The following is a 115,343-nucleotide window of genomic DNA, read 5'->3' on the forward strand; positions in this document are numbered from 1 at the left end:
ACAAGCGCCGGCAGCATGTGATCAATTTGTTCGTATCGCAGACATCGAACGCGGAATATCGCGCGCCGAAGACCGAGACCATGCAGGGCTTCAACTGCCGCCGCTGGGGCAATCGCGGCCTGAACTTCTGGGCCGTCAGCGATATCGGCGCCGACGAGCTCGCCGAGTTCGTCGACAAGTTCGAGGCGGCGATGAAGGCGAATGTGGAGGGGTAGCTGGCATCACCGTCATTGCCAGCGAAGCGAAGCAATCCAGCCCGCATCCGCAGAGGGATACTGGATTGCTTCGCTCGCAATGACGATCGCTGAGATAGATCGGCGAATTTACGCCGACCGCCGCACCGCGTTGTCCACCAGCGTCTTGCCGAGCGACCAGATCGCGCCGGGGACCTTGTGGCTGCCGGCGATGACGTCGTCGAAGGCGCGCTCGATCCAGCCGCAATCTTCCTCGGTGATGGTGAGCGGCGGCAACAGCTTGATGGTGTGGCTGCCGTGACCGGCGACTTGGGTGAGGATCTTGTGGTCCTTGAACAGCGGCACGGTGATGAGCTGGCAGAACAGGCCCTTGTTGGCAGCTTCCAGCACGTTCCAGGATGCCCGCAGCCGCAGCGACTTCGGCGGGCCGAACTCGACGCCGATCATCAGGCCCTTGCCGCGCACTTCCTTCATCAACTCGTAGCCGGGGACCATGCGCGTCAGCGCCAGGCGCAGCTCGGCGCCGCGCTTGGCGGCGGACTCGATCAGCTTCTCGGACTCCATGACGTCGAGCGTGGCAATGCCCGCGGCCATGGCGAGGTCATTTTTCGAGAAGGTCGAACCGTGCACCACAGCGCGGTCCATCTGATTAAAAATCTTGTCGAAGATGCTCTTGCGCGTCAGCACGGCGCCGACCGGCACGTGGCCGCCGGACAGCGACTTCGACAGCAGCACCATGTCGGGCTCGACGTTCCAGTGCTCGACCGCCAGGAAGCGGCCGGTGCGGCCCATGCCGGTCTGGATCTCGTCGGCGACGAACAGCGTGCCGTATTTCTTGCAGAGTGCGGCAGCACCCGGCAGGAACTCGTCGGTGGGCATGTTGACGCCCTTGCCCTGGATCGGCTCGACGACGAAGGCCGCGACCTCGCGCGAGGCCAGCGCCTTTTCGAGCGCGGCGAGGTCGTTGAACGGAATCGAGGTGCAGCCGGGCAGCAGCGGCTCGAAGCCGGTGCGGAAGTTCGAATCACCCGTCAGCGACAGCGCGCCGTAGGTCAGGCCATGATAGCCGTGGGCGCAATAGACGATGCCGGGACGGCCGGTGGCGCCGCGGGCGAACTTGATCGCCGCTTCGACGCATTCGGCCCCGGAATTGGCGAAGAACGCCTTGTCGAGATAGGGGACGTATTTCAGCAGCCGCTCGGCGAGCACGCCGGCGAGCACCGAGACGTCGAACTGGACGAGATTGGGCAGGTCGGCATCGAGCACGCTCTTGAGCGCCTCGCGCATGACAGGGTGATTGCGCCCGATCGCGAACACGCCAAAGCCGGACAACAGGTCGAGATAGCGCGCCCCCTCGCGATCGTAGAGGTACTGCCCCTGCCCCTTCTGGAAGCCGACATCGTAGCCGATGGTCTTGAGAACCCGAACGAACTGCTCGTTCAGATACCGATTATGCAGGGTGCTGCGCTGGGCCTGACGGTCCGCGAATAGCTGAGACATGTCTGGATTTGGGCTGTGCATCCGCTACATACTTCGCTTGAGGGCCGGCTCGTCAACTGAAAAGGGACCGTTGCTGAAAACGGTCTGTGCGGCCTTTTGCCCTTTTTCGGACCATCTTCGCAAGCACAGCTTTAAACCATGTTGCACTGCCAAGGAACTATCATGCGTTTAGCCCTTTACACCGGACTAATACTGGCTGGTGGTTACACCTGCCTGACACCCGCGCTCGCCGCCGATCCGACCGGCGACTGGCGGGTCGCCGACGCCGTCGCCAATATTCGTGTCGCCCAATGCAATGGCAGCATGTGGGGCGCGGTTTCCTGGGAAAAGCAGCCCGGCGGCCGCGATGAATACAATCCGGATCAGTCGAAAAAGACCAGGCCGACGCTGGGCATGGCGACCCTGATCGACATGAAGAAGAAGCCCGGCGTCGATCAGTGGGAAGGGCAGGTCTACAACGCCAAGGACGGCCAGCTCTACAGCGCAACCATCACGCCCGTCGGCACCGACCAGCTCGAAATCAAGGGCTGCGTGATGGGCTTCCTCTGCGGCGGCGAGACCTGGACCCGCGTCGCCCCGCCGATTCCTTTGAGCACCGCCAACGCCATGGCCAAGGGCGCGCCGAAGCCCACCGGCGCGGCGCCGAAAGCCCCAGGCACCACAGGCGGCGCCACAACAGGCGGCACGACCGCCGCCAGCGCCACAGCGCCTGCCCCTGCCCCCGCGGCCCAGAAGACCGCGACCACCGCCAAGCCCGGTCAGAAGAACGCCGCCGACCTGGTCGGCGACATCTGCCTACTCCCTGAGATTGCGGGGTTTGCCCATTAGGGCCGGCTGGAACAGCAGCACTGCGGCAAGCGTCGTCACCAGCGAGAGTGCGAGCAGCTTGCCCATGCTGGACGTTCCAGGGTGGCTCGACAGCCACAGGCTGCCGAACGCGGTCGCCGTCGTCAGCGCGCTGAAAAAGATCGCGCGCGTCAGGCTGGTCTGGAGCAGGTTTGTCCTGCCCGAGCGCCAGGCCACGACATAATAGATCTTGAAGGCGACGCCGACGCCGAGCAGCAGCGGGAACGCGACGATGTTGGCGAAGTTGAGCGGCAGGCCGATCAACACGCAGATTTCGAGCGTGACCGCGCCGGCGACCAGCAGCGGCACCAGCGTCATCAGCACGTCGACGAACCGCCGCAGCGTGATCCAAAGCAACAGGCCGATCACCAGCAACGCGTAGATGCCGGCGTGGATGAACGCCTTCACCACGGTGTCACCGGATTTCAGGATCGAGACCGGCCCGCCGATCGCGGTCGGCTCGGCAGCGAGCACGGCGGCTGCAAACTTACGCAGCGTGTCGTTGTCGTTGGGATCGCCCTTCGGCTGCACCTCGACGCGGATGATCCCGTCCTTGCTCTTCCAGGCGCTGACGAGCTCGGGGGGCAGTGAGGCCAGGGTGACCGGCCCGGCCTGCATCGCGTTCCTGAGCTGGTCGAACACGATCTTCAGCGGCGTGACGAACACGTCCTGAGCCTTGTTCCGCGTCGCCTCGTCGCCATTGGCGAGCTTCTCGAGCACGTCCGCCAGCCGGCGCGAGGCGACGGCGCCCGGGCCCTTCGCGTCACCGGCGGTCCGGCGCAGATTGTCGACCGAGGATTTCAGCGAATCGACGTTCTCCTTGTCGGTCGGCGCCGCGTCGACCTGATCAGGGTTGAGCGCGGGATTCAGCACCTTGGCGCCCTGCGCGAGCAGCTTCAGCTTCGGCGGCTGGTCTTGCGGCACGAAGCTGTCGAGCGACATCACGCGCAGCACCTCAGGCACCTTCTCCAGCTTCGCCTCGACCTGCCTCGCCTGCTCCTCGGACGTGGTCATCACGTTGATGGCATTGGCGCCGGTGTTCGGATCCTTGCGCAAATCGAGGAACGTCGCGATCGACTCCGCGTGCGGGTTGCGCAGGTTCATCGGGTTGAAGTCGAACTTCAGGAAGTAGAGCAGCGGCAGGCCGGCGAGCGCCAGCAGCAACGTGCCGCCCACGACCAGCACACGGTGCTTCTCCAGAAAGTAATCGAGCGGCGCCAGGAAGGCATAACCGACGGGTTCCTGCTCACCGGGCGGATTCAACAGCTTCAGCATTGCGGGCAGTACGGTGATGCTGGAGAGGAACGCCACCAGCATGCCGACGCCGGCGATCTGGCCGAGCTCGGAGATGCCCTTGTAATCGGTGGGCAGGAAACAGAGGAAGCCGGCGGCGGTCGCCATGGCCGCCAGCGACAGCGGCACCGCGGAGCGCTTGGCGGCAAGCACCAGCGCGCCGGAGAGATCGTTGTGCTTGTAGCGCTCTGAGCGGTAGCGGACGCTATACTGGATACCAAAATCGACGCCCAGTCCCACGAACAGCACGGCGAACGCGATCGACAGCAAATTGAACGAGCCGACCATCATCAGGCCGGCAGCGGTCGTCAGCGCAAGGCCGACGAAGAGATTGACGAACACCGCGAAAATGATCTTCGACGAGTGCAGCGCCATCCACAAGATAAGCAGCACGACCAGCACAGTCCCGACGCCGTTGACGACGGCGCCTTCCTGGACGGTGGCGTATTCCTCGTTGGCGATCGGGACCGGACCGGTCAGTCGCACTCGGGCCTGGTATTTGTTCGCAAAATCCAGATCAACTGCCGCCTTGCGGATCGCGTCGGTGGCGCCCTTGCCGGGCTCCAGCGCGTTGTAGTCGAGGATCGGCTTGAACTCGATGAAGGCGCGCTTATCAGAATCCGTCAGCGGCTCGTCGCTGACGAGCTCACGCCAGGAGAAGCTCGCTTTGCCCTTGTTGAGCACGGTCTCGACCGTCTGCGCAATCTGATTGAAGGGCCGCGCGGTATTGTCGAGCTTGACCTGGCCGCGCTTGACGCCGGCAAGTCCCGTCTCCAGCGCGCCGGTCAGGCCGCGGATCGAGGGATCACCGGCCATGATCTCGATCAGGGGCGCTGCGGATTCGAACTGGCTGGTGATCTTGCCGACCTCTTCGGTCGGCAGGAACAGCAAGCCGTTCTTCTCGAAGAACTCGCCGGTGCCGAGCTGCTGCATCGACTGGAAGTCGGTCTTGTTGTCCTTCAGCTTGGCGAAGAGCGCATCCGCCGCCGCGGTCGCCATCTCCGGCGTCCTGGCCTCGACGACCGCGAGAATCGTCGCGTCGCGGTCGAAGGCACGGTCGAATTGCTGGTCGCGCTGGCGCCAGTCCAAATTCTGGGCAATCAGCGAATTGATGTCGGTGTTGATGGCGAAATGCTTAGACGTGTAATAGCCCGCCCCCACCGAAAGCAGGAGCCCGAGAACGACGACGAGGGAGGCAAACCGGGTGCAGGCCCTGACGATGGCAACGACTACGCTTTGCAGCATCTTTTCTTTCTGCGGTTAACAGCTTGCCGGAAACGCCCGCTGTTTATCGGAGTTCCCCAGCGAAACCTATTGCTGTTTTGAGTGGTTCTCGCCGCACGAAGGTTCGAGGTAAACGGCGACAGACCGTGGCAAAATCATGCGGGGCGGTCGGTATAGCCGGTGACTTGAGGCGGGAAAGTGGCGAAGAGCTGAGCACAAATGTCGCCATTTTGCTCAGGGCGAATACCCTATTATAATACCGTGGATTCGTACCGTCACGGAACCAGGGTTTCATCCGGTCTTTCCTTTTTGCCGATTTTTTGACACAAAGTGCTGTGCCTCCATGCGCCGGGCCCCAACTGGGGTGGGCGGTTACCGCGTGCGCGAAACCAATGGTGCGGTTATTGCAACTCATTGGGCAGTATCGAGGTGCCGCCGGGGACTTGAGAAGCGGATTGGTGCAACTTGCGTGATGGGCGTCCTATGGAAGTTTATCTAGCGCAGCCGCGCGGCTTTTGCGCAGGCGTGGTGCGTGCGATCGAGATCGTGGAACGGGCGCTGGAGAAGTACGGCCCGCCCGTCTACGTGCGCCACGAGATCGTGCACAACAAGTACGTGGTCGAGAGCCTGAAGAACAAGGGCGCGATCTTTGTCGAGGAATTATCCGAGGTTCCGCCGAAGGCCGTGACCGTTTTCAGTGCCCATGGCGTCGCCCGCAGCGTCGAGGAAGAGGCTGCCGCGCGCGACCTACCGGTGCTCAATGCCACCTGCCCCCTGGTCACGAAAGTTCACAATCAGGGGAAGCGCTACATCGCCAGGGGCCGCACCCTGATCCTGATCGGCCATGCCGGCCACCCCGAAGTCGAGGGTACGATGGGCCAGGTTCCCGCCCCGGTGCTGCTTGTCCAAAGCGTTGAAGAGGTTAAGGCCTTGACGCTGCAGGCGGATACGCCAGTGGCCTACATCACCCAGACCACCCTGTCGGTCGACGACACCAAGGACATTATTGCGGCCCTCCAGGCCCGCTTTACAGATATTCAAGGTCCGGATATCCGGGATATCTGCTATGCGACACAGAACCGCCAATCTGCGGTAAGGGACTTGAGCAAGCTGGTCGACGTGATCTTGGTGGTGGGCGCCGCTAATAGCTCGAACTCGAACCGGCTCCGCGAAATCGGCACTGAGGCCGGCGTCGCGAGTTATTTGATTGCCGACGGCAGCGCGCTCAATCCGGAGTGGTTGAAAGATGCCAAGACCGTCGGCGTCACGGCCGGCGCTTCGGCGCCTGAGGTACTCGTGGATGACGTGATCGAAGCGATGCGGCGGATCGGACCAGTCAAGGTCTCGGTGCTGCCGGGCCGCGAGGAAAACATTGAATTCCGGCTTCCGGCCGAACTGGCTGCGAGCTGACCCACCCGAATTCCAAGCCCAGAAAGAAACTTGTAATGGCTATCCCCTTCTTCAAGGAAATGCGTATCGGCGGCTATTTGCTCAAGCAGAAACTGCTTGGCCGCAAGCGCTATCCGCTCGTGCTGATGCTGGAGCCGCTGTTCCGCTGCAACCTCGCCTGCGTCGGCTGCGGCAAGATCGATTATCCGGATGCGATCCTCAACCGCCGCATGACCGCACAGGAGTGCTGGGACGCGGCCGACGAGTGCGGCGCGCCGATGGTCGCGATTCCCGGCGGCGAGCCGCTGATCCACAAGGAGATCGGCGAGATCGTGCGTGGCCTCGTCGAACGCAAGAAGTTCGTCTCGCTCTGCACCAACGCGCTGCTTCTCGAGAAGAAGCTCGACCTGTTCACGCCCTCCCCGTACCTGTTCTTCTCGGTGCATCTCGACGGCCTGAAGGACCATCACGACAAGGCCGTGTCGCAGAAGGGCGTGTTCGACCGCGCCGTCTCCGCGATCAAGGCGGCCAAGGCGCGCGGCTTCACCGTCAACGTCAACGCCACCATCTTCGACGGCCATCCGGCCGAGGAGATCGCGAAGTTCCTCGACCTCACCGTCGAGCTTGGTGTCGGCGTCTCGATGTCGCCGGGCTATGCCTATGAGCGTGCGCCGGACCAGGAGCACTTCCTCAACCGCACCAAGACCAAGAAGCTGTTCCGCGACGTCTTCGCGATGGGCAAGGGCAAGAAGTGGAACTTCATGCATTCCGGCCTGTTCCTGGACTTCCTCGCCGGCAACCAGGAATACGAGTGCACGCCGTGGGGCATGCCCGCGCGCAACATCTTCGGCTGGCAGAAGCCCTGCTATCTGCTCGGTGAAGGCTACGCCAAGACCTTCAAGGAGCTGATGGACACCACCGACTGGGAGACCTACGGCACCGGCAAGTACGAGAAATGCGCCGACTGTATGGCCCATTGCGGCTACGAGCCGACGGCGGCGACCGCAGCCTTCAACAACCCGCTGAAGGCGATGTGGGTGTCGCTGCGCGGCATCAGGACCACGGGTCCGATGGCGCCCGAGATCGACATGAGCAAGCAGCGCCCGGCGCAGTACATCTTCTCGGCGGAAGTGCAGAAGCGCCTGTCGGAGATCCGCAAGGACGAGGCCGCCGCCGCGCAGGAGAAGGCCGCTCGGAAGGCTTCGACTGCCGCGTAAGCACGCGAGTCGGTACGAACGAAAAAGGCCCGGTCGCCACCGCGACCGGGCCTTTTCTTTTGTTCAGCTCACGCGCCGGGAGGAAGAGCGGAGTGATGCGCGGGGCTACGCTCCGCCCTCACGCATCAGACCGGTTAGCGTCACATCAGAAGTGGACCTCGGTGCGCATGCCGAGAACCACGGCATTGTCGGTCTTCACGCCCGCGGCGTTATAGCCGCGCCCGCCGGGATTGATCACATATTGCGCGTCGAACTTGAGGTTCAGCCAGCCGGTTGCCTGCCAGCCGTACCAGACTTCGATCGGAACTTCGTTGCCGCCGGCATTGGGGCTGAGCGCCGCCGAATTCACATGTGTCGTGCCCACCGCGAAGCCGACTTCGTCCTGGGGGCGCCAGCTGAACGTTCCGGTATGCCGGAAGCCTCCGGCGATCTGGTAGTCCTGGTACGACGTCCGGTGATCGGCAACGGTCGTATTGAGGAAGGTGTACCAACCCTGCGCGTCCGGACCGTCGACGGTCAAGCGCTGAAGGATGGACTCGTAGACGCCGTAGCGGCCGCGTTGATCCCCGAGATTTTGATCCGGGACGCCTCCAATGCCGGGGATGGTGGAGACAACACCGGGAAGGCCACCATCAATGGTCGATGCGCTGTCGTACCAGCCGCCAAATCTCCAGGTCCCGTTCAAGGGCCCCTTCGGCGCCCAGACCAACTCCACCGGCACCATCACGCCGCTGGCGGGGGTTGAGGCGGGAATCCCCGGCAAGAAGTAGACGGTCGAGTCTGACGTCGTCAGATAATTCGGATTGGCGTCGTAGACGCCGACCGAGATCGTGAATTCCGGGGCCAGCTTGTAGTGGACGACACCGGCCCACTGGCTCACCGGCCAGTTATAGATGTACCCACCCTGGATGTTGCCGGGCTGACCGCCGCAGAAGGTCAGGTTGATGAACTCGCACAGACCGAAGAAGAAGTCGGAGCCGACCGGAAGACGGCCGCCCTTGAGTTCGAGGCGATCATCGAAAAGTTTCTGCGAGTAATAGAGTTGGGTCAGGCGAAAGATATTTCCGCGGCCGAAAACTTCGTTGGTCAGCTGCAAGGCCGGAATGCCTGCCTCGGTATTCAGGTTGTCGCCGAAACGCTGGACCAGCGTGAGGCCGACCGTGCCGCCCGGGATGCCGGCAAGCTTCGCCATATCGAGCTTGGCACCGAACCACAATTGTCCAGCGTTGGCCGCGGTGTTCCTATCTCCTCCCGACAGGTTGCCGACGGTTTCATTACCCAGCGTCAAGCCCAGATCGATGCCCTGCTCCTTCAGCCTCGTTCTGCCGAGATCGCCAAACAGATACGGTCTCGTCCAGAAGTCGTCGGCCTGCGCATAAGGCAGAGGCGCAGCTTTCGTTGAAAAATCGGCCGCATGTACCGCACCGCCCAACAGCGATGACAAAGCAATCCCCACACCGCACGCGCGTGCGGTGTTCACAAACCTGCGCAACATCTTCTTCGTCCTCCCGCCGTCTCAGGCTTTGTCATTCTTGCCTCGCGTTCCTGCCAAGCCCTCGAGCCTGGAACGCGCTCCTTCCCCAGCACACACCGTCGCAGCCGCCCACCCACGAAGCTGCCTTGTGTCAACTGGAGCCTGGATCCGTCATGCCTGGTCGCCCGTTCTCACCGGCAGCGCGTCCACGCCGCGCGGTGCTGCGCCCTGCTGTCCTTCAAACGTCGATCTCGGCGCCGTACGGGCGAGGCCGGCCAGCGCCTGCTTTCGTCGCCGCCGGGCCTGCAACTGATGATCCGCCAACACGCCGATCAAAATCACCGTCCCCATCACCGCAAAGTTCAGGGAATTGGGGATGCCCAGGATATTCACGAGGTTCTGCAGCACCTGCAGCAGCGCAGTCCCCAGCACGATGCCGAGAATGGAGCCTTCGCCACCGCGCAGACTGCACCCGCCCAGGACGGCAGCCGCGATCGCGTAGAGCTCATAGAAATTGCCGAAGGAGCTCGGCGACACCGAGTTCGTGTAGAACACGAACAAGACTGTCGAAACGCCGGCGAGCCCACCGCTGATGATGTAGGCGGTTGCGATCACGACATTCGTGTTGATGCCCGAGAAGCGCGCCGCTTCCTCGTTCTTGCCGACGGCATAAAGCCAGCGCCCGTAGACCGAGCGGTGCAGCAGCACGCCGAGGACGAGCGCAAGGATGATCAGAAGGATGAACGTATTCGGGATGCCCGCCACATTGCCGGAGGCAATGCTGCTCAGCGTCCCGGCCTCGTCGCCGTAGCCGAAGCCGCGTGTCGAGTCGCTCGTATAGTAGCGGGCGGCGCCGCGATAGATCAGCAACCCGCACAGCGTCACGATGAAGGGCTGCATCTTCAGCCGGGTGACGAGGAAACCCTGAATGCCTCCCAGCACCAGCCCGCCCAGCAACACCGCCAGCAGCGCCAGGGGCCAGGGAACCTGATAAGTCGTCAGAAGGTCGATGAAGACGACGCCGAGCAGCGCGAACATCGAGCCGAGCGAGAGGTCGATGCCGCCGGTGATGATCACGAGCCCCTCGCCAAGCGCAAACACACCGAACAGGCCGATCAGATTGGCCATGTTCAGCAAGTTCACCAGCGACAGGAAGGCCGGATTGATCGCGCCCGTGACGGCGGAAATCACCAGGAGCAGCAGGCCGAGGCCGAGTTCCTTCTTGTTCATGGCGCAGCGGCTTCCACGGTTTCCGGTGCCTGGCCGATTGCAAGCTGCAACACGTTGTATTCGCTGAACTGCGGGCGCTCCAGCACGCCGCTGACGCTCCCTTCATGCATCACCGCGATCCGGTCGGAGACGCCGATGACCTCCTCCATGTCCGAAGAAATCATCACGATCGCGACGCCCTGGTCGGCGAGCTCGCGCATCAGCGCGTAGATCTCGCTCTTGGCACCGACATCGACGCCACGGGTCGGCTCGTCGAAGAACATCACGCGCGGCTGCATGGAGAGCCACTTGCCCAGCACCACCTTCTGCTGGTTGCCGCCGGAGAGCGTCACGGCCTCCATATCGATGCTCGGCACCTTGATGGAGAGCCGCCTCACCTGCTCTTTCGCGACCTTGCGCTCGGCCGGGCCGCTGACCAGCCACATCCGCGCATAATTCAGCAGGCTGGCCAGCGTCACGTTCTCCCGGATCGGCAGCTCCAGCACGAGCCCGGATTTCTTGCGATCCTCCGGCATCAGATAGATGCCTTGCCTGATCGCGTCCTGTGGCGAGGCGACATCGACCGGCGCGTTGTCGAGCCTGATCTCGCCGCCCAGCAGCGGGTCAATGCCGAAAGCCGCGCGAGCCAAGGAGGTGCGACCGGCGCCCACGAGCCCTGCCAGTCCGAGTATCTCGCCATGCCGCACGGAAAGATCGATCTGCCGGTCGGGAAAGGCCGATGTCACGAGGCCGACAATGTCGCAGCCACCCGGCTGCGGCGGCCGCTTCGGCGGCGTATGCAGCGCTTTCAGGTCGCGACCGATCATCAGCCGGATCATTGCGGCATGGCTCAGCCTGTCGCGCGCCAGCTCTCCCACCGTGCGCCCGTCGCGGAGCACCACGACGCGGTCGGCGCAGGTCATGATCTCGCAGAGCCGGTGAGAGATATAGATCACCGATATGCCATGCGCCTTCAGATCGGCAATCACCTCCAGCAACCGTTCAGTTTCCGAAATCGTCAGGCTGGAGGTCGGCTCGTCCATGATGATCACGCGGGCATCGATCGAGAGCGCCTTGGCGATCTCCACCAACTGACGCTCGGCGATCGACAAATTGTCGACCAGCGTGTCCGGGGTGAAATCGGCGCCCAGCCGCTCCAGCAGCGGCGTCACGCGAGCGCGCATCTCCACATTGTCCACCAGCTTCAGCGGGCCGCCGACAACCCGCTCGCGCCCAATGAAGACGTTTGCGGCGACGTCGAGATTTTCGAAAAGGTTCAGTTCCTGATGCACGAAGGCGATGCCGGCCTGCGTCGCCTCGTTCACCGTCATACCGGCATGGTCGATGCCGCCGATGCGGATCACGCCCTCGCTCGGCGCGATCACGCCACCCAGCACGCGCATCAGCGTCGATTTGCCGGCGCCGTTCTCGCCGATCAGGCCCAACACCTCGCCGCGGTACACACGCAGGCTGACGTCGTCGAGGGCCATGACCCCGGGATAGGACTTGCTGATCCCGGCGAGTTCGAACAGGATTTCCGCCATTCATTTCCTCCCGCACGACGCCCGACTGTGCCAGCCGGGCGTCGAAAGGCGCTGAAAGTCACTTCTTCAGCAGCCCCTTCAGATTTGCGGTGAATTCGGCGACGTTCGACTTGCTGATCACTTGGGTTGGCACGATCAGCTTGCTGTCAGCCGGAATCCAGGATTTGTCGCCGTTCAGCGTCTTGATGATGTTGGTGGCGGAGAGATACCCGAATTCGTACGGCTGCTGCACGACAGTGGATTCGATCGTGCCGTCGGATATTCCCCGCAGCGTGCGCTGGTCCTCGTCGAAGCCGACGATCTTCACCTTGCCGGCCTTGCCCGCCGCCTTGACCGCGTCATAGATCAGCGGTGTCTCGTAGCTCCAAAGGCCGGACAACAGCGCGATGTCCGGATATTTGACGAGCACGTTCTCCATGTTCGCCTTGGCCTTGGCGAAGTCCACCTGGTCGGTGAACACGTCGACCAGCTCGACCTTGGTGCCGGCGATCGCTTCCTTGATCCCCTGCACCCGCTCGCGGGCATTGTCGGCGTCCATCGTGCCGACGAACAGTGCGATCTTGCCGCCGTTCGGCAGCGCCTTCTTGATCTCCTCGCCTGCCTGCCGCCCGGCCGCGACGTTGTCGGTGCCGATATAGGCGAGACGCTTGCTCTGCGGGGCGTCGCTGTCCGTCGTGATCAACACGGTCTTGGCCGCAACCTTGTTGAGCTGTTCGGTCGCGTGCGGCGCATCGTCGACCGAGATGGAGATGCCGGCGACGCCGCGTACCAGCAGGTCGTCCAGCTCGCGCCGCTGGCCCGCCGCCGTGCCTTCGTTGGTGACGATCAATTCGATATTGTATTCCGGGTGCTCCTTCTGCGCCTTTTCGAGCCCGCGGCCGGCGATGGTCCAGAAGTCGGCCGCAACATTGGTGACCAGCGCGATGGTCTTTTTCTGTTGGGCCTGCGCCACCCCCGTCGCCATCGCGAACGCGGCAGTCGCGAGCAGCGGCACTAGCAATTTCTTCATCGATCCGTTCATGTTCACCTCCCTTGGGTCACCCCGGATGGGGCCTTCAGGGCGCTTCTGCGCCTTATTTTATTTACGTAGCGAAGAAATGTCGCAGAGCAAAAACATCGAAATCGGGATGTACTGGCTCCTTCTTCAAGCGGAGATAGTACATGAGGTATGATAATAGTAAATATGGCTCGCAGACAACGTCTTCCGGTTGTGCTTTTTCGATCACATCACCCGACCACCCGCTCATTAACTTCACGTAATAAATTAAAGAGACAACATGGTTGACCAAATTGAGCCGCCGAGACGTACCTCAAGCATCGCCCGCGGCTCGAACCGCGGCCGCCTCGTCGAAGTCTTGCGACGCCAGGGGCCGTTGCCGCGTGTGGAGCTCGCCCGGAGTACGGGATTGAGCTTCCCCGCCGTTTCCGGCCTGACGTCGCGACTGATCGCGGAAGAGTTGCTGTGCGAGACCGAGACACCGGCAAGCTCGTGGCCCGACGACACGGACGAAGACGATGCGGACGGGCTGAACAGCCGCCGCCGGGGCCGGCCCGCCGTGCTGCTGACCCTCAACCCGGAGTTCGGCCGCATCATCGCGGTCTCGCTGCGCATGAATCTGATTGAAACACTGATCGCGGATTTCAGCGGCTCCAGCCTGGCGCAAACGCGGCTCGAAATCGCGACGCGGGCTCTCGATGCAGGCGCATTGTGCGATCTCGTGATCGCGCAGATCGATGCGATGCTCGAGGCGACGGCCACACCGCGCCATCGCCTGCTGGGAATAGGAATTGCCCTCCAAGGCATCGTGAACGCGGACACCGGCCGGCATCTGTGGAGTCCGGCGCTGTCCGTCACCGATATCGATCTGGTGAAGCCGGTGCGCGAGGCCTTCGGCGCTGAAGTCGTGATGGCGAATGATGCCGTCGCGGTTGCGCTCGCCCTCTCCGCCGCGGAGCCGTCACTGGCGCAGGGCCTCTCGGCAACGATCATGGTCGGCCACGGCGTCGGCATGGGCGTCGTTGTCGACGGTGAAGCGCGCTGGGGCGCCGGCGCCGGCAGCGAGATTGGCCATATCAAATTGGGATCGAACGGGCCGCAATGCCGCTGCGGCCAGCGCGGCTGCATCGAGGCCCATCTCGCCGACTACGCGCTCTACCGCGACGCCCGCACCTTTCTCGACTTGCCGCCGGCGGCGTCGCAGCAGCCTTCCGAGGCGCAGATGGCCCTCCTGCGCGAGCGGGCGCGGGGCGGCGATCCCCGTCTCGAGCACGTATTCCAGCAGGCAGGTCGTGCGCTTGCCGAGGCGGTCGCGGCAACGATATCCGTGCTGCGCCCACACCATGTGATCCTGGCGGGACCCGGCCTGCAGGCATTCGACATGATGCGCCGCGCCTATGAGGAGCGGCTCGAGCAAGCGGTGTTGCCATGGCTGCTCAAGTCCACGGCGATCTATCTGCGTCCAAGTGAGTCGGCGGCAATCGTCGAGGGCATGATGCGACGGACGCTGTGGGTCGTGGACCGAAACCGCATGGAGGCGACCGAGTGAGCAGGCACCAAAACGCAAAGGGCCCGGTCGCCAATGGCGACCGGGCCCTTTGTTTTATCGCATCAGGAGGTCAGGCCGCCTTGGAGACCAGGGCCTCGCTGTCGACGAGCTCGGTGCCGATCAAATAGTCGCGGCAGCCGCGCAGCGAACGCAGCGCGCGGTTGAAGTCGATGCCGGTCGAGACCAGCGCATGCAGCGTGGTCGGATTGCGCACGATGCCACGCAGCACGGCTGCGAGATCGATCTGGCCGTTCGGCTTGATGGCGGCTCGGGCGAGCGCCGGCAGCGCGCGATGGGCGGGATCGCTGATGACGCGGACCGCGGCAAAGGGCAGCCCGGCCTCGGCGGCGTAGGCGGCCGCGATGTGGCTCTCCATGTCGACGGCAGAAGCTCCGGTTTCCGAATGCAGCGCTGCCTTGCAGGACCGCTTCGTGACCACCTCCTCGGCGCCGGCAAGGCTGCCGCGCACCACACGGCGGCGTCCCGACGTCAGGCGGTCGATCAGGTCGTCGCCGAGCGAGAGGCCTGCGGCCCAGCGGGTATCGCCGGAGAGCACCTCGGTCGCCAGCACGACGTCGCCGGAGCGCAGCGTCGGGTCGAGCCCGCCGGCTACGCCGAACGAGATCACACCGCGAATCGTCTCGGGATCCACCACCGTCAGCAGCGCCCGCAACTGGGCCGGGCTGCTCGACGAGCAAATGACCGCCATTCCGGGCCCAGCCGCGATACGGGCCTCCTGAACCAGTCCAGTCACGATCAATATCGGCCGCGGGTCGATGGCATTACCCACGGTAAGATAGTCCCCCGTCCCCAAAGTCACATCCCGACCCCTACCACCCTGCTGTTGGTGCTCCGCAAGTTCCGATACCGCGCCAACGCCCACAGCGGGAAGAACTTCGGGTAACCATGATACCGTAGATAGAATACACGGGGAAAGCCTGTGGCGGTGTACCGCTGCTCGTCCCACAGTCCTTTTTTGTTCTGTGTTGCAATCAGGTACTCCACCCCGCGGGCGACGGCCGGGTGATCAACCTCGCCAGCAGCCATCAGGGCAAGCAAGGCCCATGCCGTTTGCGAGGCGGTCGAGGGAGCGGCCTCCCAGCCCTTGTAGTCGAGGCGGTAGCTGACCGCGTCCTCGCCCCAGCCGCCGTCCTTGTTCTGGATCGAGGCCAGCCAGTCGGCGGCTTTCCGAATCATGGGGTCGTCATGGCGGACGCCGGCCATGTTGAGGGCACAGAGCACCGACCAGGTTCCGTAGATGAAGTTCATGCCCCAGCGGCCGTACCAGGACCCTTCCGGGTGTTGGGTCTTCCTGAGATAGGCGACCCCGTCGGCCACATGCTTGCTGGTCTTCTCGGTCTCGCCGAGTTGGGCCAGCATGGAGATGCAGCGCGCGGTGACGTCCTCGGTCGGCGGATCGAGCAGCGCGCCATGGTCCGAGAACGGGATGTTGTTCAGATAGTATTCGAGGTTGTTCACGTCGAAGGCGGCCCAGCCGCCGTCGTCGCTCTGCATGCCCTCGATCCACTCCCGGGCGCGGTCGATCGCGACGTCATAGCCGGTCGCACCGTGCTCGCGTCGCATGCGGTCCATCGACATCACCACCACCGCGGTGTCGTCGAGATCGGGGTAATAGGCATTGTTGTACTGGAAGGCCCAGCCGCCCGGGCGCACGTCGGGCCGCTTCACCGCCCAGTCGCCCTTCACCTCGAGCTCCTGCTTCGGGATCAGCCAGTCGAGGCCCTGCTTGGCCGCAGGCACGGCCTTGTCACCGCCGGCTTCGAGCAGCGCGTGGGCGGTCAGCGTCGTATCCCACACCGGCGAGACGCAGGGCTGGCAATAGGCCTCGTCGCCCTTGATCACGAGCAGCTTGTCGATACCCCGGCGCGTGACCGCGCGCGGCGGATAATTCTCGTCCTTGCCGAGCGCGTCATACATCATGACGATGTTGGCCATGGGCGGATAGATCGCACCCATGCCGTCCTCGCCGTTGAGGCGTTCCTCGGTGAAGGCGAGCGCCGCATCGATCGCGCGCTGGCGCAGGCTCTTCGGAAACATCGGCTCGATCACGCGCAAAATGCCGTCGAGCGCGCGGAACAGCACGAACCAGGCCATGCTCTGGTGCGGCGCCTTCGCGGTCATGCCGATCGAGCGCGGATCCTGGAGAAACAGCTCGTCGATCCCGACGCCCTTCGGATTCTTCGCCAGCGGCTTCAGCGCGGCGAGAACCATCAGCGGCACCATGGTGGTGCGCGCCCAGTAGGAAATCTTGTTGAGGTGGAACGGCGACCAGAACGGCAGCAGCACGATCTCGATCGGCAGCACCGGCACCGCGCGCCAGGTCACCACGCCGAACATCGCAAGCAGGAAGCGCGTGAAGACGTTGCTGTTGATCGCGCCGCCGCGGGCATGGATCGCCTCGCGCGCACGCACCATGTGCGGGGCGTCGACGGAATCGCCGATCATCTTGAGCGCGAAGTAGGACTTCACGCTCGCGCTCATGTCGAACTCGCCGTCATGCACGAGCGGCCAGCCGCCATGGGCGCCCTGCACGCGGCGGAGATAATTGCCGATCTTGGCCTCGAGCACGGCGTCCACGGGCTCTGCGAGATAATGGCGCAGCAGGACGTATTCGGCCGGAATCGTGCAGTCGGCCTCGAGCTCGAACACCCAATGGCCGTCGGATTGCTGGAAGCCGAGAACGCCATCCGTCGCCGACGCAATGCTCGATTCCAAGGCCCCGGATTCTTGGGCTTCGCGGCTGGTCGCGTTCACGGCATCCATGTCGCTCGATTGCTCCGATAGTCGATTGAAATTGACCGGGACTTTGCCCGTCAGGGCCGCTTTGCGGCCAAAACCAGATCGGCGGCGCGATCACCGGACCGTACCGATCCCTCGATGGTTGCAGGCAATCCCGTAGCAGTCCAGTCGCCGGCAAGAAACAGGTTTTTCAGCGCAGTCGCCGGCCCCGGACGCAGGGCATTCTGGGCCGGCGTCGCCGCAAATGTGGCACGGCGCTCGCGAACGATCTGCCAGGGGGGCAGCTCGCCGGAAACCCCGCCCGCCTTGCAGACGTCGTTCCAGATCGCCTGCGCGAGTTCCTCGCGCGGCATGTCGACCAGGCGGTCGCCATTGCTGATGGTCACGGACAGCCGGTTCGGGAACGCGAACAGCCATTCCACGACGCCGCCGATCACGCCGAGGATCGGCGCCGAGCCCGGCGGCGGCTCGAACCGGAAATGCGCGTTCACGATGGCGCGGAATTCGGTCGGCGTCTTCAGCCCGGGCAGCAGGCTCGCGGCGGCACGCGGCGGCACCGCCATCACGACGACGTCGCCCTCACCGAGCTGGATCACATCCTCGCCGCCGAAATTCAGCGCGCTGGCCTTGCCGTCACCGGTCGTAAACGAACGCAGCTCATGGCCGAGCTGAACGGTGTGGCCGCGCTCCTGCAAGAACTTGACGGCAGGCTCGATCAGCACGGCGCTCAGGCCGTCGCGCGCGATCAGCGGCCGGCACGCCTGTCCGCCGGCAAGCAGCGTCTCGCGCACGATCGCGCCGGCAAGCCCGGCCGAGCCCTCGGGCGGATCGACGTTGAGTGCCGCAAGCAGCAGCGGCTGCACCAGCCGTTGATACAGGATGCCTTCGCAGGGAATGGACTTGCCGACCAGCGTCTCCTCCGACGCCCAGATCAGCGGCGCCAGCTTTAGATAATCGCCGAGGCCGGTATCGGGAACGCGGCGGCTCTCGTCGAGCACCCAGGTCGGCAGCCGGCCATCGCCGAGATCGATCTGCCAGCGTTGCCCGGTCTTGATGTCGACGAACGGAAACTGCGCACGTTCGGGGCCGACGAGGCCCGCCTCGGTGCCGATCGAGCGGGCATAGGTGCGCGCATGGCTGTTGCCCGACAGCAGCAGATGATTGCCGTTGTCGATGGTGAGATTGGTGGCGCCGTCGAAATAGGAGCGGCAGCGGCCGCCGGCCTGGTGCGTCGCCTCGTAGACGGCGACCTTGAAGCCCGCATTGGCGAGCCGCACGGCGGCGGAGAGGCCGGAAATTCCAGCACCGATGATGTGAGCTGTCTTTTGCATCAGATGAAAGCGTAACGGAGCAGGATCAGGATGCGCGTGACCTTCGACACACGCACGGGCTCGCGCGGCGCGTTGAAGCCGCGCGCGATCAGGAGGTCCAGGATGGAATGGTAGTACTTCGACATGATCCGCGGCGCGCGCACGGCGCGGCGCTTGTTGCGGTTCATGATCTCGTCAGACTTCTCGAAATGCGCCTTCGCACGCTGCGTCAGCGGCTGGCAGACCTTCGGCAGCGCGCGCTCGGTGATCACGCGGTTCGGGTCGTTCGATGTGATGCCGGCGTGGAGCAGCGCCTCGCGCGGCAGATAGAGCCGGCCGAGGCCAGCGTCCTCGTCGATGTCGCGCAGGATGTTGGTGAGCTGGAGCGCGCGGCCGAGATGGTAGGCGAGCTGGATGCCGTCTTCCTCGGGCAGGCCGAACACCCGCACCGACAGCCGTCCCACGGCGCTGGCGACGCGATCGCAGTAAAGATCGAGCGTCGCCATGTCGGGCGCGCGGATGTCCTGCGGTACGTCCATCTCCATGCCATCGACGATCGCGAGGAAATCCTCGCGCTTCAGCCCAAATGTCTTCACCGAGCCGACGTAGTCCTTCAGCCGCGGCGGCGGATGGCCCTGATAGAGCGCGTCGATATCGTTGCGCCACTCCTGAAGCGCGGCAAGCCGCTCGTCGCGGGGGCCGTCGGAATCGGCGATGTCGTCGACCTGTCGGCAGAAGCTGTAGATCTGAAACATCGCTTCGCGCTGGTCATGCGGCAGGATGCGCATCGCAGCGTAGAAGGAGCTGTTCGATGCCGTCGAGCCGTAATTGGCGCTGGGCGAGGTCGCCTCAAGCGTCATGTGCAGTCCCCGGTCTTGAAATGGCCTTGCGTCCGATCGCGCGGCGGCCGACTTCGCCGATCATGCCGGCGAGGCTGAAAGTGAGAAGTTCGAACTTGTTCAGATGCACGCGCTCGCGCAGGGGATCGCGCACCTTGAGCAGGCGCACGATGCGGTCGGCATAGGCCTGGATCACCGCAACGTCGACGCCGAGACGGACATCGCGGATCTCCGCAGCTAACGACCTGCCCTCGTCGAGCAGGGCTGCGTTGCGCACGGCGAGCGCATGAAGGCAGGCCAGCATCGCCGGCGGCGACTGCGTCAGCCCGAGCTGCTCGACCGAGGCGCCACTCGCGGCCAGCGCGTCGCGCGGCAGATAGACGCGATTGAGCTCGCGAAAATCCTTGCCGCAATCCTGGAGGTGGTTGTTGATCTGGAGCGCCGCGCAGAGCGCGTCCGAGGCCGCCCAGGTCGACGTGCTCTCGCCGTGGACGTCGAGCATGAAACGGCCGACCGGCATCGCCGAGTAGCGGCAATAGTGGATGACCTCGTCCCAGTTTTCGTAGCGCAGCTTGGTGACATCCATGCGGAACGCGATGAGCACGTCGAGCGCGTGGCGCGGCGCCATGCCTCGCTCGGCCAGCGCCCGCCGCAGAATGACGGCTTCGGCCTGGGTGTCGCCCTCGCCGAGCAGTTCCGCCTCGAGCAGGTCGAGATAAGCGAGCTTCTGGTCGGGCGGCAGCGTCGCGTGATCGGCGATGTCGTCGGCGGTGCGGACGAAATTGTAGTACGCCAGGATCAGCGCGCGATGGCGCGGATGAATGATCCAGGACGCGACGGGAAAATTCTCGTCGCGGTCACCCTTGCCGGATCGCAATTCGCTCGCAGAGGTCATCGAGGGCTGGTTTACAATCGTTTGGACAGGAAGGGCTTTTTCGCTCGCGCGGGCTCATGCCGGCGATGCCGCCGCGGCCCCCATATAGGGGAATACGGCCGCAAAACCAATCCTGTCTCTCGATGGCTGCCCTTCCGGATCCGGCCCGAAAAGGCGGCCCCGGGGCCGCCCTCGGTGGGCCAGTGGCCGAGCTTACTGGTTGTGGGTCTTCAGGACCTGGTCGCAGGCCTGCGAGATCTTGGCCCGGTTCTCCTTGAGGCAGGCCAAGATGGTGAAATCGCCCTGGTCGATGACCGGACGGCAGAACTTCTGCACATCGCGCGTGCAGGCCTTCTGTTCCGCGTCCGTGCCGCGTCCTGCCTGGGCGAATGCCGCCGTCGAAAGGGAGGCCGACAGCAGGGTGAGAGCGACGAGAAGCTTACGCATTGTATTCCTTCATTCTGACGGCAGAACCGCACCGATCCCGGACAGCACAGGCGGACGACCGGAACGGATTGTTCTGATGGCAAGTCGCCGCGGAACGTGCGGCCTCGGAGAAGGCACAAGCACTGGCAAATGCGGCCAAATTGGCGCCACAGCCACCAAATCAGGTCTTCCCTCGCTCTTCATTGGCAGATGTAAGAGTTTGATACTACGTCATAATTCTGGCACACCGCGTTTTGATGCGCACCTGTTGCAGAGCTGCATCTCTCCGCCCTGCTTTTCCCGCCAGAAACACAGCGAAACAGAGAGAATCGCGCAGCTTGACCTGGCGCGAGGGCGTCGTGAACCGCCGTCCCTGGCTGTCAGGCTTTGAACCAGACACAGGCTCGGAACACTAAACTTTCGATGTGGCGAGACGTTCATCCTAAGCGAACGTCGTTCGAAAACGGGATATTCAAAAATGCAATTCTTTGGGCGATCTGGACAGGCAATCAAGGCGGCCGGCATCGGGGCTGCGCTGCTCTTCTCAGTCTCGACAAGCCATGCTCAGTCGTCCGGACCGTTTGCAGGTTTCGACGGTGCATGGAGCGGCACTGGCACGGTGTCGCTGTCCGATGGCAGCACTGAGCGCATCCGCTGCAAGGCCGACTACAAGGTCGCAGGCACCGGCCTCAGCCTCAAGCAGGCCCTGCACTGCGCGTCCGACAGCTACAAGTTCGACCTCACCAGCGACGTGACGAGCCAGGGCGAGCGAATCTCCGGCAACTGGAGCGAGACCAACCGCAACATCTTCGGCAACCTCCAGGGCACCGCCGGCGGCGGCCAGATCGAGGTGTTCGTCGAGGCCAACGGCTTCGCCGCCAACCTGTCGCTGCGCACAAACGGCACCAAGCAGACGGTGCAGATCAGCTCGAAGGGCGAGATCCGCGGCGTCAACATCACGATGACGAAGGGCTGACGCCCTTCCCGCTTCGAGAGGAATACGCCTCCGGTTCTCGCGAGCCGGGGGCTTTTTGCTGACACGGACATGGACCCAATTCGCAGACATCTGCTCAAGGCCGCCGGGCTCTTCGTAGCCAGTCGCGCCTTCGCCAATGACCAGCCGGGAGCGAGCATGCAGCCTTCGTCGGTGAAACCGCGTCACGTGCTCTGCTTCCTCGGCAAGGACGAGAGCCTGCTGCATCCGCCGAAGGCGGTGGCCAAGACGATCGCGGATTTCAACTTCGAGATCGACCACACCTATTCGCAGGCCAAACCCGATCCGCACATGGAGCGGTCGTTCGGCGTGTGCTGGGATCGCGTCTTCCCGAAAGCCTGGTCTGCCGCGGACGAAGCGGCCGTGGCCAACCACAAAGCGGTGCTCTATTTGCTGAGCCCGACGCTGGAACAGCAGAAGGCAGTCGCCTTTTCGGCGGCGGCCTTGCGCATCGTCGAGGAGATGATCGAGGCCGGCGCCACCGCCGTGAAGGGCGAAAGCGCAGGCGTTGCCCACGGCCTCGAGCGGTGGCGCAGTCTCGGCGATCAGGCACGCAAGGGCGCAAAGACCAGTCAGGGCCTTGGCATGACCCTCGCCGTCGCCAAGGCGTGTCGTCTTGCTTTCGCCAAGCGTCCGCTCGGCGGCGATCGCTATTACGAGACCGTCGGCTATCACCTCGTCGGCTTGCCGGAGATCTATGTCGCGAAATCGCGCGGCAACGAATGGTCGGCGGTGATGCTCATGGAGGAGATTGCCAACGCCATGGCCGAACACGGCATCGAAGCGACGCTACGCGATCGCAAGCTTACGCTCTCGCGGGAGCAGGACTACGCCGAGGACGATTTCAAGTTCAATCCGTGCGGGATCGTCCGCGTCGAGGCGTGATCAAAGGGCGGCGTATGCCGCCGCCCGCTCAGATCGCCGGCTTGTCGGGGCCCTGAAGCCTGGCGTGCAAATTGATCAGCCACATCGCCGTCGGCCGCAGGATGAAGAGGTCGGCGACGAGCGCCATCACCATCGAGAAGGCGCTGAGCCAGCCGAACAGCCGCAGCGACGGCAGGTCGGAGAACACGGTGACGACAAGACCGCAGGCCAGCACCAGCGTGGTCAGGATCAGCGCCGGGCCGACCAGCACTGTCGCGCGCTCCACCGCGAGCGCCGCGCCGACGCCCGGCTTGCTCTCCAGCCTGAGGCGATTGAGGAAGTGGATCGTCGCGCTCAAGCCCAGGCCGAACGAAACGGTCAGCGCCACGACACTGGCAAATTGCAGGCCCTCGCCCATCGCCCACAGCACCGTTCCCGACATCACCACCGGGAAGATACCCGGCAGGATGCAGGCGAACATCACGACCCAGGAGCGGAAGGCCAGGCCGATGAAGATCGCGACCAGCGCGAATTCGACGGTGAGGCCGCGGTTGAGCTTCTCGATCATGCCGGCCGAATTGCGCGCGGCAATCGCGGCAAGACCCGTTACCGCGATCTCGTAGCCGGGATGCTTCTTGCGGACGGCGTCAAGTTCGGAATCGAGCTTGTCGACGATCGGTAGCAGCTGACTGGAATCCTTGTCCGGCACGCGGCCTGCGACTACGACGGCATCCTGCTCGGCGTCGATGAAGCGCCGGACCAGATGCTCGGGGATGACGTTGACATATTCCTCCAGCGTCGCGACGTCGGCGCTGCCGGCCTTGTCCGCAAGCCAGCGGCGCAGGGTCTCCAGTGACCAGACGTTGCCGACACCGGCGGCTTTCTCGACGGTCGCATGTACGTCCGCGATGGTCTGGAGCGTCTCCGGCGAGTAGAGCGTCTCACCCTTGGGGAACTGGACCAGCACGTTGACCGGATTGGCACCGGTGAGCTTGGCATCGAGCCGGTCGCTGGCGGCAACGGCCTGGCGCTTGTCCGGCACCTGATCCGCGAGCCGGTAGCGCGGCTCCAGATTGGCGTAGATGACGCCGAGGCCGGCGACGAACAGCACCGCGATCAGGCTGAACAGGCCGGGACGGCCCACCATGCGGACCGCGATCCAGTAGCAGAAATTGCGCAGCGCCTGCACGCCGGCATCCGCGCTCTGGAACTTGGAAGCAAAGACTTTCTCGTTGCGCACGAGCAGCACGCCGAACACCGGCACCAGCGACAGCACCGCGACCAGCGCGATGATGGTGGCGGCGAGGCCCGCCTCGCCGAATTTGCGGATCAGGTCGGAGTCCGAGAATTGCAACGCAATGAAGGAAATGCCGGCGGTGCCGTGCGTCAGCACGCAGGCCGGGCCCACCACCAGCACCGCGTTCTTGAACGCGGTGAACTTGTCCTGGCCTGCGATCAGCCGGTCGCGCGCGGCGAACGTCAACTGCATCGAGTCCGAGAAGCTGATCACCATGATGAGCGGCGTCATCACGTTCAGGAACATATTGAGATTGAAATTGGCCCAGCCGAGCGCACCGAGCGCCAGCAGGATCGCGATCATCGGCGGAAACGCCGCCGCGACCATGAACGAGATCTTGCGGAAGAAGATGATGGCGATAACGCAGCCGGCCAGGATGCCGAGGATGTTGTAGGTCAGCCCGTCACGCTCGACCGCGTTGCGGATCTCGAGCTGCATCACCGGCACGCCGGAGAGCTGCACGTTGAGGCCGGTATCGCCGAGGTCTTCCTTCATCAGCGCACGGATGTCGCCGACGGTCTTGGTCAGCTTGCTGGAGGCGACCACCTCCGGATCGAGCGAGAGCACGATCAGCGCCAGCGTGCCGTCCTCCGACAACAGCTTGCCGCGGATGATCTCGTTGTTCTTGACGGTCTCGATGAACTTGTCATAGGCCGCGCCCTCGGGCAGTTCGGGCGGGAACAGCGCCGCCGGCAGCTTGCCCGGCGCCGGCGCTTGGCGCGCCGAGAACAGCGAGACGAGGCCACGCGTGCCTTCGACCAGCTGCATGTCGGTGACGAAGTCGCGCAGCTTCTCGAGGTTATTCCGCGCCAGGAGGGTCTTGCCCTCGACCACGACGAGGACGTCGAATTCCTCGGCCGGAAACTTCTTTGTCACCGCTTCATACTGGCGGAATTCCGGCGTGTTGGACCGGAACAGCTGCGACAGCGAATCGTCGATCTTGATCCGGTGAATGCCGAACACGGCACCGACGATCAGGGCGAGCAGAACGATGCAGGAGACGATCGGGGCCCGGACGGCGATCAGCCCGATGCGCTCGAGCCCGAAGGCGATCGAGGACGTCGGTCCCTGCTCGACCTTGTCGACATGAACCTCATTCTCGCGGTGCTTTTCGAGCATGCCTTGTCCAGTTCCTAAATCGGCTCGGGTCTGTGAGCTTATTGCGTCCCGCGAACGGCTTGAAAATGCCATACCAATGGGAGGCTTGCCCTTTGAAAATGCGCGGAAAATCGCCGCGAGGGGTTTAGCAGGTCCAAACGCCCTCTCGCAAGCGCGCGCAAGCGCACAAATTGGATCAACATGCGGCGATTTCGACCCTTGATATCGGTCATTCCGGCCGAATCGTCCCGATTCGAGCGGGAGGATCGCCGCTCTCGTCTTTCAGCGCCACGCCGGTGACCTCCCGGGCCATCCCCTCACGGACCAGCCAGGCGATCTTGAAGGCGGCCTCGTCATGGCTCAACCCGGCCTTGTGGATGTTCGAGACGCAATTGCGTTCGGCATCGGTACGGCCCGGCTTCGGCGCGAAGGTCAGATAGGCGCCGAGGCTGTCGGGCGCGGACAGGCCCGGCCGCTCGCCGATCAGTGTCACCACCATGCGCGCGCCGAGAATGGCGCCGATCTCGTCGCCGAGCGCGACGCGCGCGCCTGAGGCGACAACGACATGTCCGATCGCGACGTCGTCGCCTTCCGCGAGCAGCGGCAGCAGGTGAGACACCAGCGCCACCGCATGGGCATGGACCGCCGCCGCCGACAGGCCGTCGCCGATCACGACCGCGAGCTGGCACGGCTCCGAGCCATGTCGTGCCAACAGTTCGGCCGAGCCGGCATCGAGTTGTCGTCCCAGATCCGGCCGCCGCAAATAATCCCTGCGCTCGACCGCCTGGCTCCGCGTCTCGGTGACGATGAGGCCAAGCGCGCGGAGATCGGCGACCAGACGCGGCGCGTCGAACACTGCATGCACGGCATCGCGGGCGCGGGCATGGTCCAGCGTGAAATCCAGCAAGGCCCTTGTCGGCACGCTCGCGCCGCTTCGGCCGAGCGCGACGCGCGCGGGCGTGAGCGACCGCAGATCGAGGGTCGGGCGGCGCGGGACGGCCGGGTCAGACATGTCGCGTCATTCGGCGGGAACGGAGGCCTCGCGCAGCCGCAGCGAATAGTTCGAGGCGTTCTGCTTGCCGCTGGAGGCCGCGCGCGCAAAGGTGATGAGATGGTGCGCGATCAAGGTGCAGCCAATCAGCCCTTCGAGGTCGCCGCGCTTGATGCGTCCGAGCGCAAACTTCCAGAACACGCGCCTGTAGTCGCCGAGCACGCCGACCTTCCAGAAGATGTTGCGTAGCATGACGAGACCGCGCCGGATGTTGGGCCAGGTCTTCATCTCGTCCGGTGTCGGCATCTTCAGGCGGTGCACATAGACGTTGTCGCATTGATATTGGAAGCGCGCGTAGACCTTCTCGGGCTCGTAGGCGACGCTCATGGCGTGCTTCCAGGATGCGACGACCTCGTCATAGGGCAACAGGAAGTCGACGTTGGAATCGCGGCCGTCATCCTCGATCAGGCGTCCCTCGCGCTCCAGACGGTCCCACAGCGGCGTCTTCGGCAGCGCCTGGAGCAGGTTGATCGTGAGCAGCGGAATCCGGGACTCCTCGACGAAGGCCAGCAGCGCCTCCGAGGTGTTCGGCTTGTCGGTGTCGAGCCCCATGATGATGCCGGACACGACCTCCATGCCGTAGGAATTGATCGTTTGCACGCCCTCGAGGATCGGGACCATCATGTTGTGGTCCTTGTGCATCGCCTTCAGCGCGTCGGGATCGGGCGTCTCGATGCCGCAGAAGATGGTGATGAAATAGGCCTCGCGCATCTTCTCGAGGATCTCGGGCCGCTTGGCGATGTTGAGCGTCGCCTCGCAGGCGAGCCGCACCACATAGCCGGTCCGCTTCTGCCATTCGATCAGATGCGGCAGCAGGTCCATCGCCGCCTTGCGGTTGCCGATGAAATTGTCGTCGACGAAATAGACCGTGTCGGTCATGCCGCATTCGCGCAGGCGGTCGAGCTCGGCGATGATCTGCTCGGGCGACTTAAGGCGTGGATTGCGGCCGTAGAGGCCGGGGATGTCGCAGAACTCGCACTGATAGGGGCAGCCGCTGGAATACTGGATGCTGCCGAGGAAGTACTTCTTCACGTCGGCGAGTTCGTAGGCCGGGATCGGAAACTCCGTCATCGGCACGCGGTCCTTGGTGGTGAGCACCACCTGCTCCCCGGGACGCGACGTGTCGCGCGCCAACATCTCGAGCAACTGATTGGTGGCGTCGCCGAGCTCGCCGACATGGAGATAGTCGAACGACGGATAATAGTCCGGGCAGGCGCTGACGGAGGGACCGCCGAGCGCGACCGGGAGATCGAATTCATGGGCGCGGCGGCAGATGTCGTTCATCTGCTGGCGCTGGATGTGCATGCCGCTGACGAAGACCGCCTCCGCCCACGCGAACTCTTCGTTGGTCGCGCGACGGAGATTCTCGTCGACGAACTTGACCTCCCAGTCCTCGGGCAGATAGGCCGCGAGCAGCAAAAGCCCCTGCGGGGGCATGAAGGCGCGGACGCCGTCGGTCAATGGATAGGAATGCTCGAACGTCCCGAACGACGAGGTGTACCGCGGAAACACGCACAGAATCCGCCGGGCCGTACCGTTACTTTCAGCTCGCATCAAAGCTCCCCCGCCACGGTCGACATAGCTGCGGAAATTGCCAGCCAGACCATAGCGTAATGCTGTCGGCGGAATTTCTCAATATTGTGGCAGGACGATAATTCCGAGAGGGACCAATGGTTTCCTATGAGCCCGGGCGCTCCCGCCGCGTCAGGCGATCAGACGCGAGGCAAAATCGGGGAGCAGGCCTGCATCGCCGGCAAGACGGAAATCGGCGCCCGCAATCCCCGACTGCACCAGCCAGTCGTCGAATTCCGGCGCGCGGCGCAGCCCGAAGACGTCGCGGACATAGAGCGCGTCGTGAAAAGAGGTCGACTGGTAGTTCAGCATGACGTCGTCGGCCCCGGGGACACCCATGATGAAGGTGACGCCGGCGGCCGCCAGCAGCGTCAGCAGATTGTCCATGTCGTCCTGGTCCGCCTCGGCGTGGTTGGTGTAGCAGATGTCGATCCCGAGCGGCAGGCCGAGCAGCTTGCCGCAAAAATGATCCTCCAGCCCGGCGCGGATGATTTCCTTGCCGTCGTAGAGATATTCCGGCCCGATGAAGCCGACCACGCTGTTGACCAGCAATGGCGCATAGGCGCGGGCGACCGCATAGGCCCGCGCCTCGCAGGTCTGCTGGTCGACGCCATGATGGGCGCCCGCCGACAGCGCCGAGCCCTGGCCGGTCTCGAAATACATCACGTTCTCGCCGACCGTGCCGCGCTTCTGCGACAGGCCGGCCTGCTGCGCCTCCTTCAGGAGCGCGAGGTCGACGCCAAAGCTGCGATTGGCGGCCTCGGTGCCGGCGACCGACTGGAAGACGAGGTCGACCGGCACGCCCTGCCCGATCAGCGACAGCGTCGTCGTGACATGGGTCAGCACGCAAGCTTGCGTCGGGATCTTCAGCCGGGCGATGATCTCGTCGAGCAGCCGCAGCAATTGCGCGATGACAGCGGGATCGTCGCTCGCCGGATTGATGCCGATGCAGGCATCGCCGGCCCCCAACAGGATGCCGTCGAGGATCGAGGCGGTGATGCCCCTGGCATCGTCGAAGGGATGGTTGGGCTGGAGCCGCGTGCTCATCCGCCCCTTCAGGCCGATGGTGTTGCGGAAGGCGGTGGTGACCTCGCATTTCCGCGCCGCCAGGATCAGGTCCTGGTTGCGCATCAGCTTTGAGACCGCGGCCGCCATCTCCGGGGTGATGCCGCCCGCCAGCCCGCGCAAAACCTCTGATGTCGCCACGTCCGACAGCAGCCAGTCGCGAAAGGCGCCGACCGTCAGCGAAGCCACCGGCGCGAATGCCTTGGCAACGTGGCTGTCGATCACGAGGCGGGTGACCTCGTCGGCTTCGTAGGGGATGACCGCTTCCTGCAAGAACTGCCCGAGCGGGACGTCGGCGAGCGCCATCCGCGCCGCGATCATCTGCTCGGCGCTTGCGGCGGAAATCCCGGCCAGCCGGTCGCCGGAGCGCGGCGGTGTCGCCTTGGCGAGCAGGTCGCGCAGGTCCGGGAATGTGTAGGTCGTGGCGTCGATTGTGTGGCGGTAGACCAAAGGCCCCTCCGGGGTTCATCGGCCAGTGGCCGACATCAGCGCGATCCCAAACTATACCCAGATCAAGACACTGAAATATCTTACTTTTCTTTCGACTAAGGACGAAGGGGCCGGGCCACGGCGTTAAGACGGCGTCCATCTTCATTCTGCATAGTTTTGCATCAATTCTATACGACCGCGCTCTCCGGCCGCTGCCGGCCATTGGGGCCTCTGAAAAGCATGACAACCGACCGTTCTGGGAATGCCACGGGGCTGGCAGGCCGTTTCACGCTTGCGACCAAGCTCTATGCGATCTTCGCGCTGTTCGCGCTGCTCACGGCGGCGATCGCGCTGCTGTCCGACTACAACAGCCGCCGCAGCGCCGAGTTGACGAGCGCGATCGAGACGGCGAACGCCGCAGCCCTCAATGTCGAGCGGGTCAACTCGCTGGTCTACGCGGTCGTGATGGAATCGCGCGGCGTCTACATGTCGACCGAACCGGCCGTCGTGAAGAAATACGGCGAAGGCCTGCTCAAGTTCAACGCCCAGATCCTCGACGTCGTGAAGCGCTGGGAGACCATCGTCAAAGCCGACGATGCCGAGCAGTTCGCCACGTTCAAGAAGCGCATCGAGCAGTTCGTCGAATTCCGCAAAGAGCTGGTGCGCCGCGGCGTCGAGATCAATGCGGCCGCGGGCCGCGAATGGGGCGACAACGACGCCAATCGCGCCGTGCGCTCGGCGCTGAACAAGGATCTCGAGGCGCTGTCCAAGGTCTATGCCGAACGCGCCAGGCAGATCGCGCACGAGACCGAGACCAATCGCACCCTCTCCTTCGTGCTGACCTGCCTCGGCGGCGTCGCGCTGGCCCTCGTCGTGATCGGCATCGTCATCATCGCCCGCTCGATCGCCCGTCCCCTCTCCGCCATCACCGCGACCATCGAGCAGGTCGCGGACGGCGCCGAGAATGTCGTGGTGCCGCACTCCGACCGCGCCGACGAGATCGGCGCGTTGGCACGCGCCATCCAGATCTTCCAGGACGCGATGGGCCGCAACCGCAATCTCGCCTCGCAGGTCTCGCAGGACTCCGCGGCCCGCGAGCAGCGCGCCCGCCACATCGAGCAATCCGTCGAGGCGTTTCGCGAGGCGATCGGCGCGATCATGCGCGGCCTCAGCGACAACGCCTCCGTCATGCGCGAGACGGCACAGACCATCACCCGTGTCACGGCGGATGCCAGCAGCCGCGCCGGCACCGCGGCGAACGCCACCGAGCAGGCCTCGCGCAACGTCACGGCGGTGGCAGGCGCGGCCGAGGAGCTGTCCGCGTCGGTGGTGGAGATCGGCCGCCAGGTCCGGCAGTCCGCAGGCGCCGTCGAGCAGACCGGCCAGCGCACCGAGAAGTCGATCTCCGAGATCGAAAGCCTCGCGGCCGCCACCCAGCGCATCGACGGCGTGCTCAATCTGATCCAGGCGATCGCCGAGCAGACCAATCTGCTCGCGCTCAACGCCACCATCGAAGCCGCGCGCGCCGGTGACGCCGGCCGCGGCTTTGCCGTGGTCGCGCACGAAGTGAAGGCGCTGGCGGGTCAGACCGCCAAGGCGACCGCCGAGATCGGCGAGAACGTCTCGATGATCCAGGCGTCCACCCGCAACGCGGTCGATGCCGTGCGCGAGATCGGCGGCGCCGTGCGCGAGATCAACGACGTCACCTCGGCAATCGCCGGCGCCATCGGCCAGCAGGACGCCGCCACGCGCGAGATCTCGTCCAACGCGCAAAGCGCCGCGCAGGGCAACGAGACCCTGGTCGCCAACATCACCTCGCTGCGCGACGCCATCGGCGAGACCGACACGGCGGCAACCTCCGTGCTGACGGCGGCGAGCAGCCTGACGGACACGGCGGACACGCTGTCGCGCGAGGTGGAAAAGTTCTTCCAGAACCTGCGTTCGGGCGCGGCGGACAGCCGCGTCGCCAAGGCCGGGTGACGGCGCGTCCACCGCGGCCGAAGGCGGCGGTGGGGTCTGCCCAACAAAAATCCGGAAAACAACCCCATGCACAGTAGGCAGGGATAGCTGAATCAATGGCTTGATCGCCGGCGCGAACGCCTGCTGATTTTACGAAATGTGTTTGACGCGTCGGGCAAAACACTGGCATGATGTCATCATGGCGCATTCAGCCCCCAAGCGAGACGGGACTATCATTCCGAACTCGATGGATCGACCAATATGCGAACGCGGCCGTCGGCATCCTCGACTTCACGATAACGGCTCAACTCCGCCTTGAGGTCGGGGTCCGATTTGGCCCAGGCCAGCCAATCGAACGGCATTGAGCTCAGCAGATAGGTATCCACGAGAATCACGTTCGGCCGACCGGCTCGCAGGTCCGCGAGCAGCAGCCGCCGCTCGAAATTGATGATGCCGTCCAGTTTCGCTCGCTCATCCTCGGGCAGTTGCGAGCTCTTCTGTTGAAGCATCGAGCCGGCCGCCAACGCCTGCCCACACGTGTTGCCCGCCCAGGTCGCATTGATCTGACGGACGAGCGGATGCCCGAGAGCGACGTGATCGCCGATCGTGATCAGCCGCGGATGCTTTGCAAGGGCCAGGATACGCCCCTCCAGTGGCGGGAACGGCCGCACCTGAAGGGATAAACGGGAGCCGATGCACACAATCGCAGCAAGAGCGCAGATCATCACAGGCAGGCGCAACGTCTTCGTGCGAGCCTGCAGCAATGGCGCGGCACTCGCAAACATGCAAAGCGCAAATGCGGTGTAGGTCCAGCCCTTGCCCTGGATGATGAAACTCGCCGCTCCGCCAACCGCTGCGGCCAGCCACGGCGTTGCGCCGCCTTCCCATTTGAAGTCGTGCGGAGCCAACAGGCGCACGAGGCCGACGGAAGCGACCAGCATAACGGCCGGGAAAAACAGCAGACCGCCGAAATCCATCCTCAATGGCACATAGGCGGCAGTGACCATCGGGGCAAAGGTCAACAGATAAGCCGGAAAGAAGATGGCGAGCACCGCTCCGTAGCCGATGACGACGGCAGCGGCCGCACACGCTTCGGGGGTGAACAAGGGTCTGATGGAGCGTTGACGGAGGACGCAGATGATGATCGGCAGACCGACCACGAGGGTCAGGTAGGGCTTCAGGCTCATGGCCAACCCGGCACCCAGTCCCGCCAGGATCGCAACCGGTCCGGGCGCAAGCCCGCGCCAGCGGATCGCAGCGATGGCGACGAACGGCGTCATCGCAATGACGGCGATGTGTTCACGCTGTCCGAATACGGCGCCGGGAAAAATCGCGAACAGGAATGCGAGCACGCACGCCGTAATGCTCCTCTCGTCGGCTTCCAGCTTTGCCGCCGCAGCGGCGCGATCGATGATGGCGAGCGCGGCAACGATCTCGATCATCACCAGGATGATCACGATGATCTCGGGGGCAATGCCGGTGACGCGCGCAAGCTGCAACGCCGGCATGTACAAATAGACCGACAGCGGTGGATTCAGCTCGAAGACGTCGACGCCGAGCCTTCCGCCATCGAGAACTTTCTCGCCTTCGGTCAGCAGGCAGCTCAAATCCGCGTTGAGAACGACAGGCATTTGAACGAGCAAGGCCATCAGCAGGATCGCCGACACGATGATCCAGCGGTAGCTCATGCTAAACGTGCTTCCTGACATGGCCAGGGGCGTGACCGCCTCTCTTGACGCCGGCAAAGGCCCTCTCCTCGACGGAAGCGGTCTATTCTCTCACCCGTGCGCGGACCTGCCGCAGCGCGCACTCAGCGCCACTTTCAATCGAGAGTCGTTACTATTGTGCTACAATGATCTGAAACAATACCGCAGCGACCTGAAACAGTGCCGTTTCATGGTTAAATGTCAGGTCGAATGGCGAGACGCCGGGGGCTGCGCGCGGCATCCTGCGCGCCGTCGCACCGGTACGGTCTTCCAAATTGAGGCCGCGGAGCCACATTTCTCCCCCCAAGCGCTTCGTCCGATGAAGACTGTGTAGGCGAGCGCCAGCCACCGATGTCCGTCCGCCGTGACAAGGCTCGCCGCTTGTCCATGTTCAAGGAGCAACGACATCACCATGACCCACCAAGTGCGCGGCGAGCTTTTTCGTCGATCCGACCGGTGACGTTTTCGGCGACACGCTGCAAGACGAAGAAGGCATCGCCTACGCAGACATCGACCTCAACAAATGCGTCGAGCCGCAGCAATTCCACGATGTCGTCGGCTACTACGCGGCTTGCGCCGACGAAATTTTTCGACGAGGCCGCGCAGCCACCGACCGGCGCTGCGCTGCAAGCGGCCGGTCAAGCCGAAATTGGGGAGCGATTGGGATAATCCTGTCCGCTACTGCTGCCGATCTATTCCGTGCTTCGGATATTTGCACAGCACCTTCTGTTGATATGACAATTGTGTGACTTGACATCGTCCCAAGAATTTTTGTCGAGAGTCGCAAAGCGAACGGACACCTCATATCACTTGGGACATAGTGGTAACCGGGCTGGACAGAAGCTCATCAAAAATCGATCGGATACGGAAGCGGGCATCCCGCCTCCACGAACTCCTGCGGCGCAAACCAGCGTCGCGGGAAACGGTGTCACTTGAGTATGGGGATAGTCGTGAGTGAAAGTGAAATGAAAGCTGAACCGAACGGAAGGAACGGCTTTGCGATGCCGTCGTTCGAATTCCCGAAGTTTGCTCTGCACGGCGTGCTTAGGGAAGTTTCCGACCAGGGCGTGACCCGCGCGCGGGAAGGCTGCGAGAAGATCAAAGCTGCGACCGAAGAGATGGCCGAAGCACTGCGCGAGACTTATTCGACCAACGCAAGGAGCGCGACCGACTACGGCCTCAAGATGATCGAGATCTCGAACGCCAATACCGCCTCCGCGATCGATTTCTTCATTCACCTCCTGGGTAGCAGGTCGACGAGCGATGTCGTTGCCGTGTCGACTGAACAGGCGCGCAGGACTTTCGATACCGCATCCGCCCAGAGCAAGGACCTGTGGGTTCTGACGCAGAAGTTCGCGACAGAAACTGGCGAGCCGCTCAGGAGGCGCGTCGCCAAGGTGCTTCACCAGGGCAGCTAAGCCGCAGTCAACTACATCCAGGTTCGTTCAAGAGGGAGATCCGGCCGGTTGGACCAAGCTCCGCCACGAGCATGCCCACCTCATGCTCGGTCGAAGAACAGGCAGGTGCGCGATGCCCCCCAAGCCCACCGCACCAACAAGAGGCGCAATCCAATCGGCCGGGTTGTTTTTGAAAAATCAAGTTCAGGGGAGGCTTACATGGGCATGATCATGATCAAGTGTCCGCAGACCGGACGCGCGATCCCTACCGGCATCAAGACCGATCGCGAGAGCTTTCGGCGCAGCCCCGTTTTCTTTGCGCACACCCGCTGCCCGATTTGCCGGTCCAATCACAACTGGTTCGCTCGGGAAGCCTGGGTCGACGAGGCCGGCACCTTTGCGCCTCGGATCGCCCGCTTGCAGGCATGATCGACCAAACATGCATCGATGATCGCGATGGAGGGACACCATGGCGCACATGCAAATTTCGCGGGAAACGTCCGCTTGGCTCTTGCAGGCAAAGGAATTTCTTATCGAGGCACGACGGCTGAAGCCGGGCCCTGCCCGCAACGAATTGCGTGAGACGGCGCGCGTGCTGCGCGAAATTGCGGAGCTTGAGGCTGACTCCGTGCCGGGCCCTGGTCGAGCGAAGACAAGCTGACCGACGCGAAGCATCAGCTGCTCACAAGGAATCACCGCGATATCACATCAGGTGGCGACCGGAACGCGGGATCCGGGCACGCCGATCGACAAAATCTCCTCGAGTTCGCTTGACATGGTGCTGTGGCATTCGCAAGCGGCCGCAGCAAGCCGCATTGGGTCGACTTCGATTTGACCTCGTCGCTCCGATCGGATCGCTCCGGACGCGCGCAGACTGCGCATCAGGAGAGTCACCGTGGTTCGTCGCACGCCGAGTATCTGCGACAGCGCCTCCTGGGTGAGCGGAAGGACGTCGTGGTCGGTCCGATTGCGAAACTGGAGCAGCCAGCGGGCGATCCGAGCCTGGACCGGATGTAACGCATTGCATGCCACGCCGAGTTGAAACTGCGCAAGCATCGCCCTGACGTGAAGCTGGACGACCTGCCGTATCGCGGGGCTTCGATTGAAGGCAGCGTGAAACCGCGAGGCCGAAATCCGCGAGGCGGTGCCCGTCACGCGGACGATGGCGGTGATTGCCGAAGGCGACGGTCCAAGCACCGAAAGCATGCCGACAGCGCCCTCGCGGCCGACAGCGGCCGTGGCAACCGTCTGCCCGCTTGCCATGTTGACCATCAGCGAAACGGCCCCGCTATCGGGGAAGAGAATGTGCTCAAGACGATCGCCCGTGCGCGAGAGAACCGCGTCCTGGTCGAGTGCTACCGTCTCCAGGTCGGATGCAAGCGACGCGAAGTCCGCTGGCGGCACTGCCGCCAGGAGGCGGTTGCGAATTCGCCCCGGGGAAATCACGTCAGGAAGCCTCTTGGACAAGGCATCTCCCGGCTTGTCCATTCCGGCCGGAAAGGCGGCTTCAGGGGTTGTTTGAACCTGTGTTCCCTAGGCGCAACGCAGCCGAATTCGCTTGCAGTCGTTATTAATCTCAACAATGAAACTCCAAACGCTTACAACACCAGTGCAATTATTCTGCGCGGGCCGCTGAAAGAGTTAGCAAGATTTGTGAGGCCGCAGACAATTGCAAAATGCGTATGGGTAACACCGTAGTGGGTTCCGCGGCAGTAGTTCCATTGCCCAATGGCGTGCGTACTGAAGGAAGCAACGCAACCAAATTCAAAACTGTCCGCCGCGCTTGATCAGCTCCTTGCCGACCGCTGCCAGATGCACCTGGTCCGGCCCGTCGCCGATGCGGATGAAGCGGGCATAGACATAGGCTCGCGCGAGGAAAGTATCCTGCGAGACGCCGGCGGCGCCGTGGATCTGGATGGCGCGGTCGATGACGCGCGCGGCCATACTGGGAACCACGATCTTGGCGGCGGCGATCAGGTCGCGCGCCGACTTGTTGCCTTCGCGGTCCATCTTGTCGGCGGCTTGCAGCGTCAGGAGCCGCGCCTGCGCGATCTCGCAGAAGGAGTGCGCGATGTCCTCCTTCACAGAGCCCTGCTCGGCGAGCGGCTTGCCGAAGGCTGTGCGCGACACGGAGCGCTGGCACATCAATTCCAGCGCACGCTGGGCGCAGCCGATCAACCGCATGCAGTGATGGATGCGGCCGGGGCCGAGCCGGCCCTGCGCGATCTCGAAGCCGCGGCCTTCGCCGAGCAGGATGTTCTCCGCCGGTACACGGACATTCTCGTAGACGATTTCGGGATGGCCGACCGGCGCGTCGTCGTAGCCGTAGGTCAGCATGTCGCGGACGATGCGCACGCCGGGCGTCGCCTTGGGCACCAGGATCATGGACTGCTGGCGATGGCGGTCGGGATGGTCGGGCGCGGTCTTGCCCATCACGATCAGGATCTCGCAATCCTCGTTCATCGCGCCCGACGTGAACCATTTGCGGCCGTTGATGACGTAGTCGCCGCCGTCGCGTTTGATCTCGCACTGGATGTTGGTGGCATCGCTGGAGGCGACCTGCGGCTCCGTCATCGAGAAGCCTGAGCGGATGCGCCCCTCCAGCAGCGGCTTCAGCCAGCGCTCCTGCTGTGCCGGCGTGCCGTAATTCGCCAGCACTTCCATGTTGCCGACATCAGGGGCGGAGCAGTTGAAGATTTCGGGCGCCCAGAGGATACGGCCCATGATCTCCTTCACCGGCGCATATTCGAGATTGGTCAGGCCAATGTTGTTAGGGTCTTGGCCGTGCTCGCCGGAGAGAAACAGGTTCCAGAGCCCCTGCTCCCGCGCCAGCCGCTTCAGGTCCTGGAGCACCTGCGGCGTCTTGTAGCGCGTGGCCTCCGGCTTGACCTGCTCGTAGTAGAGCTCCTCGACCGGCTCGACATGCGCAAGCATGAACTGGCGGACGCGCTCCTGCAGCTCCAGCGAACGGGCGGAGTGTTGAAAGTCCATGGTGGTCTCCTGTTCGCTGCGCTTAGCTCTTCCCTTCTCCCCTTGTGGGAGAAGGTGGCGCGAAGCGCCGGATGAGGGGTTGTATCCGCGAGTTCAAATGTAGAGACGACTCGCGGAGAGAAACCCCTCACCCGGCTCGCCGCTTCGCGGCGATCCACCCTCTCCCACAAGGGGAGAGGGTGCACTGTCTCTGCCGCACGTTAGGTTCCGCGCAAGAGCTCGCTCGCCACGATCCAGTCGTTGCCGTCGAACTGGAGCATGTAGCCGTCCTTGATCGGGCGGAAATCCTGCGGTGTGGTGTTGAGGGTGATACCGGGCAGCAACAGCGACAGTGGCACGTTCTTGAGGTTCGCCGCCTGCGCCATGATGTTCTCGCGCGTCAGGTTGTCCTTGCACTGCTTGAGCAGGACCACCAACGCCTCGGCGACGGTGTAGCCGTAGAGACCGGCGACGTTGTTGATGTCGGCATTGGGCAGGCGCTTCTTCATGAAGTCGATATAGGCCGTCATCGACGGGTCGTCCTTCGGCTGCTCGACAAACGGCTTGAGCGAGCCGAGCGACAGCACGCCCTTGCCGGCATCGAGACCTGCCGGCACCATCACGGTCGCCTTGTTGGCGCAGCCGCTGGCGAGGAAGCGCGTCGGCTGCCAGCCGACCTCATGGGCCTTGCGGATCGCCTGCGCGCAAGCGCGCGGCGTCACCGAATAGATCATGAAGACATCGGCCTTGGTGTTGGCCAGCGTCAGCACCTGGGAATCGACGGTGGGATCGGTGACCTCGAAGCTCGAGGCCATCGCGAGCGCCTTGTCGGCGTCGGCACCAAGCGCTTCCTTGACACCGCGAAAATATTCCTTGCCCGCGTCATCGTTCTGATAGAGCACCGCGAAACGCGCGTTCGGGTTCTTGGCGCGGGCATAGGCGACGTCGATCGCGGCCTCGCTGGTGTAGTTCGGCGCCCAGGGCAGCGCCATCGACCACGGCATGTTGGCGGGATCGTTCCACTTCGAGGCCGAGCTGATCAGGAAGATCTGCGGCACCTTGTTGCTGTTGAGATATTTTGCGATCGCCGAGCTCGGCGCGGTGCCCATGGTCGCGAAGATGAAGGCGACGCCGTCGCCCTCGACCAGGCGTCGCGCGGCTTCCATGGTCTTCGGCGGCGAGAAGGCGTCGTCGAGCGACAACAGATTGAGCTTGCGGCCATTGACGCCGCCCTTCTCGTTGACCTCGTCGAAATAAGCGGAGATGACCCTGCCGGTGATGCCGAGCGGCGATGCGGGGCCGCTATAGGGCATCGTGTTGCCGATCTTGATCTCGGTGTCGCTGACACCAGGGCCGTAGGATCTTTGCGCTGATGCGGGCGTGGACAGACAGGCGGCAGCCAGCGCTGCGGCCAGGGCCAAAGCGGCTCTCATGGTTTCTCCCCGGTGATGATCGTCCGCGCGAGGCGACCGCGCGGCGTGCTGCCTTTTTGTCAGCGCGTCAGCTCAGCGGAGTTCCGCGAGACGGTCTTGCGTCGAGTTGCTGGTCAGCTAGTGGCGCCGCCGCAGGCTGAAGCCCAGGCTGACCCAGCCGGCGCCCGCCATGATCAGGTCGATGCCGAGGAACAGGCCGAGGATGTAGACGCTGTTCACCGGCCAGCGCGCCAGAATCAAGAAACCAAGCAGCAGTGTGATGACGGCAGATAGCGCGACCCATACCCACGGGCTTTCGCGCTTCATGCTGAAGGCGAGAAACAGCCGGACGGCCCCCGAGGCGATCAGCGACGCGCCCAGGAACAACGTCAGCAGCACTGCCGCGAACAGCGGGTTCTCGAAGGTCAGGAAACCCGCGATGACATAGAGCACGCCGAGCAAGGCCCAGATCAGGAACTTGCCCCAGCTCTTCATCTGGAATGCGCCGATGATCTCGGTGGCACCAGCCACGATCATCATGGCGCCGACCACGATCACGCTCGCCACTGTCGCCAACATCACGCTGCCGAGCGCGACGAATCCGGCGATGAGGTAGACGACACCGAGCGCGACGATCCAGCCCCATTTGGGATGCAACGCCGCAATGCCCGAGCCGAGGCTTGATTGAGGAGACGTATCCGAGGCACTTGTCATGACGCCACTCCTGCATGCGGAGCCCGGAGGCACAATTCAGGATAGCACGGGCCACCTTGGGACGACAGCCAGCAAAGCAGCCGCAGCCGGCAGCAACATTGACGTAAATCAAGATCGAATGCGGCGCGTCAGCCGCCCGACCGCTCCATCTCGAGCTCGGCCTTGAGGTTGTCGAGGTCCCGATAGATTGAAGCGACCGCCAGCACGCGCCCGCCCTGGCGGTACCTCAGCACGCAGTCCTTGCCGTCGATGCTGCCGTCGATCGCGATCTCGTCGAAGCTCTCGGCATGGCCGACATAGTTGATCGGAACGTCGTAGTGCTGCGACCAGAAGAACGGCACGGCGTCGAAGCGTTCGCGCTTGCCGAGCATGTTACGCGCCGCGGTCTGGCCCTGCCGCTCCGCCACTACCCAGTGCTCGACGCGGATGTTCTGGCCCGAATGCGGATCGGGCCAGCGCGCGATGTCGCCGGCCGCGAAGATGCCTGATGCGCTGGTCTCGAGATACTCGTTCACGCTGACGCCGCGATCGATGGCGAGCCCCGCCTGCTCGGCGAGCGCAAGGCGCGGCTTGACGCCGATCCCGACCACGACCAGATCGGCCTCGATCACACTGCCGCTCTTCAGCGTGGCGCGTTTGCCGTCGAGCTTTTCGACGGTGTCCTCGAGGTGAAAGTGGACGCCGTTGTCTTCATGCAGCGCGCGGACGAAATCACCCATCTCGGAGCCGAGCACGCGCTGCATCGGCCGCTCCTCGGGGGCAACCACATGCACCTCCAGCTTGCGCGCCCGCAAGGAGGCCGCGACTTCGAGGCCGATGAAGCTGGCGCCGATCACCAGCGCGCGCTTCGCGCTGCCGGCCGCCTTGATGATGGCGCGGCTGTCGGCAACGCTGCGCAAGGTATGGACATGTGGCTGGTCCGCGCCCGGAATCTGCAACTTGACCGGTTCGGCGCCGGTTGCAAGCAGCAGCCGGTCGAACGGCAGCGTGTCGCCATTGCCGAGCGTGACGCTGCGCGCCTTCGGATCGATTGCGGCAACATTCGTGTTGAGCCTGAGATCGATGCCCGCGTCCTGATAGTAGTCCTCGCCCCGCAGCGGCAGCCAATCCTCCGGTGCATTGCCGGCGAGGTAATCCTTGGAAAGGTTCGGCCGATCGACCGGCATCGCGGCGTCATTACTCAACATGGTGATGGCGCCGGCAAAGCCCTCGCGCCGCAGCGTCTCGGCGGCCGCAAAGCCGGCCGCACCGCCGCCGACGATGACGAATTTTTCCGGCGTCGGCGCGCTGCGATGTGACGCTGCAGGCTGCGGCATCTCGCGCTTGCGCTGAACGATGACCTTGTCCCGATCGCGCGTCACCTCCCACACCGCGAGCGCGTTCAGCGCCGGCGGTCGGGTGGCTTCGCCGGTGCGCAAGGAGAAGCAGGCGTGATGCCAGGGACAGCGGATCGTGTCGCCGACCACCAGCCCTTCGGCGAGCGGGCCGTGGTAGTGGCTGCAAGACGGCTCGATCGCGAAGATTTCGCTGCCGGCTTGCACCAGCAAGACGTCTTCCTCGCCGACATGGCCGAGCAGCTTGCCGTCCTTGAACTGGTTGAGCGATACGCCCTTGGTCAGGTCCGGCCCGCTCGGCTTGCTTTCCTCGCCCATGATCAACTCCTTCACAGCTCTCGCTCAGGACTTGGACGGCGCCGTCAGCGAAAAGTTCCCCGCGACGTCGAAAATCGGGGTCAGGCGGCCGCCTTGCGAACGTCGAGCACGGCTTGCGCCCATTCGGCAGGCCGCTCCTGCGGCAGGTTGTGGCCGGCCCCAGCGAAGACACGCCGCTCGAAGAAGCCTTCGAACCTGGGCGCGTGACTGATGGTGCCGGGATTGACGCCGTCGCTGTCGCCGTCGATCGCGATCGTCGGGACACGGATCGGCGGCTGCGCGGCGAGCTTGGCCTCGATCGCGGCATAGGCGGGATCGCCTTCGACCAGCCCATAACGGTGACGGTAGGAATGGATCACGACATCGACGAAATCAGGATTGTCGAACGACGCCGCACTTGTCTCGAACGTGGCGTCGTCGAAGCCCCATTTCGGCGACCACATCGCCCAGAGCTGGCGCGCAAAGCCGCGCCGGTTGCGCTCCAGCGCGCGGCGGCCGCGCTCGTTGTGGAAGAGATATTGATACCAGAGCGCCGCTTCCTCCGGTGGCGAAGCCGGCTCCAGCGCGCGCGCAATGTTCTGGATGTTGTAGGAATTGCCGGAGACGAGGGCGATCACGCGCTCGGGATGCAGCACCGAGACCACGCAGGCCGCCCGCCCGCCCCAATCGTAACCGCCGACGACCGCGCGCCCGATGTGAAGCGCATCCATGAAGGCCAGCAGATCGGCGCCGAGCGCCGCCTGCTCGCCGGAGCGCAGCGTCGCGGCGGACCGGAACCGCGTCGGCCCGTAGCCGCGCAGCCACGGCACAAGCACCCGCGCGCCCGCTTCCGCGATCAGAGGCGCGGTCTCGGCATAGGCGCTCACATCGTAGGGAAAGCCGTGGCCCATGATGCAGGGCCAACCATCCGGCGCGCCGTATTCGAGATAGGCGATGTCGAGGATATCCGTGGTGATGGTTTTTTGTTGCATGATTTGCTCACGGAGTTGAGAGGCCGTAGCCTGGATGAAGCGCAGCGCAATCCGGGATTCGCGGATGCAGGCGTCCCCGCATTCCGCTTCGCTCCATGCGGGCTACGGGGCCTATTTCTGCGGGCCTGACAGCGAGATCTCGCGTTCGGCGCGGAACACGTTGCTGTAGAGGTTGGCGATCCACTGCCGACCGATCTCGGTCTTGTTGAGATAGCCGATCTCGGTCTGGATGTGCGGTGCGACGCTGTTCCAGTAGAATTGTGGATAGCGGTTCACGATGTCGGCGGGCGAGTCGTAGCCGAGCTGGCGATTGATGCCGACCTCTTCGAATTCGTAATAGAGCGCGTTGGCCTTGCGCAGATAGTTGGGATCGCCGAGCTGGCCGATGAAGTCCGCGGCGCGCAGGATCGAGGCTTCGTCGTCATACTCCTGCCCTTCACGGGCCGGGAAGCGGGTGCCCTCGATGGCGCTGGCGATGCGTTCCGGGTCCAGCCCCGGGATATGTTGCAACCGCCGCATGACATAGAGCTTCGACCGGTCGACATGATACATCATCAGGCTGGCATCCGAGGCGCCGCGGGGCAATGAAACCTTGGTGCCCGCCGCGTCGATCACGAAGCCGTCATTGTCATCCTCCTCGAACAGGCCCCGGACATAGCCGATGTCGTGGGCGAGGCACGCGATCAGAATGTGGACGTAATCCGCGGCCTCGAGGTGGGTGTGGAGATATCGGCCGCTGAGGATGGAATGGCCCGCCAGCGTCACCAGCATCGTGTGCTCGACATTGTGGTAGAGCGCGTCGCTATTGCCAATGCACTCCATCGCGGTGCGCGTCGCGCTTTCGACGATGTTCGCGGGAGCCTCGCCGTACCTGCGACGCATGAACGAGCCCAGCACCTTCTCCAGGGATTCAGCCGCCAGTCTCGGTAACGTCATCATGGATGCAGCCCCGCTCGTCGGTGGTGTCCCACGCCAGCTCCCGACGTCTCATTCGTGTCCTCGACGCAACGGCCAGCATAGCCCATCTTGGGCCACCTGACCAAACGCCGGGACGAATTTACGGAAATATGTTGCTGTTGTGCCCTGCGACATCACGGTTGCGGTCGGGGCGCGACACAGCTTGGCGGCAGCGGGCGCCGGGCCGGCAAGACCGCTTTTATTCCACCAGCAGCACGTCCACGGCGACGCCGAGCTTCTGCTTCGGCGAGCCGACGATGATGCCGTCGACCGGCGAGACGTCGGAGAAGTCGCGGCCGACCGCGAGCACGATGTGATCGTTGGCGACCAGCAAATCATTGGTCGGATCGAAATCGACCCAGCCAAGCTCAGCCCCGCACCACAGCGACACCCAGGCATGGGTGGCATCGGCGCCCTGCAAACGCGGCTGGCCCGGCGGCGGGATGGTACGGAGATAGCCGCTGACATAGGCTGCCGGAAGGCCGAGCCCGCGCAGCCCTGCGATCATCACATGGGCAAAGTCCTGGCAAACGCCATGGCGCTTGTCGAAGACCTCGCCAAGCGGCGTCGAGATCACCGTCGCCTTCGGATCGTAGCGGAATTCGGTGCGGATGCGATGCATGAGATCGGCCGCGCCGGCCAGGATCCCTGCGCCGGGCGCAAAGCTCGTGCCCGCATAGGCGCTGACGGGGTGCAGCACCGGCACCAGCGGGCTCGCAAAGACGTAGCCGACCGGCGAGGACGGCCCGAGGCTCGTCGCTTCAAACGCGATGTCGCGGATGCTCTCCCAGGGCGGGCTGACGGCATCGCGCGCCGGCGGCTGTCGCGAGACGGAGACGCGCGAGCGCGAGTCGATGCGCAAGTTTCGGTGTGCGGTTTCGATCACGACGCTCTCGGTGAGCGTGCCGAAGAAGTCGCGGCGGACGTGGCGCTCGGACGGGCGCGGCCGGATCTCGACCTTGTGCGAGATCAGCTCCTGGCCGTGGCCGCTCTTCGGCTCCAGCCGCAGCGTGCAGCGGGCGAAGCTGACCGGACTCTCGTATTCGTAAGTCGTGACGTGACGGATGTCGTAGATCACGCCAGCCCCGTCAGCTTTTCCGGCCGGCTCGCATTGGGGCCGTGCGGGAAGTAGTGCAGCCCGATCGCCTCGGCGAGGCTGAGCAGGTCCTGCTCCAGCGAGAACAGGGTCTTGACCTCGAGCTTCTCGGCCTCGGCAGTGGCCAGCATGGACTGCACCGCCACCGCGAGCCGCTGCGGCTGCTCGATCAGGCCGTGCTCCTTCAGGCTCGGGAGCGACGCGATGTGCTCGTTCAGCGTCGTCACCTGGAATGCGACCGAACGCGGATTGTAGCTGTCGAGCACCGCGAGGTCGCGCACCGGCGCGAGGATCGGCGCCAGCAGATAGCGCGAGCGGTAGGTGATCTGGGAATCCACCAGCGTCAGCAGGATATCGAGATCCTCGTCGCAGGCCTCGTCATAGGCGAACTGGCGCGCGAAGCGCGTGGTGTTGATGGCGCGCTCGGTGCGGCGGCCGATATCGAGGAAGCGCCAGCCGGCGGCGCGGTTCATGTTCTCCTGCGCCAGCCCCGCAAAGCTCGCCAGCTCCTGCAAGGTCAGCTCGGCCGCGCTCAGCACATCGTCGTCGTCCTCGACCTCGTAGGCCAGCCGATCGGCCATCTCGGTGATGACCTGCCAGGCGTCGGGCGACAGCCGCTCGCGCAAGGATGTCGCCGTACGCTGCGCCGCGCGCACCAGCGACAGCGCCGAGCCGAAACGCTCCGGGCTCTGCAGCGCTTCGGCGACGATACGCCCCGGCGCGGTGCGCGAGGCCTGCGAGATCGCGCCCCAGGCCACCAGCAGGCGCTGGATGCGGTCGGCCGATTGCAGCGAGGCCGCGGTGCCCTTGTTGGGCCCGCTCGGCGAACCCAGCGCGCGCACCAGCCGCAGCGTTGCCTCGGCGCGTTCGAGATAGCGGCCGAGCCAGAACAGATTGTCCGCGGCGCGGCTCGGCAGCACGCCGGCGATGCGGCGGATCCGCACCTTGTCGGTCGCGGGCAGCAGCGTCGCGACCGAGACCTTCTTGTCCGAGACCACCCAGACATCGGCGGCGCGCGCGCCGTCGCCCATCGACACCGCGCGCGCGTCCGCCTGCTCGGCGATCCGGCAGAAGCCGCCGGGCATGATGGCCCAGCCGTCGGGGGTCGCGGCCGCGAACACGCGCAGCACGAAGGGACGCGGCGTGAGCTGGCCCTGCTCCCACACCGGCATGGTCGAAAGCCGCACCACCTCCTGGCCGACATAATCCATGCCGCGCGTGCTGATGGCGTCGACGAGACGCTGGCGCCCGGCGGCGTCGAGCTCGCTCGCGAGCACCGGGCCATTGCTGTCGAAGCCGGGAACGCCGCGCCGATAGGCGCCCTCGATCGCGACCTCATCGAGCCGTGACAGCACCTCGTCGCGGGCGATGCGCTGGCCGCACCACCAGGTCGCGATATGCGGCATCTTGAGCTCCTCGCCGAGCAGGCGACGGCTCAGCGCCGGCAGGAAGCCGAGCATCGCGCGCGCCTCCAGCACGCCCGAGCCCGGCATGTTGGCGACGACGACACCGTCCTTGCGCAGCACGTCGATCAGGCCGGGCACGCCGAGATGCGAGGACGCATCGAGCTCGAGCGGATCGAGCGAATTGGAATCGACCCGGCGGAGCAGCACGTCGAGCCGCTTCAGGCCGGCAACAGTGCGGATGTGGATGCGGTTGTCGCTGACGGCGAGATCGTCGCCCTCGACCAGCAGAAAGCCGAGATAGCGCGCCAGGGTCGCGTGCTCGAAATAGGTCTCGCTGAAGCTGCCCGGGGTGAGCACGCCGATGCGCGGCTCGTCGCGATCGGCGCGCGCGCGCAGGCTGTCGCGAAACGCCTCGAAGAACGGCGCAACGCGCGGCACGTTCATCGACTTGTAGAGATCGGAGAAGGCGCGCGAGAGCACCAGGCGGTTCTCCAGCGCATAGCCCGCCCCCGACGGCGCCTGCGTGCGGTCGCCGAGCACCCACCAGCGCCCGTCCGGCCCGCGGCCGACATCGGCGGCATAGAGCGAGAGATAGCGCCCGCCCGGCGGCGGCACGCCGCAGACGGGGCGGAGATATTCGGGACTGCCGGCGATCGCGGCGGCCGGCAGCGCGCCTTCCGCGACCAGCCGTCCCTCGCCATAGATGTCGCGCAGCACGAGCTCGAGCAGCTCGGCGCGCTGGGTGATGCCGGCAGACAGCTGCTTCCAGTCGGCCTCGTCGATCAGCAGCGGCAGATGGCTGATCGACCACGGCCGGTCGGCGCTGTCACCGGGCGCACGGTAGGTGACGCCGGCTTCGCGCAAATGGCGGTCGGCCATGCCGAACCGCCGCTCGATCTCGTCCGGCGCGAGCGCGCCGAAGGCGTCGAAGAAGCGGCTCCAGACCGCGCGGGGGGCGCCGTCGGGCCCCAGGAACTCGTCGGGGATGCCAGGCAGGCGGCTATAGTCGCGGACCCATTGCGCGAGGCGGCGCTGGCCTTCGCGCTGACCTTGCGCCTTACCCGTCTTGTCGTCCTGTTCGGCTGCGCCCTCGCCCATGCGCCTCTCCCTGCCCCACCATCATTCTCATTGCAGGAGCGGGGTCCGCAAGTCGAGGGTCAGCGGAAACTCATTTGTGCGTTCCTCGGGCGGGAGCTGCATCGGACCCGGCGTATGGCCGTGGTCCTGGAAGCGCGCCAGCCGCCGCGCCTCGGCCTCGTAGGTGTTGACGGGCTTGGTGTCGTAGCTGCGGCCGCCGGGATGGGCGACGTGATAGACGCAGCCGCCCAGCGAGCGGCCGTTCCAGGTGTCGATCAGGTCGAAGGTCAGGGGCGCGTGAACGGGGATGGTCGGGTGCAGGCCGGAGGCCGGCTGCCAGGCCTTGAAGCGGACGCCGGCCACGGCCTCCCCGGAGCGGCCGGTCGACGTCATCGGCAGGCGGCGGCCGTTGCAGGTCACGACGTGGCGGCCCTCGACAAAGCCCTCAGCTTTCACTTGAAGCCGTTCGACCGAACTGTCGACATAACGCACCGTGCCGCCGGCCGAGCCCTCCTCGCCGAGCACATGCCAGGGCTCCAGCGCCTGGCGCAGCTCCAGCGTCACGCCGCCATGATGGATACGGCCGAAAGCGGGGAAGCGGAATTCGAGCTGGGCCAGATACCATTCCGGCTCAAAGGGATAGCCGGATTGCTTCAACTCAGAAAGCACATCAAGAAAATCCTGCCAGATGAAGTGAGGCAGCATGAAGCGATCATGCAGCGCGGTGCCCCAGCGCACGAATTTGCCGGTCTGCGGCTCGCGCCAGAATTTTGCGATCAGCGCGCGGATCAGGAGCTGCTGCGCCAGCGACATGCGCGGGTCGGGCGGCATTTCGAGCGCGCGGAATTCGACGAGGCCGAGCCGCCCTGTGGTCCCATCCGGCGAATAGAGCTTGTCGATGCAGATCTCGGCGCGATGGGTGTTGCCGGTGATGTCGACGAGCAGATGCCGGAATAGCCGGTCGACCAGCCAGAGCGGCGTCTGGTAACCCGGCGGCGGCACGTGCGCGAGCGCGATCTCGAGCTCGTAGATGCTGTCGTGCCGGGCTTCGTCGATGCGCGGCGCCTGGCTGGTCGGGCCGATGAACAGGCCCGAGAAGAAATAGGACAGCGACGGATGCCGCTGCCAGTGCAGCACCAGGCTCTTCAACAGATCGGGACGGCGCAGGAACGGCGAGTCCTGTGGCGAGGAGCCGCCGACCACGACGTGGTTGCCGCCGCCGGTACCGGTGTGGCGGCCGTCGACCAGGAAGCGGTTGGCACCGAGGCGCACCTTGCCGGCGTCCTCATAGAGACCGGAGGTGATGTCGACCGCGTCGCGCCAGCTCTTGGCCGGCTGGATGTTGATCTCGATGACGCCGGGATCCGGCGTCACCTTGATGACCTCGACGCGCGGGTCGAACGGCGGCGGGTAGCCCTCGACATGGACCTGGAGCTGCATCTCCTCGGCGGTGGCTTCGAGCGCCGCGACCAGTTCGAGATAATCCTCGATGCGCTCGACCGGCGGCATGAAGGCGCAGAGCACGCCGTCGCGGACTTCGACCGACATCGCGGTGCGGACCGGGACCGACGTGTTGAGTTTCTCGGGCGCGGCCCGCGGCGGCGCTTCCGGACGCGCCGGAAGGCTGAACACCGGCAGCTTGCCGCGCCCCTCCATCGGGTCGCGTTCGACGATGTAGGGATATTGATCGGGTGGAACGTAGCCGAGCGAACCGATCGGCAGGCGCAGGCCGAGCGGGGAATCGCCCGGCATCAGGAACAGATGATTGCGCCGGAGTTGCCAGCGCTCGCTGCGCCAGCGCGGCGGCGCGTTCCAGCGCTGCACCGGCAGCACGAATCCGCGCGGGGTGTCGAGGCCCTGCTCGAACACCCGCGCGATCCGCACGCGCGCCTCCGGATCGGACAATTTGGAGTCGGACGGATCGACATTGACGGGAAGCTCGGCTTCCTTCTGAAGCCAGAGCGCGGTGTCCTCGTAGGCCGGCATGATGTAGCCGGGATCGAGCCCGAGCCGTGCCGCCGCGCCTTCCACGAACGCTTTGGCGTCCTTGGCCTCGGCGCGGCGCGGATTTTCGATGCTGGCAATGAGGTCGGCGTTCTTCCAGATCGGCACGCCGTCCTTGCGCCAATAAAGCCCAAAGGCCCAGCGCGGCAGGCTCTCGCCGGGATACCATTTGCCCTGGCCGTAATGCAGCAGGCCGCCCGGCCCGAAACGCGTGCGCAGGCGGCGGATCAGATCGTCGGCCAATGCGCGCTTGGTCGGGCCGACGGCCTCGGTGTTCCACTCCGCCGCTTCGAGATCATCGACGGAGACGAAGGTCGGTTCGCCGCCCATGGTCAGCCGGACATCCTGCGCGGCGAGATCGCCGTCGACCTGCTCGCCGAGGTCATTGAGCCGCGTCCAGGATTCGTCGGAGAACGGCTTTGTGATGCGCGGCGCCTCGCGGATGCGCTTGACGCTCATGTCGAAGGCGAACTCGACTTCGGCAAAGCCGGCGCCGCCGGAAATCGGCGCGGCCGAGCGATAATGCGGCGTGGCCGCAACCGGGATGTGCCCCTCGCCCGCGAGCATGCCGGACGTCGCGTCAAATCCGATCCAGCCCGCGCCCGGCAGATAGACCTCGGCCCAGGCGTGCAGATCGGTGAAATCGCTTTCCACCTCGGGTGGTCCCTCGATCGGATCGATGTCGGGACGGATCTGGATCAGGTAACCGGAGACGAAGCGCGCCGCGAGGCCGAGATGACGCAGGGTCTGGATCAGCAGCCAGGCAGAGTCGCGGCACGAGCCGGCCCCGGAGGAGAGCGTCTCCTCCGGCGTCTGCACGCCGGGCTCCATGCGGATGATGTAACGGACGTGCTTCTGAAGCTCGCGGTTGAGATCGACCAGGAAGTTGACGGTGTTCGGGGCTTCGTGCGGGATCGTATCGAGAAATTTCGCGAACAGGCGATCGGGCTTGATGGTCTCGAGATAAGGCGCAAGCTCCGTCTTCAGGTCCTTCGGATATTCGAACGGAAAGCTGTCGGCATAGGGCTCGACGAAGAAGTCGAACGGGTTGACCACGGTCATCTGCGCCGTGAAGTCGACCTCGAATTTCAGCTCGGTCGTCTTCTCCGGAAAGACGTAGCGCGCCAGCCAATTGCCTTGCGGGTCCTGCTGCCAGTTCACGAAATGATTGGCCGGAGTGACCTTGAGCGAATAGCTCAGAACCGGCGTGCGCGTATGCGGCGCCGGCCGCAGCCGGATGGTCTGCGGGCCAAGATCGATCGGGCGGTCGTATTTGTAGTGCGTGACGTGATGTAGTGCGACGTAGATCGACACGGGGTGCGGTGCTCCAGCAGCTTTTTTGAGCAGAACACCGGTTCCGGGTGGGATCAAGCACTAACAACGGGCACGGGTTGCCTACGCCGCGGGCTGATCTGCGAGTTACACTTGCCGAAGTAATCTACCTATGATCGAATGAACCATTGCCTGCACAAGCCGCGCCCGACGCGCCGCTTTGCGCATGATGGACTCTCCCGTTCGTAATGGTTGCCGCGCAACGTATCGACGCGTGGCGCGGCCTGAAAGAGGAGATGTTTCCGATGAGCTTTCTGGTCAGATTCCCGCAGGCTTCCTATCGCGCCGACGCGCTCGATGGTTTCACGGTCACTCCAGGTTTCACACCGGGAAACGCGCAAGCCATGATGTGGCTGTCGCAGCTCGCCTACGAGACCGACGACCGCGACAAGGTAGACAATATTCTGAAGGCACTGGGGCTGGAGATGCGCGGCTTCGGTGCCGACACCCCCGCTACAGGTTTGGTGCCACCAAAAGCCCGCTTCATTGTCGCCGTCGGACGCGACGCGACATTCGTCACACTGTCCGGCACCGATCCGCTCAGTATCAAGGATTGGATCACCGACTTCACCCTCGAACCAAGTCCAAATGTTTTTCACAAGGGATTTGCCGAAGCCGTCGGTGCAGTCCGATCAGACATCGAAGCTGCTATCAGGAGCGGCGGCGCCGGACAGCCGCTCTTCTTTACCGGACACAGCATGGGCGGCGCCTTGGCAAATATCGCAGCACTGCGGGCGTTGGATGCTGGCTTGCGGGCAACCGCCATTTACACGTTTGGCGGGCCGCGAACCGGCGGTCAGCGTTTCTTTGAAGCCTACGAGCCTCTCGGCGAAAGCACGTTCCGGCTCGTCAACGGTAACGACATCGTCCCGGCCGTTCCACCCAGCCTGCCGCTAGGCAATTTCCGCCACGTCGGCCAAATGGTGCGTTGCGGGTCTGGCTCGACCTTCGCAGGTCAGGTGCCGGAGTCGAAAGAGGGAAACGACCCCAGCCTCATCCAAATCGGGCTTCGTACCCTTGGTGCCGCGGACATTTTCCACCTGAAGATCCCAAGCATCGAGGAGCTCCGCGACATCGACCCGCGGACGCTCGACCAATCCGACATACTGCCCGGCGTCGTGCGCGACCATGTTCCGGCAAGCTACTTCCGGGCGTTGTCGGTCACCATTCCGTAGCTGCCGCGTAGCCTCACATCGTCGCCCCGAGCACCCAGGGCGCGAACTCGGCGCCGCCGAAATCGAAGCTCTCGCTTTTGGTCGGCTGTCCCGAAGCCGTCTTCAGGATGAGCTCGAAGATGCGCTGGCCGCACTCTTGGACGCTCTCCTCGCCTTCGAGGATGGTGCCGCAATTGACGTCCATGTCCTCTTCCATGCGCTTGTACATGGGCGTGTTGGTGGCGAGCTTGATCGACGGCGCCGGCTTGCAGCCGAACACGCTGCCACGGCCGGTGGTGAAGCAGACCAGATTGGCACCGCCGGCGACCTGACCGGTCGCGGCGACCGGATCATAGCCGGGCGTGTCCATGAACACGAAACCGCGCTTCGTGACGGGCTCGGCGTAGCGCAGCACGTCGACGAGGTTGGTGGTGCCGGCCTTGGCCATCGCGCCGAGCGACTTTTCCAAAATGGTGGTGAGGCCGCCGGCCTTGTTGCCGGGGCTCGGATTGGCATTCATCTCGGCGCCTTCGCGCTCGGTGTATTCGTCCCACCAGCGCATGAGATCGACCAGCTTTTCGCCGACCTCGCGGCTGACGGCGCGGCGCGTGAGCAGATGCTCGGCGCCGTAGGTCTCCGGCGTCTCGGACAGGATCACGGTGCCGCCGTGACGGACGATGAGATCGCTGGCGGCCCCCAGCGCCGGATTTGCGGATACGCCGGAATAGCCGTCCGAGCCGCCGCATTGTAGGGCCACGGTGAGTTCGCTCACCGGTACGGATTCGCGCTTGACCTTGTTGGAGTCTGCGAGAGCTTCACGCACGAACGCAATGCCGGCCTCCACCGTCTTGCGGGTGCCGCCGACCTCCTGGATGTCCATCGCGCGGAGGCGGCCGGCGAGCTTCTGCTCCTCCATCAGCCCGCCGATCTGGTTCACCTCGCAGCCGAGACCGAGCACGATGACGTGGGAGAAATTGACGTGACGCGCATAGCCGCCGAGCGTGCGGCGGAGCAGCGCCAGGGGCTCGTTCTGCGTCATGCCGCAGCCGGTCTTGTGGGTCAGCGCGACCACGCCGTCGACATTGGGAAAGTCGGCCAGCGGATTGTCGCCGGTGAACGGATTCTTCTTGAAGACGTCGGCGACGAGGCTTGCGACATGCGCGCTGCAATTCACCGAGGTGAGGATGCCGATATAGTTGCGCGTGGCGACGCGGCCGTCCGGGCGGCGGATGCCTTCGAAGGTCGCCGGCAGATCGAAATTCGGCGTCGGCTTGACGTCGGCGCAATAGGCGTAGTCCTTCGAGAAATCACCCATGCCGCAATTCTGCACGTGCACGTGCTGGCCCGGTGCGATCGGCACCGTCGCAAAGCCGATGATCTGGCCGTAGCGTATCACCGGCTCGCCCAATGCGATCGGCTTGATCGCGACCTTGTGGCCGGAGGGAATGCGCTCGACCGTGGTCACGCCGTCGGCAACCAATGTTCCCGGCGGCAGGCTCGCGCGCGCGATCAGCACGCCATCATCGGGATGGAGGCGAATGACGGGGCTGATGGTCATGGCAGGTCTCCTTCGGAGGCGAATAGCGAGTTGGTGAGTGGCGAATGGAAAAAGGGGAGCAGCACTATTCGCTACTCCCCATCCGCCATTCGCGAGTGTCTTAGGCCTTCCCGGCCGAATCCTTGCGGGTCGCGTTGACCTGCATCTTGGCGTAGGTCGTCATCAGGCCGACTTCGTTGGACAACGTCACCAGCTTGAAGCCCATGTTGATCGCGCGCGCCGCGCCTTCCGCGCCGCTGCAATGGATGCCCGGGTTGAGACCGCGCTTGGCGCATTCCTTGATGATCTTGTCGTAGATCGCGAGGATCTCCGGCTCGGTGCGGTCGAGCTTCGGCTCGAGGCCGTAGGAGAAGCCGAGATCGGACGGGCCGATATAGACGCCGTCGATGCCCTCGACGTCGAGGATCGCTTCCATGTTCTCGACCGCGGTCCTGGTCTCCATCATCGGCAGCAGGATGGTGTCGGCATTCGCGGTCTTCTGGTAGGAGCCTGCGGTGCCGTACATGCCGGCGCGGATCGGGCCGTTGGAGCGGACGCCCTGCGGCGGATACTTGGAATACGAGACGAGGTTCTTGGCCTCCTGCGCCGTGTTGACCATCGGGCAGATCACGCCATAGGCGCCGCCGTCGAGCACCTTGCCGATGATGCCGGGCTCGTTCCAGGGCACGCGGACCATCGGGGTCACGGGATGCTTATCCATCGCCTGGAAGCACTGCACCATCGAGAGATAGTCCTGCACGCCGTGCTGCATGTCCACGGTGACGCTGTCGAAGCCGCATTGCGCGATCATCTCGGCCGAGAAGCCGGAGGGAATCGCGAGCCACGCGTTGACCACGGCCTTGCCCGACTTCCAGATTTCCTTGACCTTGTTCGCCACGTTGCCTTCCTTCTTTTGTTGCTTGGACCGTTGTTTGGACCTTCGTCACCATGACGAGCGCCGCGACCGCACGGCTCTGCTGTTACCGCGAACCGGGGCTCCGCGCTACGCTCGCAATGACGCAAGACCTATGCGGTCGCCCGCTGGATGCTGACTTCGCTGACGCCGACCTCGCGGGCGGTGTTCACTATCGCCGCCCAGGTGTCATCCGGCAAGGGGATGCCGCTCTTGGTGCGCTCGGCCCGGGTTTTCCGCTCGGGATCGCCTGGAATCAGCACCTGATCGACCCCCGCCATCGGCTTGGTGGCGCGGATGAAGTCGGTATAGCGCGACACCTCTGCATCGAACACATGGGAGGTATCGATCACCTTCGGATCGACATAGAACGCCAGCATGCCGTTGGCGAAGCGTCGGCCGCCCGAGGTGGCCCCGGTTCCGGTCAGCGCGCCGCCGAGCAGCTCGCACATGAACGCAAGGCCCGAGCCCTTGTGATCGCCGAAAGCGCGGATGGCCCCCGTCCCCTTGGTGTGATCGCGCGGCCCTTCCGGCGTGAACGGCCCGTAGAGCACGGTCGGGTCCTCGCTGAGGGTCCCGTCGGCATCGACCAGCGCGCCCTTCGGCAGCTTCTTGCCACCGCGGCTTGCGACCAGCACCTTGCCTTCGGCGACGACCGAGGTTGCGAAATCCAGCACGATCGGATCCTGCCCCGTGCGCGGGATGCCGACGCAATAAGGCGCGGTGGAGAGCCGCTTCTCGACGCCGCCGAACGGCGCCACCAAAAGCGAGCCCGCGGCATTGACGAAATGCACGGAGACCACCCCTTCGGCGGCGGCCATCTCGGCCCAGTCGCCGACGCGGCCGATATGGCCGGCATTGCGCAGCGCAACAGCGGCAAGGCCCGCCTTCTTGCATTTCTCGATGCCGATCCGGACCGCCTGCGGCGTCACGGTCTGGCCGTAGCCGAACTTGCCGTCGACCACCGCGAGCGAAGGCGTGTCGACCACGACCTCCGCGGTCTGGTTCGGGACCACGAAACCCGTCTTCAGCCAGCGGATGTAGACGGGCACGCGGATCACGCCGTGGCTGTCATGGCCGGTGAGATTGGCCGTGGTGAGATAGGTCGCGATCCGCTTGGCCTCCTCCGGCGAGGAGTCTGCGTGGCCGAACACCTCGCCGACGAAATCGATGAGGTTCTGGACCTGGATCGTGACCATCGCGAAATATCTCCCGTTTAAGCACTCACCTTGGCATGGCCGCCGAGATAGGCGGCGCGGATCGCTTCGTTGCCCCAGAGCGCGTCGGGCTTGCCGCCGAGCACGATGCGGCCGGTTTCGAGCACATAGCCGTAATCGGCCACCGACAGGCCCATGCGCGCATTCTGCTCGACGAGCAGCACCGTCGTGTTGCGCCGGATCTCCGAGATGATCTTGAACACGGCCTGCACGATGACGGGCGCTAGCCCAAGCGAGGGCTCGTCGAGCAGCAGCAGCCGCGGCTTGGCCATCAAGCCGCGCGCGACCGCCACCATCTGCAGCTGGCCGCCGGAAAGAGTCCAGCCGAGCGCGTTGGTGAACTTCCGGATGTCGGGGAACAGGTCGAACATCGCGTCCGCCTCCCGCGAAATCTCCGAGGTCGGCGCCCGGCGATTGGACGCGCCGAGCATGATGTTCTCTTTCACGGTGAGACCCGGGAATACCCTGCGGCCTTCCGGCACGTGCGAGATGCCCATGCGGACGATCGCTTCCGGACCAAGACCTGCGATCGACTTGCCGTCGAACAGGATGTCGCCGGAGGTCGGCTTGGCGAGGCCGGAGATGGCGCGCAAGGTCGTGGACTTGCCGGCGCCGTTGGCCCCGAGCAGCGTCACCACCTGCCCCTGCTCCACCGCGCAGGTCACCCCGCGCAGCGCTTCGATCTCGCCGTAGCGCACCACCAGATTGCGGATTTCGAGCAACGGCATCATTCGCTCCCGAGATAGGCGGAGACGACGTCGGGATGACGCAGCACGGCCATGGATTCGCCGTCCGCGATACGGCGTCCGAAGTTGAGCACGGTGATGTGCTGGGCCGCTTCCGAGACCAGCGTCATGTCGTGATCGATGATCAGGATGGTCAGGCCCTGCGCCGCGATGCGCTTGAGCAGCTCGTGCAATTCCAGCTTCTCGGTCGAGTTGAGGCCGGCCGCCGGCTCGTCGAGCAGCAGCAGCGTCGGGTTCGACGCGAGCGCACGGGCGATCTCGATCAGCCGCTGATGGCCGTAGGAGAAGCTCGAGATCAGCTCGTTGGCGCGGCTGCCGAGGCCGACGAAGGTCAGCGCCTCCATCGCCCGCTCGGTCAGGGCGTCGTCGCCCTTCCCGACCATGGTGTTGCCGGGCCGCTCGGCGCCGATCTCGACATTCTCCAGCGCCGTCATCGAACGGAACAGGCGAATGTTCTGGAACGTGCGGCCGAGGCCCGCAGCCGTGCGCTGATGCGGCGCCATATGCGTGATGTCGGTGCCGTCGAGCACGATCCTGCCGGACGTTGCCTCATAGAGGCCCGAGAGCACATTGAGCGTCGTGGTCTTGCCCGAGCCGTTCGGCCCGATCAGCGCATGCACGCCGCCGCGCTTCACGGCGATGTCGACGCCGTCGACGGCCTTGAGGCCACCGAAATGCTTCGACAGGCCGGTGACTTCCAGCACCGTGTCGCCGCCGATCGTCGCCGGCTTCAATTGCAGGGCAGCCGCTGCCGGCGGCGCCTTGATCTTGGCGCGCCAACGCGTGAAGGCGTCCGCGACAAAGCCCCAGATGCCGTCGGGCATGAAGCGGATGATCAGGATCACGAACAGGCCGTAGATTGCGAGATACAGGCCCGGCACGCTCTTGAGGAAGCGCAGCCATTCCGGGATCAGGATCAAGAGACCCGTGCCGATGGCAGAACCGATCGGCGAGGCCACGCCGCCGAGCAGCGACATGGTCAGGAACACGATCGATTCCGCAAAGGAGAACTGATCGGGGCTGACATAGGCGAAGCCGCCGGCGAACAATCCGCCCGCGAGACCGCCGAGCAGCGCACAGAGCGCAAACGCGTAGATCTTGGTGCGGAAGACGTCGATGCCGTTGACGCCGGCCGCAAGCTCGTTGTCGCGCACCGCACGCATGGCGCGGCCGAGTTTTGTATCCGCGAGATGCCAGACCAGGTAGCCGACGATCGCCAGCATCGCGACGCAGAAAGCGAGATAGCTCTGCGACGACTGGAACAGCTCGGGTCGCTTGATGTTGGGGACGCCGTCGGGGCCGCGCGTCAGCCAGATCGCGTTGATCATCACCAGCGTGACGATCTGCTGGAACGAGATCGTCACCATCGCAAGATAATGACCGCCGAGCCGCAGCGTCGACATGCCCAGGAACGCGCCGGCGAGCAGCGAGATCAGGCAGCCGCCGACGAGGCACACCCAGAAGCTGACCTGCAGGTCCGTCGTGCCGATGCCGACCGCATAGGCGCCGAGGCCGAAGAACGCGGCCTGCGCCAGATTGATCTGGCCGCACAGGCCGAGCACGACCGAGAGGCCGAACACCGCGATCGAGAACGTGGTGGCCTGCAGCAGGATGTTGTGGACGTATCCGTCGAAGCGCATGGTCGCCGCGAGCCAGACCAGGATCGCCGCGCCGATGAAGTACGGCAGGTGCCGGACCAGCAGCGGTTTCGAATGGATGCCGGGCGCCGGAATCGGCATGTTGTCGCTGGGAGCGCTCATGCTTTTTCCGCCACGCGTTCGCCGAAGATGCCCTGCGGCCGGAAGATCAGGAAGGCGATCAGCACCAGGAAGGCGAAGCCGTCCTTATAGGGCACCGAGATATAGGCTGCGCCAAAGGTTTCGATGACCCCAAGCGAGAGCCCGCCGATGATGGCGCCGGCCACGTCGCCGAAGCCGCCGATGATGGTGGCCGCGAACGCCTTCAGCGCGATCGTCGAGCCCATCTGGATCGAGACGAACAGCACCGGTGCGACCAGAATACCGGCAAGGCCGCCGAGCACCGCCGAATAGATGAAAGTGATCATGATCATGGTGGAGACGGATATGCCGAGCAGCGAGGCCATCTCCTTGTCCTGCGAGGTCGCCTGCAGCTTCTTGCCGAGCAACGTCTTCTCGAAGAACCAGAAATTGAAGATCACGAGACAGATGGTGACGCCGATGATCAGCAGATACTGGCTGTCGAGATAGACCGGGCCGACCTGGATGCCCGGCGTCTCAAACCAGCCTTCCAGCACCTGCGGCTGCGGGCCGTAGATCGCGAGCACGGAATTGGCGAGCAGGATCGAGGCGCCGATGGTGGCGATGATGACAGGCAGATAGGTGCGGTGGCGCAGCGGATAATAGACGCCGAGATTGAAGATGACGCCGAGCAGCGCCATGCCGAGCAGCGCGACGATGAAGGCCGCCCAATAGGGCAGACCTGCCTCGACCGCGACGACCATCAGATAGGCCGCGACCATGGAGAATTCGCCCTGGGCGAAATTCACCACATTGGTGGCACGGAAGATCAGCACGAAGCCGAGCGCGACGAGCGCGTAGACGGCGCCGATGCCGATGCCGGTAAAAAGGAGTTGCAGGGCGAGATCCATGACAAGCTTCTGTTGGAGGTCGGATGCATTCGCCGAAAGACGGTTCGACCTCCCCGATCGAAATCGGGGAGGCCGTTGAAACGTCAGTCGTTGAACTCGATGTGCTTGTCGAAGACGATCTTGCCCTTGTCGTTCTTCACGATGTTGTAGCCGTGCAGACCGTCGCCGTTCTGGTCGAAATTGTATTCGCCCTCGGCGCCCGCGAACTTCTTGATCGCGAGAATGGCCTCGCGGACCTTGGCCGGATCGGTCGTGCCGGCCTTGTTGATGCCCTGCGCGAGCACGTTGATCGCGTCGAAGGTCCAGGAGCTCTGGTTGTCGGGCGCGACCTTGACCGCGTCGCGGTAGATCTTGCCGAACGCCTGCGAGCCTGCGCTGGAATCCTCGGCATAGTCGGCCACGCCATACGTATTGTAGAGCGCGGGACCTGCGAGCTTCAGCGCGGTGATGTTGACGATCGAGGGCGAGCCGACCCACGGGATGCTGACGCCGAGCTGACGGAGCTGGCGAGCAAAGATGCCGAGATCGTTCTCGAACGTGAAGTAGGAACCGAGGATGTCGGCGCCGGACTGCTTGATCGCGAGCACGACCGGGGTGAAGTCCTGGCTCTGGTTGGCATAGCCCTGATCGAGCACCGGCGGCGCGCCGAGCTTTTCGAGCGCGGCGGTCAGCGCCTTGCCGCCTGCGGTGCCGAACGCATCGGTCGAGTGCAGCACGGCCCATTTCTTCTTGGCGAGCGTGGTGACGCCGTATTCGGCGATCACGCGGCCGGAATAGCTGTCATTGGGGCGGCAGCGGAACAGCCACTGATTGCCCATATGGGTGAGATTCGGATCGGTGCCGCCGATCATCACGGGCTTGCCGAGCTTGGTGACGTCGGGCGCCATCGCATGGACCTGGGTCGAACGAATCGAGCCAAGGAACCCGACGATGTCGGACTGCGCGGCGAGTTTCGAGAAGGCGAGCACGATGCCGGGATTGGTGGTCTGGTCGTCCTCGACGATCAACTCGCCTTGTTTTCCCAGGATACCGCCGGCCTTGTTGACGGCTTCGAGCGCGAGCCTGGCGCCCTTGACGGCGTAGCCGCCGGACTCGGCGGCGGGACCGGTGACGGGCGCGCACATGCCGATCTTGATGGTGGCGCCTTGCGCATGCGCGCTCTTGATGAGGTATGGCGCGGCAATGCCGGCAGCAATTCCGGCAGCGAAGTCGCGTCTCGTCAGTCTCATTCATTCCTCCCTGGGGCCGGGCATCCTTGTCGGCCCTTCTTTGTCTTGGATCTATGTCTTGGCTCTATCGCTGAATACAGAACCGGATGCTACTTACGAATTCTGCCGATACGAGTAAATTGATATTGCGCCAACATCGACTAACTGCGCAGAGCGCGCACCCAATAGTGATCAACACCCGCGACGGCTGTCTATTCTCAGCGATTTTTCACGGCATTTTCACGCATTTCGCGGCGACCGCGCTGCCCACGCGTTATGCAATGACGACAGTCATGCGTAGTTGGAAAGTGATCATGCAAATTTGCCGTTACGTTTCATCCGTGACCTCGTCACTCGCGTCCGTGGAAGCGAGACACAATTCCAACTGACCGAGCATTTCCTGCAACTCAGCGAGCTTGCGCGCGCCGAAGCGCTGCGTGATCTCGGCGTAGATCGCTTCCGAGGATGGGGCGACCGCGGCCATCAGCTTGACGCCCTCTTTCGAGATCGAGACCATGCTGCGGCGCTGGTCCGCCTTCGCCGTCCTGCGCTCGATCAGATTCCGCGCCTCGAGATCGCGCAGGATGCGGGACAGGCTCGGCCCGAGGAGAAATGCCGTGCGCGCGAGCTCGGTCACCTCCGCGGCCTCGATGGCTGCCAATGCGCGGAGGATGCGCCATTGCTGCTCGGTCAGGCCGTGCTCGCGCAGCTTGGGACGAAATTGCCGCATCACCGCTTCACGTGCCCTGAGCAGCGACATCGGCAGCGAGCGCGAGAAGTCGCGCATCGGCACCTGCCGTGCGGCGGGCTCACTTCCGTTCGCGGGGTCAGCCGGTCTCTTCGCCATGTCGTCCTTTCAAAGCCGCCCTTTCAAGCCGCAAAATGTTTGCAGTGCAGCAAGCCCAAATTGTGTTTGACGCGTTCACTTAACATGTTAAGTATCTCCAGGCACCACGATTTGTAAGATCACAGATGGCGCTTTCCAACGACGATATCCAAGCTTGTGCGAGCCGTCTGCATCAGGCGGAGAAGACCCGCACTCAGATCCGGCAGCTCTCGCAGGATTTTCCAGGCATTACCATCGCTGACGCCTACGCGATTCAGAAGGCCTGGGTCGACCTCAAGCTCGCGGAGGGCCGCATCGTCAAGGGCCACAAGATCGGCTTGACATCGAAGGCGATGCAGAGCGCGCTCAATATCGACGAGCCGGATTCCGGCGTGCTGCTCGACGACATGTTCTTTGCCGATGGCGGCCTCGTCCCGACCGAGCGCTTCATCGCCACGCGCGTCGAGGCCGAGCTCGCCTTCGTCATGAGCAGGCGCCTCGCGGGGCCGGATTGCACGATGTTCGACGTGCTCAACGCCACCGATTTCGTGGTGCCGGCGCTGGAGATCCTGGACACGCGCATCGAACGTGTCGACCCCAGCACCAAGGCGACGCGAAAAATCTTCGACACCATCGCCGACAATGCGGCGAATGCCGGCATCGTGCTCGGTGGACGGCCGATCCGCCCGCTGGACGCAGATTTGCGCTGGATCGGCGCGCTTTGTTTCAAGAATGGCCAGCTCGAAGAGACGGGCCTTGCCGCCGGCGTGCTCAATCATCCCGCGACTGCGGTGGCCTGGCTCGCCAACAAGATCGCGCCGCTCGGCCTTGCGCTGGAGCCCGGCCAGATCGTGCTTGCCGGCTCCTTCATCCGTCCGATCGAGACCCGCAAGGGCGACACAATTCAGGCCGATTATGGCGCCTACGGCTCGGTGAGCTGCTACTTCGCTTAGACGAACAAAAAGACAGGGAGTGAAACCGCGATGCCGCATTTCACGATCGAATATTCGGCCAATCTCGACGGCCGCCTCGACATCGGCGCCGTCTGCGAGGTGGTGCGGAAGGCAGCGGTCGAGACCGGCATCTTCCCGCTCGGCGGCATCCGCGTCCGCGCTGTCAGGTGCGAGCACTATGCGATCGCCGACGCGCGACAGGACTACGGCTTTCTCGACATGGTGCTGCGCATCGGCGAAGGACGCGACCTTCCCACGCGCCAGAAGGCAGGCGAGCACGTCTTCCAGGCGCTTTCAAAACATCTCGATCCCGTCTTCGCCGCCAGCAAGTTCGCCCTGTCGTTCGACATGCAGATCAACGACAAGGACACCAGCTGGAAGCGCAACAACATCCACGACGCCCTGAAAGTGGAGGCTGCCCATGGATAAGCCCACGCCGAAAGCCGATGTGTTCCAGGCCAATCGCGACCGCGCAGCACCGCTGCTGAAGACGCTGCGGGGCGACGGCATCGGCCACATGATCGACGGCAAGATCGTCCCCTCCATCTCCGGTGAGACCTTCGAGACGAAGTCCCCGGTCGATGGCGCCACGCTCGCGAGCGTCGCGCGCGGCAGCGCCGAGGACATCGACGCCGCGGCCACGGCCGCTGCGCTGGCCTTCAAGTCGTGGCGCGACATGGGGCCGGCGATGCGGAAGAAGCTGCTGCACCGCGTCGCCGACGCGATCGAGGACAATGCCGACGACATCGCCGTGCTCGAATGCATCGACACCGGTCAGGCCTATCGCTTCATGGCCAAGGCCGCGATCCGCGCCGCCGAGAATTTCCGCTTCTTCGCCGACAAATGCGCCGAGGCGCGCGACGGCCAGAACACGCCGAGCGACGAGCACTGGAACGTCTCGACCCGCGTGCCGATAGGCCCGGTCGGCGTGATCACGCCGTGGAACACACCGTTCATGCTCTCGACCTGGAAGATCGCGCCGGCGCTGGCCGCGGGCTGCACCGTCGTGCACAAGCCGGCCGAATGGTCGCCGGTGACCGCCGCCGTTCTGGCAAGGCTCGTCAAGGAAGCCGGCGTTCCCGACGGCGTGCTCAACACCGTGCACGGTTTTGGCGAGGAGGCCGGCAAGGCCCTGACCGAGCATCCCGCGATCAAGGCGATCGGCTTCGTCGGCGAGAGCGCGACGGGCTCGGCGATCATGGTTCAGGGCGCGCCGACCTTGAAGCGCGTGCATTTCGAGCTCGGCGGCAAGAACCCGGTGATCGTGTTCGACGACGCCGATCTCGACCGCGCCCTCGATGCGGTCGTGTTCATGATCTACTCGCTCAACGGCGAGCGCTGCACATCGTCAAGCCGCCTGTTGATCCAGGCCAGCATTGCGGAGAAATTCATTGAGAAGCTGACCGCCCGCGTGAAAACGCTGAGGGTCGGCCATCCCCTCGACCCCGCCACCGAGATCGGACCGCTGATCCACGAACGGCACCTGGCAAAGGTGTGCTCCTATTTCGACGTCGCGCGACAGGACGGCGCGACGATTGCCGTCGGCGGCAAAGCTTTCGATGGTCCGGGAGGCGGACACTACGTCGAGCCGACGCTGGTGACCGGCGCGACCGGCAAGATGCGCGTGGCGCAGGAGGAGGTGTTCGGCCCCTTCCTCACCGTGCTGCCCTTCAAGGACGAGGCCGACGCGATCGAGATCGCCAACGACATCCGCTACGGCCTGACCGGCTATGTCTGGACCAACGACGTCGGCCGCGCGCTGCGCGTTGCCGACGCGCTGGAGGCCGGCATGATCTGGCTCAACTCGGAAAACGTTCGCCATCTGCCGACGCCGTTCGGCGGCATGAAGGCCTCAGGCATCGGCCGCGACGGCGGCGACTACTCGTTCGACTTCTACATGGAAACCAAGCACGTCTCGCTGGCGCGGGGCACGCACAAGATTCAGAAATTGGGAATCTGACGCCCGTCGAGCCGAGAGGGGAAACGCCAATGCCCGTACCGCAACACATCTTCGAACCGCCGTTCAACATCATCCGCTCCAGCCACGTCGTGCTCGACGTGACCGACCTGAAGCTCAGCCGCGCGTTCTACGAGACCACCGTCGGGCTGCATGTCGAGGATGCCGACGACAAGGTCGTCTATCTGCGCGCAGCCGAGGAGCACCAGCATCACTCGCTGGTGTTGCGCAAGGCGTCGGTACCCGCCTGTAACAGGCTCGGCTTCAAGGTCGGTAACGACAAAGACCTCGACAAGGCCGCCTCCTTTCTTTCGGAGAACGGTCTCTCTTACGCCTTCGTCGACCAGCCCTTCCAGGGCCGCACGCTGCAGTTCACCGATCCCTTCGGCTTCCAGATCGAGCTGTACGCCGCGATGGACCGGCGGCCGCATCTGCTTCGCCGCTACGACCTCTACAGAGGATGCCACCCGCAGCGGCTCGACCATTTCAACGTCTTCGCCGCCGAGGTGCAGGACACCGTCGAGTTCTACGCGCGGCTCGGCTTCCGCCTGACCGAATATGCCGAGGAGGACGGACCGAACGGGCGCATCGCCGCGGCCTGGATGCACCGCAAGGGCAACGTCCACGATTTCGCCATCACAAACGGCAAGGGCCCTCGCCTGCACCACTTCGCCTACTGGACGCCGACGGCGATGAACATCATCCATCTCTGCGACGTGATGGCCTCGCAAGGCTTCGTCAAGAACATCGAGCGCGGCCCGGGACGCCACGGCATCTCGAATGCGTTCTTCCTCTACGTGCGCGACCCCGACGGGCACCGTCTCGAGCTCTACACCAGCGACTACTTTACGGGCGATCACGACCACGAGCCGCTGCGCTGGTCGCTGCGCGATCCGCGCCGCCAGACGCTGTGGGGCGCGCCGGCGCCGCGCTCGTGGTTCGAGCAGGGTTCGCCGTTCAGCGGGCAAGCCGTGCGCGAGCCGAAGTTCGTGGCCGACGTGCTGGTGGCGGATTAAGAGATGAAGCTCCCTCGCCTCGCCACCTATTCCGTCAAGGGTGAAATCCGCTACGGCGCCGTCCTGGAGGGCGGCATCGTCGATCTCTCCGCACGCCACGCAAAAGACTATCCAACGCTGCGCGAGGTGATCGCGGCCGGGAAGCTCGTGAGCCTCGCCGAAGAGGCCGCCGGCCGCACGCCGGTTCACGCGCTCGGCGAGATCACCTGGCTGCCGCCGGTGCCCGCGCCGGAAAAGATCATCTGCATCGGCGTCAACTATCCCGACCGCAATGCCGAGTACAAGGACGGCCAGGAGGCGCCGAAATATCCGAGCATGTTCATGCGCTCGCCCCGCTCCTTCGTCGGCCACGACACGCCTTTGGTGCGCCCGCGCGCATCGGCGCAGCTCGACTACGAAGGCGAGATCGTGCTGGTGATCGGCAAGCCCGGCCGGCACATCGCGGAAAGCGCCGCGCTAGATCACGTCGCGGCCCTCACGCTCTGCAACGAAGGCTCGGTGCGCGACTGGCTGCGCCACGCCAAGTTCAACGTCACGCAGGGCAAGAACTTTGATTCCAGCGGCAGCCTCGGCCCGTGGCTCGTGCCCTACACCAAGGAAGCGCAGATCGCCGACATTCGTCTGACCACGCATGTCAACGGCGAGCTCAGGCAGGAGGACCGGACCAGCCGGCTGATGTTTCCGTTCCGCTATCTCATCAGCTATATCTCGACCTTCGCGACGCTTGTCCCCGGTGACATCATTGTGACGGGCACGCCGACCGGCGCCGGCGCGCGGTTCGATCCGCCGCGCTATCTGAAGCCCGGCGATGTCATCGAGGTCGAAGCCGAAGGCATCGGCATGCTACGAAATGGCGTCGTCGACGAAGCCTGAACAACAATCGAAATGGAATAGTGCAATGACCACCCTCACCGGCGGCGAAGCGATCGTAAGCGGCCTTGTCGCCCATGGCGTCGACACCGTGTTCGGCCTGCCCGGCGCGCAGGTCTACGGTCTGTTCGACGCCTTCCACCAGGCCCGGCTCAACGTGATCGGCGCGCGGCACGAGCAGGCCTGCGGCTACATGGCGTTTGGTTACGCACGCTCCAGCGGCAGGCCCGGCGTGTTCAGCGTGGTGCCCGGCCCCGGCGTGCTCAACGCCAGCGCGGCGCTGCTGACCGCCTATGGCTGCAACGAGCCGGTGCTGTGCGTGACCGGCCAGGTGCCGACGCAGTTTCTGGGCAAGGGCCGCGGCCATCTGCACGAGATGCCGGACCAGCTCGCCACCTTGCGCACCTATGTCAAATGGGCCGATCGCATCGAAACGCCCGGCAACGCGCCGACCACCGTGTCGCGCGCCTTCCAGGAGATGACGTCCGGCCGTCGTGGCCCTGCCTCTGTCGAAATGCCCTGGGACATCTTCACCCAGCGCGCGGACACATGTGACGCAAAGGTGCTGGAGCCGCTGCCCGCGCCGCTGCCCGATCCGGATCTGATCACGCAGGCGGCTGCGGTGATCAGGAGCAGCAAGGCGCCGATGATCTTTGTCGGCAGCGGCGCGATCGAGGCGCGCGACGAAATCCTCGAGCTCGCCGAGATGATCGATGCACCCGTCGTCGCCTTCCGCAGCGGGCGCGGCATCGTCTCCAACGCGCATGAGCTGGGGCTCACGATGGCTGCCGCCTACAAACTATGGCCGAAGACCGATCTCATGATCGGCATCGGTTCGCGGCTGGAGCTGCCGACCATGTCGCGCTGGCCGTATCGGCCCGACGGGTTGAAGAGCATCCGGATCGACATAGATCCCGTCGAGATGCGGCGCTTCATCTCCGACACCGCCATCGTCGCCGATGCCAAGACCGCGACCGCCGATCTGATCGAAGCGGTCAGCAAGGCCGGCTACAGCAAGACCGCCGGCCGCCGCGCCGCGATCCGCGAGGCCACCGCGACCGCGCTGGCGGATATCCAGAGCATCCAGCCGCAGATGGCGTATCTCAACATCCTGCGCGAGGTGCTGCCGGCCAACGCGATCGTCACCGATGAATTGTCGCAATTCGGCTTCGCGTCCTGGTACGGCTTTCCGATCTACGAGCCGCGCACCTTCATCACGTCAGGGTATCAGGGCACGCTCGGCTCGGGCTTTCCCACAGCGCTTGGGGCCAAGGTCGCCAACCCCGACAAGCCGGTGGTGGCGATCACCGGCGACGGCGGCTTCATGTTCGGCGTGCAGGAGCTTGCCACCGCCGTGCAGTTCAACATCGGCGTAGTGACGCTGGTGTTCAACAACAACGCCTACGGCAATGTCCGCCGCGACCAGCGCGAGCGCTTTAACGGCCGCGTGGTGGCGTCCGATCTGGTCAATCCGGATTTCGTCAAGCTCGCGGAGTCCTTTGGTGTGGCTGCTGCGCGCGTCACCGCGCCGGACCAGTTCAAGGCAGCGATGGAAAAGGCGCTGGCCCATGACGGGCCGTATCTGATTTCGATCGAGGTGACGCGGGATTCGGAGGTCAGCCCCTGGGCGTTCATTCACCCGCCGAAGCCGTAAACGAAGCATCGTCGTTCCAGGACTCCTTCCTTCTCCCCTTGTGGGAGAAGGTGCCTTCGAAGGGAAGGCGGATGAGGGGTCTCTATCCGCGGAGACAGACCCCTCATCCGTCTCGCTGCCGCTTCGCGTCAGCGATCCACCCTCTCCCACAAGGGGAGAAGGAAGGTCACCGCGTTCTGCGAAACGTCAAATTGATCCGCTTCCGCCCGAGCAGCGCGTGCTCGCCATCGGCGAGCGGCGCAACGCCGTGATAGGCGAGCCTGCTGGGCCCGCCCCAGACGACCACGTCGCCATGGACGAGCCGGAAGCGGCGCGGCTTGTCGCTGCGGGCCAGGCCGCCGAACAGGAAGGTCGCGGGCAGTCCGAGCGAGACCGAGACGATCGGCGCCGAATAGTCCAGCTCGTCCTTGTCCTGATGCAGCGACAGCCGCGTGCCGGGTTCGTAGCGATTGACGAGGCAGGCATCGGGCGCAAAGCCGGTGAAACCGCCCTGCTCCGCCGCGCGCCGGGACAGGTCGCGCAACACCGGCGGCATCGCGGGCCAGGGCGCGCCGGTTCGCGGATCGATGGGATCGTAGCGGTAGCCGGTGTGATCGGTGATCCAGCCGCGCTCGCCGCAATTGGTCATCGCCACCGACATCAAATGGCCGCCGGGCGTGGTCATGCGGCGGAACGGCGACTGCGCCACGATCGCGCGCACGGCGGCGATCAGCTCGCTCTCGATCGGCCTGACGAATCCGCGCAGCAACACGGCGCCGTCGGCGAGATCCTCGCGCGACGGCTGTGCCTCGGCGGCCGTGTCGAACAGATCACCCGTCAATCGCAGCGCTCATTTGGCATCATGGAAGATCACACCCAGCGTGTGGCGCTGACCGGACCTGATCCGGCTGACGCCATGGCGGAGATTAACGCGGTAGGTGCCGCGTGTCCCCTGCTCCGGGCGGTGATGCACAGCGAAGGCGACCGCATCGCCCTGCATCAGCGGCACGACCTCGGCGCGGGACTGCATGCGTGGCCGCTGCTCGGTGAGCACGAACTCGCCGCCGGTGAAATCGCGTCCCGGTTCGGACAGGAGGATCGCGACCTGAAGCGGGAACACGTGCTCGCCGTAGAGGTCCTGGTGCAGGCAGTTGAAATCGCCGGTCTCGTATTGCAGCAGCAGCGGCGTCGGCCGCGCCTGGCCTGCCTCGTGGCAGCGCTTGAGGAACGCCGCATGCGCGGCCGGGTAACGGATGTCGATCCCCATCGCCTCGTTCCAGCGATTGGCGACGGCCTGAAGGTGCGCATACAGCGCCGGGCGCAGCTGCGCGATGAGATCGGGCAGCGGGTAGGAGAAATATTTGTACTCGCCACGGCCAAAACCGTGGCGGCCCATGACGATGCGGCTGCGGAAGTGGGTGTCGTCCGGGTAGAGTTCGGCGACGGCGCGGCATTGGTCCGGTGTCAGCAGATTCTTCAGGACGGCGCTGCCCTGGGAGTCGAGTTCGGCGGTGATCTGGGGCCAATCGAGGGCGTCGACGTGGGCGGCGAGGTCGACTGAGGGTTTAGGGGGTGATTTGCGTGCCATTGCTGTCATGACTGCCACCTTCGCAAGACCGCCCCGCCCTTTGCCACCCGATTCCCGACTATCTCCTCGTCATTGCGAGCGAAGCGAAGCAATCCAGAGTCTTTCCGCAGAGGGATCCTGGATTGCTTCGTCGCAAGGGCTCCTCGCAATGACGGCGGAGAGGTATCAGCCTCGCACCGGCAGCGTCGTCACGTCATAGCCGTGCTTGATCGTCCGTTTCAGCACGGGATCCTCAAGCTCGAACTCGAAGCGATCGGCGGGGCGGATGCCGCCCTTGGCGGCGAAGGTGCCGCCGAACATGGCGCAGCCGTCGGGGAACTTGCCACCCTCAAAGCCGCGCGCGATGAGGTCGGCGACCGGCAGCATCGCGTCGAGCGTGCCCTCCTGGTAGAGCACGCGCTCGCCCTTGATCCAGGCGTAGGAGCGCAAAATCATCCTGTCCCAATGGCCGATGACGTCCTCGAGCTCCCAGAGCGTCGATGCGACCGGCTTGTCGCACATCTGCTTGGAGACGGTGACGTTGTAGGCCTCGACCTTGCGGTCGGTATGGTCGGAGCCGCAACCGACGAAGATGCGACCCTGCCAGCCGATCAGCACGAACTCGACCTCGCCGGAGGAATCCCCACCGGTGCATTCGATGCGGTCTTCCTGAGTCAGCCGCCGCGCCGAGCCGCGATAGTAGATCGGCGTCGAGGCCGGCGGGGCGATGCCCATCTCTTGCAGCTCGGCGATGTGCTTGTCGCGGGCGACGGGATCGCGGCCGGTCCAGCCGGCAATGACCATCTGGTCGATCGCCAGCGTCAGCGGCGTGGTGGTGTCCTGGGCGTCGACGGTGAAAGTCAGGTCAAACACGAATTACGGCCTCCATGCCGGCAGCAAGCTCGAAAATACGACGGTCCGATCCGCCCGCGCCCGCCAGCATCAGGCCGACGGGAATTTCGCCCTCGCGATGCGCGGGCAGCGAGATGGCGCAACCGTCGATCATGTTGATGAGAGTGCAATTGCGCAGCGCGCGCAGGTTTTCCCTGGTGAACGCCTTGTCATCGGCGAGATCGGAAATCTTCGGCGGGGTGTTGGCGGTGGTGGGCAGCACCAACGCGTCATAGGGCGCCATGCGCGCATTGACGCGCGCAATCAGCGAGCGGCGCTCGTTGAGAAGATCGATGTAATCGGCCGCGCTCTGCGCCTCGCCGCGCATGATGCGCACGAAGACCCTGGGATCGTAGACGTCGCCCTTGGCCGTGATGAGGTAGCGATGCCAGGCGTAGCTTTCGGATGCCGCAAAGCCGCCCTTGGCGTTCATCGGGCCGATGTCGTGAAATTCGGCCATCTCGATGCGCTCGATGATCGCACCGTGATCGGCGAGGCTCTTGAGCGCGCGCTCGAAGGTCGAGGCAACTTCCGCATCGAGATCGTCGAGTGCAATCGTGGTCGGCACTGCGAGCCGCATGCCCTTTGCCGGTCGCGGCTTCAGCGGAACGATCGGCTCGTTCGCGAGCACGGCATCGAGAATGGCACAGCAGCTGACCGATCGCGCCAGCGGCCCGATGCTGTCGAGCGAGAAGGACAGCGGCACGGAGCCGTCCAGCGGCACGCGGCGCTGCGTCGGCTTGTAACCGACGATGCCGTTGAAGGCGGCCGGAATCCGGCAGGAGCCGCCGGTGTCGGTGCCGAGCGCGCCATGCGCCATGCCGTCGAGCACGGACACCGCGGCGCCCGAGGACGAGCCGCCGGGCACGTGTCCTTCGGCCCGGTTCCAGGCGCCCTTCGGCGTGCCGTAATGCGGATTGATGCCGATGCCGGAATAGGCGAACTCGGTCATGTTGGTCCGCCCGATCACGACGAAGCCGGCGTGGCGCAGCCGCGCAACCGCCGCCGCATCGTGCTCCGCCGGATCGGAATCGTCGAGCGCACGAGAGCCGGCGCGCGTCGTCTGCCCCCTGATATCGAAGAGATCCTTGATCGAGATCGGGATGCCGGTATAGCGCGACGGCGCGGCTTTGGCCTTGCGCAAGCCGTCCATCGCATCCGCGGTTGCGAGCGCGGCGTCCTTGTCGACGTGGATGAAGGCACGTCGACCCTCGCCGGCCGGATCGGCGATCCTGGCGAGGCAGGCCTCGACCAGCTTGCGGGAGGTCGTGCGGCCGCTTTCGAGGTCGTCGGCGAGCTTCGCCAGTGTCGGAAAATCGGGCATGTCTGTCTCACGGAATATTGCGCGCGCAATCTATAGCGCCGCCTCGGTTCGACACAAGCATTGTGCGCATGATGGCATGCATGCGCATTGCTGGACCGTTGACGCGCCATGGTCGATTGTCGCATCAGGATCGAAACAGGCAGGCGTGAAGCCATGCCTTAGCAAGAATTGCCTTTGGGAGGGTTTTCCGACATGGCCGAACCGCAGCGCGCGCGCCCAAAACCGACGCCGGAGACCCAGCATTTCTGGGACGGCACGAAAGCGGGCGAATTGCGTTTGCAGCGCTGCGACGCCTGCGCGCATGTCTATTTCCCGCCGCGCCCGTTCTGCCCCTCCTGCGCCTCGCGCAAGGTCAGCATCTTCAAGGCGAGTGGCAACGGTTTCCTCTACAGCTACGTGATCAATCATCGTCCCGCCGCGCCCGGCTTCACGCCGCCTTATGCGATCGCGGTGGTCGAACTCGCCGAAGGACCGCGGATGATGAGCAACATCATCGATTGTCCGCAGACGCCGGAGGCGCTCGAGCTCGACATGAAGCTCGAGGTCGCCTTCGAGGCACTCGACGACAAGATCACCCTCCCCGTCTTCCGTCCGGCGAAGGGGTAAGCCATGCGCAGGAACCAGGTTGCCGTCGTCGGCGCGGCCGAGACCACCGAGCTCGGCGTCATCCCCAACGCCTCGCAGCTCCAGCTTCACGCGGATGCGGCGCTCAACGCCATCGCCGATGCCGGGCTGAAACTGTCCGACATCGACGGCTTTGCCACCGCGGTCGAAACGCCGCAGCAGGTCTGCCATTACCTCGGAATCAAGCCAACCTGGGTGGACGGCACCTCGGTCGGCGGCTGCTCGTTCATGCTGCACGTTCGCCATGCGGCGGCGGCGATCGAGGCAGGTCTCTGCAAGACCGTGCTGATCACCCATGCCGAGAGCGGCAAGTCGATGATCGGCAAGGCGCCGCGCTCGATCCCCGCCGACAGCCTGCAAGGGCAGTTCGAGGCGCCGTTCGGCGTCTACGGCCCGCCCAGCATGTTCCCGATCCCCGTGCTGCGCTTCATGAAGACCTACGGCATCACGCATGAGCAGCTCGCCTCGGTGGCGGTCGTGCAGCGGGAATGGGCGGCGAAGAATCCGCGCGCAATGATGAAGGACCCGATCACGGTCGCCGACGTGCTCAATTCGCGCATGATCGCCTATCCGTTCCGGCTGCTCCAGTGCTGCCTCGTCACCGACGGCGGCGGCGCGCTGATCCTGACCTCGGCCGACCGCGCCAAGGATTTTCCACGCAAGCCCGTCTACATCATGGGCACCGGCGAGAGCGTGGAGACGCCGATGGTCAGCCAGATGGAAACGTTCAACTCCTCGCGCGCGTTCAAGACCGCCGGCCCGCTGGCGTTCAGGGAAGCCGGCATCGCGCACCGGGATGTCGACCATCTCATGATCTACGATGCGTTTGCGCATCTGCCGCTGTTCGGCCTCGGCGATCTCGGCTTCATGCCGCATGAGGAGACGGGCAGGTTCATCGCCGACGGCAACACCCGGCCGGGCGGCAAGCTCCCGCTCAACACCAATGGCGGCGGATTGAGCTACATGCATTCGGGCATGTACGGCATGTACGCACTTCAGGAGAGCGTACGCCAGATGCGCGGGATTGCGCCGGCACAGGTGCCGAATGCGAAGATTTCAGTGTGCCACGGCGTCGGCGGCATGTTCGCCGCAAGTGGCACGATCGTGTTTACGAACGAGAGGTGACGCGCTGCTCGCCTCTCCCTCTCCCCGTTCTTACGGGGAGAGGGTTGGGGTGAGGGTCTGCCTCCACACACCGGACTCGCGGAGAGTCCCCCTCACCTGGATTGCATCTTCGATGCAATCCGACCTCTCCCCGCGAGCGGGGCGAGGTAAGAAACGTCGGAACGAATAGCGGAGAACCCCACATGACAAAATCACTGCAGGACAAGGTCATCATCGTCACCGGCGCAGGCCGTGGCATCGGGCGCGAGATCGCGCTGCTCTGCGCGGCGGAGGGCGCCAAGGTCGTCGTCAACGACCCCGGCGTCGCCGCCGACGGCGCCGGTACCAGCGCCACGCCGGCCGAAGAGGTTGTCGAGGAAATCAAGAAGCGCGGCGGCATCGCCGTCCCGAACTTCGAGTCGGTGGCGGAAGCCGTCCCCGCCAGCAAGATCGTGAAGACCGCGACCGATCATTTCGGCCGGCTCGACGGCGTCGTCAACAATGCCGGCATCTTGCGCGACATGATCTTCCACAAGATGAGCGTGGAAGCGTTCGAGGCCGTCATCAAGGTTCACCTGATGGGCTCGTTCTACGTCAGCCACGCCGCGGCGCGGATCTTTCGCGAGCAGGAGAGCGGCTCCTTCGTGCACTTCACCTCGACCTCCGGCCTGATCGGCAATTTTGGCCAGGCCAACTACGCCGCGGCCAAGCTCGGCATCATCGGGCTGTCGAAGTCGATCGCGCTCGACATGGGCCGCTTCAACGTTCGCTCCAACTGCGTCTCGCCGTTCGCCTGGACCCGCATGATCGGCACCATCCCGACCGAGACCGAAGCCGAAAAGGCGCGCGTCGAGAAGATCAAGCAGATGGGACCGGAGAAGATCGCGCCGATCTGCGCCTATCTGCTGTCCGATGCCGCCAAGGACGTCTCCGGGCAGATCTTCGGCGCACGCATGAACGAGCTGTTCCTGTTCAGCCAGAACCGTCCGCTGCGCTCGGTGCATCGGAGCGAAGGCTGGACGCCGCAAACGATCGCGGAACACGGCATGCCGGCGCTGAAGGGCTCGTTCTACAAGCTTGACCGTTCCGCCGACATCTTCCCCTGGGATCCCGTGTAAAGGATCCCGTCTAGCCGCATTTCCGGCATCCATGCCCTGCGATCTCTGGTTGTCTGGTCCGGAGATCGCCCCGCTTTATGCCCGATTGCGGGCGAATGGTGTCCTCCCAACAAAACTTTGGGAGGAAACCATGACAAGAACACTGACCAACTCTGACGATACGACTGCAAGCGAGCGTGGCGGTCTCGGCCGCCGCACTCTCCTCAAGGGCACGGCAACCCTGGCCGCATCGGCCCTGCTCGCCTCGCGCAGCGAGGCCCGCGACTTCGGCGCCAGCGCCGAGCCGCAGCGCTATCCCGACCCCGACATCGTCGTCATCGATCCCAAGCGCTTCAAGGCCAAGGTCGGCAACACCGTGATCAAGCGGCTCTATACCGGCTGCCTGTGGGCGGAAGGTCCGGCGTGGAATGCGCAGGGGCAATATCTCGTCTGGAGCGACATCCCGGCCAACCGGCAGCTTCGCTATCTCGACGACGACGGCCATATCTCCGAGCAGTTCCACAAGCCGTCGAACGAAGCCAACGGCAACTCGTTCGACACCGAAGGACGCCAGCTCAGCGCCGAGCGCACCCGCCTCGTCCGCCACGAGCACGACGGTTCGGTCACGACACTGGCCGAGCAGGCGGGCGGCAAGCCGCTCAACGGCCCGAACGACATGGTGGTGCACCCCAACGACAAGGCGATCTGGTTCACCGATCCCGGCTATGGCGCGATCAGCATCTACGAAGGCAAGCTCGCCAATACCGGCTCGCTGCAGCCCTATCAGAAGGAGGCGGTCTATCGGCTGGACACGCAAACCGGACAGGTTTCAAAGGTCGCCGACGAGCCGTTCAAACCCAACGGCATCGCGTTCTCTCACGACTACAAGAAACTCTATGTCTGCGACACCGGCATCACGCACTACCCTGAAGCCAAGAACGTGGTGTGGTCCTACGACATCGACGGGCCAAAGCTGTCGAACCCGAAGAAGCTGATCGACATGACGCTCGACGGAAAGTCAGGCTTCCCGGACGGCCTGCGCGTCGACACCGAGGGCAACATCTGGGTCGGTGCCGGCTGGGTCGGCCCCGGTTATGACGGCGTGCAGGTGTTTTCAGGCGCCGACGGCGCACGCATCGGGCAGATTCTGTTGCCCGAGACCTGCGCGAATGTCTGCTTCGGCGGCAAGAAGCGCAACCGCCTGTTCATGACCGCGAGCCAGTCGCTGTATGCGGTCTATGTGGAGACGCAGGGGGCGCATTTCTGTTGAGGCAGCGAATAGTGAGTGGCGAGTGGCGAATAGGGTTCTATTCGTTACTCGCCATTCGCAACTCGCCACTTACCCCGTATTCCTCAGCCCCGCCGAGATGCCGTTGATCGTGAGCTGAATCCCGCGCAGCACCTGCTCGTCCGGGTTCTGCGCGCGATGCTCTTTCAGCAGTTCGACCTGCACGTGGTTGAGCGGATCGAGATAGGGGAAGCGGTGGCGCACCGAGCGCTCCAGCAGCGGGTTGCCCTGGAGCAGGCGATCCTGCCCCATGATGTCGAGCAGCGTCTCGATGCAGGAATGCCATTCGCGGCGGATCCGGCCGAAGATCTTTTCGCGCAAGGCTTCGTCCGGGACGAGCTCGGCATAGCGCGAGGCGATCGCGATCGAGCTTTTCGCCAGCACCATGTCCATGTTCGACAGCAGCATGCGGAAGAACGGCCATTCCCTGTAGAGCTCCTTCAGGAACGGCATGCCCTTGTCGGGATGTTCCGCGATCCACTGCTCGACTGCGCTGCCAAAGCCGTACCAGCCCGGCAGCATCAGGCGGCATTGCGCCCAGGAGAACACCCAGGGAATGGCGCGCAGATCCTCGATCGCGCGGGTCTTCTTGCGCGAGGCCGGACGGCTGCCGATGTTCAGCGTCGCGATCTCGTTGATGACCGTGGACGCCCAGAAATAATCGACGAAACCGTCGGTCTCGTAGACGAGGCCGCGATAGGCCTTGAAAGCGAGATTTGAAAGCTCGTCCATCGCGGTGAGATATTCGCGGCGCGGCGCGCTCTGGCGCGGATGCAACAGGCTCGCCTCCAGCGTCGCGGCGGCGAGGATCTCCAGATTGTTGCGGCCGACTTCGGCGTTGGAATATTTCGACGAGATGATCTCGCCCTGCTCGGTGATGCGGATCTGTCCGTTCACCGCGCCGCCGGGCTGCGCGATGATGGCATCATAGCTCGGGCCGCCGCCGCGGCCGACCGAGCCGCCGCGGCCGTGGAACAGGCGCAGCCGCACGTGATGCCGCTCGAACACGTCGACGAGGCCGATCTCGGCCTTGTAGAGCTCCCAGCCCGAAGTGACGAAGCCGCCGTCCTTGTTCGAGTCGGAATAGCCGAGCATGACCTCCTGCACGCTGCCGCGGCTGTCGACGAGGCGGCGGTAATCGTGCAGCGACAGCATGCGATCCATGATGCCGCTGGAGGCCTGCAAATCCTCGATGGTCTCGAACAGCGGCACGATGTTGATGGCGCTCCGCCCGGAGGGATGGACGAGGCCGACCTCCTTGAGCAGCACGGCCACTTCGAGCATGTCGGACATGCCCTTGCACATCGAGATGATGCATTGGGGAATCGCGTCCGAGCCGAACTTCCCATGCGCCTCCGCGGCGGAATGGAAGACGTTGAGCTCGCCCATGGTCTCGTCGCTGTATTTGACGAATGGCGAGACCAGCGAGCGCGTGCTGCGCAATTCATTGGTGAGCAGCGAGATGCGCGCGTCCTCGCCGAGCGCGAGATAGGACATGCCGGGGTTCGCGGCATCCATCAGCTCGGCGATGGTACGTTCGTGCACGGCCGAGTTCTGGCGGATGTCGAGCCGCGCCAGATGGAAGCCGAAGCAATCCACCGCACGCCGGAGCAGCCGCAGCCGGCCGCGGGCGATGACGCGGGCATTGTTGGAGATCAGCGAGCGGTGCAGCACGTCGAGATCGGCCTGCAGCTCCCTGACGGTCTCGTAAGGCCTGCCCTTGCCGACCGGCCGGCGCGTGATCTCGACCTCGAGCTTTTCGGCCGTCGCGGTCAGGCGCGCATAGATGCCGGAGACCGCGAGACGATAGGGCTCGCCGCTCCGGTGCGGCGAGGTGTCGGGCGAGCGTTCCGCCAGCGTCCGCAGCTCCTCGGAGACGTCGGCGAGGTGTGCCGCGATCGACAGCTCCGAACCGAGCACGTGCAGCTCGTTGAGATAGAATTGCATCACCCGGCTCGACTGGAGCCGCAGCGTCCCGCGCATCACGTCGGCGGTGACGAAGGGATTGCCGTCGCGGTCGCCGCCGATCCAGCTGCCCATGCGCAGGAACGAGGCGAGCTCGGTAACCGCCGCCTCGCCAGCCTCCTCCAGCCGGTCTTCGAGCACATTGACCAGCCGCGGCACCTCGCGCAGGAAGGTGTAGTCGTAGAACGCCAGGCCGTTGGCGACCTCGTCGAGCACCGTGAGCTTGGTCCGGCGCAAGAGATTGGTCTGCCACAGCGTCAGCACCTCGCGGCGGAGCTGTTCGTCGCTGGCGGCGGCCTCGTCTTCAGTGAGCGCCACGCGCTCGCGGCGGTCGAGCAGGCTAGCAACCTCCATCTCGCGGTCCATGGTGCTCTTGCGGCGGACCTCGGTCGGGTGCGCGGTCAGGACCGGGCTGACCAGCGCGGTCTTGAAGAAATTGCGCAGCACATCGGAGCTGATCCCGGCGTCCCTGGCATGGGCCAGCGTCTCCGCCAGCACGCCGGAGCCGGCGCTCTGGGCGGCACTCCGGGCGCGCATCTGGCGAATGTTGTTCTGGTCCTCGGCGATGTTGGCGAGGTGGGAGAAATAGCTGAAGGCGCGGACGATCCGCACCGTCTCCGAGGTCGACATGCTGTCGAGGATCTGCTCGAGCTCGCGGCGGGCGAGCCGGTCTTCGTCGCGATGGAACCGGATCGAGGTCTGGCGGATACGCTCGACCAGGTCGAACAATTCCGCGCCCTCCTGGTCGCGCACGGTGTCGCCCAGAATACGCCCGAGCAGGCGGATGTCGTCACGCAGCCGCGCATCGGCCTCCAGCGCCTGGGCGTCCTCAGCGCGGTTCGGGCGGTTGTCAATGGCGTCGGGTGGCACGGTCTGGAGGGACATGGCTCGCTTCCTTGTTCGAGCTCGCTTCGCTGCCCGGCTCAGCCGAGTGTGCAAGTTTTTTGCCGCAGCGCAAGATGAAGTTGGGGGCGGCGCACACTGAAAGGGACGATCGCTCCTTGCGGCTAGGCCGGCACGATCACTTTGCCGATCGGCCAGAGCGCGATGCCGGCGAGCTTCAGATGGGCCCAGGCGAAGGGGATGCCGATGATGGTGATGGCGAGAACCAGCGCGGTCACGAGGTGGCCGAGCGCCAGCCACCAGCCGGCGAGCACGAACCAGATGATATTGCCGATCACCCCGAGTGGGCCGGTGCCGATGTCGCTCGTGCCGGTGACCTCGTAGCGGTTGACCGCTCTCGAGCCGAACGGCAGCAGCGTGTAGACGGCGATGTTGAACGCCGCCCGTGCCCAGGGCAGGCCGATGATGGTGACGGCCATGATGACTGCGGCAACCAGCCAGCCGAACGCCATCCAGGCACCGCCGATGAGAATCCAGAGGATGTTGAGCAGGATGGAAACGGGGGTCATGGCTTTATCCGCGGGGTCAATGACCCCCTCACTATAGCACGCCCCCCGAGGTCATAGTCCATGACGCCGGCTGCGTTCGGCACGCAGCGACGTGGCGACGAATCCAACATCCTCGATCCCTCGCGAAATCTCCTTCGCGCCGAGACAAAGCGTCAGCGCGGCGACGCCAATCGCGGCGACTCCCGAGATGAAAAAGGGATAGGGGCAAAATATGACAAGAAAAATGTCGAGCGGAATGTATCCAATTGGCATGTGGGGCCAGCAATAAAACGCCAGAGCCCAACCGCAAAGCATCACGGCGGCAGCGTTCATTCCGGCCAAGGCCGTCACGACGATCGCGAGACCCTTCTTCATGGAGAGCGCGAGATCGACCAGCTTCACGACGGCACAGCATGCGACCACGACGACGATCATCAGACCCCATCCGGAAGTGGCGTGGGCCTGACCGTTCCAGGCCCACAGCGCGGTGACGCAAGCAAGCAGGGTCAGATTGACCTTCACGATTTCGGGAAACTTGCAGCGAAGGACATAGGCATTCGCCTTCTCGACAAGGTCCAGCAATGCGCATGCAATCAAGCCCGCCGCAAAGCCGCCGAGATGGACGCCCCAATCGATCCGCGAATTGCTGAACGCGAACACGATGTTCAATCCGATGTTGATGGCGAAGAAATCAAGCCTGAGGTCGAGCTTGCCGAGAATCCACAGGCAAAGCAGTGCGCCCAAAATGCCCGACGTGGCGCCGGATGCGCCGACCGTCAAATAAGGGGTGGAATGGATGCCATTGCCGATGACGGCACCGAACACCATCGCGCAGAGGTAGATGATGAGGAAATAGGCCGGTCCGACCCGCCGCTCGAGATGTGCGCCCCACAGCACCAGGCACAACATGTTCATGGTGAGGTGGACGAAATTGACGTGCAGGAAGCCATAAGCGACGAGGCGCCAGTACTCATGCCGCGCGATTGCGGTCGCATACATGCCGCCGGACCGATACAGCAACTCTGCCGGCGCCGACGCGCCGCCCGCCAGGATGAAGCAGAACCCCGACGCGAGGACCGTCACCGTCATCAGCGCGTAGACGGCGGCATGAGGGACTTCGAAGAAGCCGGGACCGGCGCGGTATGAGGGCATGGGTGATCGCAGGGGGTTAGCGTGGGAACGCCAACCTAGCCGAGCCGATCGATGATTGCTACCCCAGCGCGTACCAGCCCGCGTCGGCTACCGCCCCTCGAACTTCGCCTCGCGCTTCTCCATGAACGCCTTCATGCCCTCGGCCATGTCCTGGGTTTTGAACAGCGGCAGGAGCTGGAGATAGACGTGATGGACGTGATCTGAAAAGTTCTCGTTGAGGCCCATCCGCATCATGCGCTTGGAGGCCTGCACCGCGAGCGGCGCGTTGGCGGCGATTTCGCAGGCGATGGCGCGGGCGCGGCCCATCAAGTCGACATCCGGCACGACCTCGTTGGCGAGGCCCCATTCCAGACACTCGCGGGCGCTTAGCGTCCGGCCGGTGAAGATCAGCTCGGAAGCCTTGGCCCAGCCGAGCATCCGCGGCAACAGCCAGGTGCCGCCGGATTCGGGCACGACGCCGCGCTTGACGAAGGCGGCGGCGAGCTTCGAGGACTCCGCCATGATGCGGATGTCGCAGCCGAGCGCGGTGTCCATGCCATAGCCGGCCGCGCCGCCGTTGACGGCGCAGATGGTCGGCTTGTCCATCGCCTGCAAAACCGTCGGCGGCGTGTTGCGGAGATTGATCGTGGTCGGCGAGGACGCGGCGCTGAGGCCGTTGCCGTCGCGCTCCTTGCGCAGGTCGAGGCCGGCGCAGAACGCCCTGCCCTTGCCGGTGAGGATCACGACGCGGACGTTTTTGTCCTCGTTGGCTTCGGTCAGCAGCCGCGCCAGATCGTTCAACATCGGGCCGGAGATGGTGTTCATGCGCTCCGGCGCATTCAGCGTGATCACCGCGATGTGGTCGGCGACCTCGTAGAGCACTTCGTTTGCGGCGTCGGTCATGATCATTCGTTCCTGTGTTCGTAGCCCGGATGGAGCGCAGCGAAATCCGGGGTCTTTTTGACGCGAGCACCGCCCCGGATTGCGCTTCGCTCCATCCGGGCTACAAGGCCCTCAAATTTTCCGCCCCGCCTGCTCCCAATAGGGATCACGGAGGCGACGTTTGAAGATCTTTCCTGAATCTTCGCGCGGAAGCCCGCTGCGGATCTCGATGTGCTTGGGCACCTTGTAATCGGCGAGCGAGCCCTTGAGCCGGGTGCGGATATCGCCGGCATCGAGTGTGACACCCGGTTGCGGCTCGACCACGGCCATCAGCGCCTCGCCGAACTCGGCATCGGGGATGCCGAACACCGCGCAATCATGCACGCCGGGCACGGCGTGAAGCACGGATTCGATCTCGGCCGGATAGATGTTGACGCCGCCCGAGATCACCATGTCGCGCTTACGGTCGCAGATGAAGACGTAGCCGTCCTCGTCGATGTAGCCGACGTCGCCCGAGGTGATGAAACCGTCGCGGTCGATCTCGGTGCGCTTCTCCGGCTTGTTGTGGTAGGTGAAGTCGGCCATCCCGGCCATGCGGGAATAGATCTCGCCGATCTCGCCCACGGGGAGCACGCGGCCGTCATCGCCGATGAAGCGCAGTTCGGCACCGGGCGAAATCCTGCCGACAGTGCCGGGCCTTTTGAGCGCATCTTCAGAGGTCGCGAAGGTGACCGCGCTGGATTCGGTCGAGCCGTAGAATTCGTAGATCACCGGCCCCCACCATTCGATCATGGCGCGTTTGACGTCGGCCGGACATGGCGCTGCGGCATGGATGATGTGGCGCAGCGACGAGACATCATACTTCCCGCGCACCGCCTCCGGCAGCTTCATCAGGCGGATGAACATGGTCGGCACCATGAAGATGGTGTCGATCTTGTATCGTTCGATCAGGTCCAGAAATTCTTCGGGCTCGAAGCGCGGCATCAGCACCAGCGCGCCGTCGAGCTTGCCGGCGCGAATGCCGAACGAGTTCGGCGCGGAGTGATAGAGCGGACCCGGCAGGATCGCGCGAGCGCCGGGTTTGAGCCCATAGATCATCGCACGCATGCGCTCGCCGGCCGCCGCCTGTTCCGGCGTGGGCGCATTGCGCCGCACGCCCTTGGGATGGCCGGTCGTCCCTGAGGTGTAGATCATGTTCATGGGCTGCGGCACGATTGGGCCGTCATAGGGCTGGTGTTGCGCAAGCCAGGATTCGAAATCCATCGCGAAGTCCGGCGTCTTCAGATGACCGGGATCGATCTTGTAGTTGGACAGGATCTCAGGCGGCGTCGGCACGCTGAGCACGGTGACGCCCTTCGGAATGGCATCGCGCAAGGCATGCAGCATGTCGGCATGCCCGATCAGCACGGACGTGCCGGTATCGTTGAGGATGTAGTTGATCTCCTCCGGCTTGAAGTGCCAGTTGATCGGCACGCCATAGGCCCCTAGCCGCATCGCGGCGTAGGCAGCTTCGAGAAAGGCGATGTCGTTGCGCATCAGCATGCAGACGCAATCGCCTTGCTTGACGCCGATTTTGGCGAGGCCGCTCGCGATGCGATCGGCGCGGGTGGCGATTTCGGCGTGGGCGCGGCGGCGCTCGCCGGAGACGATGCCGAGGAACTCTGACGTTTCGCTCATTTTTGTTTTTTCTTTGTTGTTGTCGACCCTCATGGTGAGGAGGCGCACAGCGCCGTCTCGAACCATGAGAGCCCATGGCCCATCCCTCGAGACGCCGCTTCGCGGCTCCTCGGGATGAGGTCTGTGCTAATCCGCATACTTCGCCGCGCGCTTCTCCAGATTGGAGCGCACCGCTTCGGTCTGGTTCGCACTGCCGATCAGCTTCTGCTGCTCGACGGACTCGGCGAGCAGCGCCGGGCCGGGGTCGACCGAGAGATTGTTGAGCAAACGCTTGGCGGCGCGGATCGCATCGGGGCTCTTGCCGGCGATCTCGCGCGCGACTTCGAGAGCCGTGGCGCGCGGGTCGTCGCAGATGCGCGTCGCGAGGCCGTAGCTCATCGCCTCCTGCGCCGAGAAGATGCGGCCGGTGTAGGTGAGATCGCGCAATATGTCGTCGCGCACGAGCGAGGCCAGGATCGGCGTGCCCGCCATGTCGGGCACGAGGCCCCATTTGATCTCCATCACCGACATCCGCGCATCGGGGCTAAGGAAGCGCATGTCCGCGCCGAGCGAGAGCTGGAAGCCACCGCCGAAAGCAACGCCGTGCACGGCCGCGATCACGGGAACCGGAAGCTGGCGCCATCCCCACACCGCCTGTTGCGGGAAGTTCGCCTGGCCATGGGTGCGCTTGGTGAGATCGCGATTTTCGCCACCCGGAATTCCGTTGCCGCCTGTCTCCTTCATGGCGGCAAAACGCCCCATGTCGAGACCGGCGCAGAAGGCGCGGCCTTCGCCCGAGAGCACGACGACACGCACGCCTTTTTCTTTGGAAAGCCGGTCGGTTGCGGCAACAAGGGCCTCGAACATCGCCTGATCGAGCGCATTCATCTTGTCGGCGCGCACCAGGCGCACGTCGGCGACGCCTTCCGAGATCGAGATCGAGACGCGCTCTTCCATGGATGAATTCTCCCCTGTTCTTGTTCGGTGCCGCTTTACAGAAAGCTGACGGGCGGATTTAGTCAATCGACCAATTAACTGACAATCCGTACGGGAGAAACAGCCATGTTCAAGGAAAATCTTCTGGCTGGGCGGTGCATTCTCGTGACCGGCGGCGGCACCGGGCTCGGCAAGTCGATGGCGGCGCGCTTCCTTCAGCTCGGCGCCGAAGTGCACATCTGCGGCCGGCGCAAGATCGTCTGCGACGAGACCGCGACCGAGCTGATGGATCAGTATGGCGGCCGCGTCACCAGCCACGGCGTCGACATCCGCAACGCGCTCGCGGTCGAAGAGATGGTCGAGACCATCTTTCGTGACGCCCCCCTCACCGATCTCATCAACAACGCGGCCGGCAATTTCATCTCGCGCAGCGAAGAGCTGTCGCCGCGCGGCTTCGATGCCGTCGCCAACATCGTCATGCACGGCACGTTCTACGTGACCCATGCGGTCGGCAAGCGCTGGATCGCCTTGAAGCAGCCCGGCAATGTCGTTTCCATCACCACGACCTGGGTGCGCAACGGCTCGCCTTACGTGGTGCCGTCGGCGATGAGCAAGTCGGCGATCCACGCCATGACGATGTCGCTCGCGACCGAATGGGGCCGGTACGGCATCCGCCTCAACACGATCGCGCCGGGCGAGATCCCGACCGAGGGCATGAGCAAGCGCATCAAGCCCGGCGACGAAGCCGGCGCGCGCACCAAGGCGATGAACCCGATGGGCCGCGTCGGCACCATGGAGGAATTGCAGAACCTCGCGGTGTTCCTGATCTCCGGCGGCTGCGACTGGATCAGCGGCGAGACCATCGCGATGGACGGCGCGCAGGCGCTGGCGATGGGCGGCAATTTCTACCAGCTCCGCGACTGGAGCGACGACGACTGGAAAACCGCGCGCGAGAGCATCATGGCGCAGAACGAGAAGGACCGGGCCAAGCGGGGGTGATGCTCTCTCTGCCCCGGACGCAGCGCGGCGCGCCGCCTTCGGCGTGGTGCGCTGCTGAGCCGGGGCCCATCTCTCTTCAAACGCGGAAGCAGCAGCATGGGTCCCTGCGCTGCGCTTGTCCGGAACGACGGCGGGGCCTCTCCCATCTTGTCTTCACCCGCGGATGGCGCCACACTCCCAGGCATAAAAACAAGACGCCACGGGAGAGACATGTCCACCACACAGCCATTGGCGAATCTCGCCGACATGGTGCGCGAGCGCGCGACGAGCCGCGGCGACGCCACCGCCTATGAGTTCGAGGGCCGCGTCACCAGCTTTGCCGAGTTTAACGTCAAGACCAACAAGGTCGCCAACGCGTTGATCGCGATGGGCGTGGAGAAGGGCGACCGCATCGCCTATCTCGGCAAGAACAGCGACCTTTATTTCGAGCTGCTGATGGGCGCGATGAAGGCCGGGGTGGTGATGGCGCCGGTGAATTGGCGTCTCGCAGGGCCCGAGGTCGCCTTCATCGTCGCGGATTGCAGGGCGCCGGTGCTATTCGCAGGACCGGAGTTCATCACGCAGGTCCGCCAGATCAAGGACCAGTTGCCTGGCGTGCGCACTGTCATCACCACCGAAGGCGGCGCGCCGGAATGGCAAGATTTTACGGCCTGGCGCGATGCGCAGAGCGGCGATGATCCCAGGGTGCCGATCGACACCAGGGATATCGCGATCCAGCTCTACACGTCAGGCACCACAGGCAAGCCGAAGGGCGCGATGCTGTCGCATGCGAACTTCCTCAACCTCGTGCAGACCGGCAATGCCGCGGACAAGCCGGAATGGAACCGGTGGTCCATCGACGACGTGTCGCTGGTGGCGATGCCGATCTTTCACATCGGCGGCTCCGGCTGGGGCGTGATGGGCCTCTATCACGGCGCCCGCGGCGTGATCGCGCGCGAGTTCGATCCGACCAAGGTTTTGGATTTCTTCGAGCAGTCGGGCATCACAAAGCTGTTCATGGTGCCGGCGGCGATGCAGTTCGTGGTGCGGCAGCCGCGCGCGAGGACAGTCGATTTCTCGCGGCTGAAATACATGCTGTATGGCGCCTCGCCGATTCCGGCGGCGCTGCTGAAGGAATGCATCGAGGTCTTCAAATGCGGCTTCGTGCAGATGTACGGCATGACCGAGACGACAGGCACCATCGTCGCGCTGCCGCCGGAGGACCATGTCGAGGGCCTCGAGCGGATGCGATCGGCCGGCAAGGCGCTGCCGGGCGTCGAGATCGCAATCCTCGATGCGGACGGCAAACCACTGCCGCCGCGCGAGGTCGGCGAGATCGCGACGCGCTCGGGCTCGAACATGGCGGGCTACTGGAACCTGCCTGAGGCGACTGCGGCGACGCTGCGCGGCGATGGCTGGCTGCGCACCGGTGACGCCGGCTATGTGGACGAGGACGGCTATCTCTACATCCACGACCGCATCAAGGACATGATCATCTCCGGCGGCGAGAACATCTACCCGGCCGAGGTCGAGAGCGCGCTGTGCGATCATCCCGACGTCGCGGAAGCAGCCGTGATCGGCGTGCCCGACGACAAATGGGGCGAGGCGGTGAAGGCCGTCGTGGTGATGAAGCCCGGCAAGCAGGCGACCGCCACCGACATCATCAACTTCACCCGCGAACGCATTGCCGGGTTCAAGACGCCGAAGAGCGTGGAGTTCCTGCCGGCGCTGCCGAGGAACCCGTCAGGCAAGATCTTGCGGCGGCAGTTGAGGGAGCCGTATTGGGCGGGGAAGGATCGGCGGGTGAATTGAACCCGCGGTGCCCGAGGGTGGGCAAAGGCGCAGAGCGCCGTGCCCACCATTCTTCGATACCGGGAGATGTGGTGGGCACGCTTCGCTTTGCCCACCCTACGATAGCTGTGCTCGCACCAGCAGCTAATGCTTCCCCGGCCCCATATACCCGAACAAAAACCCCGCCACCTTGCGCATCTGGATCTCCTCGCTCCCCTCCGTGATGCGGTAGCGGCGGTGATGGCGGTAGATGTGCTCGAACGGCTTGTGGCGTGAATAGCCCATGCCGCCGTGGACCTGCATGGCACGGTCGGCGGATTCGCAGCAGAGGCGGTTTGCCCAGTAGTTGCACATGGAGACGCGGTCGGAAAGCGTGCGCTCGATCTGCTCCTCGGTGAGCTGGTCCATCTCCCACGCGGTCTTGCGGATCAACAGGCGCAGCATCTCGGCTTGCGTGGCGAGCTCGACCAGCGGGAACTGGATCGCCTGGTTCTCGGCGAGCGCCCTACCGAACGGCTTTCGCTCGCGCGCGTATTTCACACTCTCGTTGATGCAGTAGACGGCGGCGCCGAGCGAGCTTGCCGCCTGGCGGATGCGGTTCTGGTGGACAAAGCACTGCGCCAGCGACAGGCCGCGGCCGACTTCGCCGAACAGCGCATCCTCCGGCACGAACACGTCCGTAAAGCTGACGCGGGGATGGTCGGTTGGCATGTTGAAGGTCCACATATATTCTTCGACCTTCACGCCGTGGCTCTTGGCCGGCACCAGGAAGCAGGTGATGCCGCGGGCATCGCCGTCATTGCCCGAGGTGCGCGCGAACAGCGCGCAATGCGTGGCGACGTGCATGCCGGTCGTCCACATCTTCTCGCCGTTGATGATCCAGCCCTTGATGTTGTCGCGGGTCGCGGGCACCGCGCGCGTCTCCATATGGGTGGCGTCCGAGCCGTGATGCGGCTCCGTCAAGCCAAAGGTGATGCGGTACTTGCCCTTGATCGAGCCGTCGATCATCGCCTTCTGGTCGTCGCGGCCATAGCGGTCGAGCATCGTGACGACAGGAAAGTTTCCGACGATGGAGTGCTCGTTCTGGAGATCGTTGTGCAGGCCGAGACCCTTGGCGGCAAAGTGCTCGCGTATCACGGCCATCCAGAGGTTGGAGCCGTCCTTGCCGCCATATTGCTTCGGCACCGGAAAGCGCAGATGGCCGGCGGCATCCGCGAGATCCTTGGCCTTGCGCAGCAGCGCTTCCCATTCATGGCGCGGCAGGCCGCCATTGTCGAAATCGGTGCGCGCCCATTCGCGGCGATGATCGAAGAAGCGGATGTTGTCGTCGGCTTGTTCGAGCGGCTTGATCTCGCGTTCGATGAAACGATCGAGTTCTCCGAGATAGGTGACGAGATCGGCAGGCAATGAGAAATCCACGGCTCTCTCCCGGATTGATTTTGTTGTTTTGCGTTAAGGCGCTACCGCGCTTTTCGCTTCGCGCGATTAAGGTGAGAAGTGCGCGCGCAAGTCAAGCAAGGCAAGGCGTGTGACAGGCGCAAGGCGCGTCCGCGCAATTCGATGGTGTCGCGGCACTGACGCGCGCTAGTATGTCCGCAATATTCCTTCACGAGAAAATGCGGGAGCGCGCGATGGATCTGAAATTCTCAAAGGTGGAACGCAAGGGGCCGATCACGATCATCACGCTGTCGCGGCCCGAGGTCTACAACGCGCTCCACACCGACGCGCATTTCGAACTTCAGAAGGTGTTCGACGATTTCTCGGCCGATGCCGAGCAGTGGGTCGCGATCGTCACCGGTGCCGGCGACAAGGCGTTCTGCGCCGGCAACGATCTGAAGTGGCAGGCCGCCGGCGGCAAGCGCGGCTGGGACAAGGGCGGCTTTGCCGGCCTCACCTCGCGCTTCGACTGCGACAAGCCGATCATCGCTGCGGTCAACGGCGTCGCCATGGGCGGCGGCTTCGAGATCGCGCTGGCCTGCGATCTGATCATCGCGTCCGAGAACGCAACCTTCGCCCTGCCCGAGCCGCGCGTCGGCCTCGCCGCACTTGCCGGCGGCCTGCACCGGCTGCCGCGCCAGATCGGACTGAAGCGCGCCATGGGCATGATCCTCACCGCGCGCCATGTCAGCGCCAAGGAGGGCCATGAGCTCGGCTTCGTCAACGAGGTGGTGCCGCAGGGCGAGGCGCTGACCGCCGCGCTGCGCTGGGCGGAGATGATCACCAAGAACTCGCCGATGTCGATCCGGGCCTCGAAGCAGACCATCCAGAAGGGGCTTGCCGTGTCACTGGAGCAGGCGATCGAGGAGCAGCGGGAATATCCGGCGGTGAAGGCGATGGTGGCCTCGCAGGACTATATCGAGGGCCCGAAGGCGTTTTCGGAGAAGCGGCCGCCGAAATGGGTGGGGAAGTAAGAGGTCTCCCGTCACGACGACGAGCGCCCCCAACATCATCGGTGTCATGCCCCGGCTTGACCGGGCATCCAGTACGCAGCGGCTTCTCTGTATGTCACTGCGGTCTCTGGAATACTGGATCGCCCGCTTTCGCGGGCGATGACAGTGAGTATGAGGCGCGCGACCTCCCTACCCGCCCCGCCCCAGCTCCCGCTTGTACGACGCGTAATTCGGCTGATCGACCGCGAGCTTGTCCATCGTGGTCGCCCACAGATGCTCGGCGAGACCCGGCGTTGCGAGGTCGATCTCGCCTTTCGCGATGCGATCGGCGAGCGCTCGGTTGAGATCGGCGACCGAGCCGTCCATGCCGAGCTGCGCGCGCAAACGCTCGACCTCCTTCGCGTCGCACCCCTCCTCCTGCGTCAGCTGCCGCGTCACGAGGTCGAGGATGTTGATGGCGACGCGCAACTTGAAGGCCTGATGGCCGGAGATCAGCGGCGTGATGTCGTTGCGGAGGAAATCGGCGACCGCCTTGGTCAGCTCGATCGGGGTCGGTTCGTCCTGCATGGTCAGCTCCCGCGCGGCGCCAGCAGCCGCAACAGATCGATCTCGGTCTCGGAGGCGCGGCGGCCGATCATGGCGCGCTCCATCGAATGATCCGGCCCCTCGCGGAATCGCTGCATCATGCCGCCGCACATGATGCCCCAGCGCAGCGTGCCCATCACTTCCCAGAATTTGACGCGCACGGGATCGACTCTTCGGCCTGCCGCTTCGTAGCCGGCGAACAATTCCTCGCGTGTGCCAAAACCACCCACCGGCTTGTCGATCTCGCCAAAGCGCCAGGAATTGACGCAGACCCAGCCGAGATCCTCCATGGGATCGCCGAGATGGGCGAGCTCCCAGTCGAGCACGGCACGGACGCCGTCGGCGCCGATGATGAGATTGCCGTTGCGGAAATCGCCGTGCACCAACGTGGTCTCGGCCGACGGCCCCGGATCATGGTCGCGCAGCCAGCGCAGCGCCAGCTCGAACACGGGCTTGGGCCAGTTCAGGCTACGATAGTCGCGCTCGAACTCGCCGATCTCCTGGGTCGCGGACCGGCTGCGCAGCTCGGGCAGTTTCGACAGCGGCAGCCTGTGCAGGCCTGCCAATACTTCCCCAAGCTGCCGCGCGAGCTTCGGCCGAGCTCTAGCAAACTTGGCATCGCGAAGGATCTTCCGCGCGATAGTTTCTCCTTCGACGCGCTCCATGATGAAACCGGTACCGAGATCATCTTCCGGTCTCAGCACGTACAGCACACGAGGTGAAGGAACACCGGCTTCAAACGCGAGCTGCATCAGCTTCGCCTCAGCTGCCAAGCCGGCTGCTCGCGTCGGTGCGGCCCCATACCCCTGAGGCGCACGGCGTAAGATCGCCCCCGCCAAGCCGTCAGGGTGCATGATATCAAACGACCAGGTTTCCTGGCTCGCGCCTCCGGAGAGCCTCTTAGAATTGGCTACTCCGAAGGCACCCGCGTGCCAGGAGCTGACGATTCGTCCAAGTTGCGGCTCGATCATTTGCCTTTGAACTGCGCCGGGCGCTTCTCCAGAAACGCGCCAACGCCTTCACGGAAATCGTCCGTGTCGCCGGCGCGCAGCTGGCACTGGAATTCGAGATTGAGCTGATCCTCGAACGAATTTTCGGGGCTGTCCCAGTAGAGCTTGCGGATCAGCGACAGCGCGACCGTCGGGCCGCTCGCAAGGTCGCGCGCTAGATTCATCGCCTCCTCCATCAGCACGCCGTCGTCGTAGACGCGGTTGACGAGGCCCCATTCCAGCGCCTTCTCGGCCGGCAGGCGCTCGCCCATCAGCGACAATTCGATCGAGCGCGCCCGGCCGACGAGACGCGGCAGCAGCCAGGTCGAGCCGCAATCCGGCACCAGGCCGATGCGGCGGAAGGCTTGAAGAAAGTAAGAGGACCGCGCGCACAAAATCATGTCGCCGAGCAGCGCGAAGCTCATGCCGGCGCCGGCCGCCGGGCCGTTGACGGCGGTGACGATGGGGCAGTGCAGATTGCGGATGCGGCGCAGGAAGGGATGAAAGCCGGTCTCCAGCGTCAGGCCGGCCTTGGCCTTCTTCGACTGGTTGTTGCGCCCTTGCAGATTCGCGCCGGTGCAGAACGCCCGCCCGGCGCCGGTCAGCACCACGCAGCGCACGTCGCCCTTCTTCTCCTCGATCGCGTCGAGCGCATCGGAGAGGCCGCCCAGCATGTCCATGGAGACCGCGTTCATCACCTCCTGATGGTCGAGCCGGAGGATCGCGACCGAGCCATCGAAATCTAGCGTGACGTGTTTGAACTGCATGGTTTCCTCGTCAGTTGGTACTAGCGATGTTTCGCAGACCGGAATTAGTTTTGCCGGGGCGCATATTTGATTTTTGTCGCGGCCTTGTCCATGGTGGTCCGAACATACCTTGTCGTCGTATCGCACAATCTTGCGCGCACAGGCTGGCGCGCGCCCGTGCCAAGAAGAGGAAACGCGCCATGAACCTTTTCGACCTGACCGGCCGCGTCGCCGTGATCACCGGCGGCAATGGCGGTATCGGGCTCGGCATCGCGCAGGCGCTCGCCGGCCAGGGCTGCAGCGTCTCGATCTGGGGCCGCAATCCTGACAAGAACAAGGCTGCTGCCGCGAGCATGACGGGGCTATCAGGCAAGGTCGACAGCCGCGTCTGCGACGTCACCGATCCGGCCTCGGTCAATGCCGCTATGAAGGCCACGCTCGACATTTTCGGCCGGGTCGACGGCTGCTTCGCCAATGCCGGCATCGGCGGCGGCGGCCGGCGCTCTTTCATCGAGCGCACCGAGGAAGAGTGGCGCACCATGTTTGCGACCAATCTGGACGGCGTGTTCCACGCGTTCCAGGCCGCAGCAAAACACATGACCGAGCGCGCCAATGCCGGCGATCCCTTCGGCCGGCTGGTCGCGACATCGAGCCTCGCCTCGATCTTCGGCACTGCGCGCAACGAGCATTATGCCGCGACCAAGGCCGCGATCAACGCGCTGGTGCGCGCGCTCGGCGTCGAGCTGGCGCGCCACGGCGTCACCGCGAATGCGATCCTGCCCGGCTGGATCAAGAGCGACATGACCGCGGGCATCATGGCCAACGAGAAGTTCGTCGCCAATGTGATGCCGCGCATTCCGATGCGGCGCTTCGGCGAGGCCAGCGATTTCGGCGGCATCGCGGTGTATCTGATGAGCAAGGCATCGTCGTATCACACCGCGGATACGTTCGTGATCGACGGCGGCTACACGGCGTTTTGAATCTCGTAGCCCGGATGGAGCGAAGCGTAATCCGGGATTTCAAAAGCAAGCAAGACCCGGATTTCGCTGCGCTCCATCCGGGCTACAAACTCTGAGGGGAATGGGCAAATGTTCTCGCACATCATGATCGGCACCAACGACCTCGACAAGGCCAAGGCCTTTTACGACAACCTTCTCGGTACTCTCGAGGTGCGCCCGGCCAGGGTCGACGGCCATCGCATCTTCTACATCACCAAGACCGGCGTGTTCTCGGTGACGAAGCCAATCAACGGCGAGGCCGCCACCTGCGCGAATGGCGGCACCATCGGCTTTGCCGCCAACTCGCCTGAGCAGGTCGACAAGTGGCACGCCGCTGGTATCGCCGCCGGCGGAACGCCGATCGAGAATCCGCCCGGCATCCGCGAGGGCGCAGGGAACAAGCTCTACATCGCTTATTTGCGCGATCTCGACGGTAACAAGATCTGCGCGATGCATCGGATGGCGTGAGCGAAGCACTCACTGCGCCGTCGATGGCAGGGATATTCTCTGCCGTCGACGGACAGCATCCTCATTAGGCATCGCTTGGCTCGGGCGCCACTCGCGGCGCAATCACTCCGATCCGGGTCCCCTCGCCTGGCTCGCTTTCGAGATTGATGCGGCCGCCCAGCCGATTCAAGACGATGTTATGGACGACGTGCAGGCCGAGGCCGATGCTGCCCTGACTGCGACGCGTCGTGAAGAACGGATTGAAGGCTTGCCGGCGGAGGTCCTCGCTCATGCCGCAGCCATTGTCGGAAATGGTGATCTCGATATCATCCCGGCCGCACGTGCGAATCTCGATGTTGATGCTGCCGCTCTTGCCGTGCGGAAACGCGTGCACCATCGCGTTCTTAATCAGGTTTGTCACCACCTGTGCGTATGGACCGGGATAGCTGTTCATTGCGAGACCGGGCTGGCAATCGACATTGAGCGCCAAACCGTTCTTCCGCAATTCCTGCTGTAGACTCGCGGCAACCTGTCGCGTTAGCTCGCCCGGATCGAAGCTGCGGCGCTCGAGATAGCCTTGATCGACCGCGACCTGCTTGAACGCCTGGATCAATTCGGCCGCGCGGGCGAGATTGTCGGCCAGATGCGTTGATGCGGTCTGAACGACCGTGACGAACTCATTCAAGCTCGATCGCTTCAGCCCGCCTCGCGCGACTTCCGCCGCAAACTTTACCGCCTTGCGCTCAAGCGCAGAGGTGACGGTCAGGCTGGTGCCGACAGGACTGTTGATCTCGTGTGCCACGCCGGCCACCAGCCGTCCGAGAGCCGCGAGCTTCTCCGCCTCGACCAGTGAATCCTGAGCCTCCTTCAGGCGTTGCAACGCCGCCTCGGCCGCGTCGCGGGCACTGCGGAGCTCGCGTTCGCTGCGCTTGCGTTCGGTGATCTCCTCCGCCGCGACGTTGACGCCGACGATGTTGCCGTTCGGTCCGCGCTGCGGATGCCAGTAGGTGATCCAGCAGCGCTCGTCATTATAGCCGGGACGCTGGCCATAAACCTCGATCCCGGTGACCGGCTCGCCGGTTTCCATGATGGAGCGAACGATGCCCTCGACGGCGGATGCGAGCCCGGGCACGCAATCCCGCACCGTATGCCCGAGATGGCCTTCGACCGAGATACCGCAGATCTCGGTGAGGCGCTGGTTGATCTGCAAATAGCGGCAGTCCGGCGAAAGATAAGCAAGCCCGATCGGCGCTGTATCGTAGATCAACTGGAGCGCCGGCTGCTTAGGAAACTGCACTTCGCGTACAACGGAAGAACTCATATGCTCTCTCCCTCTGCGCGAGCCGGAGGTTAGCCGGTTACAGCGGCGCGCAAAAGTCCCAATAGCCGCCGGGAATCAGTCCGGAACCGGCCAGAGGAGCCGCGGGTCTGCTGGCGCGCCCCGTCGACCAACCCACATGGTCAGATCGCAAGACGCCTGCTGAAGATCTGCGAGCAGGCAGGTCATCCGACTGTCGCCGCCGCGATGCCGAGCTCGCTCAAACAGTGTTTGAAACGTCATTGCGATATTCCATGAGATGGGATGGCTCGCGTGAAAAAAAGCGCGCTCGCACTTTGCGCGCGCTGCGACTATTCTCCAACCCAACGCGATCTCAGTGACCCCGGGAGGAACAATGACAAAACACGCCTACATACCCCGCACCACCAACTACACCCTCAATCCCGGCGACGAGCTCAACGATCTCCGCATGTCGGACCAGGTCCGGCCGCTCTACGATCACGTCAGGAAATTCATCCGCGACACCGTCGAGCCGATGTCGATCGAGTTCACCAAGGCCGGCGAAGGCAAAGAGGATCGCTGGAGCTTCACCCCGAAGCAGCTCGAGGTGCTCGAGGTCGCCAAGAACAAGGCGAAGAAGGAAGGCCTCTGGAACTTCTTCCTGCCCGACGACGAGACCGGCCAGGGCCTGAAGAATCTCGACTACGCCTATATCGCCTCCGAACTCGGCAAGAGTCCGCTGGCCTCCGAGACGATGAACTGCTCGGCGCCCGACACCGGCAACATGGAAGTGCTGGAGCGCGTCGGCACCAAGGAGCAGAAGGAGAAGTGGCTGAAGCCGCTGATGAACGGCGAGATCCGCTCAGCCTATGTCATGACCGAGCCGAACGTCGCCTCCTCCGACGCCAAGAACATTTCGACGACCGCAAAGCTCGTCGGCGACGAATGGGTCATCAACGGCGAGAAGTACTACATCTCCGGCGTCGGCGATCCCCGCTGCAAGATCCTAATCGTGATGGTGAAGACCAATCCGGATGCGGCGCCGAGCAAGCAGCAGTCGCAGATCCTGGTGCCGCGCGACACGCCCGGCGTCGAGGTGCTCGGGCCCATGTACGTGTTCGGCCAGGATCACGCCCCACGCGGCCACATGCACATGCGCTTCAACAACGTCCGTGTGCCCAAGGAAAACATGCTGCTGGGCGAAGGCCGCGGCTTCGAGATCTCGCAGCTCCGCCTCGGCCCGGGCCGCATCCATCATTGCATGCGCACCATCGGCAAGGCCGAGAAGGCGCTGGATCTGATGGTGCAGCGTGGCCTCACCCGTGAGGCGTTCGGCAAGAAGATCGCCCATCTCGGCGGCAACATGCAGATCATCGCGCAGGCGCGCTGCGAGATCGAGGCGATGCGGCTGATGGTGCTGAAGGCCGCCAAGGCCATGGACGTGCTCGGCAACAAGGAGGCCCGCGTCTGGGTCTCCATGGTCAAGGCCATGGTGCCGGAGCGCGCCTGCAAGATCATCGACCAGTCGATCCAGATGCACGGCGCCACCGGCATCTCGCACTGGACCCCGCTCGCGGAGATGTACCAGGACGTCCGCCACCTGCGCTTCGCCGACGGCCCGGACGAGGTTCACTGGATGGTGGTGGGACGCCACGAGCTGAGCATGGCGTGAAGACTCTCTCCTCTCCCTCTCCCCGTTCTTACGGGGAGAGGGTTGGGGTGAGGGGCCTCTCTCCACACATGAGATCATCGAGGGACCTGTACCCCGTTACCCGAATTCGATCTGCGATCGAATTCGACCTCTCCCCGCATCCGCCTTCGCTAAAGCTTCGGCGGACATGGGCGCGGCGACAACTCACGGAGCCACCATGGAATACGCCGCCAGCGAGCTGACGCCACGCGAGCGCTACAAGGTGCTGACGTCATTCATCCTGCCGCGGCCGATCGCGTGGGTGACCTCGGTCGGGCCGACCGGAATCGTCAACGCCGCGCCGTTCAGCTTCTTCAACGCCTTCTGCGAAGATCCGCCGCTGTGCATGTTCGCGGCGAACCGCAAGCCCAACGGCCAAGACAAGGACACGTTTCTCAACATCCAGCGCACCGGCGAGTTCGTGGTCAACCTCGCCGACGAGCCGCTGGCGAAGGTCATGCACGAGAGCAGCGGAGATTTTCCGCCCGAAATCGGCGAGCCCGACTATCTCGGGCTGAAGCTCGCGCCCTCGACCAGGATCGCCGTGCCGCGGCTCGCCGACACGCCCTGGGCGATGGAGTGCAAGCTCTGGAAGATGATCGACGTCAACGACGATCGCCGGCTGATCATGGGCGAAGGCGTCCACTTCCATATCCGCGACGAGCTGTGGGACGACAAGGCAATGCGGGTGCACATGGACCGCTATCACCCGATCGGCCGCATGTTCGCAGATCGCTACTGCCGCACGGATGATCGCGTGGTGTTTCCGGCCGCGGAGGGGGCGAAGGGGAAGTAGGCCGCGTAGGGTGGGCAAAGGCGCGCACTTCGCGCGACGTGCCCACCATTTCTCGCGCGGGACGAAGATGGTGGGCACGCATCCGCCCTCGCTCTGCGAGCGACGGCAGATGCTTTGCCCACCCTACAACGACAGCACTACGTCGCGGCCGGCTCGCCGATCTTGTCCTGGGTCTTGGTGTCGAAATCGCCGGCGTCGTGCCGCTCGTGGAGCTGGCTGGCGGGATCGCCGGAGACGCGGTTGACCATGCGGCCGCGCTTGACGGCCGGGCGCTTGGCGATCTGGTCGGTCCAGCGCTGCACGTGCTTGTAGTCCTGCACCGACAGGAATTCGCCGGCGCCATAGACCAGCCCCTTGGCGAGCGCGCCGTACCAGGGCCACACCGCGATGTCGGCGATGGTGTACTCAAGGCCCGCGAGGTACTCGTTGTCGGCGAGGCGCCGGTCGAGCACGTCGAGCTGGCGCTTGACCTCCATCGCAAAGCGGTCGATGGCGTATTCGATCTTGGTCGGCGCGTAGGCATAGAAGTGACCAAAACCGCCGCCGAGATAGGGCGCGCTGCCCATCTGCCAGAACAGCCAGGACATCGCTTCGGTGCGGCTCTTGATGTCCTTCGGCAGGAAGGCGCCGAACTTCTCGGCGAGGTAGACCAGGATCGAGCCGGACTCGAACACCCTGACAGGCTCGGGACCGGACCGGTCCACCAGCGCGGGAATTTTCGAGTTCGGGTTGATGTCGACAAAGCCGCTGCCGAACTGGTCGCCATTGCCGATCCTGATCAGCCAGGCATCGTATTCGGCGCCCTTGTGGCCGAGCGCCAGCAGTTCCTCCAGCATCACCGTGACCTTCACGCCATTCGGCGTCGCCAGCGAATAGAGCTGGAAGGGATGCTTGCCGACCGGCAGCTCCTTGTCGTGGGTGGGACCGGCGATGGGCCGGTTGATGCTGGCGAACTGCCCGCCATTCTCCTTGTTCCAGGTCCAGACTTTGGGCGGCACGTAGGCGGGGGCGTCGGTCATGCGGGGGCTCCGGCGAAAAGATGCGCCTGCATTAATTAGCCCGCGAATGGCCGATGGCAAGGGTACCAAAATGCATTGCCCGGCTGGGCAACTCTACTTTTCGTCATGGCAAGCCCTCCCCTGTCATTCCGGGGCGCCCGCAGGGCGAGCCCGGAATCCATCGGGCCGCGGAAATGCTCGAAGAGATGGATTCCGGGCTCGCGCCAGGTGGCGCGCCCCGGAATGACAGCCTCTATGACGCAGCCGCTGTCAGCCCCTGCCCGGCCCGACCCAGCAAAAATCCCTCATATCCCTTCGCCGCGACCTCGTCGCAGATCCGGCGGTAGACGCCGACGCCACCGATATAGGGCATGAAGATGCGCGGCTTGCCTGGAATGTTGGCGCCCATGTACCAGGAATTGGCCTGCGGATAGAGCGTGCCGTGGGCGACCTCGTTGACATGGGCGACCCACTTGTCCTCGGCCTCCCCGCTCGCCTCCATGGTGGCAACACCCTGCCTGCGCATGTGGACGAGGCAATCGGCGATCCAGTCGACATGCTGCTCGATCGAGACGATCATGTTCGAGAGCACCGACGGACTGCCGGGCCCGGTGATGATGAAGAGGTTCGGAAAGCCCGCGCTCATCAGCCCGAGATAGGTCTTTGGGCCTTCCGCCCACTTCTCGTTCAGCGTCCGTCCGCCCGGGCCACTGATGTCGATCTTCGCGACTGATCCGGTCATGGCGTCGAAGCCCGTCGCCATCACCAGCGCGTCGACCTCGTGGTCCTTGCCTGCGACGCGCACGGCATTCGCCGTGATCTCCTCAATCGGATTGGTCTTGATGTCGACCAGCGAGACGTTCGGCCGGTTGAAGGTCGCGAAATACTCCGTATCGATGCAGATCCGCTTGGTGCCGATCGGATGGCTGTTCGGCTGCAGCAGCTTCGCGGTTTCGGGGTCCTTCACGATCTCGGCGATCTTGCCGCGCACGAAGTTCGCCGCGGTATCGTTCGCGGATCGCTCGAGGCCGAGATTGTTGTAGACATACATGAAGGTGAGCCCGCCGCGCTCCCAGCGCGCCGAATATTTGCCATTCCTGGTCTCGTCGCTGTCGTCGAGTGCGCCGCGATCGGGCTGCTCGGCGAAAATGCCGTTGCGCGCGACTTCGCGGGCGAAGCGGCGGATCTCCGGATAGGTGTTGCGGACGTTGCTGCGTTCTTCGTCGGTCAGCGCGGCGTTGCGCGCGGGAATCGAAAAATTCGCCGTGCGCTGAAACACGGTGAGATGTCTCGCCTGCTCGGCAATGATGGGGGCCGACTGGATACCCGATGAACCAGTCCCGATGAGGCCGACGCGCTGACCGGTGAAATCGACCGGTTCATGCGGCCAGCTGCCGGTGTGGTAGACAGGTCCCTTGAAGCTCTCGAGGCCCTTGATGTCGGGCCTGCGCGCGTTCGAGAGGCAGCCGGTCGCAAGCACGATGAACTGGGCCTCAACCGTCAAGCCGTCAGACGTCGTCACCGACCAGCACTGCGCGCCCGTGTCGAATACCGCGCGCTCGACGCGGGTGTCGAACTGGATGTCGCGGCGAAGATCAAAACGGTCGGCAACGTGGTTGGCGTAGTTCAGTATCTCCGGCTGCGGCGCGTAGCGCTCGCTCCAGTCCCACTCCTGCTGAAGCTCTTCCGAGAACGAATAGGAATACTGCATGCTCTCGACATCGCAGCGCGCGCCGGGATAGCGATTCCAGTACCAGGTGCCGCCGACGCCACCACCCTGCTCATAGACGCGCGCCGAGAAGCCAAGACCGCGCAGACGGTGCAGCATGTACATGCCGGCAAAGCCCGCGCCGACGACGACCACGTCGTAGGCTTTCACGGTTTGGGCCTTCACGGTTCGGACCGGACTCGCTTGCGCTGACGACATCGGTTGGCGCTCCCTCGCTGTTTTCTCTTTGTTTGAGCCAGCATTCTCACAGACCCACAAAAGCGCAAGAGGCAAATCGGCGGGCTCCGGTCGGTTTATTTTGTGCAGCGGAATGGCTCATCCGCCGCGTGGCGTCTGCACGCAAGATGCGCGGCCAAATCCGGATTGGCATCGCTAGCGACGATGGGCTAGCGTCGAAGCGCCTTCGCTCGAGCAAAGCAACAACAGCAACGCGACGGCTGCCGGGAGAGAGCCATGAAATCGCCGATCTGCGACATGCTGGGCATCGAGTTCCCGCTGCTCGCATTCAGCCATTGCCGCGACGTCGTTGCCGCCGTCAGCCGCGCCGGCGGCTTTGGCGTGTTGGGTGCCACCGTGCACACGCCTGACACGCTCGAGCGCGAGCTGAAATGGATTGACGAGCATGTCGACGGCAAGCCCTACGGCATCGACGTGCTGATCCCCGAAAACATCTCGACCGCAGGCGAGAAGGACGTCACCTGGAAGAGCCTGGAGGCGCGCGTGCCGCAGGAGCATCGCGCCTACACGCGCGACCTCTTGAAAAAATACGATATTGAGTTGACGACAGGTGATGTGGCCGACAACCAGCCGCAACCGTTCGACGCGAAGACGGCACTTCAGCTGCTCGAGGTCTCCTTCAACCATCCGATCCGATTGATCGCCAACGCGCTCGGCGTGCCGCCGAAGGCGATGATCGAGATGGGCAGGAAGCACGGCGTGCCGGTTGCCGCCCTCGTCGGCGCCAAGGAGCATGCATTGCGGCAGGTTGCGGCCGGCGTCGACATTCTCGTGGTGCAGGGCACCGAGGCCGGCGGGCATTGCGGCGAGGTCTCCACCCTGGTGCTGGTGCCGGAGGTGATCAAGGCGATCAAGAACATCCGCGACGTGCCGGTGCTCGCGGCCGGCGGCATCATGACGGGACGGCAGATGGCCGCCTGCATGGCGATGGGCGCGGCCGGCGCCTGGACCGGTTCGGTATGGCTCGCCACCGTCGAGGCCGAGACCACGGAGATTTTTCGCGAGAAGATGATTGCGGCGTCCTCGCGCGACGCGATCCGTTCGAAGGGGCGCACGGGAAAGCCGGCCCGGCAACTTCGCTCGGTCTGGACCGATGCCTGGGATCGTGCGCCGGAAAGCCCCGGCGCGCTGCCGATGCCGCTGCAAAGCGTCATCAGCCGCGACGCCTTCAACGCGATCGATCGCGCAGCCGCAAGCGGCAACGCCAAGGCGCGCGATCTCGTCAGCTATTTCGTCGGCCAGGGCGTCGGCCTGATCGACAGCGTGAAGTCGGCGGGCGCGGTGGTGCAGGAGTTCAAGGAAGAGTTCGCCGAAGCCGTCGAGCACATGAATGCGCTGGTGGCGGAGTGATTGGTGTGTGCGGCTCATCCTTCGAGGCTCGCCAAGCGCCGCAAGCGTCGCTCGGCTCGCACCTCAGGATGACGCTTCCTCCGTAGCCGTCACCCTGAGGTGGCCGCTTCTTCAGCGGCCCTCGAAGGGCGACGGCGTGACCAAGATCTGAAACGTGAAGCAAGAAGAAATGACCAAGACCAATCTACCCGAAGACCGTATCCCCGTCATCGTCGGCATCGGCGAGATCGTCGATCGCCCCAAGGAGATCACCGACGGCCTCGAGCCGCTGGATCTGCTCGAACAGGCGCTGCGGCGGGCCGAGCAGGACGCCGGCGCAAAACTGCTTGCCGAGGTGCATTCGCTCGACGTCGTCAACTTCCTGAGCTGGCGCTATCGCGAGCCGGAGAAGATTTTGGCGCAGCGGCTCGGCATTGCGCCTGCGCATTGCTATTACGGCCCGGTCGGCGGCGAGAGTCCGATCCGCTACATCCACGAGGCGGCAAAGCGCATTGCGCGTGGCGAATGCATGGTGGCGGCAGTCTGCGGTGCGGAGGCGCAGTCGACCGCGACCAAGGCGGAGCGCGCCGGGATCAAGCTGCCCTGGACGCCGTTCGCCCATGACGTCGAGGAGCCCAAGCGTGGGGCGGCTTTCCAGAAGCCGCTGGCGGTGAAGCTCGGCGTGTTCCGTCCCGTCACCGTTTATCCCTTCTATGAGTCCGCCTCCTCCGCCCATTGGGGCCAGACGCCGCGCGAAGCCATGGCAGAGTCCGGCACGCTGTGGTCGCGCTACTCGGAGGCCGCCGCCGAAAATCCCAACGCCTGGCTGAAGCGGAGCTATGCGCCGGACGAGATCACGACGCCGACGGCCGACAACCGGCTGATCGCCTGGCCCTACAACAAGCTCATGGTTGCCAACCCCAGCGTCAACATGGGCGGCGCGCTGCTGCTCACCAGCCTCGCCAAGGCGCGCGCGGCCGGCATCGCGGAGGACAGACTGGTCTATCCGCTCGGCGGCGCCTCGGCGGAAGAGCCGCGCGATTACCTCCTGCGCGATCAGTTCTATGAAAGCCATCCGCAGAACGCGGTGTTGAAGGCCGTGATGGACCTCGCCGGCGGCGACGCCTTCGACGCGATCGAGCTCTATAGCTGCTTCCCCTGCGTGCCCAAGATGGCGCGGAGGACGCTGGGCCTCGGCGCCGACGTGCAGCCGACCGTGACCGGTGGTCTCACCTTCTTCGGTGCGCCGCTCAACACCTACATGACGCATGCGGCCTGCGCGATGGTGCGGCGCGTGCGCAATGGTGCCAAGCTCGGGCTGCTCTACGGCCAGGGCGGCTTCGTCACCAAGCACCACGCGTCGGTGGTGTCGAAGACGCCGCGTGAGGCGCTGGCGCAGGAGACGAGCGTGCAAGGCGAGGCCGACCGCAACAAGCGCGCGGTGCCCGAGTTCGTCACCGAAGCCTCAGGCAAGGGCAAGGTCGAGAGCTTTACGGTGCTCTATGGCCGAGGCAGCGAGGTCGAACACGGCGTGGTGATGCTGCGGACGGCGGACGAGCGGCGCACACTCGCGCGCATTCCGGCAAGTGACGCGGCGACGCTGGCGCATCTGCTCAACATGGATCGCACGCCGGTAGGATCGCTCGGCGAGATCACGATGGCCGCGGATGGCGTTCCGGAGTGGCGGGTCGGTTAATCTCCCTCTCCCCGCTCGCGGGGAGAGGTGAAGAAGTCTAGCCCTTGGGCGCCTGCTTCTCCGAGGCCGTCGCCGGCTTGCCCTTAGCGCCGGCGCCGGTAACGCGAACCTGGTCGCCGTCGGAAAGACCATCCGGCGGGGCAGTGATGACGCGGTCGTCGGGGGCGATGCCCGATGCGAGTTCAACCTCCTTGCCGAGATCGCGCGCGATGGTCACGGTCTTGAATTGCACCTTGTCGTCCGCACCGACGGTCGCAACACGCAGGCCGCTGCCGTTGAAGATCAGCGCGCTGGCGGGAATGCTCAGCGGCGCGGTCTCGCGCTGCAGGTTGAGCTTCACGCTGGCATAGCCGCCGGGCATCAACTCGCCGTTGGAATTGTCGAGCCGAAGCTGCATGCGGGTGGTGCCTGAGGCGACGTCGACGGCCTGCGAAGACGCCTCGACCGTCGCCTGGAATGTCCGGTTCGGGTATTCCGGCATGACCATGGTGGCCTTGGCGCCGATCTTGATCGCCGGCACGTAGTTCTGGGGAACGTTGACGTAGACGCGCAGCCTGGTGATGTCGGAGACCACGAACATCGCCGGGCCGGAGCCGCCGCCGGCATTGATCAACGCGCCGACGTCGGTATCGCGCGCCGTGACCACGCCATCGAACGGCACCGTGATCTTCTTGTAGCCGGCCAGCGCTTCAAGCCGCTCGACATTTGCCTGGCCTGAGTGGACGGCCGCGTTCTTGTTGGAGAGATCGGCGGTGCGCTCGTCGATCTCCTGCGCGGAGACGAAGTTGGAGGCGACCAGCGTCTTGCGCCGGTTGAGCGTTGCTTCCGAGAGCCTGGCGCTTGCCTGCTGGCTGGCCAGATCGGCACGGGCCTGAAGCAGTTGCTGGTCGAGGTCGGGCGCCTCGATCTCAGCGATCACCTGCCCCGCCTTGACGCGCGCGCCCATGTCGACGCTCCAGCTCTTCAGATAGCCGGAGACGCGTGCGAAGATCGGCGCGCGGTAATAGGCTTCGAGCCGACCCGGCAGGTCGATGGTGCCGTTGAGGGATTTTGCGTTCGGCAGCGTCACCGCAACGCTGGGAACGGCCTGATCGTCGGTCCATTCCTTGAGCTTGGAGCCCTGCTCCTCGCGGGCACGAATGCCGGTGCCGACGACGAGGCCTGCCGCAATCAGCGCCACCACGCCGAAGATGCCCAGTTTCCGGTGCGACACCGGGGAGCGGGGTTCAGTGGGCGACATGCGGAGTCTCCAATGGGGCGGCGGCTTTGGCGCCTTGTTTCTTGTGTACCATACTGAACACCACGGGAACAAACATCAGCGTGGCGAAAGTTGCAAAGATCAGGCCGCCGATCACGGCACGGCCAAGCGGCGCATTCTGCTCGCCGCCCTCCCCGAGCCCCAGGGCCATCGGCGCCATGCCGATGATCATGGCGAGCGCGGTCATCAGCACCGGGCGGAACCGGACGAAGCCGGCCTCGAGTGCAGCGGCGACGGGGTCACCGAGCTCCTCGTAGCGCTCGCGGGCGAACGAGATCACGAGCACGCTGTTGGCGGTGGCAACGCCCATGCACATGATCGCGCCGGTCAGCGCCGGCACCGACAGCGTCGTCTCGGTCATGAACAGCATCCAGACGATGCCGGCGAGCGCGGCCGGCAGCGCCGTGATGATCACGAACGGATCGGACCAGGATTGGAAGTTCACGACGATCAGGAAGTAGATCAGCACGACGGCACCGAGCAGGCCGAACAGAAGACCGGTGAAGGCGCTGTTCATGGTCTGCACCTGGCCGAGCAGCACCACGGAAGAGCCCTTCGGCACGTCCTTGGCGGTGTCGGCGATCACCTGGCGGATGTCGGCGGCGACCGCGCCGAGATCGCGGCCCGAGGTCGTGGCAAAGATCTGCACCATCGACTGGATGTCGTATTGCGACACCACCGCGCTCGAGGTCGAGCGCTTGATGTCGGCGATGCCGCCGAGGATCGGCGATTGCGAATTGCCGGCCGCCGTGATCGGCAGCGTCTGGAGCGCGCTGAGCGAGTCGATCTGATATTGCGGCGTCTGCATCACGATCGAGTAGGACACGCCGTTGTCGGGGTTGAGGTAGTAGGTCGGCGCCACCTGCGAGGAGCCGGCGAGATTGACCACGAGGCTATTGGTGACGTCGCGCTCGGTCAGGCCGACATATTGCGCGCGGGTGCGGTCGACGTCGATGTTGAAGGTCGGGTTGTTCGGCGACTGCTGGATGCGCGCATCGGCAACGCCGGGAATCTTGCGGACCTTCGCCAGCAGGCTGTTGGCGTAGGCGAAGTTGGCGTTGATGTTGGCGCCGCGGATCTGCAGGTCGATCGGCGCCGGCGCGCCGAAGTTCAGGATCTGGCTGACGATGTCGGCGGGGAGGAAGGCGAAGCTGACGCCGGGGAACAGGCGCGGCAGCTGCTCGCGCAGCACGCGCACGTGCTCTTCCGTCGGCTTGTGGCCTTCTTTCAGCTTGATCTGGATGTCGCCGTCCTGCGGGCCGATCACGCCCGTGTTGTTGTAGGTCATGTTGATGCCGGAGATCGGCATGCCGATGTTGTCGGTCAGCGTCTCGATTTCGCCGGGGATCAGCTTGCGGATCGCCTTCTGGACGTCGGCGAGCTGGTTCGCCGTCTCCTCCACGCGGGTGCCGACCTGGGTGCGGACATGCATCAGGATATTGCCGGCATCGACCGCCGGGAAGAAGTTGCGTCCAAGGAACGGCACCAGCGCGAAGGACGCGCCGACCACGCAGAGGAAGCCGATCACGAACACCGTGCGGTGCGCCAGCGCGAGCCCGAGGAAGTCATGGTAGCCGCCGCGAATGCGCTCGAACCGGGCCTCGAAACCGCGCTGGAACCACACCAGCGGATTACGCGACTTCGGCGGGCCGCCCTCATGATGGACGTGCGCCTGCAGCAGATAGTTCGCCATGGTCGGCACCAGCGTGCGCGACAGGATGAACGACCAGATCATCGCGAACATCACGGCTTCGGCCATCGGCACGAACAGGAAGCGTGCGACGCCGGTGAGGAAGAACATCGGCACGAACACGATGCAGATACAGAGCAGCGAGACGAAGGCCGGCGTCACGATCTGGTTGGCGCCGTCGAGGATCGACTGCTCGACCGGCTTGCCCTGCTCCAGATGGTAGTTGATGTTCTCGATGGTCACGGTGGCGTCGTCGACGAGGATGCCGACCGCGAGCGCGAGGCCGCCGAGCGTCATGATGTTCAGCGTCTCGCCGATCGCCGACAGCATGATGATGGCGCCGAGCACCGAGAGCGGGATCGAGACCGCGATGATGACCGTGGAACGCCAGCTGCCGAGGAACAGCAGGATCATGACGCTGGTCAGCAGCGCCGCGATCACGCCTTCGATCGCGACGCCTTGAATCGCACCGCGGACGAACACCGACTGGTCGCCGATGAAGCCGATCTTCAGCGCGTCCGGCAGCTGGTCCTTGACGTCGATCACCTTCTGCTTGATGCCTGCGATGATATCGAGCGTCGAGGTCGCGCCCGCCTTCAGCACCATCATCAGCACCGAGCGGTTGCCGTCGACATGGACGATGTTGGTCTGCGGCGGATTGCCGTCACGCACGGTCGCGACGTCGCGCACATAGACCATCGCGCCGTTGACGGTCCTGATCGGCAGATTGCCGAGCTCGTCGATCTTCAGCGGCGAGTTGTTGAGCTGGATGTTGTATTCGAACTGGCCGATCTTCTGGGTGCCGACCGGTGTGATCAGGTTTTGGGCTGCGAGCGCGTTGGCGACGTCCTGGCCCGACAGGCCACGAGCCTGGAGCGCGGTCGGATCGAGGTCGATCTGGATTTGGCGCTGCTTGCCGCCGAACGGATACGGGATCGCCGCGCCGGGCACGGTGACCAGCGGGGTGCGCAGATTGTTAATGCCGATGTCGGCGAGGTTCTGCTCGGTCAGGCCATCGCCCGACAAAGCCACCTGGATGATCGGCACGGTCGAGGCGGAGTAGTTCAGGATCAGGGGCGGCGTTGCGCCCGGCGGCATCTGCTTCAGCAGCGTCTGCGAGATCGCGGTGACCTGCGCGTTGGCGGTGCGGATGTCGACGTTCGGCTGGAAGAAGATCTTGATGATGCCAAAGCCGTTATAGGAGTTGGCGGCAATGTGCTCGATGTCGTTGACGGTCGTCGTCAGCGCGCGCTGGAACGGCGTGGTGATGCGGCCGGACATCTGGTCCGGCGGCAGGCCGGTGTACTGCCAGACCACGCCGATCACGGGGATGCGGATGTCCGGGAAAATGTCCGTCGGCGTCCGCAGGGCCGCGAGCGGCCCGATGATCAGGAGCAGAAGCGCGAGCACGACAAACGTGTAGGGTCGGCTCAGGGCAATACGAACCAGAGCAATCATTCGTCAGGCAATTCCAAATCGGGGGACAGGGAACACGCCCCACGGCTTCCCTGAGCTGATTTACCCGAACACCGCGGAAATGGCCAACGACAGCGCCGCCCCGTGCGGTCACTTCCCTGCTATCGCACTGCGAAATCGCATTCCAGATATGCAGCTTGCGGCCGGAAGATTATGGAAGCGGCTTGCCCCCACGTAAAAAAGCGGCGCCCGCGGGGCGCCGCTTTCAGAACTGAGATGGTATCCCGGCTCAGGCCGCGCGGACGTTGGTCAGGAACTTGCTGACCTCGGTCTTCAGCCGCGTGCTGTCGTTGGACAGCATCTGCGCTGCCGACAGCACCTGTGAGGAGGCCGTGCCGGTCTCGGTCGCGCCGCGCTGCACGTCGGTGATGTTGGAGGAGACCTGCTGGGTGCCCTGCGCCGCCTGCTGCACGTTACGGGCGATTTCCTGGGTCGCGGCGCCCTGCTCTTCCACCGCAGCCGCAATCGCCGAGGAGATTTCGGAGAGACGCTCGATGGTCGAGGAGATCTCCTTGATGGCGCCGACCGAGTCGTTGGTCGCCGCCTGGATGCCGGAGATCTGCTGGCCGATCTCGCCGGTCGCCTTGGCGGTCTGCTCGGCGAGCGCCTTCACCTCGGAAGCCACCACCGCGAAGCCGCGGCCGGCTTCACCGGCGCGCGCCGCCTCGATGGTCGCGTTCAGCGCCAAGAGGTTGGTCTGGCCGGCGATGGTGTTGATCAGCTCGACGACGTCGCCGATGCGGGAGGCCGCCTTGGACAGTTCGCTGACGCGCTCGGTGGTGGCGCGGGCCTGGCCGACGGCATCGCCCGCCATCCGCGCCGATTCCTGCACCTGGCGGCTGATCTCGCCGACCGAGGAAGCCATCTCCTCGGTGGCCGAGGCCACCGACTGCACGTTGGTGGATGCTTCCTCCGAGGCCGCGGCGACCGTCGTCGCCATCCGCTGCGAGCGGTCGGCGGTCGAGGTCAGCGTCGAGGCGGAGGCTTCGAGCTGGGTCGAGGCCGAGGACACGGTCTGGACAATCTCGCCGATCATCGTTTCGAAATCGCGGGTGATGCCGTCGACGCGGCGGCCGCGCTCGATCTTGGCTTCGGCATCGGCGGCGGCGGCCTCGTCGGCGGCTTTCTTGGCGATCAAGGCTTCCTTGAAGATCTGGAGCACATCGGCCATGGCGCCGATCTCGGTCTTCTCGCCGCGATGCGGGACTTCGGCGGAGAGGTCGCCCTTGCCGAGCGCCTGCATCGGCTGGATGATCGAGTTGATGCCGGCGGAGACGTCCTGGACCAGGTAGAAGCTGACGCCGATGCCGATGATCACGGCGGCGCCGAGGATGATCGAGACCAGCATGAAGGCATAGAAATAGCTGTCGGAGGCATCCTGGGCGGCCTGGTCGCCGCCCTTGGTGTTGAGTTCGATGTCCTTCATCAGGACCTCATCCGACGCAAGGCCGATCTTGTTGACCGTCTTGGTATTCAGCTCCTGCGCGTCATGCGGAACCTTGCCGGCCTCCTTGCGCGACAGCGCGAAGACGTCTTCGGTGCCCTTCTTGTAATCGTCCCAGAGCTTGGCCCATTCGTTGTACACCCGGCGCTCTTCGGGTGAGGTGATCATCGGCTCGTAGGCCTTGCGGGACTTGGCGAGCGCCTCGATCACGATGCCGGCCGTTTTTTCGTTGGCGAGCTTGTCCTCGAGGGTCTCGGACAGCATGTGCTGGCGAACGACGTTGCGATAAGTGATGACGCTGGCCCGGAGTTCGCCGAGCACCCGGACGCTGGGCAGCCAGCTCGTGGTGATGTCGGTGGTGTTGGCGTTCATCGACCGCATCTTCGTGACGGCGAGCAGGCCCATGCCGGTCATCGCGACCAGCAGGAGCGCCACGACACTGATGATCTTGGCGCGGATTGAGATGGTGGCGAGCATGATCGGGTCTCTTTGTGCTGGCGCGGTGCGCGTCCGGAAATTTTACGAATCAACCAAAGGGAGCAGCACCGACATCCAACACCAGAGCACCTGAGCAGATGTTAACTACGACTCCGTACGAGTACGGAACCCGAAAGAAATGAACAGGCGGCTAAAAATGCTCTGCGCTCAGCGCATGAGCCCAAGTGCGTCCGTGAAAAACTCCGCGCCGCCAAAATTTCCGGACTTAAGAGCGAGCAACATCTCGCCCGCATCCGCACCGACCGCGCGCAGCACCGGGACGCCCGCTGCGATTTCTACTCCCACGAGAAATCCGGGAATCCTCAACCGGTCGACCACGGCGCCGGATGTTTCGCCACCCGCGACGATCAAGCGCCGGACGCCGGCCTGCACCAGGCCTTCGGCGATGTCGGCCATCGCCTGCTCGATGGCATGTCCGGTGGCATCGCGGCCGTGACGCGCCTGCAGCGCGGCGACCTGATCCGGTGTCGCACTCGAGGCGATCAGGACCGGCCCCTCGGCGAGCCGCGGTCTGGCCCAGGCGAGCGCACGCCGCGCTTCGCTTGCACCTGCGACAATTTGCGCGGAATCGAGGTGCAGCACCGGCATGACCCGCTCGGCATTCGCGATCTGCTGAAGCGTCGCTTGCGAGCAGCTTCCGGCAAGGCAGGCAGCCGGGCCGCCGACCACGGCACCCGCGTCGTTGCCCGCAATGTTCGACCGCACCTTTCCGGTCGACACCAGCGCACGCGCCAACCCAAGGCCGATGCCTGAGGCGCCGACAGATAGCCCATGTTCGGCGGCGACGAGGCCGATGGTCTCAAGGTCGCGGTCGAAGACGGCGTCGATGATCGCGGCACCGATGCCCTTGCCCGCGAGCTCGGCCAGCCGCGCCCGCACGGCATCTGCGCCGCGCGTGACGGTCGCGAGATCGACCAGGCCGGTTTGCGTCCTGCTCTGGCGCGCCAGCACGCGCACCAGGTTGGAATCGCGCATCGGGTTGAGCGGATGGTCCTTGAGCGGGCTCTCGTTCAACGGCACGGCGCCGACGAACAGATTGCCCTGGTAGACCGTGCGACCGGTCTCCGGGAAGGCCGGCGTCACCAGCACGACGGCCTCGCCGCTATCGGCGCGCAGCGCGTCCATCACCGGGCCGATATTGCCTGCATCGGTGGAATCGAAGGTCGAGCAGATCTTGAACAGCACATGGCGCGCCCCGCGGCCACGCAACCATGTCTCCGCCGCGCGCGAGCGCGACACGGCAAGGCCTGCCCCGATCGAGCGGCTCTTCAGCGACACCACGACTGCGTCGACCTCGGGCAGCGCGAGGTCGTCCGCGGGCACGCCGATGGTCTGCACGGTACGCAGGCCCGCGCGCGTCAGCGTGTTGGCGAGATCGGAGGCGCCGGTGTAGTCGTCGGCGATGCAACCCAGTGCGAGCGTCACGGCTTCACTCCCGCATAAGGCTTGAACCAGGCGAGGCCATCGGTCGTCTTGCCGCGCGGATTGTATTCGCAACCGACGAAGCCGGTATAGCCGAGCCGGTCGAGTTCAGTGAACAGGAACGGATAGTTCAGCTCCTCGCCGTCGGGCTCGTTGCGCGAGGGGATGCTGGCGATCTGGATGTGGCCGATGATCGGCATCATCTCGCGCAGGCGCATGGTGACGTCGCCGTGGATGATCTGGCAGTGATAGATGTCGAACTGGAGTTTCAGGTTCGCCAGTCTCAGCTCCTGGATCAGGTCGCGCGCGAAGCCGAAATCGTTGAGGAAGTAGCCGGGCACGTTGCGCGCATTGATCGGCTCGAGCACGATGTCGATGCCGTGCGGAGCGAAGAACTCCGCAGCCCACGCCACTGATTTGTAGAACGCCTCGATCGCGACGCGCTCGCCGCGGTTGGCAATGCCGGCCATCAAGTGCAGCCGCTTGACACCGGTCGCCTTGGCGTAAGGCAACGCGGTCTCCAGGCTCGCCTTGAGATCGGCGAAGCGCTGGGGAAGCGCAGCAAAGCCCTTCTCGCCGGCATCCCAGTCGCCCGGCGGCAGGTTGAACAGCGCCTGCGTCAAACCGTTGCGCTTGAGCCGCTCGCCAACCACCTCGGCCGGATGCTCGTAGGGAAAGAGGAATTCGACCGCGGTGAAGCCCGCTTGCGCGGCGGCGTCGAAACGGTCGAGGAACGGCACCTCGGTGAACATCATCGAGAGATTGGCGGCGAAACGGGGCATTTGAAATCCTCTTGGCTCTACTTGTCGCCGGGAAGTTTTGCGCCGGTGACCTGCGCGTACATGCGCGCCACCGAGGCGTCGTCATCGCGGCCCATGCCGGCCGCTGATGTCATCAGGAACATCTGGAGAGCGGCGGCCGAGACCGGCACCGGGAATCGGGCGCTGCGCGCCATGTCCTGGATGATGCCGAGGTCCTTGACGAAGATCTCGACCGCGCTGCGCGGCGTATAATCGCCGTCGAGCACGTGCGGCATGCGGTTCTCGAACATCCAGGAATTACCGGCGGAAGCCGTGATGACCTCATAGACCTTGCGGATGTCGAGGCCCTGCTTGGCAGCGAACGCCATTGCTTCGCTGGCGGCGGCGATATGCACACCGGCGAGCAACTGGTTGATCATCTTGAAGGCGGCGCCCTGCCCAGCGGCGTCGCCGAGCTCGTAGAGTTTTGCCGCCATGGCATCGAGCGCCGGCCGTGCCTTTGCAAAGGCAGCGGGACTGCCGGAGGCAAGGATCGTCAGCTCGCCTTGGGCCGCACGCTGCGCGCCGCCGGAGATCGGCGCATCCAGATAGTGACGGCCGGTCGCCTCCAACTGTTTTGCGAGGCGACGGGCTACATCCGGGTCCATGGTGGCGGAGGACAGGAAGACGCTGTCCTTTGGCAGGGTCTCGGCGGCGCCATCCTTGCCGAACAGGATGGTCTCGGTCTGCGCGGCATTGACGACGACGCTGACGACGATATCGGCGCCCTTGGCCGCTTCCGCCGGCGTGCTGGCGCCTGCGCCGCCGTCCTTCACGAAACGCGCCACCGCGTCAGCCGAGACGTCGCAGCCGGTCACGGCATGACCGGCGCGCTTCAGCGAGGTCGCCATGCCGAACCCCATCGAGCCGAGCCCGATGACGGCGATACGCTGATTTTGTGACGTGGAGGCGGACATGCAACTGACCCTTGCGAACGTTTCCTGGACGGCCGCCCTTTGCGGCGGCTCACTGATCCGAATAACACGGCTTGGCCGCGCTGCCAAAGCGTGAGACAAGCGGGCATGACGGCCATGAGCAACGAGACCCGGCTGCGTGAGGATATCTGCCGCTTCGGACGGTCCTTGTTCGAGCGCGGGCTGACGCCGGGCTCTTCCGGCAATATCAGCGTCAGGCTGGACGGCGGCGGCTGGCTGGTGACGCCGACCAATGCCTCGCTCGGCTTCCTCGATCCCGCGAAACTGTCGCGGCTGGACGATCAGGGCCGGCTGGTTTCGGGCGACGCCCCGACCAAGGAAGTTCCGCTGCACACCGCGCTCTACGACACACGCGGAAGCGCACGCGCCATCGTGCATCTGCACTCCACCCATTCAGTCGCGCTTTCGATGCTGCCCGAGATCGACCCGCGCGCCGCGCTGCCGCCGATGACGGCTTATTATCTGATGAAATGCGGCGCCACCGCGCTCCTGCCCTATTACCGCCCCGGCGATCCTGCCGTGGCGGATGCGATCAAGGGACTGGCCGGCAAATATTCATCCGTGCTGCTCGCCAATCACGGCCCGGTGGTCGCCGGCGACACGCTGGAGGCCGCGGTGTTCGCGACGGAGGAGCTGGAAGAGACGGCGAAGCTGTACCTGCTGCTGCGCGGGATGAACCCGCGGTATCTGTCGCCGGACCAGGTGACGGATCTGGTGAAGGTGTTCGGGGTGACGCTGCCGGAGCATGCGCATGAGCATTAGCGTCGTACCGTCATGGGCGGGATAGAGTCACCCCATCCACCGCTGTCATTCCCCGCGAAAGCGGGGAATCCAGTACGCCGCGGCTTCTCCGTATCCCTCTGATGTCTCGGAATACTGGATCGCCCGATCAAGTCGGGCGATGACACCGAAAATGTGGGACGAGCGTGCCCCACACTTTGCGACTACAGCCCCAGATACGCCTTGCGCACATCCGGGTTGCCCCTGATCTCCGCTGCCGGGCCCTGCATCAGCACGCGGCCGGTTTGCAGGATGTAGGCGCGGTCGGCGATCTCGAGGCATTCGGCCATGCGCTGCTCGACGATCAGCACGGTCATGCCGGAGTCACGGATGAGCTTCACCGCCTGAAAAATCTCGTCGACCAGCTTCGGCATGATGCCCTGCGAGGGCTCGTCCAGCATCAACAGCCGCGGGCGCGTCATCAACGCGCGGCCGATCGCGAGCATCTGCTGCTCGCCGCCGGACAGCGTCTCGGCGCGCTGCTCCAAACGTTCCTGGAGACGCGGGAACAGCTTGAAGACCAAGTCGAGCGGCCCTTCACGATCCGTCTCGCCACGATAGAGATAACTGCCGAGGCGCAGATTGTCGCGCACCGACAGGCGCGGGAACAGACGGCGGTTCTCCGGCACATAGGCGATGCCGGTGGCGGTGATGTGATGCTGCGCCATGCCGTCGAGGCGCTTGCCGTCGAACGTCACCGTGCCCGAGCGCGGGCGCTCGGCGCCGGCGATGGATTTGAGCAGCGTCGACTTGCCCGCGCCATTGGCGCCGGCGACGCAGACGATCTCGCCCTTCTGGACCTCGATCGACACCGCGGAGATCGCGACCAGGCCCTGATAGGCGGTCGTGACTTCATGCACCGACAGCATGACGATCTCCCAGATATGCGCTGATCACCTTGGGATCGCGAACGACGTCGGAAGGCTTACCCTCGACTAGCACCTTGCCGAGGTCGAGCACGATGGCGCGGTCGACCAGCGGCATCACGATCTCCATGACATGCTCGACCATCAAGACGGTGATGCCGGCATCACGCACTTTGCGCACCAGCGCGACGCCGGTCTGCGCCTCGGTCGGCGTCAGGCCGGTGAGGACTTCGTCCAGCAGCAGCAGCTTCGGTTCGGTCGCCAGCGCACGGGCGACTTCGAGGCGGCGTTTCTCGGCCGGCACGAGGTCGCTCGCGAGCACGTCGGCGCGCGCGGCAAGGCCGGTGAATTCGAGAACCTCATGCGCCTTGCGGCGTGCCTCGCGCATCACGGTGTTGCGGACGAGAGCACCGACGATGACGTTGTCGATGACAGTCATGGTCTCGAAGCTCTTGACCACCTGGAAGGTGCGCCCGACGCCACGCTGGCAGCGCTCGGCCGCCGGCATGTTGGTGACATCCTCGCCGTCGAACCAGATCGACCCCTGTGTCGGCGGCAACACGCCGGCGATCAGATTGAACAGCGTCGACTTGCCGGCACCGTTCGGCCCGATCAGGCCGACGATCTCGCCGCGGCCGACCGAGATCGAGACATCGCTGTTGGCGACGAGGCCGCCGAACCGCTGCCAGACACCGCGGGTTTCAAGGAGCGCGGTCATCGCGTGGCTCCCTTCGCTTTTGAACGGGAGAACAGGCTCACCAGACCGCGCGGCAGGGCCAGCGAGATCGCCACGATGAGTGCGCCATAGACGATGAGGTCAACGCCACGGCCGGAGCCGCCGATATAGGAGCGCGTCAGCTCGGTCATCGGGATCAGGATGGCCGCCCCTAGCACCGGGCCCCAGAGGGTGCCGATGCCGCCGAGCACGGCCGGCAGCGCCATCAGCAGCGAGAACTGGAAGCCCATCACGCTTTCAGGATCGATATAGGCGAGAAACTGCGCATAGAAGGCACCGCCGATGGCAACGAGGAAGGCGGAGACCGCGGCCGCGCCCATCTTGGAGTTGAACACGACGACGCCGAGGCTCTCGGCTGCTTCCGGATTGTCCTTCACCGCGCGCCACCAAAAGCCCCATTTGGAGTCTTCCAGCCACCAGGTGACGAACCAGGCGAGGCTGCACAGCACCAGCGCGAAATAGAAGTACGGCAGCTTGCTGCGCATGAACTGGAATTTCAGCCAGCTGTCACCGCGCACGGGAACGGTGATTCCCATCGCAGCCCCCGCCCATTCCCAGTTCTGGAACAAGAGCAGTCCGATCTCGGCGATGACGATGGTCGCGATCACGAAGTAATGGCCGCGCAGGCGGAAGAAGGGATAGCCGAGCCCCATTGCGATGATCGCCGCAATCACGCCGCCGGCGAGCATGCCGAACCAGGGCAGCACGCCGAACTTGGTGAACAGCAACTCGGTGGTGTAGGCGCCGATGCCGAAATAGAGTGCATGTCCCAGCGAGATCTGCCCGCAATAGCCGGACAGGATGTTCCAGCTCTGCGACAGCGCCGCATACATCAGGGTCAGGATCAGGATGTTCTGGACGTAGACATCCTTGATGAGCAGCGGGGCGAGCGCCGCGAGTGCGACCAACACCGCGGCGATGATGAGGTCGCGGCGGCGCCGCGCGGCAAAATTCTTGTCCATCACATCGACCCGAACAGGCCGCGCGGCCGGATGAAGACGACGAGCAGGTAGACGGCGTAGATGCCGACCGATTTCAGCGACGGCGGCAGCACCAGCGCCGTGACAGCCTCGACGAGACCGACGATGATGCCGCCGGCAAAGGCGCCGAACACGCTGCCGAAGCCGCCGAGCGCCACCGTGACGTAGGCGATCAGGGCAAAGGACGCGCCGACGTCGGGATAGATGTAGAAGAACACCGCCATGATCGCGCCGGCGAGACCAACCAGCGCGGCGCCAAGGCCCCAACCGAACGCAAACACGCGGTTCTTGTCGATGCCGACGAGTGCGACAGCGCCCGGATCTTCACGCGTCGCTTCCAGGGCGCGGCCGAAGTCGGTGCGGTGGATGAACAGGTAGAGACCGGCGAAGGCCGCGATCGAGACCAGCGCCCCGACCAGTTGCGGCTCCGGCAGGAAGATGCCGGCAACCGAGATGGTTTTACCGCCGAGCCAGGACTGTGGAATGCTGCGATAGTCCGGCGTGAAGAAGTACTGCGCGAGGCCGCGCATGACGATCGCCAGACCGAAAGTCGTGAAGATCTGCACCATGCCGGCATTGGCCTTGGCCCGCATGGCGAAGCGTACAAGGAGTAGATAGACCACCGCTCCGAAGACGAACATTGCCGCGGCGACCAATGGCGCCGACAGCAGGGGGTCGATGGCGAAGAAGGCGAACAGGAAGAAGGACAGGTACATCGCGATCATCAGGAACTCGCCGTGAGCGAAGTTCGTGACGTCCATCAGGCCGAAGATCAGCGCGAGGCCGACCGCGATCAGTCCGTAGAGCAGACCCATGAGAAGGCCGCTCGCGAGACTCTGGATAATGGCTTGAGCTGTCAACTGTAGTCCCCCGTTCGAAACGTCATCGTTTGCTCCGTCATTGCGAGCGAAGCGAAGCAATCCAGCATCTCGCCACGGAGACACTCTGGATTGCTTCGTCGCTTCGCTCCTCGCAATGACGAGGCACGTGCGACGATCTCGATTTGCTCCCCTGCTCCCGCGCTCCGAAACGCTTACTTCATCGGCCAGATCGCTTCGGCGATCGCGGCCTGCGGCGGGAAGATGGTGACGAACTTGCCGCCGACATATTGCAGCAGCACCGGGTCGGCGTCGTTGTTCTGGCCGGCCTCGTCGAACTTGACGCGCTTCCAAGGCATGATGGTCTGCTCGCCCGGGATGTCGGTCGCGGCCAGTGCATCGCGGATCTTCTCGCCGTCGGCCGACTTGGCGCGGTTGATGGCGTCGGCCAGGATGATCAGACCCATGAACTGGCGCGAGGTGAGGTCGTTGAAGTCCTTGCCCGATCGCGCCTTGAACATCTCGTTGATCTTGCCGACCATCGGACGCTTCTGCGCGAGATCGAGCGAGAAGGTGCCGCGCGAGATCACGCCTTCGAGCTTGTCGCCGACGGCGTCATAGAGCGCCTTCTCCGAGAAGCCGGCGTCCTGCGCCACGATCGCGTTCGGCTTGTAGCCCAGCTCGGCCATGGTCTTGACCAGCAGGATGCCGTCCGTGGTGTAGCTCGACGGCATCAGCACGTCGGCATTGGCGGTCTTGAGCTGCTGCACCTCGGCCGA

The 115,343-nt window shown here is 64.5% G+C and carries 95 protein-coding genes and 2 pseudogenes (2 of these 97 running past the window's edge); 33 read left to right on the forward strand and 64 right to left on the reverse strand.

Annotation, left to right across the window (positions count from 1 at the left end; translation table 11 throughout):
- Positions 1–215 carry the end of an anti-sigma factor family protein gene (locus AC5ZFO_RS24205; RefSeq protein WP_282518893.1) on the forward strand. The gene continues 553 nt to the left of window position 1, outside the view, so only the last 215 of its 768 coding nucleotides appear in the window; the start codon falls outside the window, past its left edge; its stop codon occupies positions 213–215.
- Between the two features lie 108 nt (positions 216–323).
- Here the strand turns inward: AC5ZFO_RS24205 and hpnO are convergent, their stop codons facing one another.
- The gene (gene hpnO / locus AC5ZFO_RS24210; RefSeq protein ID WP_028146959.1) at positions 324–1,715 is read right to left on the reverse strand and encodes an aminobacteriohopanetriol synthase HpnO; all 1,392 of its coding nucleotides are present in this window, start codon (positions 1,713–1,715) and stop codon (positions 324–326) included.
- Positions 1,716–1,856: 141 nt separating this feature from the next.
- Here hpnO and AC5ZFO_RS24215 point away from each other — a divergent pair, with 141 nt between their 5' ends.
- Positions 1,857–2,522: a DUF2147 domain-containing protein gene (locus AC5ZFO_RS24215; RefSeq protein ID WP_282518894.1), complete on the forward strand. Its 666-nt coding sequence runs from the start codon at positions 1,857–1,859 to the stop codon at positions 2,520–2,522.
- Here the strand turns inward: AC5ZFO_RS24215 and hpnN are convergent.
- Positions 2,490–5,078: a hopanoid transporter HpnN gene (gene hpnN, locus AC5ZFO_RS24220; RefSeq protein ID WP_282518895.1), complete on the reverse strand. Its 2,589-nt coding sequence runs from the start codon at positions 5,076–5,078 to the stop codon at positions 2,490–2,492. The genes AC5ZFO_RS24215 and hpnN overlap by 33 nt on opposite strands.
- 462 nt (positions 5,079–5,540) lie before the next feature.
- Here hpnN and ispH point away from each other — a divergent pair, with 462 nt between their 5' ends.
- Together ispH and hpnH are read left to right on the forward strand one after the other, a co-directional pair.
- Positions 5,541–6,467: a 4-hydroxy-3-methylbut-2-enyl diphosphate reductase gene (gene ispH / locus AC5ZFO_RS24225; protein ID WP_028159756.1), complete on the forward strand. Its 927-nt coding sequence runs from the start codon at positions 5,541–5,543 to the stop codon at positions 6,465–6,467.
- A gap of 35 nt (positions 6,468–6,502) precedes the next feature.
- Positions 6,503–7,663 (forward strand): adenosyl-hopene transferase HpnH, encoded by a 1,161-nt coding sequence (gene hpnH, locus AC5ZFO_RS24230; RefSeq protein WP_282518896.1) that lies wholly within the window; start codon positions 6,503–6,505, stop codon positions 7,661–7,663.
- Positions 7,664–7,808: 145 nt separating this feature from the next.
- Here hpnH and AC5ZFO_RS24235 read toward each other — a convergent pair whose 3' ends face one another.
- From AC5ZFO_RS24235 to AC5ZFO_RS24250, 4 genes are all read right to left on the reverse strand, one after another.
- Positions 7,809–9,158, reverse strand: coding sequence for a carbohydrate porin (locus AC5ZFO_RS24235; RefSeq protein WP_282518897.1), 1,350 nt, complete (start codon positions 9,156–9,158; stop codon positions 7,809–7,811).
- A 150-nt stretch (positions 9,159–9,308) separates the two neighbouring features.
- The gene (locus AC5ZFO_RS24240; RefSeq protein WP_282518898.1) at positions 9,309–10,367 is read right to left on the reverse strand and encodes an ABC transporter permease; all 1,059 of its coding nucleotides are present in this window, start codon (positions 10,365–10,367) and stop codon (positions 9,309–9,311) included.
- Positions 10,364–11,890 carry a sugar ABC transporter ATP-binding protein gene (locus AC5ZFO_RS24245; protein WP_282518899.1) on the reverse strand — a complete coding sequence of 509 codons (1,527 nt, stop codon included), beginning with the start codon at positions 11,888–11,890 and terminating at the stop codon, positions 10,364–10,366. The genes AC5ZFO_RS24240 and AC5ZFO_RS24245 overlap by 4 nt, the downstream gene beginning before the upstream one ends.
- Before the next feature lie 58 nt (positions 11,891–11,948).
- Entirely contained in the window at positions 11,949–12,911 is a 963-nt protein-coding gene (locus AC5ZFO_RS24250) for a sugar-binding protein (RefSeq protein ID WP_282518900.1), read from the reverse strand.
- A gap of 256 nt (positions 12,912–13,167) precedes the next feature.
- Between AC5ZFO_RS24250 and AC5ZFO_RS24255 the strand changes: the two genes are divergently transcribed.
- The gene (locus AC5ZFO_RS24255; protein WP_496122735.1) at positions 13,168–14,436 is read left to right on the forward strand and encodes an ROK family protein; all 1,269 of its coding nucleotides are present in this window, start codon (positions 13,168–13,170) and stop codon (positions 14,434–14,436) included.
- A gap of 70 nt (positions 14,437–14,506) precedes the next feature.
- Here AC5ZFO_RS24255 and AC5ZFO_RS24260 read toward each other — a convergent pair whose 3' ends face one another.
- The 6 genes from AC5ZFO_RS24260 to AC5ZFO_RS24285 form a co-directional block, all read right to left on the reverse strand.
- Entirely contained in the window at positions 14,507–15,256 is a 750-nt protein-coding gene (locus AC5ZFO_RS24260) for a phosphorylase (protein ID WP_282518902.1), read from the reverse strand.
- Positions 15,253–17,220, reverse strand: coding sequence for a squalene--hopene cyclase (gene shc / locus AC5ZFO_RS24265; protein ID WP_496122736.1), 1,968 nt, complete (start codon positions 17,218–17,220; stop codon positions 15,253–15,255). The genes AC5ZFO_RS24260 and shc overlap by 4 nt, the downstream gene beginning before the upstream one ends.
- Positions 17,221–17,270: 50 nt before the next feature.
- Complete coding sequence (hpnE, locus tag AC5ZFO_RS24270) at positions 17,271–18,527, reverse strand: hydroxysqualene dehydroxylase HpnE (protein ID WP_282518904.1); 1,257 nt, start codon at positions 18,525–18,527, stop codon at positions 17,271–17,273.
- Positions 18,527–19,366: a presqualene diphosphate synthase HpnD gene (gene hpnD, locus AC5ZFO_RS24275; RefSeq protein WP_282518905.1), complete on the reverse strand. Its 840-nt coding sequence runs from the start codon at positions 19,364–19,366 to the stop codon at positions 18,527–18,529. The genes hpnE and hpnD overlap by 1 nt, the downstream gene beginning before the upstream one ends.
- Positions 19,356–20,240, reverse strand: a complete 885-nt coding sequence (gene hpnC / locus AC5ZFO_RS24280) for a squalene synthase HpnC (RefSeq protein ID WP_282518906.1) — start codon at positions 20,238–20,240, stop codon at positions 19,356–19,358. The genes hpnD and hpnC overlap by 11 nt, the downstream gene beginning before the upstream one ends.
- Before the next feature lie 192 nt (positions 20,241–20,432).
- Positions 20,433–20,666 carry a hypothetical protein gene (locus tag AC5ZFO_RS24285; RefSeq protein ID WP_028143219.1) on the reverse strand — a complete coding sequence of 78 codons (234 nt, stop codon included), beginning with the start codon at positions 20,664–20,666 and terminating at the stop codon, positions 20,433–20,435.
- Positions 20,667–21,123: 457 nt separating this feature from the next.
- Here AC5ZFO_RS24285 and AC5ZFO_RS24290 point away from each other — a divergent pair, with 457 nt between their 5' ends.
- The gene (locus AC5ZFO_RS24290) at positions 21,124–21,621 is read left to right on the forward strand and encodes a hypothetical protein (RefSeq protein WP_282518907.1); all 498 of its coding nucleotides are present in this window, start codon (positions 21,124–21,126) and stop codon (positions 21,619–21,621) included.
- Between the two features lie 69 nt (positions 21,622–21,690).
- Positions 21,691–22,524: a hypothetical protein gene (locus tag AC5ZFO_RS24295; RefSeq protein ID WP_282518908.1), complete on the forward strand. Its 834-nt coding sequence runs from the start codon at positions 21,691–21,693 to the stop codon at positions 22,522–22,524.
- A 28-nt stretch (positions 22,525–22,552) separates the two neighbouring features.
- Here AC5ZFO_RS24295 and AC5ZFO_RS24300 read toward each other — a convergent pair whose 3' ends face one another.
- From AC5ZFO_RS24300 to AC5ZFO_RS24315, 4 genes are all read right to left on the reverse strand, one after another.
- Positions 22,553–24,919, reverse strand: a complete 2,367-nt coding sequence (locus tag AC5ZFO_RS24300) for an efflux RND transporter permease subunit (protein WP_282518909.1) — start codon at positions 24,917–24,919, stop codon at positions 22,553–22,555.
- Positions 24,920–25,127: 208 nt separating this feature from the next.
- Positions 25,128–25,910, reverse strand: coding sequence for an ethanolamine ammonia-lyase subunit EutC (gene eutC, locus AC5ZFO_RS24305; protein WP_282518910.1), 783 nt, complete (start codon positions 25,908–25,910; stop codon positions 25,128–25,130).
- A 6-nt stretch (positions 25,911–25,916) separates the two neighbouring features.
- Positions 25,917–27,503 (reverse strand): B12-binding domain-containing radical SAM protein, encoded by a 1,587-nt coding sequence (locus tag AC5ZFO_RS24310; protein ID WP_282518911.1) that lies wholly within the window; start codon positions 27,501–27,503, stop codon positions 25,917–25,919.
- Between the two features lie 150 nt (positions 27,504–27,653).
- A complete protein-coding gene (locus AC5ZFO_RS24315; protein ID WP_496122737.1) occupies positions 27,654–29,036 on the reverse strand; it encodes an ethanolamine ammonia-lyase subunit EutB in 1,383 nt (460 codons plus the stop codon).
- Between the two features lie 219 nt (positions 29,037–29,255).
- On the opposite strand from AC5ZFO_RS24315, the gene AC5ZFO_RS24320 reads away from it, so the two are divergent.
- A complete protein-coding gene (locus AC5ZFO_RS24320; protein WP_496122738.1) occupies positions 29,256–30,995 on the forward strand; it encodes a methyl-accepting chemotaxis protein in 1,740 nt (579 codons plus the stop codon).
- Positions 30,996–31,207: 212 nt separating this feature from the next.
- On the opposite strand, the gene AC5ZFO_RS24325 is transcribed toward AC5ZFO_RS24320, so the two are convergent.
- Together AC5ZFO_RS24325 and AC5ZFO_RS24330 are read right to left on the reverse strand one after the other, a co-directional pair.
- Complete coding sequence (locus tag AC5ZFO_RS24325) at positions 31,208–32,431, reverse strand: hypothetical protein (protein ID WP_282518914.1); 1,224 nt, start codon at positions 32,429–32,431, stop codon at positions 31,208–31,210.
- Positions 32,432–32,995: 564 nt separating this feature from the next.
- Positions 32,996–33,097: pseudogene (locus AC5ZFO_RS24330) on the reverse strand (EamA family transporter); the annotation flags it as partial.
- A gap of 2 nt (positions 33,098–33,099) precedes the next feature.
- Between AC5ZFO_RS24330 and AC5ZFO_RS24335 the strand changes: the two are divergent.
- The 4 genes and pseudogenes from AC5ZFO_RS24335 to AC5ZFO_RS24350 all read left to right on the forward strand — a co-directional run.
- Positions 33,100–33,246 (forward strand): annotated as a pseudogene (locus AC5ZFO_RS24335) (carbon-nitrogen hydrolase family protein); the annotation flags it as partial.
- Positions 33,247–33,645: 399 nt separating this feature from the next.
- The gene (locus tag AC5ZFO_RS24340; protein ID WP_282518915.1) at positions 33,646–34,098 is read left to right on the forward strand and encodes a phasin family protein; all 453 of its coding nucleotides are present in this window, start codon (positions 33,646–33,648) and stop codon (positions 34,096–34,098) included.
- A 198-nt stretch (positions 34,099–34,296) separates the two neighbouring features.
- On the forward strand, positions 34,297–34,506 hold the full coding sequence (locus AC5ZFO_RS24345) for a hypothetical protein (protein ID WP_028157200.1): 210 nt from the start codon (positions 34,297–34,299) through the stop codon (positions 34,504–34,506).
- A 40-nt stretch (positions 34,507–34,546) separates the two neighbouring features.
- A complete protein-coding gene (locus AC5ZFO_RS24350; protein WP_028157199.1) occupies positions 34,547–34,738 on the forward strand; it encodes a hypothetical protein in 192 nt (63 codons plus the stop codon).
- Between the two features lie 47 nt (positions 34,739–34,785).
- Here the strand turns inward: AC5ZFO_RS24350 and AC5ZFO_RS24355 are convergent, their stop codons facing one another.
- From AC5ZFO_RS24355 to AC5ZFO_RS24400, 10 genes are all read right to left on the reverse strand, one after another.
- Entirely contained in the window at positions 34,786–35,544 is a 759-nt protein-coding gene (locus tag AC5ZFO_RS24355; RefSeq protein ID WP_282518916.1) for a Crp/Fnr family transcriptional regulator, read from the reverse strand.
- Between the two features lie 297 nt (positions 35,545–35,841).
- On the reverse strand, positions 35,842–37,068 hold the full coding sequence (locus tag AC5ZFO_RS24360; protein ID WP_282518917.1) for an acyl-CoA dehydrogenase family protein: 1,227 nt from the start codon (positions 37,066–37,068) through the stop codon (positions 35,842–35,844).
- Positions 37,069–37,268: 200 nt separating this feature from the next.
- On the reverse strand, positions 37,269–38,480 hold the full coding sequence (locus AC5ZFO_RS24365; protein WP_282518918.1) for an ABC transporter substrate-binding protein: 1,212 nt from the start codon (positions 38,478–38,480) through the stop codon (positions 37,269–37,271).
- Between the two features lie 117 nt (positions 38,481–38,597).
- The gene (locus AC5ZFO_RS24370; RefSeq protein WP_282518919.1) at positions 38,598–39,173 is read right to left on the reverse strand and encodes an HdeD family acid-resistance protein; all 576 of its coding nucleotides are present in this window, start codon (positions 39,171–39,173) and stop codon (positions 38,598–38,600) included.
- Between the two features lie 128 nt (positions 39,174–39,301).
- Complete coding sequence (locus tag AC5ZFO_RS24375) at positions 39,302–40,825, reverse strand: FAD-dependent oxidoreductase (RefSeq protein WP_282518920.1); 1,524 nt, start codon at positions 40,823–40,825, stop codon at positions 39,302–39,304.
- Between the two features lie 80 nt (positions 40,826–40,905).
- On the reverse strand, positions 40,906–41,796 hold the full coding sequence (locus AC5ZFO_RS24380) for an alpha/beta fold hydrolase (protein ID WP_282518921.1): 891 nt from the start codon (positions 41,794–41,796) through the stop codon (positions 40,906–40,908).
- A gap of 111 nt (positions 41,797–41,907) precedes the next feature.
- Positions 41,908–42,735 (reverse strand): metal-dependent phosphohydrolase, encoded by an 828-nt coding sequence (locus tag AC5ZFO_RS24385; RefSeq protein ID WP_282518922.1) that lies wholly within the window; start codon positions 42,733–42,735, stop codon positions 41,908–41,910.
- A 217-nt stretch (positions 42,736–42,952) separates the two neighbouring features.
- A complete protein-coding gene (locus AC5ZFO_RS24390) occupies positions 42,953–43,831 on the reverse strand; it encodes a transglutaminase family protein (protein WP_282518923.1) in 879 nt (292 codons plus the stop codon).
- On the reverse strand, positions 43,828–46,353 hold the full coding sequence (locus AC5ZFO_RS24395) for a circularly permuted type 2 ATP-grasp protein (protein WP_282518924.1): 2,526 nt from the start codon (positions 46,351–46,353) through the stop codon (positions 43,828–43,830). The genes AC5ZFO_RS24390 and AC5ZFO_RS24395 overlap by 4 nt, the downstream gene beginning before the upstream one ends.
- A 27-nt stretch (positions 46,354–46,380) precedes the next feature.
- Positions 46,381–49,650: a transglutaminase family protein gene (locus AC5ZFO_RS24400; RefSeq protein ID WP_282518925.1), complete on the reverse strand. Its 3,270-nt coding sequence runs from the start codon at positions 49,648–49,650 to the stop codon at positions 46,381–46,383.
- 263 nt (positions 49,651–49,913) lie between these two features.
- Between AC5ZFO_RS24400 and AC5ZFO_RS24405 the strand changes: the two genes are divergently transcribed.
- Positions 49,914–50,843 carry a lipase family protein gene (locus AC5ZFO_RS24405; RefSeq protein ID WP_496122739.1) on the forward strand — a complete coding sequence of 310 codons (930 nt, stop codon included), beginning with the start codon at positions 49,914–49,916 and terminating at the stop codon, positions 50,841–50,843.
- A gap of 13 nt (positions 50,844–50,856) precedes the next feature.
- On the opposite strand, the gene AC5ZFO_RS24410 is transcribed toward AC5ZFO_RS24405, so the two are convergent.
- The 8 genes from AC5ZFO_RS24410 to hpaR all read right to left on the reverse strand — a co-directional run bounded on the left by AC5ZFO_RS24410 (position 50,857) and on the right by hpaR (position 59,919).
- Positions 50,857–52,380 (reverse strand): UxaA family hydrolase, encoded by a 1,524-nt coding sequence (locus AC5ZFO_RS24410; protein ID WP_282518927.1) that lies wholly within the window; start codon positions 52,378–52,380, stop codon positions 50,857–50,859.
- A 100-nt stretch (positions 52,381–52,480) separates the two neighbouring features.
- Positions 52,481–53,257, reverse strand: a complete 777-nt coding sequence (locus AC5ZFO_RS24415) for an HpcH/HpaI aldolase family protein (RefSeq protein ID WP_028157190.1) — start codon at positions 53,255–53,257, stop codon at positions 52,481–52,483.
- Positions 53,258–53,385: 128 nt separating this feature from the next.
- Positions 53,386–54,471 carry a malate/lactate/ureidoglycolate dehydrogenase gene (locus AC5ZFO_RS24420; RefSeq protein ID WP_282518928.1) on the reverse strand — a complete coding sequence of 362 codons (1,086 nt, stop codon included), beginning with the start codon at positions 54,469–54,471 and terminating at the stop codon, positions 53,386–53,388.
- A 17-nt stretch (positions 54,472–54,488) separates the two neighbouring features.
- Positions 54,489–55,217, reverse strand: a complete 729-nt coding sequence (locus AC5ZFO_RS24425) for an ABC transporter ATP-binding protein (protein WP_071917611.1) — start codon at positions 55,215–55,217, stop codon at positions 54,489–54,491.
- On the reverse strand, positions 55,217–56,995 hold the full coding sequence (locus AC5ZFO_RS24430) for a branched-chain amino acid ABC transporter ATP-binding protein/permease (RefSeq protein ID WP_282518929.1): 1,779 nt from the start codon (positions 56,993–56,995) through the stop codon (positions 55,217–55,219). The genes AC5ZFO_RS24425 and AC5ZFO_RS24430 overlap by 1 nt, the downstream gene beginning before the upstream one ends.
- A complete protein-coding gene (locus AC5ZFO_RS24435; protein ID WP_282518930.1) occupies positions 56,992–57,864 on the reverse strand; it encodes a branched-chain amino acid ABC transporter permease in 873 nt (290 codons plus the stop codon). Before AC5ZFO_RS24435 ends, AC5ZFO_RS24430 begins: the two co-directional genes overlap by 4 nt.
- 83 nt (positions 57,865–57,947) lie before the next feature.
- Positions 57,948–59,093, reverse strand: a complete 1,146-nt coding sequence (locus AC5ZFO_RS24440; RefSeq protein ID WP_282518931.1) for an ABC transporter substrate-binding protein — start codon at positions 59,091–59,093, stop codon at positions 57,948–57,950.
- A gap of 307 nt (positions 59,094–59,400) precedes the next feature.
- Entirely contained in the window at positions 59,401–59,919 is a 519-nt protein-coding gene (gene hpaR / locus AC5ZFO_RS24445; RefSeq protein ID WP_282518932.1) for a homoprotocatechuate degradation operon regulator HpaR, read from the reverse strand.
- 125 nt (positions 59,920–60,044) lie between these two features.
- Here hpaR and hpaH point away from each other — a divergent pair, with 125 nt between their 5' ends.
- The 6 genes from hpaH to AC5ZFO_RS24475 are packed head-to-tail and all read left to right on the forward strand — an operon-like array spanning position 60,045 to position 66,348.
- On the forward strand, positions 60,045–60,851 hold the full coding sequence (gene hpaH, locus AC5ZFO_RS24450; RefSeq protein ID WP_282518933.1) for a 2-oxo-hept-4-ene-1,7-dioate hydratase: 807 nt from the start codon (positions 60,045–60,047) through the stop codon (positions 60,849–60,851).
- Positions 60,852–60,881: 30 nt separating this feature from the next.
- Complete coding sequence (locus AC5ZFO_RS24455; RefSeq protein ID WP_028146923.1) at positions 60,882–61,280, forward strand: 5-carboxymethyl-2-hydroxymuconate Delta-isomerase; 399 nt, start codon at positions 60,882–60,884, stop codon at positions 61,278–61,280.
- Positions 61,273–62,811 carry a 5-carboxymethyl-2-hydroxymuconate semialdehyde dehydrogenase gene (gene hpaE / locus AC5ZFO_RS24460; RefSeq protein ID WP_282518934.1) on the forward strand — a complete coding sequence of 513 codons (1,539 nt, stop codon included), beginning with the start codon at positions 61,273–61,275 and terminating at the stop codon, positions 62,809–62,811. Before AC5ZFO_RS24455 ends, hpaE begins: the two co-directional genes overlap by 8 nt.
- 29 nt (positions 62,812–62,840) lie before the next feature.
- On the forward strand, positions 62,841–63,824 hold the full coding sequence (hpaD, locus tag AC5ZFO_RS24465) for a 3,4-dihydroxyphenylacetate 2,3-dioxygenase (RefSeq protein WP_282518935.1): 984 nt from the start codon (positions 62,841–62,843) through the stop codon (positions 63,822–63,824).
- A gap of 3 nt (positions 63,825–63,827) precedes the next feature.
- Entirely contained in the window at positions 63,828–64,697 is an 870-nt protein-coding gene (locus AC5ZFO_RS24470; RefSeq protein ID WP_282518936.1) for a fumarylacetoacetate hydrolase family protein, read from the forward strand.
- Positions 64,698–64,722: 25 nt separating this feature from the next.
- On the forward strand, positions 64,723–66,348 hold the full coding sequence (locus AC5ZFO_RS24475; RefSeq protein ID WP_496122740.1) for a thiamine pyrophosphate-dependent enzyme: 1,626 nt from the start codon (positions 64,723–64,725) through the stop codon (positions 66,346–66,348).
- Positions 66,349–66,514: 166 nt separating this feature from the next.
- On the opposite strand, the gene alkB is transcribed toward AC5ZFO_RS24475, so the two are convergent.
- The 4 genes from alkB to AC5ZFO_RS24495 form a co-directional block, all read right to left on the reverse strand.
- Positions 66,515–67,168 (reverse strand): DNA oxidative demethylase AlkB, encoded by a 654-nt coding sequence (gene alkB, locus AC5ZFO_RS24480; RefSeq protein WP_282524685.1) that lies wholly within the window; start codon positions 67,166–67,168, stop codon positions 66,515–66,517.
- Positions 67,169–67,177: 9 nt separating this feature from the next.
- Positions 67,178–67,924: a 2OG-Fe(II) oxygenase gene (locus tag AC5ZFO_RS24485; protein WP_496122741.1), complete on the reverse strand. Its 747-nt coding sequence runs from the start codon at positions 67,922–67,924 to the stop codon at positions 67,178–67,180.
- 156 nt (positions 67,925–68,080) lie between these two features.
- The gene (locus tag AC5ZFO_RS24490; RefSeq protein WP_282524687.1) at positions 68,081–68,767 is read right to left on the reverse strand and encodes a DUF2848 domain-containing protein; all 687 of its coding nucleotides are present in this window, start codon (positions 68,765–68,767) and stop codon (positions 68,081–68,083) included.
- A complete protein-coding gene (locus tag AC5ZFO_RS24495; protein ID WP_282524688.1) occupies positions 68,760–70,109 on the reverse strand; it encodes an amidase in 1,350 nt (449 codons plus the stop codon). Before AC5ZFO_RS24495 ends, AC5ZFO_RS24490 begins: the two co-directional genes overlap by 8 nt.
- A gap of 192 nt (positions 70,110–70,301) precedes the next feature.
- Between AC5ZFO_RS24495 and AC5ZFO_RS24500 the strand changes: the two genes are divergently transcribed.
- The 4 genes from AC5ZFO_RS24500 (at position 70,302) to AC5ZFO_RS24515 (ending at position 74,204) form a co-directional block, all read left to right on the forward strand.
- Entirely contained in the window at positions 70,302–70,715 is a 414-nt protein-coding gene (locus tag AC5ZFO_RS24500) for a Zn-ribbon domain-containing OB-fold protein (RefSeq protein ID WP_282524689.1), read from the forward strand.
- 3 nt (positions 70,716–70,718) lie between these two features.
- Positions 70,719–71,858: a thiolase C-terminal domain-containing protein gene (locus AC5ZFO_RS24505; RefSeq protein WP_282524690.1), complete on the forward strand. Its 1,140-nt coding sequence runs from the start codon at positions 70,719–70,721 to the stop codon at positions 71,856–71,858.
- Positions 71,859–72,040: 182 nt separating this feature from the next.
- Positions 72,041–72,955 (forward strand): SDR family oxidoreductase, encoded by a 915-nt coding sequence (locus AC5ZFO_RS24510; RefSeq protein WP_282524691.1) that lies wholly within the window; start codon positions 72,041–72,043, stop codon positions 72,953–72,955.
- 130 nt (positions 72,956–73,085) lie between these two features.
- Positions 73,086–74,204, forward strand: a complete 1,119-nt coding sequence (locus AC5ZFO_RS24515) for an SMP-30/gluconolactonase/LRE family protein (protein WP_282524692.1) — start codon at positions 73,086–73,088, stop codon at positions 74,202–74,204.
- Positions 74,205–74,273: 69 nt separating this feature from the next.
- On the opposite strand, the gene ppc is transcribed toward AC5ZFO_RS24515, so the two are convergent.
- The 6 genes from ppc to AC5ZFO_RS24545 all read right to left on the reverse strand — a co-directional run bounded on the left by ppc (position 74,274) and on the right by AC5ZFO_RS24545 (position 82,204).
- The gene (ppc, locus tag AC5ZFO_RS24520) at positions 74,274–77,072 is read right to left on the reverse strand and encodes a phosphoenolpyruvate carboxylase (RefSeq protein WP_496122742.1); all 2,799 of its coding nucleotides are present in this window, start codon (positions 77,070–77,072) and stop codon (positions 74,274–74,276) included.
- A gap of 122 nt (positions 77,073–77,194) precedes the next feature.
- Entirely contained in the window at positions 77,195–77,599 is a 405-nt protein-coding gene (locus tag AC5ZFO_RS24525) for a YccF domain-containing protein (protein WP_282524694.1), read from the reverse strand.
- 51 nt (positions 77,600–77,650) lie between these two features.
- Complete coding sequence (locus AC5ZFO_RS24530; RefSeq protein ID WP_282524695.1) at positions 77,651–78,730, reverse strand: rhomboid family intramembrane serine protease; 1,080 nt, start codon at positions 78,728–78,730, stop codon at positions 77,651–77,653.
- Positions 78,731–78,817: 87 nt separating this feature from the next.
- Positions 78,818–79,612, reverse strand: a complete 795-nt coding sequence (locus tag AC5ZFO_RS24535; protein WP_282524696.1) for an enoyl-CoA hydratase/isomerase family protein — start codon at positions 79,610–79,612, stop codon at positions 78,818–78,820.
- A 111-nt stretch (positions 79,613–79,723) separates the two neighbouring features.
- The gene (locus tag AC5ZFO_RS24540) at positions 79,724–81,268 is read right to left on the reverse strand and encodes an acyl-CoA synthetase (protein WP_496122743.1); all 1,545 of its coding nucleotides are present in this window, start codon (positions 81,266–81,268) and stop codon (positions 79,724–79,726) included.
- Positions 81,269–81,394: 126 nt separating this feature from the next.
- Complete coding sequence (locus tag AC5ZFO_RS24545) at positions 81,395–82,204, reverse strand: crotonase/enoyl-CoA hydratase family protein (RefSeq protein ID WP_282524698.1); 810 nt, start codon at positions 82,202–82,204, stop codon at positions 81,395–81,397.
- A gap of 105 nt (positions 82,205–82,309) precedes the next feature.
- On the opposite strand from AC5ZFO_RS24545, the gene AC5ZFO_RS24550 reads away from it, so the two are divergent.
- Together AC5ZFO_RS24550 and AC5ZFO_RS24555 are read left to right on the forward strand one after the other, a co-directional pair.
- Positions 82,310–83,182 (forward strand): SDR family oxidoreductase, encoded by an 873-nt coding sequence (locus AC5ZFO_RS24550; RefSeq protein ID WP_282524699.1) that lies wholly within the window; start codon positions 82,310–82,312, stop codon positions 83,180–83,182.
- Between the two features lie 210 nt (positions 83,183–83,392).
- Positions 83,393–84,973 carry a fatty acid--CoA ligase gene (locus AC5ZFO_RS24555; protein ID WP_496122744.1) on the forward strand — a complete coding sequence of 527 codons (1,581 nt, stop codon included), beginning with the start codon at positions 83,393–83,395 and terminating at the stop codon, positions 84,971–84,973.
- A gap of 123 nt (positions 84,974–85,096) precedes the next feature.
- Here AC5ZFO_RS24555 and AC5ZFO_RS24560 read toward each other — a convergent pair whose 3' ends face one another.
- Complete coding sequence (locus AC5ZFO_RS24560) at positions 85,097–86,371, reverse strand: acyl-CoA dehydrogenase family protein (RefSeq protein ID WP_282524701.1); 1,275 nt, start codon at positions 86,369–86,371, stop codon at positions 85,097–85,099.
- A gap of 212 nt (positions 86,372–86,583) precedes the next feature.
- On the opposite strand from AC5ZFO_RS24560, the gene AC5ZFO_RS24565 reads away from it, so the two are divergent.
- Positions 86,584–87,363: an enoyl-CoA hydratase-related protein gene (locus AC5ZFO_RS24565; RefSeq protein WP_282524702.1), complete on the forward strand. Its 780-nt coding sequence runs from the start codon at positions 86,584–86,586 to the stop codon at positions 87,361–87,363.
- Positions 87,364–87,531: 168 nt separating this feature from the next.
- Here AC5ZFO_RS24565 and AC5ZFO_RS24570 read toward each other — a convergent pair whose 3' ends face one another.
- From AC5ZFO_RS24570 to AC5ZFO_RS24580, 3 genes are read right to left on the reverse strand one after another with little or no spacing between them, the layout of a single operon-like run.
- Positions 87,532–87,909 carry a DUF6285 domain-containing protein gene (locus AC5ZFO_RS24570; protein ID WP_282524703.1) on the reverse strand — a complete coding sequence of 126 codons (378 nt, stop codon included), beginning with the start codon at positions 87,907–87,909 and terminating at the stop codon, positions 87,532–87,534.
- Between the two features lie 2 nt (positions 87,910–87,911).
- The gene (locus AC5ZFO_RS24575) at positions 87,912–88,898 is read right to left on the reverse strand and encodes a phosphotransferase family protein (protein WP_282524704.1); all 987 of its coding nucleotides are present in this window, start codon (positions 88,896–88,898) and stop codon (positions 87,912–87,914) included.
- Positions 88,895–89,683: an enoyl-CoA hydratase/isomerase gene (locus AC5ZFO_RS24580; protein ID WP_282524705.1), complete on the reverse strand. Its 789-nt coding sequence runs from the start codon at positions 89,681–89,683 to the stop codon at positions 88,895–88,897. Before AC5ZFO_RS24580 ends, AC5ZFO_RS24575 begins: the two co-directional genes overlap by 4 nt.
- 179 nt (positions 89,684–89,862) lie before the next feature.
- Here AC5ZFO_RS24580 and AC5ZFO_RS24585 point away from each other — a divergent pair, with 179 nt between their 5' ends.
- Both AC5ZFO_RS24585 and AC5ZFO_RS24590 read left to right on the forward strand, forming a co-directional pair.
- Complete coding sequence (locus AC5ZFO_RS24585; RefSeq protein WP_282524706.1) at positions 89,863–90,642, forward strand: SDR family NAD(P)-dependent oxidoreductase; 780 nt, start codon at positions 89,863–89,865, stop codon at positions 90,640–90,642.
- A gap of 108 nt (positions 90,643–90,750) precedes the next feature.
- Positions 90,751–91,128, forward strand: a complete 378-nt coding sequence (locus tag AC5ZFO_RS24590) for a VOC family protein (protein ID WP_282524707.1) — start codon at positions 90,751–90,753, stop codon at positions 91,126–91,128.
- 64 nt (positions 91,129–91,192) lie between these two features.
- Here AC5ZFO_RS24590 and AC5ZFO_RS24595 read toward each other — a convergent pair whose 3' ends face one another.
- Positions 91,193–92,428 carry an ATP-binding protein gene (locus AC5ZFO_RS24595; protein ID WP_282524708.1) on the reverse strand — a complete coding sequence of 412 codons (1,236 nt, stop codon included), beginning with the start codon at positions 92,426–92,428 and terminating at the stop codon, positions 91,193–91,195.
- A gap of 352 nt (positions 92,429–92,780) precedes the next feature.
- Here AC5ZFO_RS24595 and AC5ZFO_RS24600 point away from each other — a divergent pair, with 352 nt between their 5' ends.
- Together AC5ZFO_RS24600 and AC5ZFO_RS24605 are read left to right on the forward strand one after the other, a co-directional pair.
- Entirely contained in the window at positions 92,781–94,058 is a 1,278-nt protein-coding gene (locus AC5ZFO_RS24600) for an acyl-CoA dehydrogenase family protein (protein WP_282524709.1), read from the forward strand.
- Between the two features lie 196 nt (positions 94,059–94,254).
- On the forward strand, positions 94,255–94,872 hold the full coding sequence (locus AC5ZFO_RS24605; protein ID WP_282524710.1) for a flavin reductase family protein: 618 nt from the start codon (positions 94,255–94,257) through the stop codon (positions 94,870–94,872).
- 137 nt (positions 94,873–95,009) lie between these two features.
- On the opposite strand, the gene yghU is transcribed toward AC5ZFO_RS24605, so the two are convergent.
- Both yghU and AC5ZFO_RS24615 read right to left on the reverse strand, forming a co-directional pair.
- Positions 95,010–95,891 (reverse strand): glutathione-dependent disulfide-bond oxidoreductase, encoded by an 882-nt coding sequence (gene yghU, locus AC5ZFO_RS24610; RefSeq protein WP_282524711.1) that lies wholly within the window; start codon positions 95,889–95,891, stop codon positions 95,010–95,012.
- 232 nt (positions 95,892–96,123) lie between these two features.
- The gene (locus AC5ZFO_RS24615; protein ID WP_282524712.1) at positions 96,124–97,797 is read right to left on the reverse strand and encodes a flavin-containing monooxygenase; all 1,674 of its coding nucleotides are present in this window, start codon (positions 97,795–97,797) and stop codon (positions 96,124–96,126) included.
- Between the two features lie 255 nt (positions 97,798–98,052).
- Between AC5ZFO_RS24615 and AC5ZFO_RS24620 the strand changes: the two genes are divergently transcribed.
- Together AC5ZFO_RS24620 and AC5ZFO_RS24625 are read left to right on the forward strand one after the other, a co-directional pair.
- Complete coding sequence (locus tag AC5ZFO_RS24620) at positions 98,053–99,186, forward strand: nitronate monooxygenase (protein ID WP_282524713.1); 1,134 nt, start codon at positions 98,053–98,055, stop codon at positions 99,184–99,186.
- A gap of 169 nt (positions 99,187–99,355) precedes the next feature.
- Positions 99,356–100,861, forward strand: a complete 1,506-nt coding sequence (locus AC5ZFO_RS24625; protein WP_496122748.1) for an acetyl-CoA acetyltransferase — start codon at positions 99,356–99,358, stop codon at positions 100,859–100,861.
- A gap of 37 nt (positions 100,862–100,898) precedes the next feature.
- Here AC5ZFO_RS24625 and AC5ZFO_RS24630 read toward each other — a convergent pair whose 3' ends face one another.
- The 6 genes from AC5ZFO_RS24630 to ltnD form a co-directional block, all read right to left on the reverse strand.
- Entirely contained in the window at positions 100,899–102,101 is a 1,203-nt protein-coding gene (locus AC5ZFO_RS24630; RefSeq protein WP_282524714.1) for an efflux RND transporter periplasmic adaptor subunit, read from the reverse strand.
- Positions 102,088–105,267, reverse strand: a complete 3,180-nt coding sequence (locus AC5ZFO_RS24635; RefSeq protein WP_282524715.1) for an efflux RND transporter permease subunit — start codon at positions 105,265–105,267, stop codon at positions 102,088–102,090. Before AC5ZFO_RS24635 ends, AC5ZFO_RS24630 begins: the two co-directional genes overlap by 14 nt.
- 247 nt (positions 105,268–105,514) lie before the next feature.
- On the reverse strand, positions 105,515–107,206 hold the full coding sequence (locus tag AC5ZFO_RS24640; RefSeq protein ID WP_496122745.1) for a methyl-accepting chemotaxis protein: 1,692 nt from the start codon (positions 107,204–107,206) through the stop codon (positions 105,515–105,517).
- A 168-nt stretch (positions 107,207–107,374) separates the two neighbouring features.
- A complete protein-coding gene (gene otnK, locus AC5ZFO_RS24645) occupies positions 107,375–108,652 on the reverse strand; it encodes a 3-oxo-tetronate kinase (RefSeq protein ID WP_282524717.1) in 1,278 nt (425 codons plus the stop codon).
- Positions 108,649–109,431, reverse strand: coding sequence for a 2-oxo-tetronate isomerase (gene otnI, locus AC5ZFO_RS24650; protein WP_282524718.1), 783 nt, complete (start codon positions 109,429–109,431; stop codon positions 108,649–108,651). Before otnI ends, otnK begins: the two co-directional genes overlap by 4 nt.
- A gap of 17 nt (positions 109,432–109,448) precedes the next feature.
- Positions 109,449–110,465, reverse strand: coding sequence for an L-threonate dehydrogenase (gene ltnD, locus AC5ZFO_RS24655; RefSeq protein WP_496122746.1), 1,017 nt, complete (start codon positions 110,463–110,465; stop codon positions 109,449–109,451).
- Positions 110,466–110,471: 6 nt separating this feature from the next.
- Between ltnD and otnC the strand changes: the two genes are divergently transcribed.
- Positions 110,472–111,146 (forward strand): 3-oxo-tetronate 4-phosphate decarboxylase, encoded by a 675-nt coding sequence (gene otnC / locus AC5ZFO_RS24660; RefSeq protein ID WP_282524720.1) that lies wholly within the window; start codon positions 110,472–110,474, stop codon positions 111,144–111,146.
- A 182-nt stretch (positions 111,147–111,328) separates the two neighbouring features.
- Here otnC and AC5ZFO_RS24665 read toward each other — a convergent pair whose 3' ends face one another.
- From AC5ZFO_RS24665 to AC5ZFO_RS24685, 5 genes are all read right to left on the reverse strand, one after another.
- Positions 111,329–112,033 (reverse strand): ABC transporter ATP-binding protein, encoded by a 705-nt coding sequence (locus AC5ZFO_RS24665; RefSeq protein ID WP_282524721.1) that lies wholly within the window; start codon positions 112,031–112,033, stop codon positions 111,329–111,331.
- Complete coding sequence (locus AC5ZFO_RS24670; protein WP_028146884.1) at positions 112,017–112,748, reverse strand: ABC transporter ATP-binding protein; 732 nt, start codon at positions 112,746–112,748, stop codon at positions 112,017–112,019. Before AC5ZFO_RS24670 ends, AC5ZFO_RS24665 begins: the two co-directional genes overlap by 17 nt.
- Positions 112,745–113,728, reverse strand: a complete 984-nt coding sequence (locus AC5ZFO_RS24675; RefSeq protein ID WP_282524722.1) for a branched-chain amino acid ABC transporter permease — start codon at positions 113,726–113,728, stop codon at positions 112,745–112,747. Before AC5ZFO_RS24675 ends, AC5ZFO_RS24670 begins: the two co-directional genes overlap by 4 nt.
- Positions 113,728–114,606, reverse strand: coding sequence for a branched-chain amino acid ABC transporter permease (locus AC5ZFO_RS24680; RefSeq protein ID WP_014496898.1), 879 nt, complete (start codon positions 114,604–114,606; stop codon positions 113,728–113,730). The genes AC5ZFO_RS24675 and AC5ZFO_RS24680 overlap by 1 nt, the downstream gene beginning before the upstream one ends.
- Before the next feature lie 173 nt (positions 114,607–114,779).
- Positions 114,780–115,343: the 3' end of an ABC transporter substrate-binding protein gene (locus AC5ZFO_RS24685; RefSeq protein WP_282524723.1), read on the reverse strand. 681 nt of this gene lie beyond the right edge of the window; the window shows 564 of its 1,245 coding nt (coding positions 682–1,245); its start codon lies beyond the right edge, outside the window; the stop codon is at positions 114,780–114,782.

Source organism: Bradyrhizobium sp. Unk1 (assembly GCF_059512345.1).

Bases quoted from the DNA above. Each gene is read 5' to 3' on its own strand.
- hpaH (WP_282518933.1), top strand. From the start codon at position 60,045: ATGGCGCTTTCCAACGACGATATCCAAGCTTGTGCGAGCCGTCTGCAT.
- AC5ZFO_RS24310 (WP_282518911.1), bottom strand. From the start codon at position 27,503: ATGCGAGCTGAAAGTAACGGTACGGCCCGGCGGATTCTGTGCGTGTTT.
- AC5ZFO_RS24250 (WP_282518900.1), bottom strand. From the start codon at position 12,911: ATGAACGGATCGATGAAGAAATTGCTAGTGCCGCTGCTCGCGACTGCC.
- hpnN (WP_282518895.1), bottom strand. From the start codon at position 5,078: ATGCTGCAAAGCGTAGTCGTTGCCATCGTCAGGGCCTGCACCCGGTTT.
- AC5ZFO_RS24380 (WP_282518921.1), bottom strand. From the start codon at position 41,796: ATGCAACAAAAAACCATCACCACGGATATCCTCGACATCGCCTATCTC.
- AC5ZFO_RS24505 (WP_282524690.1), top strand. From the start codon at position 70,719: ATGCGCAGGAACCAGGTTGCCGTCGTCGGCGCGGCCGAGACCACCGAG.
- AC5ZFO_RS24600 (WP_282524709.1), top strand. From the start codon at position 92,781: ATGACAAAACACGCCTACATACCCCGCACCACCAACTACACCCTCAAT.
- hpnH (WP_282518896.1), top strand. From the start codon at position 6,503: ATGGCTATCCCCTTCTTCAAGGAAATGCGTATCGGCGGCTATTTGCTC.
- AC5ZFO_RS24500 (WP_282524689.1), top strand. From the start codon at position 70,302: ATGGCCGAACCGCAGCGCGCGCGCCCAAAACCGACGCCGGAGACCCAG.
- AC5ZFO_RS24440 (WP_282518931.1), bottom strand. From the start codon at position 59,093: ATGAGACTGACGAGACGCGACTTCGCTGCCGGAATTGCTGCCGGCATT.
- AC5ZFO_RS24385 (WP_282518922.1), bottom strand. From the start codon at position 42,735: ATGATGACGTTACCGAGACTGGCGGCTGAATCCCTGGAGAAGGTGCTG.
- AC5ZFO_RS24615 (WP_282524712.1), bottom strand. From the start codon at position 97,797: ATGTCGTCAGCGCAAGCGAGTCCGGTCCGAACCGTGAAGGCCCAAACC.
- AC5ZFO_RS24475 (WP_496122740.1), top strand. From the start codon at position 64,723: ATGACCACCCTCACCGGCGGCGAAGCGATCGTAAGCGGCCTTGTCGCC.
- AC5ZFO_RS24515 (WP_282524692.1), top strand. From the start codon at position 73,086: ATGACAAGAACACTGACCAACTCTGACGATACGACTGCAAGCGAGCGT.
- AC5ZFO_RS24605 (WP_282524710.1), top strand. From the start codon at position 94,255: ATGGAATACGCCGCCAGCGAGCTGACGCCACGCGAGCGCTACAAGGTG.
- hpaR (WP_282518932.1), bottom strand. From the start codon at position 59,919: ATGGCGAAGAGACCGGCTGACCCCGCGAACGGAAGTGAGCCCGCCGCA.
- AC5ZFO_RS24420 (WP_282518928.1), bottom strand. From the start codon at position 54,471: ATGGTCACGATCCAGGTCCAGAACCTCATCGATTTCGTCGGCGAGGTG.
- AC5ZFO_RS24675 (WP_282524722.1), bottom strand. From the start codon at position 113,728: ATGGACAAGAATTTTGCCGCGCGGCGCCGCCGCGACCTCATCATCGCC.
- AC5ZFO_RS24565 (WP_282524702.1), top strand. From the start codon at position 86,584: ATGGATCTGAAATTCTCAAAGGTGGAACGCAAGGGGCCGATCACGATC.
- AC5ZFO_RS24350 (WP_028157199.1), top strand. From the start codon at position 34,547: ATGGCGCACATGCAAATTTCGCGGGAAACGTCCGCTTGGCTCTTGCAG.
- AC5ZFO_RS24470 (WP_282518936.1), top strand. From the start codon at position 63,828: ATGAAGCTCCCTCGCCTCGCCACCTATTCCGTCAAGGGTGAAATCCGC.
- AC5ZFO_RS24535 (WP_282524696.1), bottom strand. From the start codon at position 79,612: ATGACCGACGCCGCAAACGAAGTGCTCTACGAGGTCGCCGACCACATC.
- AC5ZFO_RS24375 (WP_282518920.1), bottom strand. From the start codon at position 40,825: ATGGGCGAGGAAAGCAAGCCGAGCGGGCCGGACCTGACCAAGGGCGTA.
- hpnO (WP_028146959.1), bottom strand. From the start codon at position 1,715: ATGCACAGCCCAAATCCAGACATGTCTCAGCTATTCGCGGACCGTCAG.
- AC5ZFO_RS24545 (WP_282524698.1), bottom strand. From the start codon at position 82,204: ATGGAAGAGCGCGTCTCGATCTCGATCTCGGAAGGCGTCGCCGACGTG.
- otnC (WP_282524720.1), top strand. From the start codon at position 110,472: ATGACGGCCATGAGCAACGAGACCCGGCTGCGTGAGGATATCTGCCGC.
- AC5ZFO_RS24550 (WP_282524699.1), top strand. From the start codon at position 82,310: ATGTTCAAGGAAAATCTTCTGGCTGGGCGGTGCATTCTCGTGACCGGC.
- AC5ZFO_RS24540 (WP_496122743.1), bottom strand. From the start codon at position 81,268: ATGAGCGAAACGTCAGAGTTCCTCGGCATCGTCTCCGGCGAGCGCCGC.
- AC5ZFO_RS24640 (WP_496122745.1), bottom strand. From the start codon at position 107,206: ATGCTCGCCACCATCTCAATCCGCGCCAAGATCATCAGTGTCGTGGCG.
- AC5ZFO_RS24455 (WP_028146923.1), top strand. From the start codon at position 60,882: ATGCCGCATTTCACGATCGAATATTCGGCCAATCTCGACGGCCGCCTC.
- AC5ZFO_RS24625 (WP_496122748.1), top strand. From the start codon at position 99,356: ATGACCAAGACCAATCTACCCGAAGACCGTATCCCCGTCATCGTCGGC.
- AC5ZFO_RS24635 (WP_282524715.1), bottom strand. From the start codon at position 105,267: ATGATTGCTCTGGTTCGTATTGCCCTGAGCCGACCCTACACGTTTGTC.
- AC5ZFO_RS24285 (WP_028143219.1), bottom strand. From the start codon at position 20,666: ATGCGTAAGCTTCTCGTCGCTCTCACCCTGCTGTCGGCCTCCCTTTCG.
- AC5ZFO_RS24395 (WP_282518924.1), bottom strand. From the start codon at position 46,353: ATGGGCGAGGGCGCAGCCGAACAGGACGACAAGACGGGTAAGGCGCAA.
- otnI (WP_282524718.1), bottom strand. From the start codon at position 109,431: ATGCCCCGTTTCGCCGCCAATCTCTCGATGATGTTCACCGAGGTGCCG.
- AC5ZFO_RS24240 (WP_282518898.1), bottom strand. From the start codon at position 10,367: ATGAACAAGAAGGAACTCGGCCTCGGCCTGCTGCTCCTGGTGATTTCC.
- AC5ZFO_RS24510 (WP_282524691.1), top strand. From the start codon at position 72,041: ATGACAAAATCACTGCAGGACAAGGTCATCATCGTCACCGGCGCAGGC.
- AC5ZFO_RS24630 (WP_282524714.1), bottom strand. From the start codon at position 102,101: ATGTCGCCCACTGAACCCCGCTCCCCGGTGTCGCACCGGAAACTGGGC.
- hpnE (WP_282518904.1), bottom strand. From the start codon at position 18,527: ATGCAAAAGACAGCTCACATCATCGGTGCTGGAATTTCCGGCCTCTCC.
- AC5ZFO_RS24235 (WP_282518897.1), bottom strand. From the start codon at position 9,158: ATGTTGCGCAGGTTTGTGAACACCGCACGCGCGTGCGGTGTGGGGATT.
- AC5ZFO_RS24670 (WP_028146884.1), bottom strand. From the start codon at position 112,748: ATGACCGCGCTCCTTGAAACCCGCGGTGTCTGGCAGCGGTTCGGCGGC.
- AC5ZFO_RS24530 (WP_282524695.1), bottom strand. From the start codon at position 78,730: ATGCCCTCATACCGCGCCGGTCCCGGCTTCTTCGAAGTCCCTCATGCC.
- AC5ZFO_RS24665 (WP_282524721.1), bottom strand. From the start codon at position 112,033: ATGCTGTCGGTGCATGAAGTCACGACCGCCTATCAGGGCCTGGTCGCG.
- ispH (WP_028159756.1), top strand. From the start codon at position 5,541: ATGGAAGTTTATCTAGCGCAGCCGCGCGGCTTTTGCGCAGGCGTGGTG.
- hpaE (WP_282518934.1), top strand. From the start codon at position 61,273: ATGGATAAGCCCACGCCGAAAGCCGATGTGTTCCAGGCCAATCGCGAC.
- hpnC (WP_282518906.1), bottom strand. From the start codon at position 20,240: ATGACCTCTGCGAGCGAATTGCGATCCGGCAAGGGTGACCGCGACGAG.
- AC5ZFO_RS24290 (WP_282518907.1), top strand. From the start codon at position 21,124: ATGCAATTCTTTGGGCGATCTGGACAGGCAATCAAGGCGGCCGGCATC.
- ppc (WP_496122742.1), bottom strand. From the start codon at position 77,072: ATGTCCCTCCAGACCGTGCCACCCGACGCCATTGACAACCGCCCGAAC.
- AC5ZFO_RS24370 (WP_282518919.1), bottom strand. From the start codon at position 39,173: ATGACAAGTGCCTCGGATACGTCTCCTCAATCAAGCCTCGGCTCGGGC.
- AC5ZFO_RS24595 (WP_282524708.1), bottom strand. From the start codon at position 92,428: ATGAGTTCTTCCGTTGTACGCGAAGTGCAGTTTCCTAAGCAGCCGGCG.
- AC5ZFO_RS24620 (WP_282524713.1), top strand. From the start codon at position 98,053: ATGAAATCGCCGATCTGCGACATGCTGGGCATCGAGTTCCCGCTGCTC.
- AC5ZFO_RS24295 (WP_282518908.1), top strand. From the start codon at position 21,691: ATGGACCCAATTCGCAGACATCTGCTCAAGGCCGCCGGGCTCTTCGTA.
- AC5ZFO_RS24495 (WP_282524688.1), bottom strand. From the start codon at position 70,109: ATGCCCGATTTTCCGACACTGGCGAAGCTCGCCGACGACCTCGAAAGC.
- AC5ZFO_RS24585 (WP_282524706.1), top strand. From the start codon at position 89,863: ATGAACCTTTTCGACCTGACCGGCCGCGTCGCCGTGATCACCGGCGGC.
- AC5ZFO_RS24365 (WP_282518918.1), bottom strand. From the start codon at position 38,480: ATGAGAGCCGCTTTGGCCCTGGCCGCAGCGCTGGCTGCCGCCTGTCTG.
- AC5ZFO_RS24430 (WP_282518929.1), bottom strand. From the start codon at position 56,995: ATGAGCGCTCCCAGCGACAACATGCCGATTCCGGCGCCCGGCATCCAT.
- AC5ZFO_RS24360 (WP_282518917.1), bottom strand. From the start codon at position 37,068: ATGGACTTTCAACACTCCGCCCGTTCGCTGGAGCTGCAGGAGCGCGTC.
- hpaD (WP_282518935.1), top strand. From the start codon at position 62,841: ATGCCCGTACCGCAACACATCTTCGAACCGCCGTTCAACATCATCCGC.
- AC5ZFO_RS24410 (WP_282518927.1), bottom strand. From the start codon at position 52,380: ATGACCATCAGCCCCGTCATTCGCCTCCATCCCGATGATGGCGTGCTG.
- AC5ZFO_RS24320 (WP_496122738.1), top strand. From the start codon at position 29,256: ATGACAACCGACCGTTCTGGGAATGCCACGGGGCTGGCAGGCCGTTTC.
- AC5ZFO_RS24255 (WP_496122735.1), top strand. From the start codon at position 13,168: ATGGTTGACCAAATTGAGCCGCCGAGACGTACCTCAAGCATCGCCCGC.
- AC5ZFO_RS24435 (WP_282518930.1), bottom strand. From the start codon at position 57,864: ATGGATCTCGCCCTGCAACTCCTTTTTACCGGCATCGGCATCGGCGCC.
- AC5ZFO_RS24555 (WP_496122744.1), top strand. From the start codon at position 83,393: ATGTCCACCACACAGCCATTGGCGAATCTCGCCGACATGGTGCGCGAG.
- hpnD (WP_282518905.1), bottom strand. From the start codon at position 19,366: ATGACGCTTGAGGCGACCTCGCCCAGCGCCAATTACGGCTCGACGGCA.
- AC5ZFO_RS24405 (WP_496122739.1), top strand. From the start codon at position 49,914: ATGAGCTTTCTGGTCAGATTCCCGCAGGCTTCCTATCGCGCCGACGCG.
- eutC (WP_282518910.1), bottom strand. From the start codon at position 25,910: ATGTCTGACCCGGCCGTCCCGCGCCGCCCGACCCTCGATCTGCGGTCG.
- yghU (WP_282524711.1), bottom strand. From the start codon at position 95,891: ATGACCGACGCCCCCGCCTACGTGCCGCCCAAAGTCTGGACCTGGAAC.
- AC5ZFO_RS24590 (WP_282524707.1), top strand. From the start codon at position 90,751: ATGTTCTCGCACATCATGATCGGCACCAACGACCTCGACAAGGCCAAG.
- AC5ZFO_RS24245 (WP_282518899.1), bottom strand. From the start codon at position 11,890: ATGGCGGAAATCCTGTTCGAACTCGCCGGGATCAGCAAGTCCTATCCC.
- AC5ZFO_RS24345 (WP_028157200.1), top strand. From the start codon at position 34,297: ATGGGCATGATCATGATCAAGTGTCCGCAGACCGGACGCGCGATCCCT.
- AC5ZFO_RS24580 (WP_282524705.1), bottom strand. From the start codon at position 89,683: ATGCAGTTCAAACACGTCACGCTAGATTTCGATGGCTCGGTCGCGATC.
- AC5ZFO_RS24300 (WP_282518909.1), bottom strand. From the start codon at position 24,919: ATGCTCGAAAAGCACCGCGAGAATGAGGTTCATGTCGACAAGGTCGAG.
- AC5ZFO_RS24575 (WP_282524704.1), bottom strand. From the start codon at position 88,898: ATGATCGAGCCGCAACTTGGACGAATCGTCAGCTCCTGGCACGCGGGT.
- AC5ZFO_RS24340 (WP_282518915.1), top strand. From the start codon at position 33,646: ATGAAAGCTGAACCGAACGGAAGGAACGGCTTTGCGATGCCGTCGTTC.
- AC5ZFO_RS24570 (WP_282524703.1), bottom strand. From the start codon at position 87,909: ATGCAGGACGAACCGACCCCGATCGAGCTGACCAAGGCGGTCGCCGAT.
- AC5ZFO_RS24215 (WP_282518894.1), top strand. From the start codon at position 1,857: ATGCGTTTAGCCCTTTACACCGGACTAATACTGGCTGGTGGTTACACC.
- AC5ZFO_RS24525 (WP_282524694.1), bottom strand. From the start codon at position 77,599: ATGACCCCCGTTTCCATCCTGCTCAACATCCTCTGGATTCTCATCGGC.
- AC5ZFO_RS24485 (WP_496122741.1), bottom strand. From the start codon at position 67,924: ATGACAGCAATGGCACGCAAATCACCCCCTAAACCCTCAGTCGACCTC.
- AC5ZFO_RS24425 (WP_071917611.1), bottom strand. From the start codon at position 55,217: ATGCCGTTGCTCGAAATCCGCAATCTGGTGGTGCGCTACGGCGAGATC.
- shc (WP_496122736.1), bottom strand. From the start codon at position 17,220: ATGGATGCCGTGAACGCGACCAGCCGCGAAGCCCAAGAATCCGGGGCC.